Annotated in this window: 95 protein-coding genes and 1 tRNA gene; 45 read left to right on the plus strand and 51 right to left on the minus strand. The window is 70.2% G+C overall.

All coding sequences use genetic code 11. The annotated features are described in order from the left end of the window. The first annotated feature begins 219 nt into the window (after positions 1-219). The 6 genes from EV671_RS15170 (at position 220) to dnaB (ending at position 6,824) form a co-directional block, all read left to right on the plus strand. The gene (locus tag EV671_RS15170; protein ID WP_243655749.1) at positions 220-2,277 is read left to right on the plus strand and encodes a sodium:solute symporter family protein; all 2,058 of its coding nucleotides are present in this window, start codon (positions 220-222) and stop codon (positions 2,275-2,277) included. Between the two features lie 146 nt (positions 2,278-2,423). Next, complete coding sequence (gene rpsF, locus EV671_RS15175; protein WP_132573188.1) at positions 2,424-2,786, plus strand: 30S ribosomal protein S6; 363 nt, start codon at positions 2,424-2,426, stop codon at positions 2,784-2,786. 50 nt (positions 2,787-2,836) lie between these two features. Continuing rightward, complete coding sequence (gene priB / locus EV671_RS15180) at positions 2,837-3,145, plus strand: primosomal replication protein N (RefSeq protein WP_132573190.1); 309 nt, start codon at positions 2,837-2,839, stop codon at positions 3,143-3,145. 28 nt (positions 3,146-3,173) lie between these two features. Further along, positions 3,174-3,464: a 30S ribosomal protein S18 gene (gene rpsR / locus EV671_RS15185; protein ID WP_132573192.1), complete on the plus strand. Its 291-nt coding sequence runs from the start codon at positions 3,174-3,176 to the stop codon at positions 3,462-3,464. 12 nt (positions 3,465-3,476) lie between these two features. After that, positions 3,477-3,929 (plus strand): 50S ribosomal protein L9, encoded by a 453-nt coding sequence (rplI, locus tag EV671_RS15190; RefSeq protein ID WP_132573194.1) that lies wholly within the window; start codon positions 3,477-3,479, stop codon positions 3,927-3,929. A 420-nt stretch (positions 3,930-4,349) separates the two neighbouring features. Continuing rightward, positions 4,350-6,824, plus strand: coding sequence for a replicative DNA helicase (gene dnaB, locus EV671_RS15195; protein WP_132573196.1), 2,475 nt, complete (start codon positions 4,350-4,352; stop codon positions 6,822-6,824). Positions 6,825-6,956: 132 nt separating this feature from the next. Here dnaB and fba read toward each other — a convergent pair whose 3' ends face one another. From fba to EV671_RS15255, 12 genes are read right to left on the minus strand one after another with little or no spacing between them, the layout of a single operon-like run. After that, a complete protein-coding gene (gene fba / locus EV671_RS15200; protein WP_132573198.1) occupies positions 6,957-7,958 on the minus strand; it encodes a class II fructose-bisphosphate aldolase in 1,002 nt (333 codons plus the stop codon). A gap of 25 nt (positions 7,959-7,983) precedes the next feature. Continuing rightward, positions 7,984-9,165, minus strand: coding sequence for a phosphoglycerate kinase (locus EV671_RS15205; RefSeq protein WP_132573200.1), 1,182 nt, complete (start codon positions 9,163-9,165; stop codon positions 7,984-7,986). A gap of 10 nt (positions 9,166-9,175) precedes the next feature. Beyond that, complete coding sequence (gene gap / locus EV671_RS15210; RefSeq protein ID WP_132573202.1) at positions 9,176-10,189, minus strand: type I glyceraldehyde-3-phosphate dehydrogenase; 1,014 nt, start codon at positions 10,187-10,189, stop codon at positions 9,176-9,178. A gap of 22 nt (positions 10,190-10,211) precedes the next feature. Beyond that, complete coding sequence (tkt, locus tag EV671_RS15215; protein WP_132573204.1) at positions 10,212-12,221, minus strand: transketolase; 2,010 nt, start codon at positions 12,219-12,221, stop codon at positions 10,212-10,214. A gap of 8 nt (positions 12,222-12,229) precedes the next feature. Then, complete coding sequence (locus tag EV671_RS15220) at positions 12,230-13,108, minus strand: phosphoribulokinase (protein ID WP_132573206.1); 879 nt, start codon at positions 13,106-13,108, stop codon at positions 12,230-12,232. Positions 13,109-13,139: 31 nt separating this feature from the next. Beyond that, positions 13,140-14,213 (minus strand): class 1 fructose-bisphosphatase, encoded by a 1,074-nt coding sequence (locus EV671_RS15225; RefSeq protein ID WP_132573208.1) that lies wholly within the window; start codon positions 14,211-14,213, stop codon positions 13,140-13,142. A gap of 16 nt (positions 14,214-14,229) precedes the next feature. Continuing rightward, complete coding sequence (locus EV671_RS15230) at positions 14,230-14,904, minus strand: HAD family hydrolase (RefSeq protein WP_132573210.1); 675 nt, start codon at positions 14,902-14,904, stop codon at positions 14,230-14,232. Then, positions 14,901-15,596, minus strand: coding sequence for a ribulose-phosphate 3-epimerase (gene rpe / locus EV671_RS15235; RefSeq protein WP_132573212.1), 696 nt, complete (start codon positions 15,594-15,596; stop codon positions 14,901-14,903). The genes EV671_RS15230 and rpe overlap by 4 nt, the downstream gene beginning before the upstream one ends. Then, complete coding sequence (locus EV671_RS15240) at positions 15,593-16,399, minus strand: HAD-IA family hydrolase (protein ID WP_132573214.1); 807 nt, start codon at positions 16,397-16,399, stop codon at positions 15,593-15,595. The genes rpe and EV671_RS15240 overlap by 4 nt, the downstream gene beginning before the upstream one ends. Further along, positions 16,389-17,297, minus strand: a complete 909-nt coding sequence (gene cbbX / locus EV671_RS15245) for a CbbX protein (protein ID WP_132573216.1) — start codon at positions 17,295-17,297, stop codon at positions 16,389-16,391. Before cbbX ends, EV671_RS15240 begins: the two co-directional genes overlap by 11 nt. Before the next feature lie 10 nt (positions 17,298-17,307). Then, a complete protein-coding gene (locus EV671_RS15250; RefSeq protein ID WP_132573218.1) occupies positions 17,308-17,727 on the minus strand; it encodes a ribulose bisphosphate carboxylase small subunit in 420 nt (139 codons plus the stop codon). A gap of 16 nt (positions 17,728-17,743) precedes the next feature. Beyond that, on the minus strand, positions 17,744-19,201 hold the full coding sequence (locus EV671_RS15255) for a form I ribulose bisphosphate carboxylase large subunit (RefSeq protein WP_415840505.1): 1,458 nt from the start codon (positions 19,199-19,201) through the stop codon (positions 17,744-17,746). A gap of 111 nt (positions 19,202-19,312) precedes the next feature. Here EV671_RS15255 and EV671_RS15260 point away from each other — a divergent pair, with 111 nt between their 5' ends. The 25 genes from EV671_RS15260 to EV671_RS15380 all read left to right on the plus strand — a co-directional run bounded on the left by EV671_RS15260 (position 19,313) and on the right by EV671_RS15380 (position 43,170). Further along, a complete protein-coding gene (locus EV671_RS15260) occupies positions 19,313-20,284 on the plus strand; it encodes a LysR family transcriptional regulator (protein ID WP_132573222.1) in 972 nt (323 codons plus the stop codon). Positions 20,285-20,448: 164 nt separating this feature from the next. Beyond that, positions 20,449-22,041 (plus strand): methyl-accepting chemotaxis protein, encoded by a 1,593-nt coding sequence (locus EV671_RS15265; RefSeq protein WP_132573224.1) that lies wholly within the window; start codon positions 20,449-20,451, stop codon positions 22,039-22,041. A 225-nt stretch (positions 22,042-22,266) separates the two neighbouring features. Further along, positions 22,267-23,337, plus strand: coding sequence for a hydrogenase small subunit (locus EV671_RS15270; RefSeq protein ID WP_132573226.1), 1,071 nt, complete (start codon positions 22,267-22,269; stop codon positions 23,335-23,337). Positions 23,338-23,351: 14 nt separating this feature from the next. After that, positions 23,352-25,208, plus strand: a complete 1,857-nt coding sequence (locus EV671_RS15275; protein ID WP_132573228.1) for a nickel-dependent hydrogenase large subunit — start codon at positions 23,352-23,354, stop codon at positions 25,206-25,208. 24 nt (positions 25,209-25,232) lie between these two features. Beyond that, entirely contained in the window at positions 25,233-25,841 is a 609-nt protein-coding gene (locus tag EV671_RS15280; RefSeq protein WP_132573230.1) for a HupE/UreJ family protein, read from the plus strand. 25 nt (positions 25,842-25,866) lie between these two features. After that, complete coding sequence (gene cybH / locus EV671_RS15285; protein ID WP_132573232.1) at positions 25,867-26,601, plus strand: Ni/Fe-hydrogenase, b-type cytochrome subunit; 735 nt, start codon at positions 25,867-25,869, stop codon at positions 26,599-26,601. A gap of 7 nt (positions 26,602-26,608) precedes the next feature. Then, positions 26,609-26,944 (plus strand): HigA family addiction module antitoxin, encoded by a 336-nt coding sequence (locus tag EV671_RS15290; RefSeq protein ID WP_165917585.1) that lies wholly within the window; start codon positions 26,609-26,611, stop codon positions 26,942-26,944. Between the two features lie 11 nt (positions 26,945-26,955). Beyond that, positions 26,956-27,633, plus strand: coding sequence for a HyaD/HybD family hydrogenase maturation endopeptidase (locus tag EV671_RS15295; RefSeq protein ID WP_207911174.1), 678 nt, complete (start codon positions 26,956-26,958; stop codon positions 27,631-27,633). A gap of 2 nt (positions 27,634-27,635) precedes the next feature. Continuing rightward, entirely contained in the window at positions 27,636-27,965 is a 330-nt protein-coding gene (locus tag EV671_RS15300) for a HypC/HybG/HupF family hydrogenase formation chaperone (RefSeq protein WP_132573234.1), read from the plus strand. Then, on the plus strand, positions 27,962-28,450 hold the full coding sequence (locus EV671_RS15305) for a thioredoxin domain-containing protein (RefSeq protein ID WP_132573236.1): 489 nt from the start codon (positions 27,962-27,964) through the stop codon (positions 28,448-28,450). Before EV671_RS15300 ends, EV671_RS15305 begins: the two co-directional genes overlap by 4 nt. A gap of 18 nt (positions 28,451-28,468) precedes the next feature. After that, positions 28,469-29,335, plus strand: a complete 867-nt coding sequence (locus EV671_RS15310) for a hydrogenase expression/formation protein (RefSeq protein ID WP_132573238.1) — start codon at positions 28,469-28,471, stop codon at positions 29,333-29,335. Positions 29,336-29,504: 169 nt separating this feature from the next. Continuing rightward, positions 29,505-29,717 carry a rubredoxin gene (locus tag EV671_RS15315; RefSeq protein ID WP_132573241.1) on the plus strand — a complete coding sequence of 71 codons (213 nt, stop codon included), beginning with the start codon at positions 29,505-29,507 and terminating at the stop codon, positions 29,715-29,717. Then, positions 29,714-30,193 carry a [NiFe]-hydrogenase assembly chaperone HybE gene (hybE, locus tag EV671_RS15320; protein WP_132573243.1) on the plus strand — a complete coding sequence of 160 codons (480 nt, stop codon included), beginning with the start codon at positions 29,714-29,716 and terminating at the stop codon, positions 30,191-30,193. Before EV671_RS15315 ends, hybE begins: the two co-directional genes overlap by 4 nt. Then, positions 30,190-31,305, plus strand: a complete 1,116-nt coding sequence (locus EV671_RS15325) for a hydrogenase formation protein (RefSeq protein WP_132573245.1) — start codon at positions 30,190-30,192, stop codon at positions 31,303-31,305. Before hybE ends, EV671_RS15325 begins: the two co-directional genes overlap by 4 nt. Next, positions 31,298-31,642, plus strand: coding sequence for a hydrogenase maturation nickel metallochaperone HypA/HybF (locus EV671_RS15330; RefSeq protein ID WP_132573247.1), 345 nt, complete (start codon positions 31,298-31,300; stop codon positions 31,640-31,642). Before EV671_RS15325 ends, EV671_RS15330 begins: the two co-directional genes overlap by 8 nt. 20 nt (positions 31,643-31,662) lie before the next feature. Beyond that, positions 31,663-32,592 carry a hydrogenase nickel incorporation protein HypB gene (gene hypB, locus EV671_RS15335; protein ID WP_132573249.1) on the plus strand — a complete coding sequence of 310 codons (930 nt, stop codon included), beginning with the start codon at positions 31,663-31,665 and terminating at the stop codon, positions 32,590-32,592. Then, on the plus strand, positions 32,592-33,701 hold the full coding sequence (locus tag EV671_RS15340) for a Kae1-like domain-containing protein (RefSeq protein ID WP_132573251.1): 1,110 nt from the start codon (positions 32,592-32,594) through the stop codon (positions 33,699-33,701). The genes hypB and EV671_RS15340 overlap by 1 nt, the downstream gene beginning before the upstream one ends. After that, positions 33,692-33,919, plus strand: coding sequence for a HypC/HybG/HupF family hydrogenase formation chaperone (locus EV671_RS15345; protein WP_132573253.1), 228 nt, complete (start codon positions 33,692-33,694; stop codon positions 33,917-33,919). The genes EV671_RS15340 and EV671_RS15345 overlap by 10 nt, the downstream gene beginning before the upstream one ends. A gap of 1 nt (position 33,920) precedes the next feature. After that, a complete protein-coding gene (hypD, locus tag EV671_RS15350) occupies positions 33,921-35,069 on the plus strand; it encodes a hydrogenase formation protein HypD (RefSeq protein WP_132573255.1) in 1,149 nt (382 codons plus the stop codon). Beyond that, positions 35,066-36,121, plus strand: coding sequence for a hydrogenase expression/formation protein HypE (gene hypE, locus EV671_RS15355; RefSeq protein WP_132573257.1), 1,056 nt, complete (start codon positions 35,066-35,068; stop codon positions 36,119-36,121). The genes hypD and hypE overlap by 4 nt, the downstream gene beginning before the upstream one ends. Positions 36,122-36,125: 4 nt before the next feature. Then, positions 36,126-37,859 (plus strand): enoyl-CoA hydratase-related protein, encoded by a 1,734-nt coding sequence (locus EV671_RS15360; protein ID WP_132573259.1) that lies wholly within the window; start codon positions 36,126-36,128, stop codon positions 37,857-37,859. Next, a complete protein-coding gene (locus EV671_RS15365) occupies positions 37,856-39,304 on the plus strand; it encodes a sigma-54-dependent transcriptional regulator (protein ID WP_415840504.1) in 1,449 nt (482 codons plus the stop codon). Before EV671_RS15360 ends, EV671_RS15365 begins: the two co-directional genes overlap by 4 nt. A 2-nt stretch (positions 39,305-39,306) precedes the next feature. Beyond that, positions 39,307-40,320, plus strand: coding sequence for an NADH-quinone oxidoreductase subunit B family protein (locus EV671_RS15370; protein ID WP_132573261.1), 1,014 nt, complete (start codon positions 39,307-39,309; stop codon positions 40,318-40,320). Continuing rightward, a complete protein-coding gene (locus EV671_RS15375; RefSeq protein ID WP_132573263.1) occupies positions 40,317-41,777 on the plus strand; it encodes a nickel-dependent hydrogenase large subunit in 1,461 nt (486 codons plus the stop codon). The genes EV671_RS15370 and EV671_RS15375 overlap by 4 nt, the downstream gene beginning before the upstream one ends. Positions 41,778-41,787: 10 nt before the next feature. Then, complete coding sequence (locus EV671_RS15380) at positions 41,788-43,170, plus strand: sensor histidine kinase (RefSeq protein WP_132573265.1); 1,383 nt, start codon at positions 41,788-41,790, stop codon at positions 43,168-43,170. 114 nt (positions 43,171-43,284) lie between these two features. Here EV671_RS15380 and EV671_RS15385 read toward each other — a convergent pair whose 3' ends face one another. Together EV671_RS15385 and EV671_RS15390 are read right to left on the minus strand one after the other, a co-directional pair. Continuing rightward, positions 43,285-44,070: a substrate-binding periplasmic protein gene (locus EV671_RS15385; RefSeq protein WP_165917586.1), complete on the minus strand. Its 786-nt coding sequence runs from the start codon at positions 44,068-44,070 to the stop codon at positions 43,285-43,287. A gap of 57 nt (positions 44,071-44,127) precedes the next feature. Next, entirely contained in the window at positions 44,128-45,672 is a 1,545-nt protein-coding gene (locus tag EV671_RS15390) for an ABC transporter permease/substrate-binding protein (protein ID WP_132573269.1), read from the minus strand. A gap of 116 nt (positions 45,673-45,788) precedes the next feature. Here EV671_RS15390 and EV671_RS15395 point away from each other — a divergent pair, with 116 nt between their 5' ends. From EV671_RS15395 to EV671_RS15405, 3 genes are read left to right on the plus strand one after another with little or no spacing between them, the layout of a single operon-like run. Then, positions 45,789-46,214 carry a tripartite tricarboxylate transporter TctB family protein gene (locus EV671_RS15395; RefSeq protein WP_132573271.1) on the plus strand — a complete coding sequence of 142 codons (426 nt, stop codon included), beginning with the start codon at positions 45,789-45,791 and terminating at the stop codon, positions 46,212-46,214. Further along, the gene (locus tag EV671_RS15400; protein WP_132573273.1) at positions 46,214-47,725 is read left to right on the plus strand and encodes a tripartite tricarboxylate transporter permease; all 1,512 of its coding nucleotides are present in this window, start codon (positions 46,214-46,216) and stop codon (positions 47,723-47,725) included. The genes EV671_RS15395 and EV671_RS15400 overlap by 1 nt, the downstream gene beginning before the upstream one ends. Before the next feature lie 10 nt (positions 47,726-47,735). Further along, complete coding sequence (locus EV671_RS15405) at positions 47,736-48,209, plus strand: hypothetical protein (RefSeq protein ID WP_132573275.1); 474 nt, start codon at positions 47,736-47,738, stop codon at positions 48,207-48,209. On the opposite strand, the gene EV671_RS15410 is transcribed toward EV671_RS15405, so the two are convergent. Then, on the minus strand, positions 48,200-48,538 hold the full coding sequence (locus EV671_RS15410) for a thioredoxin domain-containing protein (RefSeq protein ID WP_243655750.1): 339 nt from the start codon (positions 48,536-48,538) through the stop codon (positions 48,200-48,202). The genes EV671_RS15405 and EV671_RS15410 overlap by 10 nt on opposite strands. Positions 48,539-48,744: 206 nt before the next feature. Between EV671_RS15410 and EV671_RS15415 the strand changes: the two genes are divergently transcribed. Further along, on the plus strand, positions 48,745-49,365 hold the full coding sequence (locus tag EV671_RS15415; protein ID WP_132573279.1) for a hypothetical protein: 621 nt from the start codon (positions 48,745-48,747) through the stop codon (positions 49,363-49,365). A gap of 13 nt (positions 49,366-49,378) precedes the next feature. Here the strand turns inward: EV671_RS15415 and EV671_RS15420 are convergent, their stop codons facing one another. Then, entirely contained in the window at positions 49,379-50,473 is a 1,095-nt protein-coding gene (locus EV671_RS15420) for an NHL repeat-containing protein (RefSeq protein ID WP_132573281.1), read from the minus strand. A 231-nt stretch (positions 50,474-50,704) separates the two neighbouring features. On the opposite strand from EV671_RS15420, the gene EV671_RS15425 reads away from it, so the two are divergent. After that, positions 50,705-51,115, plus strand: coding sequence for a hypothetical protein (locus EV671_RS15425; protein ID WP_132573283.1), 411 nt, complete (start codon positions 50,705-50,707; stop codon positions 51,113-51,115). Here EV671_RS15425 and EV671_RS15430 read toward each other — a convergent pair. The 10 genes from EV671_RS15430 to EV671_RS15475 all read right to left on the minus strand — a co-directional run bounded on the left by EV671_RS15430 (position 51,112) and on the right by EV671_RS15475 (position 60,734). After that, the gene (locus EV671_RS15430) at positions 51,112-51,888 is read right to left on the minus strand and encodes an ATP-binding cassette domain-containing protein (RefSeq protein ID WP_132573284.1); all 777 of its coding nucleotides are present in this window, start codon (positions 51,886-51,888) and stop codon (positions 51,112-51,114) included. The genes EV671_RS15425 and EV671_RS15430 overlap by 4 nt on opposite strands. Position 51,889: 1 nt before the next feature. After that, positions 51,890-52,654 carry an aliphatic sulfonate ABC transporter permease SsuC gene (ssuC, locus tag EV671_RS15435; RefSeq protein ID WP_132573285.1) on the minus strand — a complete coding sequence of 255 codons (765 nt, stop codon included), beginning with the start codon at positions 52,652-52,654 and terminating at the stop codon, positions 51,890-51,892. 4 nt (positions 52,655-52,658) lie between these two features. Continuing rightward, positions 52,659-53,831, minus strand: a complete 1,173-nt coding sequence (gene ssuD / locus EV671_RS15440; RefSeq protein ID WP_132573286.1) for an FMNH2-dependent alkanesulfonate monooxygenase — start codon at positions 53,829-53,831, stop codon at positions 52,659-52,661. Then, entirely contained in the window at positions 53,828-54,775 is a 948-nt protein-coding gene (locus tag EV671_RS15445; protein ID WP_132573287.1) for an aliphatic sulfonate ABC transporter substrate-binding protein, read from the minus strand. Before EV671_RS15445 ends, ssuD begins: the two co-directional genes overlap by 4 nt. After that, on the minus strand, positions 54,772-55,734 hold the full coding sequence (locus tag EV671_RS15450) for a sulfonate ABC transporter substrate-binding protein (RefSeq protein WP_132573289.1): 963 nt from the start codon (positions 55,732-55,734) through the stop codon (positions 54,772-54,774). The genes EV671_RS15445 and EV671_RS15450 overlap by 4 nt, the downstream gene beginning before the upstream one ends. Positions 55,735-55,858: 124 nt before the next feature. Further along, on the minus strand, positions 55,859-56,410 hold the full coding sequence (ssuE, locus tag EV671_RS15455) for an NADPH-dependent FMN reductase (protein ID WP_132573292.1): 552 nt from the start codon (positions 56,408-56,410) through the stop codon (positions 55,859-55,861). Between the two features lie 73 nt (positions 56,411-56,483). Then, complete coding sequence (locus EV671_RS15460) at positions 56,484-57,566, minus strand: sterol desaturase family protein (RefSeq protein ID WP_132573294.1); 1,083 nt, start codon at positions 57,564-57,566, stop codon at positions 56,484-56,486. Positions 57,567-57,744: 178 nt separating this feature from the next. Continuing rightward, positions 57,745-58,566 (minus strand): MipA/OmpV family protein, encoded by an 822-nt coding sequence (locus tag EV671_RS15465; RefSeq protein ID WP_132573296.1) that lies wholly within the window; start codon positions 58,564-58,566, stop codon positions 57,745-57,747. A gap of 17 nt (positions 58,567-58,583) precedes the next feature. Beyond that, positions 58,584-58,658 (minus strand) — tRNA-Arg (locus EV671_RS15470). A 42-nt stretch (positions 58,659-58,700) separates the two neighbouring features. Then, the gene (locus EV671_RS15475) at positions 58,701-60,734 is read right to left on the minus strand and encodes a DEAD/DEAH box helicase (protein ID WP_132573298.1); all 2,034 of its coding nucleotides are present in this window, start codon (positions 60,732-60,734) and stop codon (positions 58,701-58,703) included. 97 nt (positions 60,735-60,831) lie between these two features. On the opposite strand from EV671_RS15475, the gene EV671_RS15480 reads away from it, so the two are divergent. The 4 genes from EV671_RS15480 (at position 60,832) to EV671_RS15495 (ending at position 62,526) form a co-directional block, all read left to right on the plus strand. Next, positions 60,832-61,308: a DUF4188 domain-containing protein gene (locus EV671_RS15480; protein ID WP_132573300.1), complete on the plus strand. Its 477-nt coding sequence runs from the start codon at positions 60,832-60,834 to the stop codon at positions 61,306-61,308. Between the two features lie 65 nt (positions 61,309-61,373). After that, on the plus strand, positions 61,374-61,817 hold the full coding sequence (locus EV671_RS15485) for an ArsR/SmtB family transcription factor (protein WP_132573302.1): 444 nt from the start codon (positions 61,374-61,376) through the stop codon (positions 61,815-61,817). Next, on the plus strand, positions 61,712-62,179 hold the full coding sequence (locus EV671_RS15490; RefSeq protein ID WP_132573304.1) for an SRPBCC family protein: 468 nt from the start codon (positions 61,712-61,714) through the stop codon (positions 62,177-62,179). The genes EV671_RS15485 and EV671_RS15490 overlap by 106 nt, the downstream gene beginning before the upstream one ends. Continuing rightward, a complete protein-coding gene (locus EV671_RS15495; RefSeq protein ID WP_132573362.1) occupies positions 62,179-62,526 on the plus strand; it encodes a GFA family protein in 348 nt (115 codons plus the stop codon). The genes EV671_RS15490 and EV671_RS15495 overlap by 1 nt, the downstream gene beginning before the upstream one ends. A gap of 7 nt (positions 62,527-62,533) precedes the next feature. On the opposite strand, the gene EV671_RS15500 is transcribed toward EV671_RS15495, so the two are convergent. The 9 genes from EV671_RS15500 to EV671_RS15540 form a co-directional block, all read right to left on the minus strand. Then, on the minus strand, positions 62,534-62,893 hold the full coding sequence (locus EV671_RS15500) for a hypothetical protein (protein ID WP_132573306.1): 360 nt from the start codon (positions 62,891-62,893) through the stop codon (positions 62,534-62,536). Between the two features lie 77 nt (positions 62,894-62,970). After that, positions 62,971-63,135, minus strand: a complete 165-nt coding sequence (locus EV671_RS15505; protein ID WP_243655751.1) for a hypothetical protein — start codon at positions 63,133-63,135, stop codon at positions 62,971-62,973. A gap of 301 nt (positions 63,136-63,436) precedes the next feature. Then, entirely contained in the window at positions 63,437-67,327 is a 3,891-nt protein-coding gene (locus EV671_RS15510) for a translocation/assembly module TamB domain-containing protein (RefSeq protein ID WP_132573308.1), read from the minus strand. Next, positions 67,324-69,135 carry an autotransporter assembly complex protein TamA gene (locus EV671_RS15515; protein WP_132573310.1) on the minus strand — a complete coding sequence of 604 codons (1,812 nt, stop codon included), beginning with the start codon at positions 69,133-69,135 and terminating at the stop codon, positions 67,324-67,326. Before EV671_RS15515 ends, EV671_RS15510 begins: the two co-directional genes overlap by 4 nt. Then, positions 69,132-70,331 (minus strand): vWA domain-containing protein, encoded by a 1,200-nt coding sequence (locus EV671_RS15520; protein WP_132573312.1) that lies wholly within the window; start codon positions 70,329-70,331, stop codon positions 69,132-69,134. Before EV671_RS15520 ends, EV671_RS15515 begins: the two co-directional genes overlap by 4 nt. 2 nt (positions 70,332-70,333) lie before the next feature. After that, positions 70,334-72,328 (minus strand): S9 family peptidase, encoded by a 1,995-nt coding sequence (locus EV671_RS15525; protein ID WP_132573314.1) that lies wholly within the window; start codon positions 72,326-72,328, stop codon positions 70,334-70,336. Continuing rightward, entirely contained in the window at positions 72,325-72,936 is a 612-nt protein-coding gene (locus EV671_RS15530) for a GNAT family N-acetyltransferase (RefSeq protein WP_132573316.1), read from the minus strand. Before EV671_RS15530 ends, EV671_RS15525 begins: the two co-directional genes overlap by 4 nt. Continuing rightward, positions 72,933-73,160, minus strand: coding sequence for a hypothetical protein (locus tag EV671_RS15535; RefSeq protein WP_132573318.1), 228 nt, complete (start codon positions 73,158-73,160; stop codon positions 72,933-72,935). Before EV671_RS15535 ends, EV671_RS15530 begins: the two co-directional genes overlap by 4 nt. 76 nt (positions 73,161-73,236) lie before the next feature. Next, entirely contained in the window at positions 73,237-74,091 is an 855-nt protein-coding gene (locus tag EV671_RS15540) for an AAA family ATPase (RefSeq protein ID WP_132573320.1), read from the minus strand. Positions 74,092-74,179: 88 nt separating this feature from the next. Between EV671_RS15540 and EV671_RS15545 the strand changes: the two genes are divergently transcribed. The 5 genes from EV671_RS15545 (at position 74,180) to EV671_RS15565 (ending at position 78,718) form a co-directional block, all read left to right on the plus strand. Further along, positions 74,180-74,824, plus strand: a complete 645-nt coding sequence (locus EV671_RS15545; RefSeq protein ID WP_132573322.1) for a c-type cytochrome — start codon at positions 74,180-74,182, stop codon at positions 74,822-74,824. A 142-nt stretch (positions 74,825-74,966) separates the two neighbouring features. Further along, the gene (locus tag EV671_RS15550) at positions 74,967-76,196 is read left to right on the plus strand and encodes a cyclic di-GMP phosphodiesterase (protein WP_132573324.1); all 1,230 of its coding nucleotides are present in this window, start codon (positions 74,967-74,969) and stop codon (positions 76,194-76,196) included. A 75-nt stretch (positions 76,197-76,271) separates the two neighbouring features. Further along, the gene (locus tag EV671_RS15555; RefSeq protein WP_243655752.1) at positions 76,272-77,843 is read left to right on the plus strand and encodes an ABC transporter substrate-binding protein; all 1,572 of its coding nucleotides are present in this window, start codon (positions 76,272-76,274) and stop codon (positions 77,841-77,843) included. A gap of 93 nt (positions 77,844-77,936) precedes the next feature. Continuing rightward, positions 77,937-78,506 (plus strand): hypothetical protein, encoded by a 570-nt coding sequence (locus EV671_RS15560; RefSeq protein ID WP_132573326.1) that lies wholly within the window; start codon positions 77,937-77,939, stop codon positions 78,504-78,506. A 14-nt stretch (positions 78,507-78,520) separates the two neighbouring features. Continuing rightward, positions 78,521-78,718 (plus strand): hypothetical protein, encoded by a 198-nt coding sequence (locus tag EV671_RS15565; RefSeq protein WP_132573328.1) that lies wholly within the window; start codon positions 78,521-78,523, stop codon positions 78,716-78,718. Positions 78,719-78,751: 33 nt separating this feature from the next. Here the strand turns inward: EV671_RS15565 and EV671_RS15570 are convergent, their stop codons facing one another. The 16 genes from EV671_RS15570 to EV671_RS27780 form a co-directional block, all read right to left on the minus strand. Beyond that, positions 78,752-79,423: a general secretion pathway protein GspB gene (locus EV671_RS15570; RefSeq protein ID WP_132573330.1), complete on the minus strand. Its 672-nt coding sequence runs from the start codon at positions 79,421-79,423 to the stop codon at positions 78,752-78,754. A 26-nt stretch (positions 79,424-79,449) separates the two neighbouring features. Beyond that, a complete protein-coding gene (locus EV671_RS15575) occupies positions 79,450-81,129 on the minus strand; it encodes an ExeA family protein (RefSeq protein WP_132573331.1) in 1,680 nt (559 codons plus the stop codon). 93 nt (positions 81,130-81,222) lie between these two features. Next, positions 81,223-82,119, minus strand: a complete 897-nt coding sequence (gene cyoE, locus EV671_RS15580; RefSeq protein WP_415840486.1) for a heme o synthase — start codon at positions 82,117-82,119, stop codon at positions 81,223-81,225. Positions 82,120-82,129: 10 nt separating this feature from the next. After that, positions 82,130-82,456 (minus strand): cytochrome C oxidase subunit IV family protein, encoded by a 327-nt coding sequence (locus EV671_RS15585; RefSeq protein ID WP_132573332.1) that lies wholly within the window; start codon positions 82,454-82,456, stop codon positions 82,130-82,132. 8 nt (positions 82,457-82,464) lie between these two features. Further along, entirely contained in the window at positions 82,465-83,154 is a 690-nt protein-coding gene (locus EV671_RS15590; protein ID WP_132573333.1) for a heme-copper oxidase subunit III family protein, read from the minus strand. Between the two features lie 13 nt (positions 83,155-83,167). Continuing rightward, positions 83,168-83,791 carry a cytochrome c oxidase subunit 3 family protein gene (locus tag EV671_RS15595; protein ID WP_243655753.1) on the minus strand — a complete coding sequence of 208 codons (624 nt, stop codon included), beginning with the start codon at positions 83,789-83,791 and terminating at the stop codon, positions 83,168-83,170. Further along, entirely contained in the window at positions 83,788-85,560 is a 1,773-nt protein-coding gene (locus EV671_RS15600) for a cytochrome c oxidase subunit I (protein WP_132573334.1), read from the minus strand. The genes EV671_RS15595 and EV671_RS15600 overlap by 4 nt, the downstream gene beginning before the upstream one ends. Positions 85,561-85,572: 12 nt before the next feature. Continuing rightward, positions 85,573-86,682: a cytochrome c oxidase subunit II gene (locus EV671_RS15605; protein ID WP_132573336.1), complete on the minus strand. Its 1,110-nt coding sequence runs from the start codon at positions 86,680-86,682 to the stop codon at positions 85,573-85,575. 48 nt (positions 86,683-86,730) lie between these two features. Beyond that, positions 86,731-87,234 (minus strand): hypothetical protein, encoded by a 504-nt coding sequence (locus EV671_RS15610; protein WP_132573338.1) that lies wholly within the window; start codon positions 87,232-87,234, stop codon positions 86,731-86,733. Positions 87,235-87,270: 36 nt separating this feature from the next. Further along, complete coding sequence (locus tag EV671_RS15615) at positions 87,271-87,459, minus strand: hypothetical protein (RefSeq protein ID WP_132573340.1); 189 nt, start codon at positions 87,457-87,459, stop codon at positions 87,271-87,273. Positions 87,460-87,637: 178 nt separating this feature from the next. Next, entirely contained in the window at positions 87,638-88,672 is a 1,035-nt protein-coding gene (locus EV671_RS15620; protein WP_165917588.1) for a porin, read from the minus strand. Positions 88,673-88,683: 11 nt separating this feature from the next. Further along, entirely contained in the window at positions 88,684-89,097 is a 414-nt protein-coding gene (gene mrtJ, locus EV671_RS15625; protein WP_165917589.1) for a JDVT-CTERM system glutamic-type intramembrane protease MrtJ, read from the minus strand. Positions 89,098-89,129: 32 nt separating this feature from the next. Next, entirely contained in the window at positions 89,130-92,258 is a 3,129-nt protein-coding gene (locus EV671_RS15630) for a choice-of-anchor D domain-containing protein (RefSeq protein WP_165917590.1), read from the minus strand. 125 nt (positions 92,259-92,383) lie between these two features. Further along, a complete protein-coding gene (locus tag EV671_RS15635) occupies positions 92,384-93,709 on the minus strand; it encodes an OmpA family protein (RefSeq protein ID WP_132573349.1) in 1,326 nt (441 codons plus the stop codon). 24 nt (positions 93,710-93,733) lie between these two features. Beyond that, positions 93,734-96,016, minus strand: coding sequence for a hypothetical protein (locus tag EV671_RS15640; RefSeq protein ID WP_132573351.1), 2,283 nt, complete (start codon positions 96,014-96,016; stop codon positions 93,734-93,736). A 226-nt stretch (positions 96,017-96,242) separates the two neighbouring features. Then, positions 96,243-97,718 (minus strand): serine/threonine protein kinase, encoded by a 1,476-nt coding sequence (locus EV671_RS27780; RefSeq protein ID WP_132573353.1) that lies wholly within the window; start codon positions 97,716-97,718, stop codon positions 96,243-96,245. Between the last annotated feature and the right edge of the window lie 524 nt (positions 97,719-98,242).

The following is a 98,242-nucleotide window of genomic DNA, read 5'->3' on the forward strand; positions in this document are numbered from 1 at the left end:
GCCGCCTGACGCGTCCTCCCATCGCGCCCCAACGCTCCGGCCGGCGTCAGGTCAGGCGTCGTCACGTCCGGCAGGAGAGGTCTTCCACATTAAGGACCGGCGCAGGCGCCGCGTCGCTGGTGGGCGGGCGACCGAGACGCGAATGCTCATTTGCGCGTTCGACTGTTGTTACAGACCTTGGGTCAACAGCGTAGTAAAACCCTTGCCATCATCGCGACCGTGTCCGCCCGTCATCTGCATCGCCGCTACGCCCTCTTCGCGCTGAGCTTCGTCGGCCTCGTCGTGGGCCTGGGGCTGGCCGAGCGCTTTGGGCTGCCCAAGGCCTGGATCGGCTACACCTTCCTGGGCGCGACGGTGGCGGTCTACGCCATCATCGGCATCCTTTGCCGCACGACCGACCCGGCCGAATACTTCGTCGCCGGCCGCCGCGTGCCGCCCATCTACAACGGCATGGCCGCCGGCGCCGACTGGATGAGCGCTGCCAGCTTTATCGGCCTGGCCGGCACGCTGTACGCGAGCGGCTATGCCGGCCTGGCCTATGTGCTGGGCTGGACGGGCGGCTTCGTGCTGGTGGCGCTGTGCATCGCGCCCTATCTGCGCCGCTTCGGCCAGTTCACGATCGGTGACTTCCTGGCCGAGCGCTTCGAGAGCCGCGCGCTGCGCCTGGTCGGTGCCGGTGCGGCCATCCTGGTGTCCTTCGTCTATCTCGTCGCGCAGATCTATGGCGTCGGCCTGATCACGACGCGACTGACCGGCCTGGGCTTCGAGGTCGGCGTCTTCGTCGGCCTCGGTGGCGTGCTGGTCTGCTCCTTCCTGGGCGGCATGCGCGCCGTCACCTGGACCCAGGTGGCCCAGTACCTCATCATGATCCTGGCCTATCTGGTGCCGGTGATCTGGCTCAGCGTCAAGCAGACCGGTTGGCCGCTGCCCCAGCTCGTCTATGGCCAGCAACTGCACCAGCTCGCCCAGCGCGAGCGCGAGCTGGTCCGTGACCCGGCCGAGCTGCAGGTGCGCGCCATCCACCAGCAGCGCGCCGATGCCGCGGCCGCCCGGCTGGCCGATGTGCCGAAGGCGCTGGCCGGCGAGCAGGCGAGGGCGGCGGCCCAGGTTGCCGCGCTGAAGGCGGCCGACGCGCCGCTGGCGAAGATCCAGGCTGCCGAGAAGCAGCGTGCCGCGCTGCCGCGTACGCCGGCCGAAGCCGAGGAGAGCTGGCGCCGCGAGCAGGCGGGCGAGGCCCGGCTGGCCCTGCCGCTGTCGGGCCTCGCGCCCCACACCCAGCCCTTCGCGGGCGATCCCGATGGCAGCCCGGCCGAGCGCGACCAGGCCGGCGAGGCACGCCGCAACTTCATCGCGCTGGTGCTGTGCCTGATGGTGGGCACCGCCGGCCTGCCGCATCTGTTGACCCGCTACTACACGACGGCCACGGTCGGCGGTGCGCGCGAGTCCGTCGCCTGGTCCCTGGTCTTCATCTGCCTGCTCTACCTGACCGCGCCGGCGCTGGCCGTCATGGTCAAGACCGAGGTGTTCAACCACCTGGTCGGCACTTCCTTCGACCAGTTGCCGGCCTGGATACGCCAGTGGCAGCGCGTCGACCCGACGCTGCTGTCGGCGGTGGACCTGAACGGCGACGGCCGTCTGCAGCTGGGTGAGCTGCGCCTGCATCCCGACCTCGTCATGCTCGTGATGCCCGAGCTGGGCGGCCTGCCCTATGTCATCTCCGGCATGGTCGCGGCCGGCGGCCTGGCCGCGGCGCTGTCCACCGCCGACGGCCTGCTGCTGGCCATCTCCAGCGCGCTGTCCCACGATTTCTACTACAAGGCCATCAACCCCGAGGCCTCGCACACGCGGCGCGTGACGCTGTCCAAGGCCCTGCTGCTGGCGGCAGCGCTGGCCGCGGCGGCCGTGGCCTCCAGTCGGCCGGCGGACATCCTGGCCGTGGTCACGGCGGCCTTCTCCATTGCCGGCTCGACCTTCTTCCCGGCCCTGGTCGCCGGCGTGTTCTGGCGCCGCGCCAACCGGGCCGGCGCGCTGGCCGGCATGCTGACCGGGCTGGCCGTCTGCCTGGGCTATCTCGTCATGGCCCATCCGACCCTGCGGTCCCTGATCGGCCTGACCGGGCCGGCGACCCTGGTCTGGGGCATACAGCCGGCCTCGGCCGGCCTGTTCGGCGTGCCGGCCGGCGCGCTGGCCCTGGTGCTTGTCAGCCTGCTGACCGCTGCGCCCAGCTCGCGCCAGCGTGATTTCGTCGCTGCGCTGCGCAGCGCGCCGGCGCCCTGAGGTGGCCGCAGCCGGTGGTGATTTGGTGGTTTGGCCTTCCCGGGCTAGAATTGCGGGTTCCCCCTTGCCGGGTCACGAGTCGACGCCGTGACGCGGCTTCCACAGCCTGTGCATACCGCCTGGGCTGGAATCCACAAGGAGTACACATGCGTCACTACGAAATCGTTCTGCTGATCCATCCGGATCAAAGCGAACAGGTTCCGGCCATGCTGGAACGCTACAAGGGCCTGATCACCGCCGGTGGCGGTGTCGTGCACCGAGTCGAGGACTGGGGCCGCCGCCAGCTGGCCTACCAGATCCAGAAGCTCGCCAAGGCCCACTACCTGTGCCTGAACATCGAGTGCAGCAAGGAAGTCCTTGCCGAGCTCGAGACCGGCTTCCGCTTCAACGACGCCGTGCTGCGCCACCTCACCGTGGTCCAGGACAAGGCCGTCACGACCCCCTCGGTCATGATGAAGGCCGTCGAGCGCGAAGAAGCCCGCAAGGCGCCGCAACAGGAAGCGGCCTGAGCACTGCTCATCGCTAGAGAACCAGGTTTTTCGAGCAGCAAGCCGACCGCGTGAACCAGCTTTCGCTGTCGGCGCAGATCCAGCAACTCGGTCAAGTTCGCTACACCCCCGCCGGGCTGATGGCCCTGGACGCAAGCCTCAAGGCCGAGTCCGAAGTCATCGAAGCCGGCAAGCCGCGCAAGGTCTCCCTGGAGATCAAGGCGGTCGCGGTGGGCGAGATGGCCAAGGCTTTGCAGGCGCTGGGAGTTGGCGGCCAGGCGGTCTTCCGCGGCTTCCTGACCCACCAGCGCAACGGCCGGGGCTTCATCGCCCATGTCACGTTGATCGAGCCCGCTGCCCAAGAGCCCGGAAATATTTGAATCCGGATAGATTTAACAGAGGTCCCCTATGGCACCCCCCCGTGGTAAAGGTCGCTTCTCCAAGGACAAGAAGCCCAAGCGCAACCAACAGTCGCTGCTGTTCCGCCGCAAGCGTTTCTGCCGCTTCACTGTCGCCGGCGTCGAGAAGATCGACTACAAGGACATCGACACGCTGCGCGACTTCGTCGCCGAAAACGGCAAGATCACGCCCGCTCGCCTGACCGGCACGCGCGCCTTCTTCCAGCGTCAGCTGACGGTCGCCATCAAGCGTGCGCGCTTCCTGGCCCTGCTGCCGTACAGCGACCAGCACAAGGTCTAAGGAGCTGACGACATGCAAGTGATCCTGCTCGAAAAAGTGGCCAACCTCGGCAACCTCGGCGACGTCGTCAAGGTCAAGGACGGTTATGCCCGCAACTTCCTGATCCCGACCAAGCAGGCGCGCCGCGCCACCGAGGCCGCGATCAAGGAATTCGAAGCCCGCCGCGCCGAGCTCGAAAAAGCCGCCGCCGAGAAGCTGGCCGCCGCCCAGAAGCTGGGCGAAGCCATCACCGGCAAGACCGTGCGCATCGCCCAGAAGGCCGGTGTGGACGGCCGCCTGTTCGGCTCCGTGACCAACGCCGACATCGCCGACGCGCTGACCAAGCTGGGTTCGCCCATCGCCAAGGCCCAGGTGCGCCTGCCCAACGGTCCGCTGAAGACCGTCGGCGAGTTCCCCGTGAGCGTTGCCGCCCACACCGACGTGGTCGTCGAGATCAGCGTCCAGGTGGTTGCGGAAGCCGAGTAAAGCTCGCTTCCCCTGATGTCGCGGCCCCGCTTGAGGCCGCAACATCGAACGAAGGCCGAGGCCCGCAGGGGTTTCGGCCTTCTGTCTTTCGGGGCCGTGTTTTCCCGCCCGGTCCACCGTTTGCTCCCAGTCCCTCCACAGCTTTATCCACAGGGCCTGTTAGCACTACGGGGATCGGATGCGTTGTCACTCAAAAGTCCGCGAGCAAGGCGCGAAGTCGAAGCTGGGGTCATCCCCGGCGAGACTTCGCAACGCCGCGCGCGGGCTTTTGAATGACAACCCTTCGGGAGAGGGCCTGCGCGGGCGCATGGCGTCGTTGCGCGTCTTGCCTGGGCATAGGCCCCAGGCGCGTCGCACGCCTAGCCCTGCACCCGCGCAGGCCCTCTCGCACCGATTCCCATAGTGCTAACAGGCCCTGGCATGTCCGCGATCTTTCCCGCCTCCTCCTCCGCAGCCCCGCAAGACGACGAGGTCGCGCGCCTGCGCGTGCCGCCGCATTCGGTCGAGGCCGAGCAGAGCGTGCTCGGCGGCCTGCTGATCGACAACTCCGCCTGGGATAAGGCCGCCGACCTGCTGACCGACAGCGACTTCTATCGCTTCGAGCACAAGCATGTCTACACCGCCGTCGGCAAGCTCATCAATGCCGGCAAGCCGGCCGACGTCGTCACCGTCTTTGACGAGCTGACCTCGGTCGGCCGCGCCGAGGAGTGCGGCGGCCTGGCCTATCTGAACGCGCTCGCGCAGAGCGTGCCGAGCGCCGCAAATTTGCGCCGTTATGCCGAGATCGTTCGCGAGCGCGCCATCCTGCGCAAGCTGGTGGCCACCAGCGACGAGATCGCCACCGCGGCGATGAACCCCCAGGGCCGCGCGGTCACGCAGATCCTCGACGAGGCCGAAGGCAAGATCTTCCGCATCGGCGAGGAAGGCTCGCGCAGCCGCCAGGGCTTCCAGAGCATGGACCAGCTCGTCGTCGCGCTGATCGACCGCGTCAACGAGCTGGCCGAGAGCGGTGCCCAGGACGTGACCGGCGTGCGTACCGGCTTCTACGACCTCGACAAGCAGACCGCCGGCCTGCAGCCCGGTGACCTGATCGTGCTGGCCGCGCGGCCCTCCATGGGCAAGGCCCAGCCCCTCGATGCCCGCGTGCGCACACGCACCGGCTGGGCGCGCATGGGCGACTTGCAGGTGGGCGATGCGCTTGCGTCGGTGGACGGTCGGCCGTCAATCGTCACGGGCGTGTTCCCGCAGGGCGTAAAGCCGGTGTGGCGGGTGCGCTTTTCCGACGGACGCTCGACTGAGTGCTGCGACGAGCACCTGTGGAAGGTGCATTGCCGGCATTGGCCGGCGCCGCGTGTCCTCAGCACGGCGCAATTGCGCGAGTTGCTGGATAAGCGGCGCTACCAGGATCGGGTTTGGATCGAGCGTGCCAGCGGCCACTTCGGGCACGACGACGAACTGCCCGTGGACCCCTGGCTCCTGGGGGCACTGCTCGGCGACGGCAACCTCACCGGCACGGGCTCGGTGCGATTCAGCACGGCGTCGCCGCAGGTGCTGGCCACCGTCGGCGAGCGCGCTGGCGCCGGCATGGTGGTGACGCCGGCTGGCGGCTATGACTATCGCATCGTCCGCGAGGATCGCGGTCATGTACCGGGCATTGCCGGTTCGCAGCCCAACCCCCTTCGCGTCGCTCTGCAGGCGTTGGGCCTCTCGGGCCTGTCGAGCGACCAGAAGTTCATTCCCGCCCTCTACCTCGAAGCCAGCCGCGAGCGCCGTCTGGAGATGCTGCGCGGCCTGCTGGACACCGATGGGTGGGTCGAGCGCTGGGGCAGTGTGCGGCTGTCGACCTCCAGCGAGCGGCTGGCGAAGGACGTCCAGGCGCTCGTGCGCTCGCTCGGTGGCTGGTGCTCGGTCACGGGCAAGCAACCGCACCACACGGTGGCTGGCGTGCGCATGGCTGGGCTGCCAGCCTTTGTTTGCCACATCTCGCACCCTCAGCCGCGAGAGCTTTTCCTGCTGGCCGACAAGCAAGCGCGTGCGCCGGAGCGCTGGCAGCGCGAGAAGCGCCTGACGATTGCCGCCATCGAAGCCAGCCGCGAAGCGGCCTGCCAGTGCATCTCGGTCAGCCACCCGGAGCGGCTTTACGTCACCGACGAGGACGTGGTGACGCATAACACCGCGTTCGCGGTCAACATCGCTGAGAACGTCGCCATCAACGAAGGCCTGCCCGTCGTCATCTACTCGATGGAAATGGGCGCCGCCCAGCTCGCGCTGCGCATGGTCGGCTCCATCGGCCGCATCGACCAGAGCCGCCTGCGCACCGGGCAGCTGAAGGACGACGAATGGGGGCGCCTCTCGGAGGCCGTCGACAAGCTCGGCAAGGCCAGCATCTTCATCGACGAGAGCCCTGGCCTGAGCCCTTCGGAAGTGCGCGCCCGTGCGCGCCGCCAGGCGCGCATCTGCGGCCAGCTCGGCCTCATCGTCATCGACTACCTGCAGCTGATGAGCGGCAACGGCGGTGGCAGCGAGGAGAACCGCGCGACCGTGCTGGGTGAGATCTCGCGGGGCCTGAAGGCGCTGGCCAAGGAGCTGAAGTGCCCCGTCATCGCGCTGTCGCAGCTCAACCGCTCGGTGGAGCAGCGGCCCGACAAGCGCCCGATGATGTCCGACTTGCGCGAGTCCGGCGCCATCGAGCAGGACGCCGACATCATCATGTTCATCTACCGTGACGAGTACTACACGAAGGACGACTGCAAGGAGCCCGGGGTCGCCGAGATCATCATTGCGAAACAGCGTAACGGCCCGGTGGGGACCGTGAAGCTCGCGTTCCAGCGCATGCACACGAAGTTCGAGAACCTCGCGCCCGGCTATGTGGGCGTGGAGCGGGACGAGTACTGACCTTTTCGTCGATCCAGAACCCGAGGGGCCACTGATGCACAGCGCGCATCGGTGGCCTTTCAACTTTTCCGTGAGTAAGGGGCTGCGGCATGTGCCGCTGAACACCCGCAACAACCTATGGAAGCTTCACACCTAGGCTAGCCGGGAGGCCATCCCCGCGCAGCCGAAGGCCTCGAAGCGGTCCGCGCAGAGGTCGCGCGCCGCGACCATCGCCGCGCTCAGAAACTTGCGCGGGTCGAACTCGTCGGGCTTCTTGGCCATCGCGCGCCGCATCGCGCCGGTCATCGCGAGGCGGATGTCGGTGTCGATGTTGATCTTGCGCACGCCGTGCCGGATGCCCTCCTGGATCTCCTCCACCGGCACGCCATAGGTCTCCTTGATGTCGCCGCCATGCTCGCGGATGACGGCCAGCCACTCCTGCGGCACCGACGACGAGCCGTGCATGACGAGGTGGGTGTTCGGGATGCGCGCGTGGATCTGCTTGATGCGGTCTATCGCAAGGATGTCGCCGGTGGGTTTGCGGCTGAACTTGTAGGCGCCGTGCGAGGTGCCAATGGCGATGGCCAGCGCGTCCACGCCGGTCTGGGCGACGAAGTCGGCCGCCTGCTCGGGGTCGGTCAGCATCTGCTCGTGGGTCAGCACGCCTTCGGCGCCGACGCCGTCCTCCTCGCCGGCCGTGCCGGACTCCAGCGAACCCAGGCAGCCCAGCTCGCCCTCCACCGACACGTTCACCGCATGCGCCATCTCGACGACGCGGCGTGTCACAGCCACGTTGTAATCGTAGGAAGACGGCGTCTTGGCGTCCTCCAGCAGCGAGCCGTCCATCATCACGCTGGTGAAGCCCGAGCGGATGGACTGCATGCACTGCGCCGGGCTGGCGCCATGGTCCTGGTGCATGACGATGGGCAGGGCCGGGTACATCTCGGCGGCGGCCTCCACCATCTTGCGCAGGAAGGGCTCGCCGGCGTATTTGCGCGCGCCGGCCGAGGCCTGCAGGATGACCGGGCTGTCGGTCTTGGCGGCGGCCTGCATGATGGCCTGGATCTGCTCCAGGTTGTTGACGTTGAAGGCGGGTACGCCGTAGCGGTGCTCGGCGGCATGGTCGAGCAGCCGCCGCAGGGAAATCATGGCCATGAAGGACTCCGTTGGGGATGAGGATTCAGTGGGCGCGGTCTTGGAGGGCGCGCACGGCGGGCAGGGTCTTGCCCTCCAGGAATTCGAGGAAGGCGCCGCCGGCCGTCGAGACGTAGTCGACGCGGTCGGCGATGCCGAACTGGTTGATCGCCGCCACCGTGTCGCCGCCGCCGGCGATGGTGAAGGCCTGCGAGCCGGCAATCGCCGTGGCCAGCATGCGCGTGCCGTGCGAGAACTTCTCGATCTCAAACACGCCGAGCGGCCCGTTCCAGACGATGGTCTTGCAGGCCTCCAGCTCGTCGACGAGGCGGCGCATCGAGCGCGGGCCGAAGTCGAGGATGAGGTCGCCGCCGCCCACCTCGGCCACCGGCTTGATGGTGGGCAGGGCAGCCTCGGAGACTGCGTCGGCCACGACCACGTCGGTGGGCAGGAAGAGGCGCGCGCCGCGGCTCTTCAGCGTGGCCACCACCTCGCGGGTCGCGTCCAGCATGCTGGGCTCGCACAGCGATTTGCCGACCGGATGGCCGGCCGCCAGCAAAAAGGTGTTGGCCATGCCGCCGCCGACGACCAGCAGCTCCACGCGCTGGGCCAGCGCATTCAGGATGCTGAGCTTGGTGGACACCTTGGAGCCGCCGACGATGGCCGCCATCGGCCGCTCGGGCGCGGCCAGCGCGCGGCCCAGGGCCTGCAGCTCGGCCGCCATCAGCGGGCCGGCGCAGGCCTCGCCGGCCAGGCGGGCCAGGGCCTCGGTCGTGGCCTCGGCGCGGTGGGCGGTGCCGAAGGCGTCGTTCACATAGACGTCGCAGAGCGCGGCCATGCGGGCCGCGAGCGCGGCGGAGTTGGCCTTCTCGCCGACATGGGCGCGGCAGTTCTCCAGCATCACGACCTGGCCGGGCGCGACCTCGAAGGGCTGGTCCAGCCAGTTGCCCACCAGCGGCACCGGCGTGCGCAGCAACTGGGCCAGTCGTTCGGCCACCGGCCGCAGCGAATCGCGATCCGCGAGTGCGCCCTCGGCCGGGCGGCCGAGGTGGGAGGTCACCATCACGCGGCCGCCCTGCTGCATGGCCTGGCGGATGCCGTCCAGGCTGGCGCGGATGCGGGTGTCGTCGCTGATGCGGCCATCGCCGTCCAGCGGCACATTGAGGTCGCAGCGGATGAAGACGCGCTGGCCGCGCAGGTTGATCTGGGCGAGGGTCTTGAAGCTCATGTCGCTCCCCTCAGGCGCGCGCCATCGCCAGAGCGGTGTCGAGCATGCGGTTCGAAAAACCCCACTCGTTGTCGTACCAGGCGCAGACCTTGACGAGGCGCCCGCCGGCGACCTTGGTGCAGCTCGCGTCGACGATGCTGGAGCGGGCGTCGTGGTTGAAGTCCACCGACACCAGCGGCGCGTCGCTGTAGCCCAGGATGCCAGTGAGCGGGCCGTTCGCGGCGGCCTCGCGCAGCAGGCCGTTGACCTCGTCCACCGTCGTGTCGCGCCCGGCCGTGAACACCAGATCCACCATCGACACATTGATCGTCGGCACCCGCACAGCGAAGCCGTCGAGGCGCCCAGCCAGCTCGGGAAGTACCAGGCCCACGGCGGCCGCGGCACCGGTCTTGGTCGGGATCATGGACTGCGTGGCCGAGCGGGCGCGGCGCAGGTCCTCGTGGTAGACGTCGGTCAGCACCTGGTCGTTGGTGTAGCTGTGGATGGTGGTCATCAGCCCGTGCTGAATGCCGAGACCGGCGTGCAGCACCTGGGCCACCGGCGCCAGGCAGTTGGTCGTGCAGGAGGCGTTGGACACGACGCGGTGCTCTGCGCGCAGCACGCCGTGGTTGACGCCGTAGACGACGGTGGCATCCACGTCCGCGCCGCCCGGCGCGCTGATCAGCACCTTGCCGGCGCCGGCCGCGAGATGCGCCCCCGCCTTGGCCTTGCTCGTGAACAGGCCGGTGCACTCCATGACGAGGTCCACACCCAGCTCGCGCCAGGGCAGCTCGGCCGGGTTGCGCAGGGACGTGACGCGGATGCGTCGGCCGTCGACGACGAGGAACTCGCCCTCGCACTCGACGGGCAGGCCGAAGCGGCCGTGGGCCGTGTCGTGGCGGGTCAGGTGGGCGTTGATGCGGGCGTCGCCCAGGTCGTTGATGGCGACGATGTCGATCTCTTGCGTGCGCTGGGCTTCGAACAGTGCGCGCAGCACATTGCGGCCGATGCGCCCATAGCCGTTGATGGCGATGCGGAGGGTCACGGTTTGTCTCTCGATGTTTTCGTTAGGAAAGCAGGGCGTGGGCGCGCTCGGCCACGGCTTCGGCGGTGATGCCGAACAGCTTGAACAGCTCGCCGGCCGGGGCCGACTCGCCGAAGCGGTCGATGCCGATCACGTCGCCGCTTTCGCCGACGTACTTCCACCACAGGCCCGTGCTGCCGGCCTCGACGGCCAGGCGCGGCAGGTGGCGGGGGATGACGCTGTCGCGCCAGTCGGCGTGCTGGCGCTCGAAGACGTCCATGCAGGGCATGGACACGACGCGGGCCGGGATGCCGGCCGCGGCCAGCAGCGCGGCGGCGGCCAGGGCCACGCCGACCTCGGAGCCGCTGGCCAGCAGCGCCACGCGCTCACCCTCGGGGCGGCGCAGCACATAGGCGCCGCGGGCGATGTCGTCCAGCCGCGGGCGGCCGTCGCCGGCGTGGGGCAGGGCCTGGCGCGACAGCAGCAGGGCGCTCGGGCCGTCGGGGCGGCGCAGGGCCTCGCGCCAGGCCACGGCGGTCTCGGTCGCGTCGGCCGGGCGCCAGACGTCCAGGCCGGGGATCAGGCGCAGGCTGGAGGCATGCTCCACCGGCTGGTGGGTGGGGCCGTCCTCGCCCAGCCCGATGGAGTCGTGGGTGTAGACATGCACGACCGGCAGCTGCATCAACGCGGCCATGCGCACACCGTTGCGGGCGTAGTCCGAGAAGGCCAGGAAGGTGCCGCCGAAGGGCCGGTAGCCGCCATGCAGAGCCACGCCGTTCATGATGGCCGCCATGCCGAACTCGCGCACGCCGTAGTGCACATGGTTGCCGGTGGCCGTGCCCTTGAGCGGGCGGTGCCCCTTCCAGTCGGTCAGGTTGGAGCCGGTCAGGTCGGCCGAGCCGCCCAACAGCTCGGGCGTGGCGGGGGCGACCTCCTGCAGCACGTCCTGCGAGGCCTTGCGGGTGGCCACGGCCGCCGCGCGCGCCTCGGCGGCTTCGCAGGCGCGGGCCAGCGCGGCCTGGGTCGCGGCACTCAGCGGCGCGTTGCGGTCGCAGCGGCGCAGCAGCTCGGCAGCCAGCTCGGGGTAGGCCTGGGCATAGGCCGCGAAGCGCTCGCGCCAGGCGCCGCTCAGCGCCGCGCCGCGCTCGCGCGCCGACCAGGCCAGCTGCACGTCGGTCGGCACCTCGAAGGGCGCGGCCGTCCAGCCCAGAGCGGCGCGGGTCAGTTCGATCTCGGCCGCACCCAGCGCCTCGCCATGCACCTTGGCCGTGCCGGCGCGGTTGGGCGAGCCCTTGCCGATGGTCGTGCGGCAGCAGACAAGCACCGGCTTGTCGGAGGCATGCGCGGCGGCGATGGCACGGTCCAGCTCGGCGAAGTCGTGACCGTCCACCTCGCGCAGCACCGTCCAGCCATAGGCCTCGAAACGGCCCGGCGTGTCGTCGCCGAACCAGCCCTTCACGTCACCGTCGATGGAGATGCCGTTGTCGTCGTAGAAGGCGACGAGCTTGTTCAGCTTCCAGGTGCCGGCCAGCGAGCAGGCCTCGTGGCTGATGCCTTCCATCAGGCAGCCGTCGCCGAGGAAGGCATAGGTGCGGTGGGCTATGACCGCGTGGCCGGGGCGGTTGAACTCCTCGGCCAGCAGCTTCTCGGCCAGGGCCATGCCGACCGCGTTGGCGATGCCCTGGCCGAGCGGACCGGTCGTCGTCTCCACGCCGGGCGTGACGCCCACCTCGGGGTGGCCGGGCGTCCTGCTGTGCAGCTGGCGGAAGCGCTTGAGCTCCGCTATGGGCAGGTCGTAGCCGCTCAGGTGCAGCAGTGCGTAGAGCAGCATGGAGCCGTGGCCGTTGGACAGCACGAAGCGGTCGCGGTCCAGCCAGTTCGGGTCGGCCGGGTCGTGGCGCAGCTGGTGGCGCCACAGCGCCTCGGCGATGTCGGCCATGCCCATGGGCATGCCGGGGTGGCCGGAGTTGGCCTGCTGCACGGCGTCGACGGCGAGCATGCGCAGCGCATTGGCGCAGCTGGCGCGGGAGGGCAGGGGGAAGCTGTTCTTCATGGCCGCCCTCATGCGCTCAGCAGGTTGCGGCGGCGCTCCACCAGCCGCATGATCATCGGCGTGAAGATCAGCTGCATGGCCAGCTCCATCTTGCCGCCCGGCACCACCAGCGTGTTGGCGCGCGACATCCAGGAGTCGTGCAGCATGCTGAGCAGATAGGGGAAGTCGAAGCCGCGCGGGTTGGCGAAGCGGATGACGACCAGGCTCTCGTCGGCCGTCGGTATCGTGCGGGCGATGAAGGGGTCGGAGGTGTCCACCACCGGCACGCGTTGGAAGTTGATGTGGGTGCGTGTGAACTGCGGGCAGATGTAGTGCACATACTCGTGCATGCGGCGCAGGATGACGTCGGTGACGGCCTCGGTGGAGTAGCCGCGCGTGCTGCGGTCGCGGTGGATCTTCTGTATCCATTCGAGGTTGATGACGGGCACGACGCCGATCAGCAGATCCACGAAGCGGGCCACGTCCACCTTGTCGGTCGTCACGCCGCCGTGCAGGCCCTCGTAGAACAGCAGGTCGCTGGCCGGCAGCGACTCCCAGGCCGTGAAGGTGCCGGGCGGCTGCTTGTAGGGCGCGGCCTCCTCCTCGTTGTGCAGGTATTTGCGGCTCTGGCCCTGGCCGGTCTCGGCATAGCTGCGGAACAGCTCCTGCAGTTCGCCGAACAGGTTGGCGTCTTCGCCGAAATGGCTGAAGTGGGGCTGGTCGTTCTTCTCGGCCTCGGCCATCGCGAGCTTCATGGCCTGGCGGTCGTGGCGGTGGAAGCTGTCGCCCTCGATGAGGGCCGCGGCCACGCTCTCGCGGCGGAAGATGTTCTCGAAGGTGCGCGTCACCGACGTGGTGCCGGCGCCCGACGAGCCGGTGATGGCGATGATGGGGTGCTTGGCGGACATGGATGCTCCTGGCTCGGTTTTTCGAAATCGTTCAGGCGCTGGCGGCGAACAGGCCGCGCTTGCCGAAGAGGGGCGAGTCATAGGCCTGGCCGGGCTCCTCGGCGTGGTATTTCTCGATGCGCGCGACCTCCTGGGCCGAGCCGAACACGAAGCCGATGCGCTGGTGCAGGCCGTCGGGCTGCACCTCCATCAGCCGGCTGCGGCCGGTGCTGGCGCGGCCGCCTGCCTGCTCGACGAGGAAGGAGATCGGGCTGGCCTCGTAGAGCAGGCGCAGCCGGCCGGCGCGCGCCGGGTCCTTGCTGTCGCGCGGATAGAGGAAGACGCCGCCGCGCATCAGGATGCGGTGGGTCTCGGCCACCAGCGAGGCGATCCAGCGCATGTTGAAGTCATGCCCGCGCGGGCCGGCCTTGCCGGCCAGGCACTCGTCCACATAGCGCTTCACGGCCGGCTCCCAGAAGCGGCTGTTGGACGCGTTGATGGCGAACTCGGTGGTCTTCTCCGGCAGTTTGAGGTCGGGGTGGCTGAGCACCCATTCGCCGAGCTGCGGGTCCAGCGTGAAGGCATGGGTGCCGCGACCCAGTGTCAGCACCAGCATCGTCGACGGTCCGTAGATGGCATAGCCGGCGCAGACCTGTTGCGTGCCGGGCTGCAGGAAGTCCTGCGGCGCAGGGTCGGCGCCCGGCGTGGCCGCGCGCAGCACCGAGAAGATGCTGCCCACCGACACGTTCACGTCGATGTTGGAGGAACCGTCCAGCGGATCGAACAGCAGCAGGTATTTGCCGCGCGGGTGCTGGGGTGGCAGCGCATAGGGCGCTTCCATTTCCTCGGACAACATGCCAGCGCAGTGACCGCCCCATTCGGCGGCGTGCAGGAACATGTCGTTGGCCAGCACGTCGAGGGTCTTCTGGTCTTCGCCCTGCACATTGCCGGTGCCGGCGCTGCCCAGCACGCCGGCCAGTGCGCCGTGGGCCACCTTGCGCGCGATGGCCTTGCAGGCCAGCGACACGTCGGTGATCAGCGCGTTGAGGTCGCCGGTCGCGTCGGGGTGGCGGCGGCGTTCCTCGATGAGGAACTGGGTGAGGGTGGAACGGCCTCCGGTGGGCATGATGGTCTCCTGGTCTTCAATGAATCGGTGCGGGCTGCTGGAGCCGCGCGATCAGCTCGCGCGGGGCGTCCAGCCGCCAGGTGTCGGTGGCGAGCCCGGCGGGCGCTGCGCCATAGCCCCAGCTGACCCAGGCGGCGCGGCAGCCGGCGGCGCGCGCGGCGAGCAGGTCGGCCGGGCCATCGCCCACCATCAGCAGTGCGGCGGCGGGCAGGTCCAGCCGCCTTGCCGCCTGCTCGATCAGCAGCGGCGCAGGCTTGCGCTGCGCCGGGGTGTCGGCGCCGTGGACGGCCGCGAAATGGCCCAGCAGGCCTGCGGCCTTCAGCACGGCGCGTGCCAGCGGCGTGGGCTTGTTGGTGACGACCACCAGCGGGCAGGACTGGGACAGCGCGTGCAGCAGCGCGGCCACGCCGGCATAGGGCTCGCCCTGGGCCGCCGGGTCCTGCAGCGTGGCGGCGTCGAAGTCGCGGCGCAGCCGGGCGGCGAGGCCGGCATCGTCCCGCTGCAAGGCCCGCAGCGCGCGCCGGATCAGCGCATCCGGCCCGTCGCCGATCCAGCCGCGCACGGTGGGCCGCTCGAAGCCTGCCAGGCCGGCCGCGGCCAGCGCGGTGTTCAGCGCCTGCGCCACGCCGGCCGCGCTGTCGACCAGGGTGCCGTCGAGGTCGAAGGCAACGGCGCGGATGGGGGCGCTCATGGCCGCGCTCCTGCCGCCTCGTCGCGCAGCGCGGCGATTGAGCGGCGGTAGTCGCCGCCGCTGAACACGGCGGAGCCGGCGACCAGGGTGTCGGCGCCGGCCGAGACGACGCGGCGGATATTGCGCGCGTTGACGCCGCCGTCCACCTCCAGCCAGATGTCGCGCCCGCTGGCGGCTATGCGCCGGCGCAGCAACTCGATCTTGGGCAGCGTGCTCTCGATGAAGGCCTGGCCGCCGAAGCCGGGGTTGACCGACATCAGCAGCACCAGGTCCAGCCGCTCCATCACGTGGTCGATGACATGCAGCGGCGTGGCCGGGTTCAGCGCCAGGCCGGCCTTCATGCCGAGGGACTGGATCAGTTGCAGCGTGCGGTCCACATGCAGGCTGGCCTCGGGGTGGAACGTGACGAGCCCGGCGCCGGCCTCGGCGAACATCGGGATCAGCGCGTCCACCGGCTGCACCATCAGGTGCACGTCGATGGGCACGGGCCGGCCGTCGGCCGTCTTGCAATAGGGCTGGATGGCCTGGCACACCATCGGCCCGACCGTCAGGTTGGGCACGTAGTGGTTGTCCATCACGTCGAAGTGGATGAGGTCGGCGCCGGCCGCGATGACGGCGCTCACCTCCTCGCCCAGGCGGGCGAAGTCGGCGGACAGCAGGCTGGGCGCAATGCGCAAGGGGTGTGTGCTCATGACTGAAGGCCGCGGTACAGGGCCTGCAAGGGGGTGAGGGCGGGCGGCGGGCTGGCCAGCGCGCAGAGTTCGTCGAAGCGCAGCCAGGCGGCGCCGCCGAGCTGGCAGCCGGGCTCGCCGGGCAGCGGTGCGTCGGGGTTGCCCAGGTCGGGCAGCACCAGGCCAGCGGTGGAGAAGTCGCCGCCCTGGGTCCAGTAGGTCGGCGTCACCAGGGTCCACAGGCCAGCACCGGTGGCGGCGCGCAGGCCGTTGACGGAGTCCTCCAGCGCCACGGCCTGCTCGGGCTGCAGGCCCAGCGTGGTCAGCGCCAGGCGGTAGATGTCGGGCGCCGGCTTCTTGGCGCGCACCTGGTCGCCGCAGGCGATGACGGCGAACAGGTCCAGCCCGCGCGGCCCCAGTGTGGCGTGAAGCAGCGCGTGGATGTTGGCGGCCGTCGTCGTGCTGGCGATGGCGAGGCGGCAGCCGGCGTCCAGCGCCTCGCCGATCAGGCGCGACACGCCCTCGCGCAGCGGCAGGCCGCCATCGTGCACGGCCGCGGTATAGAAGCGCGTCTTCTCGGCGTGCACGGCCGGCACCAGGGCGCGCAGGCGGGCGCGCTCGGCGGGCGTGGCGTCCAGCGTGTCGATATAGCTGGCGATGCGCTCCTTGCCGCCGGTGACTTCCAGCAGCTGGCGGTAGTCGGCGCGGCTCCAGCGCCAGCCCAGGCGATGGCGCTCGAAGGCCAGGTTGAAGGCCACGCGGTGGGCCTCCTCGGTGTCGGCCAGCGTGCCGTCGACGTCGAAGATCAGCGCTTCAATGGCCATCGCGTTCTCCTGCGGCGGGGCCGAACACGCGGCTGGCGAGCACGTCCTCGGCCTGCAGCGTGCAGAGCTGCTCGCGGCTCAGCGCGCTGCTGGCGTTGAAGAGGCGCGTCGCATGGCGCAGCCGGATGCGGTCCAGCGCATTGCGGATGGAGCGCGCGTTGGCGAAGTGGGGCTGCTGGCGGCGCAGTGCCACATAGCGCGCGAAGGCGGGCTCGGCATCGCCGTCGAAGCGGTAGTTCAGCTGCTTCAGCATCAACTCGGCGATCTGCATCAGCTCGGCCTCGCTGTAGTCGGGGAAGTCGATGTGGTGGGCGATGCGCGAGGCCATGCCGGGGTTGCTGGAGAAGAAGGTGTCCATGCGGTCCCGGTAGCCGGCCAGGATGACGACGAGGTCGTCGCGGTGGTTCTCCATCACCTGCAGCAGGATCTCGATGGACTCCTGGCCGTAGTCGCGCTCGTTCTCGGGCTTGTAGAGGTAGTAGGCCTCGTCGATGAAGAGCACGCCGCCCATGGCCTTCTTGACGATCTCGCGCGTCTTGGGCGCCGTGTGGCCGATGAACTGGCCCACCAGGTCGTCGCGCGTGACGGCCACCAGATGGCCCTTGCGCACATAGCCCAGCTGCTTGAGCACGGCGGCCATGCGCAGCGCAACGGTGGTCTTGCCGGTGCCTGGGTTGCCGGTGAAGCACATATGCAGGGACGGCGGCGTGGACTGCAGGCCCTGGGCCGCGCGCAGCTTGTCGATCAGCAGCAGGGCCGCGATGTCGCGGATGCGGCCCTTGACCGGCGCGAGGCCGATCAGCTCGCGGTCGAGCTGGTCCAGCACCTCGCGCACGCCCGAGGCTTCGAGCAGGGCGGCGGGCGTCTGGTCGACAAGGGGCGTGGGCAGGGTGCTCATGTCCGCGACCTCAGTAGCGCTGGCCTTCGGCGGCGCGCGTGACTGCGTAGCTCTCGATGCTGTAGCGCAAAGTGCGACCGGGTTCTTCGGTGCGGATCAGCCGGAAGCCCGGCTCGGCCGCGGGCCGGTTGACGATGAAGGACAGCACGACCGACTCGGTGCCGTGGCTGGAGTCGAAGGCCGCCAGCCGGATGTAGTGGCTGGGGAAGGCCTGGCGGCAGGCCTGCAGCTCCAGCATCACGCCGGCCGCGTCGGCGATGTCGAACATCGGGTTGCCCCACATCTCCCAATAGGTGTTGCGGGGGTGCGGGTCGTCGGTGTACTCGATGCCGATGGCCCAGCCGCGGGCCAGCGCGTAGTCGATCTGTTTGGCAATCTGCGCGTCGCTGAGGTCGGGCAGGAAGGAGAAGGTGCCTTGGGTGATTCGCATGGTGGGCTCGCTGGTTTCAGGCCACGGAGGCCGTGGGCACGTAGTCCGAGGTGTCGGTCGACGTGTAGTTGAAGCTGATGTCGCCCCAGGTATCGAGGGCGGCCGCCAGCGGCGTGCACCACCTGGCCGCGTCGCGCAGGATCTGCGGGCCTTCGTTGGCGATGTCGCGGCCCTCGTTGCGGGCCAGCACCATGGCTTCGAGTGCCACGCGGTTGGCCGTCGCACCGGCCTGGATGCCCTGCGGGTGGCCGATGGTGCCGCCGCCGAACTGCAGCACCACGTCGTCGCCGAACAGGTCCAGCAGCTGGTGCATCTGGCCGGCGTGGATGCCGCCGGAGGCCACCGGCATGACCTTCTTCAGCGCGCCCCAGTCCTGGTCGAAATAGATGCCGCGCGGCAGGTCGACCTTCGTGTACGTATCGCGGCAGACGTTGTAGTAGCCCTGCACGGTCAGCGGGTCGCCTTCGAGCTTGCCGACGGCGGTGCCGGTGTGCAGATGGTCTACGCCGGCCAGGCGCAGCCATTTGGCGATGACGCGGAAGCTCACGCCGTGGTTCTTCTGCCGCGTGTAGGTGCCGTGGCCGGCGCGGTGCATGTGAAGCAGCATGTCGTTCTGCCGGCACCAGTGGCTCATGCTCTGGATGGCCGTCCAGCCGACGACGAGGTCCACCATCACGATCACCGAGCCCAGCGACTTGGCGAACTCGGCGCGGCGGTACATCTCCTCCATCGTGCCGGCCGTGATGTTGAGATAGCTGCCCTTGACCTCGCCCGTGGCGGCGCTGGCCTTGTTGACAGCGTCCATCACGAACAGGAAGCGGTCGCGCCAGTGCATGAAGGGCTGGGAGTTGATGTTCTCGTCGTCCTTCATGAAGTCCAGGCCGCCCTTCAGGCCCTCGTAGACGACGCGGCCGTAGTTGCGGCCCGAGAGGCCCAGCTTGGGCTTGGTCGTCGCGCCCAGCAGCGGGCGGCCGAACTTGTCCAGGCGTTCGCGCTCCACGACGATGCCGGTGGGCGGGCCGGGGAAGGTCTTCACATAGGCGACGGGGAAGCGCATGTCCTCCAGCCGCGCCGCGCGCAGCGGCTTGAAGCTGAAGACGTTGCCGATGATGGAGGCGGTGACGTTGGCGATCGAGCCTTCCTCGAACAGGCTCAAGTCGTAGGCGACGTAGCAGAAGTACTGGCCCGGGTTGTTGGGCACCGGGTCCACGCGGTAGGCCTTGGCGCGGTACATGTCGCAGGCCGTCAGGCGGTCGGTCCAGACCACGGTCCAGGTCGCCGTGCTCGATTCGCCGGCCACGGCGGCGGCGGCCTCGATGGGGTCGACGCCGTCCTGTGGCGTGATGCGGAACAGCGCCAGGATGTCGGTGTCCTTGGGCTGGTAGTCGGCGTCCCAGTAGCCCATCTGGGCGTACTTCAGGACACCGGCGGAATAGCGCTTCTTCGCGTCGGTGATCTGGGTGGCTTCGGACATATTGCCCATGGCGGCTCTCCTTGCTCGTTTCGGTGGCGATGGACGCGAATGTAGGGATGCGAATACATTCGTAATAGTTAATTCTTTTAGTCGAATGATTTGCTTTAACTGATGCTTAAGAACGCCACCTTCCGCCAGCTCGCGGCCTTCAATGCGGTGGCCCGGCTGGGCAGCGTCTCGCGCGCCGCGGGCGAGCTGCACCTGACCCAGCCGGCCGTTTCCATCCAGCTCAAGCTGCTGGAGGAGAGCGCCGGCGCGCCCTTGCTGGAGCGCGAGGGCCGCGGCGTGCGGCTGAGCGCGGCCGGCGAGGTGATGGCCGACTACGCGGCGCGCATCCTCGACCTCTGGCGCGAGGCCGGCGACGAGATGGCGGCCCAGCGCGGCCAGTTCTCGGGCACGCTGCGCGTGGGCGCCGTGACGACGGCCGAATACCTGCTCCCGCCGCTGCTGGTGGCCTTCGCGGCCCAGCACCCGGACGCCAAGGTTCAGCTGCGCGTGGGCAATCGCGACGAGATCGTCGCCATGCTGGGCGGCCAGGAGGTGGACATCGCCATCATGGGCCGTCCGCCTGCTGAGCTGAAGACCACCGCCGCCGCCTTCGCCAAGCACCCGATGGCCTTCCTGGCTTCGCCGCGCCACCCCTTGATGGCGCGGCGCGACCTGACGTTGGCCGATCTCGCCGGCGCCAAGCTGCTGGTGCGCGAGCGCGGCTCGGGCACGCGCACGACGCTGGAGCGCCTGCACAAGGACGCCGGCCTGCCGCTGCGCATCGGCTCCGAGATGTCCAGCAACGAGGCCATCAAGCAGATGTGCGCGGCCGGCTTCGGCGCGGCCTTCCTGTCGCTGCACACCTGCGGCCTGGAGCTGCAGGCCGGCCTGCTGGCCCTGCTGCCGATGGCCGGCAACCCGCTGGAGCGGGAGTGGTATGCCATGCACCTGGCCTCGCGCCGCCTGCCTCAGGTGGCGCAGGCCTTCAAGCAGTTCCTGGCCGACGAGGGCCAGCGTCTCATCCTTGAGCAGTTGCGCCCCGGCGCCCCGGCCGCGCGTTCCGGGAAGGCACAGGCGCGCAAGACCAAGGGCTGAGAGCGCTGGAAGCTGCCCTGCCGGTCGCGCTGCGCCGACGGCACGGCACTGACCGGTGCGGCCGGCTCCGCGGGCGCGCCGGGCTGGCGTGGCGGTGACTTCATCGGGGAGCGGGCGCAGAGCTTGCGTGGCGCCAGCCACAACAACCCCTCCGGAGACACCCCTTGCCTCAACCCTTGCATGCCGCCGCTGCCGGCGCGGGCCGCGCGCCCATCGTCACCGTCACCGATGCGCAGGGCCGCATCACCTACGCCAACTCGGCCTTCCAGCGCGCCTCCGGCCTGGCGGTGGAGCAGGCGCTGGGCGCGCCGCACAGCGTCGTGCGCCATCCCGAGATGCCAGCCCGCGTGTTCGCCGACCTGTGGGCCTCGCTGCGCCGCGGCCAGCCCTGGACGGGCCTGATCCGCAACCGCCACAGCGGCGGCCACGACTACTGGGTGCGGGCCAATGTCATCCCCGCGCGGCGCGGCGACGCGGCGTTGGGCTACACCTCCATCCAGCTGCCGCCGTCGGACGAGGAACTCAGGCGTGCCCAGACCGTCTACCGGGCCTGGCAGGCCGGCGGCGGCGCGGCCCACGCGATCCGCCAGGGCCGCATCGTGCAGACCGGCTGGGCCGCCTGGCTGGCCGCGCTGCGCAACCCGCTGGACCTTCCCGTGCAGCGCCGCGTGCAGGGCTCGGCCGGCCTGCTGGCGCTGCTGTTCGCGGCCGGCGTGGGCGCCGCGCTGGCGCCGCAGTCCGTGGCCGGGCTGCTGGCGGGCCTGGGCGGTTGGCAGGTCTGGGCCGTGGCCGGCGGGCTGCTGGGCATCGTGGCCTCCGCCGCCATCGGGCTCTACTTCCAGGGCCGCATCCTGCGGCCGCTGCGCGCCTCGCTCGAAGCGGCCAGCGCGATCGCCGGCGGCGACATCCACCGCCCCTTCGACGACAACGCCCGTGCCGGCGAGCTGCGCGACCTGAACCGCGCGCTGAACCAGTTGGTGGCCAAGATGGCGGCCGTGCTGAGCGACGCTCACGACCACTCGGTACTTGTGGGCGAGCAGGTGGCCGGCCTGGCCGAGGGCGCCGAACGCCTGGCGGCGCGCTCTGCCGAGCAGTCCGCCGACGTGGGCGATGTGGCCCGCCACACCGCCGCCATCGACGGCCTGAGCACGGGCACGGCGGAATCGGCCCGCCAGGCCGACGAGGCCTCGCAGCTGGCCACGACCCAGGCCGACGAGGCCTGCGCCATCGCGCTGACCTTGCAGGCGGCCATGCAAGACATCTCGGCCTTCGGCGCGCGCATCGGCGAGATCAGCGGCCGCATCGACGCGATCTCGGTGCAGACCGGCATCCTGGCGCTGAACGCCGCCGCCGCGGCCAGCCGCGACCGCGAGCTGGGCCGCACCTTCGCCGTCGTCGCCGCCGAGGTGCGCGCGCTGGCCCGGCACAGCGGTGCGGCGGCCCAGCAGATCCGCGCCCTCAGCGCCGAGTCGCACGGCAAGACCGAGGCCGGCCTGCGGCTGGCGCGCACGATGGCCGACAAGGTCGACGGCGCCGCCCAGCGCATCCGTGCGCTGGGCGGGCAGGTGGCGCAGATCCGCCGGGCGGCGCAGTCGCAGTCCGAGGGCGTGCAGCAGATCAACGACCGGCTGCGCGCGCTGGACGGCTCGACCCGGCTCAACGCCGCGCTGGCCCGCGACAGCGTCGATGCCAGCAGCGCGGCGCGTCAGGAGACGGCGCGGCTGCAGGCGGCCATTGCCGTCTGGCATATCGGCTGAAAGCCCGGCTTCCGCTGCGGCGCCGTGGCTGGAAGCGCCGTTTGCAGCGCCGCCGCAGCGGCTCGCCGGACCGCCTTTTTTAGTTGAGCCAGATCAAGGACTTGCGGCGCCGGTTCGGTGTTTTCCCGAGGCGCTGCAGAACTGGCGCGCGACTTGTAAGACAGGAGTCATCCGCCGAGGAGCGGCCCCAAACAAGGCCAGCAAAGGCCAAGGAGACAAGCCCAGATGGAAACCTTCTACGAGGTCATGCGCCGGCAAGGCATCTCGCGCCGCAGCCTGCTGAAGTACTGCTCCCTCACCGCCACATCGCTGGGCCTCGGCCCGGCCTTCGTGCCGCAGATCGCCCACGCGATGGAGACCAAGCCGCGCACGCCGGTGCTGTGGCTGCATGGCCTGGAGTGCACCTGCTGCTCCGAGAGCTTCATCCGCTCGGCCCACCCGCTGGCCAAGGACGTGGTGCTTTCGATGATCTCGCTGGACTACGACGACACGCTGATGGCCGCCGCCGGCCACCAGGCCGAGGCCATCCTCGAAGAGATCATGACCAAGTACAAGGGCAACTACATCCTGGCCGTGGAGGGCAACCCGCCGCTGAACCAGGACGGCATGAGCTGCATCATCGGTGGCAAGCCCTTCATCGAGCAGCTCAAGCATGTGGCCAAGGACGCCAAGGCCATCATCAGCTGGGGCTCGTGCGCGAGCTGGGGCTGCGTGCAGGCGGCCAAGCCCAACCCGACGCAGGCCACGCCGGTGCACAAGGTCATCTTCGACAAGCCCATCATCAAGGTGCCGGGCTGCCCCCCGATTGCCGAGGTGATGACGGGCGTCATTACCTACATGCTGACCTTCGACCGCATCCCCGAGCTGGACCGCCAGGGCCGCCCGAAGATGTTCTACAGCCAGCGCATCCACGACAAGTGCTACCGCCGGCCGCATTTCGACGCCGGCCAGTTCGTCGAGGCCTTCGACGACGAGAGCGCGCGCAAGGGCTACTGCCTCTACAAGATGGGCTGCAAGGGCCCCACAACCTACAACGCCTGCTCCACCGTGCAGTGGAACGGCGGCACCAGCTTCCCGATCAAGGCCGGCCACGGCTGCATCGGCTGCTCCGAGGACGGCTTCTGGGACAAGGGCTCGTTCTACAACCGCCTCACCGACATCCACCAGTTCGGCATCGAGGCCAATGCCGACAAGGTCGGCGGCACGGCCGCGGGCGTGGTGGGCGCCGCCGCGGTGGCGCATGCCGCCGCTTCGGTCATCAAGCGCGCCTCGCAGAAGCGCGAACTGAGCAACTGAGAGCGAGACAAGACATGGGTGCTTACGAAACTCAAGGCTTCAAGATGGACAACTCGGGCCGGCGCATCGTCGTCGACCCGGTGACCCGCATCGAAGGCCATATGCGCTGCGAGGTCAACGTCGACAGCAACAACGTCATCCGCAACGCCGTCTCCACGGGCACGATGTGGCGCGGGCTGGAGGTCATCCTGAAGGGCCGCGACCCGCGCGACGCCTGGGCCTTCGTGGAGCGCATCTGCGGCGTCTGCACGGGCTGCCACGCGCTGACCTCGGTGCGCGCGGTGGAGGATGCCCTGGGCATCGTCATCCCGAAGAACGCCTATTTGATCCGCGAGATCATGGCCAAGACGCTGCAGGTGCATGACCATGTCGTGCACTTCTATCACCTGCATGCGCTGGACTGGGTGGACGTGGTCTCGGCGCTGAAGGCCGACCCGAAGAAGACCAGCGAGCTGCAGCAACTGGTGTCGCCGGCCCACCCGCTGTCCTCGCCGGGCTATTTCCGCGACATCCAGAACCGGCTGAAGAAGTTCGTCGAGAGCGGCCAGCTCGGCCCCTTCATGAACGGCTACTGGGGCAGCAAGGCCTATGTGCTGCCGCCCGAGGCCAACCTGATGGCCGTGACCCACTACCTGGAGGCGCTGGACCTGCAGAAGGAATGGGTCAAGGTGCACACCATCTTCGGCGGCAAGAACCCCCACCCCAACTACCTGGTGGGCGGCGTGCCCTGCGCAATCAATATCGACGGCAACGGTGCCGCCGGCGCGCCCATCAACATGGAGAGGTTGAACTTCATCGAGGCCCGCATCCGGGAAATGATCGAATTCAACAACAACGTCTACCTGCCCGACGTGCTGGCCATCGGCACGATCTACAAGCAGGCCGGCTGGCTGCACGGCGGCGGCCTGTCGGCCACCAATGTGATGGACTACGGCACCTACGAGAAGGTGATGGGCCATCACGACACCCAGCAGCTGCCGGGCGGCGCCATCCTCGGCGGCAACTGGGACGAGATCCAGCCCGTGGACCCGCGCGACCCCGAGCAAGTGCAGGAGTTCGTGGCCCACAGTTGGTACAAGTACGCGGACGAGAGCAAGGGCCTGCACCCCTGGGACGGCGTCACCGAGCCGAACTACGAGCTCGGCGCCAAGACCAAGGGCACGCGCACGGCCATCGAGGAGCTGGACGAGAGTGCCAAGTACTCCTGGATCAAGTCGCCGCGCTGGCGCGGCCATGCGGTGGAGGTGGGGCCGCTGTCGCGCTACATCCTCGGCTACGCCCACGCCCTCAAGGGCCACAAATACTCGCAGCGCGTGAAGGAGCAGGTCGAAAGCTCGGCCCGCATCGTCAACACCGACTTCCCCAAGGCCTTGGGCCTGCCGACCACCGAGTACACGGCCAAGCAGTTGCTGCCCACCACCATCGGCCGCACGCTGGCGCGTTCGCTGGAGTCGCAGTACTGCGCCGAGATGATGCTGGAGGACTACAAGGAGCTGGTCGCCAACATCAAGGGCGGCGACCTCGCCACCGCCAACGTCGAGAAGTGGGACCCGGCCACCTGGCCCAAGGAGGCCAAGGGCGTGGGCACGGTGGCCGCGCCGCGCGGTGCGCTGGGCCACTGGATCCGCATCAAGGACGGCCGCATCGAGAACTACCAGTGCGTGGTGCCCACCACCTGGAACGGCAGCCCGCGCGACACCAAGGGCCAGATCGGCGCCTTCGAGGCCAGCCTGATGAACACGCCCATGGTCAACCCCGAGCAGCCGGTGGAGATCCTGCGCACGTTGCACTCCTTCGACCCCTGCCTGGCCTGCTCCACCCATGTGATGAGCCCCGACGGCCAGGAACTCACCAGCGTCAAAGTTCGCTGAACCGCACGAGAACAGGAAACGAACATGCAAGACCTCAAGACCCTTTCGCGCCGCGCGGCCTTCGCGGCCCTGGCCCTGCTCGCTACGGGCGCGGCCCAGGCCCACCCGGGCCATGACGGCCACAGCCTGGTCGACGGCTTCCTCCACCCCTTCGCCGGCCTGGACCACCTGCTGGCCATGGCCGCGGTGGGCCTGTGGTCGGCCGCCGAGCTGCCGGCAGGCCGCCGCCTGGCCGGCCCGGCCGTCTTCCTCGCGATGCTGCTGCTGGGTGCGGTGCTGCCGCAGTTCGGCCTGCTGCTGCCGGGGCTGGAGGCTGGCGTGGCGGTCAGCGTCGTCGCGCTCGGCGTGCTGATGATCGCGGCGCGCCAGCCCGCGCTGCGACTGCCGGTGCCTGTGGGCCTGGGCCTGGTCGGCCTGGCGGCCCTGCTGCACGGCATGGCGCACGGCGCCGAGCTGGCGGTGGGCCAGTCCTTCGCCGCCTATGCGGCGGGCTTCATGACGGCCTCGGCCCTGCTGCATGGTGCGGGCCTGGTGGCAGGCGGCTGGCTGCAGGCCGGGCGCGTCTGGGCCTGGCGCGCGACGGCCGGCCTGGTCGGTGCCAGCGGCCTGGCGATGCTGGCGGGGCGGCTCTGAGCCGGCCGCCGCAGGAGGGCTCACCATGTCCAACACCACCACCCACCACGGCCTGAGCCGCGAGGACATCAACGACGCGCGCGAGGTCGCCGCGGCGCGCTCGATCAAGTCCGTCTACGTCTACGAGGCGCCGGTGCGCATCTGGCACTGGATCAACGCCGCCGCCATCACTGTGCTGGCCGTCACCGGCTACTTCATCGGCTCGCCCCTGCCCACCCAGCCGGGCGAGGCCAGCGCCAACTACCTGATGGGCTATATCCGCTTCGCCCACTTCGCGGCCGGCTATCTGCTGGCGGTCGGCCTCGCCGGCCGGCTCTACTGGGCCGTGGTGGGCAACCACCATGCGCGCGAGCTGTTCTGGGTGCCGCTGTTCCAGCGCGCCTACTGGAAGGAGTTGGGCGGCATGCTGAAGTGGTATGCCTTCATCGCGCCGCGGCCGGGCCGCTATGTGGGCCACAACCCGCTGGCGCGCTTCGCGATGTTCTTCGGCTTCTTCCTGCTGACGCTGTTCATGATCGTCACCGGCTTCGCCCTCTACGGCGAGGGTGCGCAGGCGGGGTCGTGGCAGGAGCGGCTGTTCGGCTGGGTCATTCCGCTGTTCGGCCAGTCGCAGGACGTGCACACCTGGCACCACCTCGGTATGTGGGCACTGGTGTGCTTCGTCATCCTGCACGTCTACGCCGCCATCCGCGAGGACATCATGGGCCGCTCCAGCGTGGTCAGCACGATGATCTCCGGCCACCGCACCTTTAAAGACTGAGGGCGGCATGGGCCTCGCGCAGCGCACCGGCCAATACCTGCGGCATCCGCCCGCAGGTGTTCCGGTGCGCCTGCCTTGTCACCCAGGACCCTTCCTGCAGCGCCACTACCTGACGCCGCTGGCCCTGAGCCAGAGCGACGCTGCCCGGCGCCTGGGCATGTCGCGCCGCCGCCTGCACGAGCTGGTGCACGGCCAGCGCGCGGTGTCGCCCGACACCGCGCTGCGCTGCGCCCTCGTGCTAGGCAGCAACGCCGCCTTCCTGCTGGCCATGCAGGCGGCGTGGGACAGCTTCCACGCCTGGAAGCATCTGCGCGCGCAGTCGCGCCACTCCTCCCAACATTGATTCGTTTCGCCATGCACCCGATACGCCCCAATCCGTCCGAAAACGCCTGTCACCCCTGCCGTGACAGCGCCGAAACCCTCTGCGTGCTCGGCATCGGCAATGTGCTGTGGGCCGACGAGGGCTTCGGCGTGCGCTGCATCGAGGCGCTGCAGCAGCGCTGGGAGTTCGCGCCCCAAGTGCAGCTCATCGACGGCGGCACCCAGGGCCTCTACCTCGTGCAGCATGTGCAGCAGGCCGACCGCCTGCTGATCTTCGACGCCATCGACTACGGCCTCGCGCCCGGCGAGCTCAAGCTCATCGAGAACGAGGACGTGCCACGCTTTATGGGCGCCAAGAAGATGAGCCTGCACCAGACCGGCTTCCAGGAGGTGCTGATGCTGGCCCTGCTGACCGAGCAGTATCCGAAGGAGGTGCTGCTGATCGGCTGCCAGCCCGAGGAAATCGAGGACTACGGCGGCAGCCTGCGGCCGGTGGTCAAGCAGGCGCTGGAAGACGCGCTGGCCCTGGGGCTGGCCGCGCTGCGGCGCTGGGGCGCCCAGCCCCGGCCGCGCAGCCGCCCGCTCAGCGAGGTCGAGACGGTGACCTTTGCCGAGCTGGCCCTGGGTCGCTACGAGTCTCAGCGGCCCTCCGAAGACCTGGCCTGCCGCAGCGGCGACGAGCGTTTCATGCCGGCGCGCGAGGGCCTTTGACCATGTGCATCGGCATCCCCATGCAGGTGCTGGCCCTGGAGCCCGGCCATGCGATCTGCGCCGGCCGCGGCGAGCGGCGCCGCGTGCGCACCGCGCTGATCGGCGAGCCGCGGCCGGGCGACTGGCTGCTGGTCTTTCTCGACAGCGCCCAGGAGCGCATCCCGGCCGAGCGGGCGCGCGAGGTGGATGCCACGCTGGACCTGCTGGCCGCCGTGCAGGCAGGGCAGGGCGGCGGTGCGGATGCCGGCTTCATGCTGCCCTCGCAGACCAGTGCCACCGAGCTGCTGGCCCTCACCGGTGCAAACAACCCCACGATGGAGACCCCGACATGAACACCGAATCCCTGCTGAGCCTGCCTGTGCAGGCGCCACCGGCCCGGCCCGACACCTCGCCCCTGGTCACACGCCTGGCCGAGACCTGCGGCGCGACCTGGGTGGATGCGGACAGCATCGACGCCTGGGCCGCCCAGGGCGGCGACCGCGTCGTGCTGTTCGCCGGCGACGCGGTGCGTTTCCCCGAGGGCCAGGACGTCGCCGTCGTGCTGCCCGAGCTGCAGCGCAGCCTGGGCCGGCGCTTCGAGATCGGCGTCGTGCAGCGCCACCTGGAGGACGCGCTGGCGCGCCGCTTCGGCTCGCAGCGCTGGCCCACGCTGCTCTTCCTGCGCGACGGCCAGTACGTCACCACGCTGGCCGGCATGCACGACTGGGACGACTTCCTGCGCAAGGCCGAGGAGGCCCTGGCCGCACCCGTCTCGCGCCCGCCGGGCATCGGCATCCCCCTCGTCAGCGCCGCCTCTGGCGACAGCGGCTGCCACTAACCCCACCCGGACACGACGATGAAAGACTTCCCCATCCCCGTGCGCGCCATCGGCCCCGGCAGCCAGCAGGAGGACGAGACGCTGGACTACATGCCCATGCCCCAGGGCATGGAGACCTTCCGCGCGCCGCTGCTGCCCGAGCCCGAGCAGATGGCCGGCCGCGAGCGCGCTCATGCGGCCCTGCGCGACACGCTGGCCCAGTTGGAGCAGGTGTGCCTGGACGGCGCCAACCGCCGCGTTGACCTGGGCGCCCTGGACGAGCTGGACCTGGCCCTCGTCAACCAGGTGCTGGGCGAGGGCGAGGTCAGCGCCGTCGTGCAGGCCGCGGGCGAAGCGCAGCGCGCCGTGCAGGTGCAGGAGGCCGTGTTCGCCGGCGTCTGGCGCGTCATCGCGACCGAGGGCGGCCGCGTCGTGTCCGACCAGATCGAGCTGGGCCATGTGCCCGAAGTGCTGCGGGTCGTCGCCCGCGAGGATGTCGAGCCCGAGGTGCCGCGCTGGCAGGGCGGCCTGCCGCCGAACGTGCAGAACGCGCCGGCCCTGCTGGCCGAGATCGAGGACCAGTGGCGCATCTGGCGCCCGGGCCAGCCGGTCCATGTTGTCAACCTGACGCTGCTGCCGATGTCGGTGGAGGACATCGGCTTTCTCGACCACCACCTCGGCACCGGCCGCGTCCTCATCCTGTCGCGCGGCTATGGCAACTGCCGCATCACCAACACGCTGCGGCCCCACACCTGGCGCGTCGTCTACTACAACTCCCAGGACGTCGTGATCCTGAACACCGTCGAGATCAGCGAGCTGCCCGAGGTGGCCCAGGCTGCTATCGAGGACCTGCAGGACTCGCAGGAGCGGCTGCGCGAGGTGCTGGCGTGGGTGGAGCAGTCGTGAATGTGCGTGCCGAGCGCCGGGCCGCTCCCAAGCCGGCACGCATCCCCTCGGGGGCTGAGGCCGGACACATTGCGCCCAGTGGGCGCGATGTGACTGCCGAAGGGCTGTGGCGCACGCCACAGCGCGGTCTGCAAGACCGACCGCCGTTTGCGGCGGGCGAGGGGTTGTCATGACTTTCGAAGGTTCCTACCTCGGCGACGCGGCACGGCTGCCGGCCGACGCGCGCCTGGAGTGCAAGATCTGCTGGTGGGTCTACGACCCGGCCCTGGGCGACGAGGTCTGGCAGGTGGCGCCAGGCACGGCCTTCAACGACCTGCCATCGCACTGGCGCTGCCCGCAATGCGATGGCGACGCGGAGCAGTTCATGGTGCTGGCGTCATGAGCGAATTGAGAGCCCGCGTCGAAGCGCTGGAGGCGCTGTTCCGCCACGTCGAGCGCACGCGCATGGCGGGCGTGCCGGTGTTGAACCGCGCATTGTGCGTCGAGGCCGTGGGCTTCGAACCGGTGGCCGTCGACGCGGGCGAGGCGCCCGCCGTGGCCGGCGTGCTGCTGACGCCCTGGTTCATGAACCTCGTCTGGCTGCCCATGCAGCCTGCGGCCGGCGAGGGCCGGGTCGGGCAGACGCGGGTGCGCAGCCTCGGCGGCCCGACGTGCTTCGAGTTCATCGCGGCGCACGAGCCCGGCTTCGGTGCCTACGAGGCCTGCTCGCTGGCTTCGCCGATGTTCGACTACAACGACCAGGCCCAGGCCAGCGCCACGGCTGTCGCGGTGCTGGCCGAGCTGCGGCCCGCAAAGGTGGTGTCGAACGCGCGGCGCGGCTTTCTGTTCGGCCGTAACGCCGCGGAGGCCAGGCCATGAACGGCGTGGACGCGCTGGCTGGCGTGCTGCGGCTGCGGCCGGGCCAGGCCTGCCCTCACGGCCTGACTAACGAGCGCCCGGACTGGGCCGGCAGGCTGGCTCGCGGCCGCTTGCCCGCCGAGCTGCCGGGCCTGCTGGCCAGCGTCTACAGCCTGTGCGGCCATGCGCAGCGGATGTGCGCGCAGATGGCGCTGCGCGCCGCGGGTGCGGGCGATGTGGGCGGCGACGCTGCTGCCGCGCGCAGCCTGCAACGTGAGACCCTGGCCGAGCATCTGCGCCGCATCGGCCTGGACTGGCCCGCCGCGCTGGCCTGTGGCAGGAGTGAAGCGAGCGACGAGGCGCTGCTGTCCCTGCGCAGTTGCCCGCTGCTGCGCCGGCCCGATGCCGGCCTGGCAGACACCAGGCAATGGCTGGAGCGCCATCTGCTCGGCATGTCGGCCACGAGCTGGCTGGAACGATGGGAGCATGAGCCCGGCTGGTGGAGCGAATGGAGCGCCAGCACCAGCGGCTGGCTGCCGCGTCTGCTGCGCGAGGCTCGCCCGTTGGCCGATTGGCCGCTGGCGGCGGCCGAGCCGCTGCATGTGCATGCCGGCGCGGCGCCGCTGCGCCAGCTCGCCGCCAGCCTGCGCACAGACCCCGGCTACACCCGCCAGCCGCGCTGGCTGGACGACTGCGCCGAGACCGGCTGCTGGACGCGCCTGCACGAAGCCGGCAGCTCCATGCCCGCCACGCCCTGGCAGCGCCTGGGCGCGCGCGTGGCCGAGCTGGTGCGCCTGGCCCTGCCCGACGCACCGGGCCGCGCCGGCGGCGGCTGGCTGGCCTTCGGTGCGCTGCGCGTGGCCGACGGCGAGGGCCTGGCCTGGGTGGAGATGGCCCGTGGCCTGCTCGTGCACCACGCGGTGCTGGACGCCGCCTCGGGCCGCGTGGCCGCCTACCGCGTGCTGGCCCCGACCGAATGGAATTTTCATGCCGAGGGCGCCGTGGCGCACGCCCTCGAGGGCCTGCGCCCCGCGGCGTCGGGCCGCATCGCCGCATTGATGGCCGCTTACGATCCCTGCGTGCGCTTCGAGGTGGAGACGCAGTTGCTTGAAGAGGAGCGCGCCCATGCATGAAGCCAGCCTGGCCGGCGGCATCCTGAAGCTGGTGGAGGACGCCGCGCGGCGCGAGGGTTTCCGGCGCGTGACGGCGCTGCGCGTCGAGGCCGGTGCGCTGGCCGGCGTCGAGGTGAGGGCGCTGCGCTTTGCGCTCGAGGCCATCGCGCCCGGTACCGTGCTGCAAGCTTGCGACATTGCCATCGACGAACCCGAGGGCCGGGCCTGGTGCCTGCCCTGCGCCGCCACCGTGCCGCTGGCGCGGCGCGGCGACCCCTGCCCCCTTTGTTCAGGCCACCAGCTGCAGCCCACGGGCGGCACCGAGCTGCGCGTGGTGGACCTGATGGTTGAAGACTGAAGACGATCGAGGAGACGACGATGTGCGTGGTGTGCGGATGCGCCGAAGCCGGCGACGGAACGAAGAAGGCCGATGGGCATGATCACGACCATGTCCATGTGGACCCAGAACATGGCGACCTGCATTTCGGCGCCGGTGCGGCGCGCGTGTCGGTGCCGGGCCTGAGCCAGGCTCGCACCGTCAAGCTGGAGGCCGACATCCTCGGCGAGAACCGTCGCATCGCGCAGCAGAACCGCCGCCATTTCGAGGCCCACGGCGTGACGGCGTTGAATCTGCTGTCCAGCCCCGGCTCGGGCAAGACCACGCTGCTGTGCGCCACCATCGAGGCGCTGAGCCGGCGCGCGCCCGGTGTCGACGTGGCCGTCATCGAGGGCGACCAGCAGACCAGCTTCGACGCCGATCGCATCCGCGCCACCGGCGCGCCGGCCGTCCAGGTCAACACCGGCAAGGGCTGCCACCTGGATGCGCCCATGGTGGCCGAGGCCTTCGGCCAGCTGCACAGCCACGACCACCACCATCATCATCACCACGGCCCTGGCGAGGCCCCGGGCAGCCTGCTTTTCATCGAGAACGTCGGCAACCTCGTCTGCCCCGCGCTGTGGGACCTGGGCGAGGCGGCCAAGGTGGTCGTGCTGTCGGTGACCGAGGGCGAGGACAAGCCGCTGAAATACCCCGACATGTTCGCCGCCGCCGAGCTGATGCTGCTGAACAAGGTCGACCTGCTGCCGCATCTGCGCTTCGACGTGCAGCGCTGCATCGCCGCGGCCCGCCAGGTCAACCCGGCACTACAGGTCATCCAGCTGTCGGCCACCAGCGGCGAGGGCATGGACGAATGGCTCGCCTGGCTGCTGGAGCGCGCCGCGCCCGACCAGGGTCAGGCCGCGCTGCGCGCCCGCGTGGCGGCGCTGGAAGCCGAACTGGCCCAGGCCCGCGCTGCGCTGGAGGACTGATGCCACCCGTGCTCGCCTTCGGTGCCTGGCTGAAGAACGCGGCCTGCCTGCTGGCCGACGGCCGGGCGCAGTGGTCGCCCGTGCACGGCGACCTGGGCGACCCCGAGGCCTGCCGCGCGCTGGACGCCTCGGTGCACCAGCTGGCCGCGCAGTCGCCGCGGCGCGTCGCGGCGCTGGCCCACGACCTGCACCCCGACTTCTTCAGCACCCGGCTCGCGCAGCAGCTGGCCGAGGCCTGGGGCCTGCCGGCCGTGGCCGTGCAGCATCACCATGCCCATATCGGCGTCGTCATGGCCGACCATGGCATCGAGGAGCCCGTCGTCGGCCTCGCTCTGGACGGCGTGGGCCTGGGCACGGACGGCACGGCCTGGGGCGGCGAGCTGCTGTGGGTGGCGCCCGGCGAGTGGCGCCGCATGGGCGGGCTGTGGCCGCTGCAGCTGCCCGGTGGTGATGTCGCCGCGCGCGAGCCCTGGCGCATGGCCGCCGCCGCACTACAGGCCCTGGGGCGCGGCAGCGAGATCGAGGCGCGCTTCGGTCCCGTCGTCGGCACCACCGCCGCGCGCGGTGTGCAGCGCATGCTGGCGGCGGGCCTGAACTGCCCCGTCACCAGCAGCACCGGGCGCTGGTTCGACGCGGCGGCAGGCGCGCTGGCATTGAGTGTGCGCCAGGCCCACGAGGCCGAGGCGGCCATCGCGCTGGAGAAGCAGGCGGTGCAGTACCTCGTCAGTGCCGACGTGCGGCCCCGTGACGGCCTCGTCGATGCCCAGGCCCTGCAGCACCTGGACCTGCGCCCGCTGCTGCCCCGGCTGTTTGACGCGGCCGGCCCCGGCGTGGCCGAGGCGGCGGCCTGGTTCCATGTTTCGCTGGCCCGCGCGCTGGCCGACTGGGCCGCCGCCGCCGCCCGCGAGACAGCGGCCCGCGCCGTCTGCCTGGGCGGCGGCTGCTTCTTCAACCAGGTGCTGACCAGCCATGTCGTCGAGCGCCTGGCCGCCCACGGCCTGCGCGTGCTGGTGCCCCGCTCCACCAACTGCGGCGATGCCGGCTTGGCTCTGGGCCAGGCCTGGGTCGCCGCGCGCCAACTGGCAACCGAGACCGTTCCATGTGCCTAGCCATTCCCACCCGCCTGATCGAGATCCGCCCGGGCGCCCAGGCCCTCGTCGAGCTTGGCGGCATCCGCAAGGAAATATCCATCGCCCTCGTGCCACAGGCCGTCGTCGGCGACTACGTCATCGTCCACGTCGGCCATGCCATCGGCCAGATCGACCCGGAGGAGGCCGAACGCACGCTGCGGATGTTCGGCGAGCTGACGGCCCAGGAGGGCCTGTGACATGAAATACATCGATGAGTTCCGCGACGGCGACATCGCCCGCAAGATCGCCAAGCGGCTGCAGGCCGAGGCGCTGCCCGGGCGGCGGTACAGCTTCATGGAGTTCTGCGGCGGCCACACGCACGCGATCTCGCGCTACGGCGTGGCCGAGCTGCTGCCCGCCAATGTGCGCATGGTGCATGGCCCCGGTTGCCCGGTCTGCGTGCTGCCCATAGGCCGCATCGACCTCGCCATCCGGCTCGCGCTGGAGCAGGGCGCCATCGTCTGCACCTATGGCGACACCATGCGCGTGCCGGCGTCGGACGGCCTCTCGCTGGTGAAGGCCAAGGCGCGCGGCGGCGACATCCGCATGGTCTATTCGGCGGCCGACGCGCTGCAGATCGCGCGCCAGAACCCGCAGCGCGAGGTGGTGTTCTTCGCCATCGGCTTCGAGACGACGACGCCGCCCACCGCGCTCGCGATCCGCACCGCCGAGCGCGAGGGCCTGGCCAACTTCAGCGTGCTGTGCTGCCATGTGCTGACGCCCTCGGCCATCACACACATCCTCGAAAGCCCCGAGGTGCGCCAGTACGGCACGGTGCCGCTGGACGGCTTCGTCGGCCCGGCGCATGTGAGCATCGTCATCGGCTCGGCGCCTTACGAGCATTTCGCCGAGGAGTACCGCAAGCCGGTCGTCATCGCCGGCTTCGAGCCGCTGGACGTGATGCAGGCGGTGCTGATGCTGGTGCGCCAGGTCAACGAGGGGCGGGCGGAGGTCGAGAACGAGTTCACCCGCGCCGTCACGCCCGAGGGCAACCTCACCGCCCAGGCCCTGGTGTCCGAGGTCTTCGAGCTGCGCACCAGCTTCGAGTGGCGCGGCCTGGGCGAGGTGCCCTACAGCGCGCTGAAGATCCGCCCCGGCTTTGCCGCCTTCGACGCCGAGCGGCGCTTCGAGCTGGGCTACCGCTCGGTGGCCGACAACAAGGCCTGCGAATGCGGCGCCATCCTGCGCGGCGTGAAGAAGCCGACCGACTGCAAGATATTCGGCACCGTCTGCACGCCCGAGAACCCGGTGGGCTCCTGCATGGTGTCGTCCGAGGGTGCCTGCGCGGCGCATTACTCCTACGGCCGTTTCCGTGACATTCCGGTTCGCGTGGAGGTGACCGCATGACGAGCATTCGCAAGGACTACACGCGGCCCTTAGATGTCAGGAACGGCCGCGTCGACATGGGCCATGGCGCCGGCGGTCGCGCGGCGGCACAGCTGATCGAGGAGCTGTTCGTCAAGGCCTTCGACAACCCCTACCTGCGCCAGGGCAACGACGGCGCGGCGCTGGACATCCCGGCCGGCCACCGCCTCGTGATGGCGACCGACGCCCATGTCGTGTCGCCGCTGTTCTTCCCGGGCGGCGATGTGGGTTGCCTGAGCGTGCACGGCACCGTCAACGATGTGGCGATGTGCGGGGCCCGGCCGCTCTACCTGACGGCGAGCTTCATCCTGGAGGAGGGCTTCCCGCTGGCCGAGCTGAAGCGCATCGTCGAGTCCATGGCCGCGGCGGCGCGCGAGGCCGGCGTGCCGGTCGTCACCGGCGACACCAAGGTGGTCGAGAAGGGCAAGGGCGATGGCGTGTTCATCAGCACGACCGGCCTGGGCGTGGTGCCGCCGGGCGTGGACGTCGGCGGCGCCAATGCCAGGCCGGGCGACGTCGTGCTGCTGTCCGGCACTATCGGCGAGCACGGCGTGGCGGTGCTGTCGCAGCGCGAGTCGCTGGAGTTCGAGACCACCATCGCCTCCGACACGGCGGCCCTGCACGGGCTGGTGGCGGCCATGCTGGACGCGGCGCCGGGCGGCGTGCGCGTGCTGCGCGACCCGACGCGCGGCGGCCTGGCCACGACGCTGAACGAGATCGCGCGCCAGTCCGGCGTGGGCATGCTGCTGGACGAGGCCGCCATCCCCGTGCTGCCGCAGGTGGATGCGGCCTGCGAGCTGCTGGGGCTGGACCCGCTCTATGTCGCCAACGAGGGCAAGCTCGTCGCCGTCTGCGCGCCCGAGGCCGCCGAGGCCGTGCTGGCCGCGATGCGCGGCCATCCGCGTGGCGCGGCGGCGGTGCGTATCGGCAGCGTCACCGAGGACCCGCACCACTTCGTGCAGATGGCCACGCGCTTCGGTGGTCGCCGCGTGGTGGACTGGCTCAGCGGCGAGCAGCTGCCGCGCATCTGCTAAGACCATGGCCCTGCGCATCCTGCTGCTGTGCCACAGCTTCAACAGCCTCACGCAGAGGCTGTTCGTCGAGCTCGGCGCGCTGGGCCATGAGCTGTCGGTCGAGTTCGATATCGCGGATCGCGTCACCGAGGAGGCGGTCGAGCTGTTCCGCCCGCAGCTCGTCGTCGCGCCTTTTTTGAAGCGGCGCATCCCGGCCTCGGTGTGGGAGCGCGTGACTTGCCTCGTCGTCCACCCCGGCCCGCCGGGCGACCGCGGGCCTTCGGCGCTGGACTGGGCCGTGCTGGAAGGGAGCGCGGACTGGGGCGTCACGGTGCTGCAGGCCAACGACGAGTTCGACGCCGGCCCGGTCTGGGAGCATGCCCGCGTGGCGATGCGCGCTGCAGCCAAGGGCAGCCTCTACCGCGGCGAGGTGGCCGAGGCGGCCGTGCAGGCCGTGCTGCGCGCGGTGGTGCGCTTCGCGGCGGGCGGCGCGGGCGAAGTGCCAGTCGGCAGCACATGGCGGCCGGCGATGCCGCAGTCCGCGCGCCGCGTCGATTGGCAGAGTGACCCGACGGCCCGCGTGCTCGCCAAGCTGCGCAGCGCCGATGGCCAGCCCGGTGTCGCCGACGAGCTGTTCGGCCAGCCCTGCCACATCGGCGACGGCCACGCGGCCAGCGCGGCGCTGCTGGCCACACTGCCGCCGGGTGCGCCGGGCGAGCTGCTGGCCCGGCGCGACGACGCGCTGCTGCGCCGCACCGTGAACGGCGCCGTCTGGATCGGCCAGGCACGCGCCGCGGCGGCCTGCGGCGACGGCCCGGCCTTCAAGCTGCCGGCCGCGCTGGCTTTCGCCGCCCAGGCCGGGGCGCTGCCGGAACTGCCTGCGCCGCTGGAGCGGCCGGACGACGAATGGGGCGAGCTGCGCTATAGCGAGTTCGGCCCGGCGGATGCGCGCGTGGGCTGCCTGTCCTTCGACTTCCACAACGGCGCGATGTCCACTGCGCAGTGCCAGCGCCTGCTGGCCGCGCTGCAGGAGGTCAAGCGCCGCGACACGCGCGTGCTGCTGCTGCTCGGCGGGCGCGACTTCTTCAGCAACGGCATCCACCTGAACAGCATCGAGGCCGCCGCGCACCGCCCGGGCGACAGCGCCGCCGACGAGTCCTGGCGCAATATCAACGCGATGGACGACGTGGCGCTGGAACTGATCACGACGACGGACCGCCTCACGGTGGCCGCGCTGCGCGGCAATGCCGGCGCCGGCGGCGCCTTCCTCGCGCTGGCCGCCGACGAGGTCTGGGCCCACCGCGGCGTGGTGTTGAACCCGCACTACAAGAACATGGGCAATCTCTACGGCTCGGAGTACTGGACCTATCTGCTGCCGCGCCGGCTGGGGGCGGACGGCGCGCGCGCGCTGATGCAACGGCGGCTGCCGCTCGGCGCCGCGGAGGCTGCCCGCATGGGCCTGATCGACGCTTGCGTCGATGCCGGTGCGGCCGCCTTCGAGGCCGCTGCCGTCAGCGGCGCGCAGGCCCTGGCGCTGTCGCACAATCTGGCGCAGCGCGTCGCCGCCAAGCAGGCCGCCCGCGCCGCCGACGAAGCCCGCCGCCCGCTCGCCGCCTACCGCCAGGACGAACTCTCCCGCATGCACCGCAACTTCTACGGCTTCGACCCCAGCTATCACGTGGCGCGCTACCACTTCGTCCACAAGCTGCCGCAGGCCTGGACGCCGCGGCATCTTGCGGTGCATCGAGAACTGCCGTGATCGCGACGCCGGACCTGCCCTGCGTGCTCGTCGTCGACGACGAGGTGCGCTCGCAAGACGCGATGCGCCGCACGCTGGACGAGGACTTCACGGTGCTGACCGCCAGCGGCGCCGACGAGGCCCGCGTGCACCTGGAGCGCCAGGACGTCAGCGTGATCCTGTGCGACCAGCGCATGCCGGGGCTGACCGGCGTGGCCTTCCTGAAGGAGGTGCGCGAGCGCTGGCCCGACACGGTGCGCATCGTCATCTCGGGCTACACCGACTCCGAGGACATCATCGCCGGCATCAACGACGCCGGCATCTACCAGTACATCCTCAAGCCCTGGATCCCCGCCCACCTGCTCGACACGGTGCGCAATGCCGCCGAGGCGCGCACGTTGCAGCGCGACATGCACCGGCTGGACCTGGAGCTGCGCACCAGCACGCCGGTGCTGCGCCAGCGCGCCGAGCGCAAGCTGGAGCGCGCCCGCGCCACCTTCGACTTCGACCGCATCGAGCGCCTGCCCGGCAGCCCGATGGACGCCATCTGCGCGCTGGCCGAGCGCATGGCGCGCGTGGACCTGAGCGTGCTGGTGCAGGGCGAGTCCGGCACCGGCAAGGAGCTGCTGGCGCGCGCCATGCACTACGCCAGCCCGCGCGCGGCCGGCGCCTTCGTCGTCGAGAACTGCGCGGCGCTGACCGACACCCTGCTGGAGTCCGAACTGTTCGGCCACAAGCGCGGCGCCTTCACGGGCGCCTTCGACGACCACGTCGGCCTGTTCCAGCGCGCCGACGGCGGCACCATCTTCCTGGACGAGATCGGCGAGACCTCGCCGGCCTTCCAGCTGCGCCTGCTGCGCGTGCTGCAGGAAGGGGAGGTGAGGCCCGTGGGCGCGACCCGCGTGGTGCCGGTGGACGTGCGCGTGATCGCCGCCACCCACCGCGACCTGGAGCAGCGCGTGCGCGAGGGCCTGTTCCGCGAGGACCTCTACTACCGCATCGCCTGCGTCACGCTGACCATGCCGCCGCTGCGCGAACGCAGCGGCGACATCGCCCCCATCGCGCGCCGCCTGCTGGCCGACGTGGCGCCCGCGCTGGGCCGCAGCGAGGCGCGCCTAGGCGACGACGCGCTGGCCGCGCTGCTGGCCTATCCCTGGCCCGGCAATATCCGCGAGCTGCGCAACGAGATCTCGCGCGCCGTCGCGCTGAGCGATGGCGACGGCATCGGCGCCGCGGCCTTTTCGTCGCGCGTGCTGCAGGGCCAGGCCGGGCGCTGCGTGCAGGCCCAGTCGGCGGCGCTGCCGCTGAGTGGCACCCTGGTCGAGCGCCTCGACGCCGTGGAGGCCATGCTGCTGCGCGAGACCCTGCTGCGCCACCGCTGGAACAAGACCCGGGCCGCGCTGGAGCTGGGCCTGTCGCGCGTGGGCCTGCGCGGCAAGATGAAGCGCTTCGGCCTGGAGGACTGACCATGACGACGAAGCCGGCCTTCAATGTGCTGTGGCTGCAGTCCGGTGGCTGCGGCGGCTGCAGCATGTCGCTGCTGTGCGCCGACACGACCGACTTCCACGGCCAGTTGCGCGATGCCGGGATCAACTTGTTGTGGCACCCGTCGCTGTCGCTGGAGACGGGCGGCAGCGTCGTCGCACTGCTGAACGATGTGCTCGAAGGCCGTGTGCGGCTGGACGCGCTGTGCGTGGAGGGTGCGCTGCTGCGTGGCCCCAACGGCACGGGGCGCTTCCATGTGCTGGCCGGTACCGGCCTGCCGATGATCCACTGGGTGCAGCGCCTGGCCGAGTGGGCCGGCGTCGTCGCGGCCATCGGCAGCTGCGCGGCCTGGGGCGGCGTGACGGCCGGCGGCGCCAACCCGACCGATGCCTGCGGCCTGCAGTACGAGGACGAGCGCATCGGCGGCCTGCTGGGCGCGGGCTTCCGCTCACGCGCGGGCCTGCCGGTGGTGAACGTGGCCGGTTGCCCGACGCACCCGGGCTGGGTCATCGACACGCTGATGGCCCTGGCCGCGGGTGAGCTCGGTGCCGACGCGCTGGATGCCTTGGGCCGGCCGCGCCTGTATGCCGACCAGCTCGTGCACCACGGTTGCACCCGCAACGAGTTCTACGAGTTCAAGGCCAGCGCCGAAAAGCCGTCCGACCTGGGTTGCATGATGGAGCACATGGGCTGCAAGGGCACCCAGGTGCATGCCGACTGCAACACGCGGCTGTGGAACGGCGAGGGCTCGTGCACGCGCGGCGGCTATGCCTGCATCGCCTGCACCGAGCCGGGCTTCCAGGAGCCCGGCCATCCCTTCCACCAGACGCCCAAGATCGCCGGCATCCCTATCGGCCTGCCCACCGACATGCCCAAGGCCTGGTTCGTCGCGCTGGCCTCGCTGTCCAAGTCGGCCACGCCCAAGCGCGTGAAGCTCAACGCGACGGCCGACCACCGCGTCGTCACGCCGGCCATCCGCAAGACAAGACTGAAATGACTCGCCTGATCGTCGGCCCCTTCAACCGCGTCGAAGGCGACCTCGAGGTCACGCTGGACGTGGCCGAGGGCCGTGTGCGCGCCGCGCATGTGAATTCGCCGATGTACCGTGGCTTCGAGCAGATCCTGCAGGGCAAGGCGCCGCACGACGCGCTGGTCTATGTGCCGCGCATCTGCGGCATCTGCTCGGTGTCGCAGTCGGTGGCGGCGGCGCATGCGCTGGCCGACCTGTCCGGCGTGGCCATGCCGGCCAATGGCCGCCACGTCACCAACACCATCCTGGCCATCGAGAACCTGGCCGACCACCTGACCCACTTCTACCTGTTCTTCATGCCCGACTTCGCCCGCGCCGCCTACGCTGGCCGGCCCTGGCATGCCGATGCGGTGGCGCGCTTCCTGCCCGAGCGCGGCGAGCAGCTGCGCAAGGCCATCGCCGCGCGCCAGCGCTGGTTCGAGCTGCTGGGCACGCTGGCCGGCAAATGGCCGCACACCCAGAGCCTGGAGCCGGGCGGCTCGTCGCGCGCGGTCGAGTCCTCGGAGCGCACGCGGCTGCTGGCGCGGGTGCGCGAGTTCCGCGGCTTTCTGGAGCGCGAGCTGTTCGGCGGCACGCCGCTGGAAGCCTTCGATGCGCTGGCCGACGAGGCGGCGCTGTGGGCCTGGCATGCCCGCGAGCCCGCGCGCGGCGACTTCCGGCTCTTCCTCAGCGCCATGCTGGACCCGGCGCTCGCCGCACTGGGCCCCGGCCCGGGCCGCTACCTCAGCTATGGTGCCTACCCGCGCCCCGAGGGCGGCCACGCTTTTGCCGCCGGCGTGTGGGACGCTGCGCTGGCGCAGCTGCGGCCGCTGGACACCACGGCCATCACGGAGGACGCCACGCACGCCTGGCTGCAGGACGGCGGCGGCCCACGCCATCCGCGCGTGGGCCTGACCGAGCCCGAGGCCGACAAGCCCGGCGCCTACACCTGGAACAAGGCGCCGCGCCTGGCCGGCCAGGTCGTCGAGACCGGCGCCATCGCCCGCCAGCTCGCGGCCGGCCATGCGCTGGTGCATGACGCGGTGCGCCGCCACGGTGGCTGCGTGTTCACGCGCGTGCTGACGCGCGTGCTGGAGCTGGCGCGCGTGCTGCCGCTCATCGAGGCCTGGCTGCAGGCGTTGCAGCCGGGGCAGGCCTATTGCGAGAACGCGCCGCTGCCGCAGGAGGGCGACGGCAGGGGCCTGAACGAGGCTGCGCGCGGCGCGCTGGGGCATTGGGTGTCGGTGCGCGGCGGGCGCATCGCCAACTACCAGATCGTGGCTCCCACGAGCTGGAACTTCTCGCCGCGCGACGCCGCCGGCACGCCCGGCGCGCTGGAGCAGGCCCTGGTGGGCGCGCCGGTGCAGGACGGCGAGGACACGCCGGTGGCCGTGCAGCACATCGTGCGCTCCTTCGACCCCTGCATGGTCTGCACCGTGCACTGACCTGACCACCATGCCGCCGCGCCCCCGTCTCGACACCCAGCCCCCCGAGCCGCCCCCCCAGGGCATGGACGACGCCGCCTGGGTCGACGTGATCCAGAAGATGGACGAGGTCTATTCCCAGCTCGTCACCGACGAGATCGAGCTGGAGAAGAAGAACGCCGAGCTGGAGCAGTCGCAGCAGTTCATCTTCAGCGTGCTGTCGGCGATGTCCGACGTGCTGGTGGTCTGCGATGCGCAGGGCCTGATCGAGGAGACCAATGCCGCGCTGTGCGAGCTGGTGGGGCGCAGCGAGCAGCAACTGCGCGGCACCTCGCTCTACGACCTGCTGGCCGACCCGGCCAGCGAGGCGCGTGCCCGCGCCGTCATGGCCAACCGCAGCCCGACCCGGCGCGGCGAGTCCATCGAGCTCAACCTGCGCGGTGCCGGTGGCGAAGGCGTGCCGGTGGACGCCAACTGCACGCCCCGCTTCGCCGCCTCGCAGCGGCGCGTGGGCACCGTGCTGGTGGCGCGCCCGACGGCCGAGATCCGTCGCGCCTACCAGGAGCTGCGCAGCGCCCACGAGGCCCTCAAGCGCACCCAGCAGCAGCTGCTGCATTCCGAGAAGATGGCGTCGTTGGGCCGGCTGGTGGCCGGCGTGGCCCACGAGCTGAACAACCCCATCAGCTTCGTGCTGGGCAATGTGCATGCGCTCGGCCGCTACAGCGAGCGGCTGCGCGACTACATCCAGGCGGTGCACGAGGGCCGGACGCCGGCCGAGCTGCAGGCTCTGCGCACCCGGCTGCGCGTGCCACACATCCTGGACGACCTGCCCTCGCTGCTGGAGGGCACCATCGAAGGCGCCCAGCGCACGGCGGACATCGTCAACGGCCTGAAGCGCTTCTCGGCCGTGGACACCGAGAACCGCCAGGACGTGGACCTGAACAAGGTGGTGGACCGCTCCGTGCTGTGGATCAGCAAGGGCGCGTCGCGCGGCCTGCAGCTGCAGTGGCGGCCGGGCGAGCCCTGCATCGTCCGCGGCAACGCCGGCCAGTTGCAGCAGGTCGTCATGAACCTGCTGCAGAACGCGCTGGATGCCACGTCCGAGCGCCCGCAACAGGCACCGCAGGTGAGCATCGCCATCGACGCGACCGCCACGCACGTCCTGCTGCGGGTCGACGACAACGGGCCGGGCATCGCCGAGGCCGATCTGTCCCGCATCTTCGACCCCTTCTTCACGACCAAGCCGGTCGGCAAGGGCACGGGCCTGGGGCTGTCGATCAGCTACGGCATCGTCGAGCAGCATGGCGGCGTGCTGAGCGCCCGGAACCTGCCGGCGGGCGGCGCGCGGTTCGAGGTCAGCCTGCCCAGGTTGACGTCGCCGGTGAATCGGCCCGGGTTTCCCGGACATTCGTGAGCGGTTGCGTCGTCGTTGGGGGATCCCTTGCGGCTTCGGCGTCGCCACGCCACTGCGTTCAGCGCATGGCGCCGCAGGAGAAGCCGGGCGCCCCCGGGAGGGCTGGCGAATCCCTCAGTTCGGCCGGATGCTGCCGCCCAGGCTGCCCGGCGGATAGCTGTCGTTGAACAGCTGCCAGACCCGGCCCGTCTTCGCCGCCTGGCCGAAGGCCTGGCGCAGCGTGCGCCGGTCGGCCTCGCTGAGGCGCAGGCGCGACAGATAGACGCCGCTCTCCGACCAGCCCAACTCCTCCAGCGGTTCGCTGCGCACCTGCTTGAGCAGCGGCGCGAGATCGGGCTCGGTGATCAGCGTGCTGACGAAGATGGACGCCGTCATGACGCTGGCCTGGGCGATGCCCAGGCGCAGCGCGCGGGCCACGCCGGCCGCGTCGGCCTCCTCGACGAGGCGTTTCTGCTCGCGCAGCGTGGCCACCGCGCCGTCGTAGGCCGTGCCGAAGGAGAAGCCGCGCACGACGGCGAGCCTGTAGTCGGACCGGGCGACGAGCTCGGCCAGCGAGCGTGGCGCGGGCCGCTCGCGCGACAGCATCAGCAGGCTGGCACGCACCTGGATCAAGGGCACGAACTCGCCGTCCTGCTCGCGCGCCGGCGAGGCCGATGCGGGAATCAGCAGGTCGGCCTCGCCCGCCTCGAACATCTTCAGCAGCCGTGCCCGCGGCACGCGGCGGATCTGGAACTCGCAGCCCGCGCTGGCGGCCAGCTCGCGCAGCAGTGTCGGGTAGATGCCGCCGGCGCGTTCGCCGTCGAAGCTGACGCTCAGGCCGATGGGGGCCATCGGCACGTCGATGGATCGCTGGCAGCCGGCCTCGGCCCAGGCCGCGGTCAACCCGGCGATCGCGCACATGCCCCGCAAGCCTGATCGCAACATCGCGTTCATGCGCTTTGCCCCATGGTCTCCGGGTCAGCCCCGGGTTGTTTGCGGCCTATTGTGCGGCCGGCCGGCCGCGCGCTCGAGCAGCTCGAACAGCAGTTGCACCCCCACGGCCAGCGCGGCGGCCGGCAGCGCGCCGGCCAGCATCAGCGTGCTGTCGTTGACCGCGAGGCCTGCGACGATGCGCTCGCCCAGGCCGCCGGCGCCGACGAAGGCCGCCACCGTTGCCGTGCCCACGTTGGTGACGGCGGCGGTCTTCACGCCGGCCATCAGCGTCGGCAGGGCCAGCGGCAGCTCGATGGCGCGCAGCGTCTGCCCGCGCGTCAGGCCCAGGGCCTGGGCGGCCTGCCCGAGGCCGGCCGGCACGCCCTGCAGGCCGGCGTGGGTGTTGCGCACGATGGGCAGCAGCGCATAGACGAACAGGGCCAGCAGCGCCGGCACGAAGCCGATGCGGCCGACGAGGGCGATCAGGAAGGCCAGCAGGGCCAGCGAGGGCAGGGTCTGCAGCAGGCCCACGGCCGCCATCACCGGCGCGGCCAGACGCGGCAGCCGGTGGGCTGCGATGCCCAGCGGCACGGCCACCGCCACGGCCAGCAGCAGCGAGGCCAGCACCAGGGCCAGGTGCTGGGCGAGCAGCCGAGGCAGGTCGGGTGCCAGCAGCCGGGCCGGCAGGCCCTGGCGTGGCAGGGCCGCGGGCCCGGCCTGGCCGAGGAAGCCGTGCGCGACCTCCGCAAACGGGCGCCCCTCCAGCTCGGCCGCCGCATTGAGGCGGATCATGGTCGCCTCGGGCAGCCGGCCCGTGAGGCCGCGCAGCGGCTGCTCGTCCACCGTGGCGCGCATCAGCAGCACCGCGTCGTAGCGCGGGAAGAAGGCGCGGTCGTCCTTCAGCACGCGCACCGGCTGGCGCGCGAGCTGGGCGTCGGTCGTGTAGACGTCGATGAGGTCGACCTGGCCGCCCGCCAGCGCCGCATAGGCCAGGCCATGGTCCAGGCCGGCGCCGGGCGCGAGCCCGAGGCCGTAGGCGCGCTGCAGGGCCGGCCAGCCGTCGGCGCGGGCGATGAATTCGTGCGACAGGCCGGGTCGGAGCGCCGGGGCCTTGGCGGCGAGCTCTGAAATCGTCGTGATGCCCAAGCGCGCCGCGTCGGCCTCGCGCATGGCCAGCGCATAGCTGTTGTTGAAGCCCAGCGGCACGGCGGCCTTCAGGCCCAGGGGCGCGAGCCAGGCGTTGATCTGGGCCAGCGGTGCCTGCGCATCGGTTGTTGCGCTGCGCTTGAGCAGCTCGCGCACGATGGTGCCGGTGTACTCGGGGTAGACGTCGATCTGGCCCTCGCGCAGCGCGGCGGCCAGGATGGCCGTGTTGCCCAGGCCCTGGCGGTGCTCGGCGGCGATGCCCTGGGCGGCCAGTGTCTGCGTGACGATCTCGCCGAGCAGATAGCTCTCGGTGAAGCGCTTGGAGCCGACGGCCAGCGGCGCCGCCGTCAGCGGGCCGGCCAACAGCGCCAGCAGGAAGGCCGCGGCCCGTGCCGGCCAGAAGCTGCGGCGGGGGCGGAGGCCAGGGGAAGCATCGGCTTGCATGCCGCCCATGCTAGGGCAGGGGCGGCTTGTGCCGATCTGTCAACTCGTGGAAAGCGTGACATGGCGACCCCGTCGGTTCTCCCTAGAGTGGCCTCAACTTCATCCCACCTTCCTCCATGAACGATCGCAACCTCGTCCGCGGCCTCGTGCTCGCGGCCATCGCGCTGGGCTTCGGCCTGGGCGCGCTGCGTTATCCCATCAACGACTTCTCCCACGCCGGGCCCGGCCTGTTCCCGCTGCTGGTCAGCAGCCTGCTGGGCATCGTGGCGGTGGTGACCATCGTGCGCTCGCGCTTCGTCGCGCCAGTGCCGCTGGTCTTCAACCCGCGCAATATCGCGCTGCTGCTGACGGCGCTGTGCAGCTTCGCCCTCGTCAGCAAGCTGCTGCACAACATGGTGGCCGGCATCGTGCTGATGACCTTCATCGCCGGCTTCGCCGCCTCGACCCGCTCCTGGCGCCGCGACCTCAAGGTCGCCGCCTGCCTCGTCGCCATCGCCTTCGGCTTCCAGAAGCTGCTCGGCCTGAACCTGCCGCTGTACTGATGGACATCCTCCAGAACCTGGCTTTCGGTTTCGGCCATGCGCTGACGATGCAGAACCTGCTGTTCTGCGCCATCGGCTGCATCGTTGGCACGCTGGTGGGCCTGCTGCCCGGCCTCGGGCCGCTCGCCACCATCAGCCTGCTGCTGCCGTTGACCTACTCCATCCCCACCGGCGGGGCCCTCATCATGCTGGCCGGCATCTACTACGGCGCCCAGTACGGCGACTCGGTCAGCGCGATCACGATGAAGATCCCGCATGCCAGCTCCATCGTGGCCTGCATCGACGGCTACCAGCTGACGCTGAAGGGCCGCACCGGCCTGGCCCTGTTCACCGCCGGCATCTCCAGCTTCATCGGCGGCACGGTGGCCATCGTCGTGCTGGCCAGCCTGGCGCCGACGCTGGGCGAGGTGGCCCTGCTGTTCGGCCCGGCGGACTACTGCTCGCTGATCCTGCTCGGCTTCTTCTGCGTCAGCTTCGTCACCACGGGCAGCCTGCTCAACGGGCTGGCCATGTGCCTGGTGGGCGTGCTGCTGGGCTCGATCGGCACCGATGTGATCTCGGGCCAGCAGCGCTACACCTTCGACCTGCCCTTCCTGATGGACGGCGTGGGCCTGGTCAGTGTGGCCCTGGGCTGCTTCGGCATCGCCGAGATCACGAAGAACCTCGATGCCCGCGAGGAGCGCTCGCCCTTCAACGGCAAGATCCACCTGATGCCCAGCTGGGCCGAGTTCAAGCGCATCATCCCCAGCGCCCTGCGTGGCAGCGTGGTGGGCTCGGCGCTCGGCATCCTGCCCGGCGGCGGCCCGGTCATCGCGCAGTTCGCCGCCTATGCGCTGGACAAGAAGGTCAGCAAGTACAAGGACGAGATCGGCAGCGGCGCCATCGAGGGCGTGGCCGGCCAGGCCGCCGCCGACGAGGCCGCCGCGCGCACCAGCTTCATCCCGCTGATGAGCATCGGAATCCCCGAGAACCCGGTCATGGCGCTGATGATGGCCGCCTTCATCATCAAGGGCATCCAGCCCGGGCCCAACATGATCTCGGGCCACCCCGACCTGTTCTGGGGCCTGGTGGCCAGCATGTGGGTGGGCAATGTCTTCCTCGTCGTGCTTAACGTGCCGCTGGTGCGCTACTGGCTGTCGGTGTTCAAGATTCCCTATGCGGTGCTGTTCCCGGCCATCCTGTTCTTCTGCTGCATCGGCACCTTCAGCGTCAACAACAACCTGGACGACATCTTCACGACGGCCGCCTTCGGCCTGCTGGGCTATCTCTTCGTGCGCCTGGACATGGACGCCGCGCCGCTGATGCTGGGCTTCATCCTCGGCCCCATGCAGGAGGAATATTTCCGCCGCGCGCTGCTGCTGAGCCGCGGCAGCTTCATGACCTTCGTGACGCGGCCCATCAGCGGAGGGCTGCTGGCGCTGATCGGAGTCTTCGTGGTGTGGCAGTTGGTAGTGTTCTTCCGGGCACGGCGGCGCATTGCGCCGCCTGCGGTCACGGGCGCGGCGACCTGAGGCAGTCTCGATGCGCCGGTTGATGCGCTTGCTGGCGGGCACGGCGGGGGTGTTGGTCACGCTGCTTTTGCTGTCGCCGTGGCTGCTCTATGCGGCGATGCTCGCGAGCATCGAAGGGCGGCCGGCCAAGCCCGAACGGATGGTGCCGGCTACCGAGCAGGCCCGCATCTGGCGGTTGGCCGACGGTCAGGGCGAACTTCGCACTGAGCCGATGACCCCTTACGGCTTCGCCTGGGAACTGTTCGCGCCGACCGGGCAGCCCGCGCCCGGAGAGACGCTCGCGTACTGGGTGTCGCGCGACTTCCTGCAGGCGCAGCCGCACCGCAACATGCTGACGTGGCACCTGTCCAATGCCGCGCTCACGATCTGGCTCACACGGAACTGGACCGCCGAAGAGCTGGCGTCTGCCGTGGCCCCCATCGCCAGCAAGTGGCCATCGCCGAAGACGGACTCGGCGTCAGTGGTGCCACCGGCTCAGCTCTGAACGCGCAGCCGCGCGGCCAGGGCCTGCACCTCGGGTGGCACGCCCGCCGCACGGGCGTCGTCCAGATGGGCACGCAGCACGCGCCTCAGCGTCTCCGGCTGCGGCGCCAGCGGCCCGGCGAAGCGCACCTGCGTGTCGTCGGCGATCAGCAGCGTGGGGAAGGTCTCGATGTCCAGGTCACCGATCAGCTCGGCCTCGTCCTCGATGTCGATCCAGCGCACATGCAGGCCGGCCTGCGGCAGCTCGGCGCAGGTGGCCTCGAAAATTTGCTGGTAGGACTCGCAGGTGCGGCACCAGGCCGCGCAGAGGCAGGCGACATAAAGGGTCATGGGGCGGCATGGTGCCATGGCGGCCCGGCGGGTTCGCTCGGCACAGATCGCCGGACGGGTTGAGGGCTGCCTTGCTGGAGACTCCTTGAACACCCCTACGCTCCATCAAACGCCTGAGCAAGCCGCCCTTTCCGCCGCAACTGCGCCCTTCGGCGCGTTCACGGCGCCGGCATGATGCGGCCGCGAACCCGCTTCCTGGATCTGCCGTGATCTCCAGCATCAACAGCAACGCCCTGCTCAACTACCTGACCGCCCAGTCCCAGGACGATCCGTCCTCGACCAGCGGCGCGGGCGCGCAGGCGGCTGCCCTGCTGGCCAAGGCCCACGGCAATGCCCAGGGCCAGGTCGGCACGCTGTCGGCGGCGTCACTGCAGCGCGCGGCCGGCACGGCCAGGAACGCGGCGGCGGCCCAGGGCCTGGACGGCGCCCAGAAGACCCTGGCCACCGACCTGCGCGCGGCGCTGGCCAAGGCCGGCGTCAAGCTCGGTGGCGCGGTGGAGTTCTCGGTGAGCAGCGCCGGCGCGGTCGATGTCAAGGGCAGCGAAGCCGACAAGGCCGCGGTCAAGGCCATCCTGAACGCGGACACCGGCCAGCCCGGCTTCGCGAGCCGCATCGCCACGCAGGCGCGCGACGCGCTGAAGCTCTCGTCGACGATCCAGCAGAGTGCGGCCATCTCGCAGGCCGCCAGGCTTTCCAAAAGCTCGGGCGGCGTGATCTCGCTCTACACCTCGCTGATGCAGCAGGCCGGCTCGGCGAGTGTCGTGTTCTCGGTGTCGGCCGCGTCGAGTTCGTTGAGCTATCCCGGCTCGCTCGCGGCCAACGCCTGAGCCGCGCGCCGGATCAGAACGGCGGCGTGATCCCGGTGTAGTCGCCGATCTTGTAGGCGCTGTACGGGGCGTTCATCTGCGTCGCAGTCTTCGGATTGAAGCCCGAGCTGTTGATCGTCCCGTAGCTGGCCACGATCTCCAGGGCGGCATTCACCTCGATCACCTGGTTGTTGAACTGATCGCTGATCAGCGTGTTGCCGTTGGCCAGCCGCACCGCGCGGGTCGGCTGCGGCGTCGGGTTGCTGCCCGGGCGCAGGTTGGTGAGGTATTGCCACACGGGCCGGTCGCTGCCGTCGACCTCGACGACGCGGCTGTTGTTGGCGTCGGTGAGCAGCGTGTTGCCGTTCGGCAGCCGGCTGGCGAATGCCATGCCGCTGACGCTGCCCTGTGCCGAGAAGCTCGCGACGATCACGCTGGGCATCGCGTGGGTGACCTCGATGGCCCGGTTGTTGTTCTCGTCGGCGATCAGGATGTGGCCGTTGGCGAGCAGTTCGGCGGAGTTCGGGTTGTTCAGCTGGTTCGGGCCGGAACCCGCGACGCCGCTCTGCCCGTATTGCCACACGATGGCGTTGTCCGCGGGCCGCACCTCGATGATGCGTGAGTTGCCCTGGTCGGTGATCAGCACGTTCCCGTTCGGCAGGAAGGTGTTCTGCACCGGCGTGTTGAGCTGGTTGGGACCAAAGCCGGTGACGCCGAACTGGCCGTACTGCCAGACGATATGGTCGCCGGGGTCGACCAGGATCACGCGGTTGTCGGGGCAGCCGGACTTCTTGCAGTTTTTGGTGGCGCCGGCCGGAGTGCCGGTGCCCGCCATCAGCGTATAGACCCCGACGCGCTCGGCGTCGTTGACGCCGACGATGGCGCCGGCCGACGTGTTCCCCAGGCCGCTGCCGAAGCTCCAGACGATGGTTCCGGCCGGGTCGATCTCGATCACGCGGTTGTTGAACTGATCGGTGATCAGCAGATTGCCCGGCATGTTGAATTGCCCGCCCGCATTCGCGGGCGTGGCCGGCAGGGCTGCGAGGGCCGTCGCGGCGGCGAGGATCGCCGCGGGAAAGTCGGGCAAGGCGCGCCTTAGGGTGCGCATCAGGGCAGGCGAGTTCGTCATCACTCACTCCATGGGCTGGACCAAGATGGCGCGCCCCGCGCCTGGCGCGGGGCAGTTGTCGGCGGTGCGTACCTCTGCGCGTGCCAGGGGTTCAAATGCCCAATGAAAACCCTGCCGTCAGGTATGGCTTCAACGTGAGCTTCATCCGTCCTTTGCGCGGCGCCGGGCCGTTGCGTCAGGGTTCCAGACTCGGCGTATAACGGTTGTGCCTCACTTTGACCTGGTATCGCCATGGACAAGCGTAAGCACGGCGCCGCTGGGCTGGCCGCCAGCGTTGCTACCGCCGTGATGGCCGCTGGCTGCCTCGGGACGGGGGACGAGCCCAAGCCGGCCGCGCCCGTGGCCTACGGCGCTGGGGCGTCCATCTCGGTGAGCCTCACGCTGCTGAAGGCGGACGCTGAGGCCGGGCGCAGCGCCCCGATCGTCAACAACCATCAGGCCCAGGTTCGCTTCGCGCCCGAGGCGGAGGAGGTGCACTGTCGCGTGGAGCTGCCGTCCAGCTTCCCGTCGCTGGAGCCGGGGCGGACGAGCAACGCCTCGCTGATCTGCGACGCGGCGGTGAGCGTCGAGCGGGTCCAGCCCGGGTTCGAGCTGCTGGAAGACGGCAGGCTGGTGGGCAAGGGCGTGGTGATAGTGCCCTAACCCAGCGGCTGGCCGACGATGTGGCGCAGCACGCGCTCCTCCAGCTCCGCAAACCCTGCCGCCGCGCGCGAGCGCGGCCGGGCCAGCGACACCGTCGCATCCAGCGCGATGCCGCCGCGGTCGATGAGCAGCACGCGGTCGGCCAGGGCCACGGCCTCGGCGACGTCGTGGGTCACGAGCAGGGCCGTGAAGCCATGGTGGCGCCACAGCTGCTCGATGAGGCGGTGCATCTCCAGCCTCGTCAGCGCATCCAGCGCGCCGAGGGGCTCGTCAAGCAGCAGCAGGCGCGGGCGGTGCACCAGTGCGCGGGCCAGGGCCACGCGCTGGCGCTGGCCGCCGGAGAGCGTCGCGGGCCAGTCGCCGCCGCGGCCGGCCAGGCCGACCTGGACCAGGGCCTCCATCGCGCGCGGCTTCGCATCGGGGCCTGCGAGACCCATGGCCACGTTGTCGACGACGCGCTTCCACGGCAGCAGGCGCGCGTCCTGGAACATCAGCCGGCGTTCGTCCGCCGCGCCCGCCTCGACGAGGCCGGCCGTGGGCGTGTCCAGCCCGGCGATGAGGCGCAGCAGCGTGCTCTTGCCGCAGCCGCTGCGGCCCACCAGGGCGACGAACTCGCCCGGCGCGATGGCGAGGTCCAGGTCCTTCAGCACATGGCGCGGGCCGAAGGATTTGGCGACGCCGCGCAGCTTCAGCGCCAGGCCCTTCGGCGGTGTGGGCGCTTCATGCACGTGCTCGCGCGGCAGCACGGGCGCATCGAATTCGCTCAGCCACATCTCAGGGCGCCTCCTTCGCATAACCCCTGTGCCAGGGCAGCCAGGCGCGCTCCAGGCCGCGCGCGACCACGTCGGCCAGCTTGCCCAGCAAGGCATAGAGCAGGATGCCGACGAGCACGATGTCGGTCTGCAGGAACTCGCGGGCATTCATCGTCAGGTAGCCGATACCGGCCTGGGCCGACAGCGTCTCGGCGACGATGAGCAGCACCCACATCAGCCCCAGCGAGAAGCGCAGGCCGACGAGGATGGACGGCAGCGCGCCGGGCAGGATGACTTGGGCGTACAGCTGCCAGCCGCCAAGGCCGTAGCTGCGCGCCATCTCGATGAGGTCGCGGTCGACGTTGCGGATGCCGTGGAAGGTGTTGAGGTAGACCGGGAAGAACACGCCGACCGCGACGAGCACGAGCTTGGCCGCCTCGTCGATGCCGAACCACAGGATGACCAGCGGGATCAGCGCCAGCGCCGGGATGTTGCGCAGCATCTGCAGCGTCGTGTCCAGCAGGGCCTCGGCCGCCTTCCAGGTGCCGGTGACGAGGCCGAGCAGCAGCCCCAGGCCCCCGCCCAGGGCCAGCGCGGAGAAGGCCCGTGCGGTGCTGACGGCCACGTGATGGGCCAGTTCGCCCGAGCGCAGCAGCTGCCAGAACGCGGCCAGCACGGCGGCCGGCTCGGGCAGGATGCGCGCGGACAGCAGGCCGCTGCGCGAGGCGATCTCCCAGGCGGCGAGGATGGCCGCCGGCAGCAGCCAGGGGATCAGGCGGCGCAGCATGGGGTCAGCTGGCGGACACGGCCTTGGGTGCGTAGCTGTTCGCCACGACTTCGCCGAAGGGGCCGGTCAGCACCGGCGCGCTGAGCTTTTCACGCAGGTCCAGCGGGAGCAGCGGGAAGACCAGTTCGGCAAAGCGGTGGGCCTCGTCCAGGTGCGGGTAGCCGCTGAGGATGAAGTATTCCAGGCCGAGATTGGCGTACTCCTTGATGCGGTCGGCCACCTGCTGCGGGTTGCCGACCAGGGCCGTGCCCGCGCCTCCCCGCGCCAGGCCGACGCCGGCCCACAGATTGGGGGCGATCTCCAGCCCCTGGCGCACGTCGGCCTTGTTGAACTGGCCGCCGTGCAGCTCAGCCATGCGGCGCTGGCCGACCGAGTCCATGCTCTTAAAGCGGGCCTGGGCGGCGGCCACGGTCGCCTCGTCCAGCTGCGACAGCAGCTCGCCTGCTGCACGCCAGGCCTCGTCCTCGGTTTCGCGCACGATGACATGCAGGCGGATGCCGTAGCGCAGCTGGCGGCCATGGGCGGCGGCGCGCTCGCGCACGTTGGCAAGCTTCTTCTCGACGTCGGCCGGGGGCTCGCCCCAGGTCAGATAGGTGTCGACCTGGGCGGCGGCCAGCTCGTGCGCGGGCGCCGAAGAACCGCCGAAGAACACCGGTGGGTAGGGGCGGTTGATGGGCGGGTACAGGATTTTTCCGCCCTTGACACTGAGATGCCGGCCGTCGAAATCGAAGCTTTCGCCATCGTGCGAGCGGGCCAGCAGCTCGCGCCAGATGCGGATGAACTCGGCGGACTGTTCGTAGCGCGCCGTGTGGTCCAGGAACTGGCCGTCGCCCGCCAGCTCGTCGGCGTCGCCACCGGTGACGAGGTTGACGAGCAGGCGGCCGCCGGAGAGGCGGTCCAGCGTGGCGGCCATGCGCGCGCTTTGCGCGGGCGCGACGAGGCCGGGGCGCAGCGCGACGAGGAACTTCAGCCGCCGGGTGGCGTCGATGAGGCTGGCCGCGACGATCCACGAATCCTCGCAGCTGCGGCCGGTGGGCAGCAGCACGCCCTTGTAGCCGAGGCTGTCGGCGGCGATGGCGATCTGCTTGAAGTAGGCATGGTCGGCCACGCGTGCGCCGCGCGAGCTGCCGAGATAGCGGCTGTCGCCATGGGTGGGGATGAACCAGAAGATCTTCATGCTTTCACCTGTATGAGGGCGTCGGCGACGCGGATGGGGTGTGGAATGAGACCGAGCTCGGCGAAGGCGTCGGCCACTTGCTGCTGCTCCTTGACCAGGGCCGCTGTCAGCGGCCCGACCGGCGCCGCACCGCGGCGTTCGACCATGCGCAGCACGGTGGCCAGCGGCAGGCCGGCAAAGTCGGCATAGCGCTGGGCTGCATCGCGGCGGTCGGCCTGCACGCGGGCGTCGGTGTCGGTCAGGGCCTGGAAGAGGGTCCTCACGAGGGCCGGCTGTTGGCTCAGCGTGCGCGAGGCGAGATAGAAGGTGTTGTTGTTCGTCAGGCCGCGGCTGGTGGCCAGGGCACGCAGCTCGCCGCTGATTTCCGCAGCCGCGAAATAGGGGTCCCACACGGCCCAGGCATCCACCGAGCCGCGCTCGAAGGCGGCGCGCGCATCGGCCGGCGCGAGGTGGACGGGCTGGATGTCGGTCCAGGCCAGGCCCACGCGCTTCACGGCCTGCACCGTCAGGAAATGAGCGCTGCTGCCCTTCTGCAAGGCGATGCGCCGACCCTTGATGTCGGCGAGCTTCCTCAGCGGTGAGTCGGGCTTGACCAGCAGGGCCGAGCTGTCGGGCTTGGGCGGCTCGGCACCGACGTAGACGATGTCCTTGCCGGCGGCCTGGGCGAACACGGGCGGCGCGTCGCCGGTGGCGCCGAGGTCCACGCTGCCCAGGGCCAACGCCTCCAGCAGCTGTGGGCCGGCGGGGAACTCGGTCCATTGCAGCTTGGTGCCGGGCAGGCGCTGCTCCAGCAGGCCGTAGCTTTTGAGCAGCGCGAGGTTGAGCGATCCCTTCTGGAAGCCGATGCGAAGCTGGGACGGCGAGTCGGCCTTGGCTCGCGTCCAGACCGAGGCCGTCGTCGCCAGGATGGCCACCGCCGCACGGCGGGTCGTTGACGTGCTCACCGGGCGGCCTCCGCGACACTCGCACCGCCCGGCAGCGCATCGGCCACGCGGATGGGCTTGGGGATGAGGCCGAGTGCATGGAAGGCGTCGGCGATCTTCTGCTGTTCGGCAGCGACGGCCGCGGTCAGCGGCTTCACGCCGAACGGGTAGCGCGTCAGGCTCTTCTCGACGACCTCGGGCTCCAGCCCCTGCAGGGGTGCGATGACGGCGGCCGCGGCCCGGGTGTTGGCCTTGAGGTAGGCTGCCTGGGCCTGGCTGTCGTCGAACAGGGCCTGGATGACCTTGGGGTTGTGCTGGGCATAGCCGCGTTCGGCCAGGTAGTAGGCGTAGTTGTTGACGACGCCGCGGCCGTCCAGCAGCACGCGTGCACCGCTTTGCTTCTCGACGGCGGCGAGGAAGGGGTCCCAGATCACCCAGGCGTCCACGGCACCGCGCTCGAAGGCCGCACGCGCGTCGGCCGGCGGCAGGAAGACGGGCTGGATGTCCGAGTACTTCAGGCCATGTTTCTCCAATGCCTTGACGAGCAGATAGTGCACATTGCTGCCCTTGTTCAGCGCGATCTTCCGGCCCTTGAGGTCGGCGAGCGACCTGATGGCCGAGTCCTTGGGCACGACGATGGCTTCGGCCTCGGGAGCGGCAGGGTCGAAGCCGATGTAGACGAAGCTGGCGCCGGCGGCCTGCGCAAAGATGGGCGGTGCCTCGCCGACGAAGCCGACGTCGACGGCGCCAACGTTCAGGCCTTCGAGCAGTTGCGGGCCGGCGGGGAACTCCACCCATTTCACGGCGACGCCGAGGGGTGCGAGCCGTTTCTCCAGCGAGCCGCTGGACTTCTGCAGCGTCAGCAGGCTGGCGGATTTCTGGAAGCCGACGCGCAGCGTGTTGGTTTGGGCGCCGGCGTGGAGGCTGAAGGCCGCCAGCAAGGGCAGGGCAGTCCAGCGCAGTAGTGAGCGGAAGAGCATGGCGGTGTCCAAAAAAGATCCCGGCACTCGGGCGCACCCGATCAGCGTCCGAGCGCCGGGATGAAGTCGCCGATCCCGGTCGGGTGGCGAGGAGACAAGCGGTGGTGAATCTGGGGTGGGGGCGTCAACAGCTCAGTGCGGGTTCGGGACGGGCCCGCATTCGAGGCAGCAGCGGAGCGAGCGCACGGTCCAGCCGCGCAATCAGGTCGGGCTCGGGCACGAAGCCACCGGCATCGTGACGGCGTAGTTGAGCGTCAGTGGCGAAAACGCCGTCCAGCACATGGCGGGCCCCCAAGGCCGACAGCACGGGTTTGAGGGCGTAGTCAAGCGCCAGGAAATGGGCGGGGCTACCGCCGGTGGCCAGCGGCAGCACCAGCTTCCCGCGCAGCGCATCGGGCGACAGCAGATCCAGGAAGACCTTGAGCAGCCCGCTGTAGGCGGCCTTGTAGATGGGCGTGCCGACGATGACGAGGTCGGCGCTTTCGACGGCGCGCACGGCGGCGGCGATGGCCGACTCCTGCACGTCGGCGGCCAGCAGGGCGGCGGCGGGCAACTGGCGCACGAGGATGTCGTCGTGCCGTGTGCTCCGGCCTTCCAGCCGCGTCAGTGCGAACTGCGTGAGCCAGGCCGAGCGCGAACGTTCGCTGGGGCTGGCGGAGAGGCTGGTGATGTGCATGGCGGCCTTGTGCTGACAGGCCTGCACGATAGGGAAGCGCCCCGGCGCGCGGAACGAAGGAAAGCGGCGATGCTTATGCGCTGCCTGTTGCCGGTCCGCGCAGCGGGCGCGACAGCAGTGCCCCCACGCCCCAGAGCCCGGCGGCCAGCGCGGCGCCGGCGGCGAGGTTGGCCAGGGGCCCGAGTGCGTCGGCCCAGCTCAGCCAGGCGCCGCAGCCGGCGGCCATCGCGATGAAGAGCAGGACGGCGGCGCGGCGGGCCCAGCGCGGTGCGGGTGGATCGAAGCGTGGCCGGGCCAGCCTGACCTCGGGCAGGTCGCCGGCCAGGGCCGCGCCGGGCGGCATCCAGCCGGGCGACTTGAAGATCACGCGCAGCTTGTCGGCCAAGCGCGACGTGGCCTGCATGCGCCGCCAGATCTCGGCATAGAACTGGCCCACGGCCCACAGCGGGTTCCAGCTCGCCAGCGGCTTCACGGTGCCGTAGACGCAGGGCTCGGTCTCGGGCGTGAAGCTGCCGAATAGCCGGTCCCACAGCACCAGGATGGCGCCGTAGTTGCGGTCCAGGTAGCCGGGGTTCACCGCGTGGTGCACGCGGTGGTTGGAGGGCGTCGAGAACACGCGGTCCAGCCAGCCCAGGCGGCCGATGTGCTCGGTGTGGATCCAGAACTGGTAGAGCAGCACGACCATGCCGGCCGCCGCGAACTGGCCGGTCGGCACGCCGAGCAGCGCCATGGGCAGGAAAAAGGGCGCGCCCATCACCGAGTAGAAGCTTTCCTGGCGCAGCGCGGTGCTGAGGTTGAAATGCTCGCTCTGGTGGTGCACGGCATGCGCGGCCCAGAACAGCGCGCTCTCGTGGCTGACGCGGTGCAGCCAGTAGTCGCAGAAGTCGTACATCAGCACGGCCAGCACCCAGCTCAGCGCGCCATGCCAGAGCGCCGGCGAGACCAGGGCCAGGCGCGCATGCACGGCGGCGTAGAGGCCGGTCTGCGCCATTGGCGTGAGCAGGGCCACGCCCTGGCTCAGCAGGCCCTGGCTGAGGCTGTTGAGCGTGTCGGCCAGGCTGTAGTTGTCACGGCCACGCCAGTGCCCCCATGCCCATTCCGCGGCCATGCAGAGCAGGAACACGGGCAGGGCGTAGAACAGCAGGGTCTCGGCCATGTCAGAGACTCATCCCGTGGAACCTTGGGTGTTGCGGGCCGAGCGCCGGGCCGCCCCAAGCCGGCCCGCGCTGGCGATGTGCTTGGCGGTCGAGCCGCCAAGCATCGCCGTCCCCGCGGGGGACCGACTGGGATTGCCCGCGTTCAGCGCGGCAAGACCGGGCGAGGGGCCTCATTTTTTAGAATTGATGCCAGACGCTGACGATGAACGAAGGCTGGTCGCGGCTGTAGGTCAGCGGGGAGTTCGCGGCCTGGCCGACGAGGCGGGTGTGCAGCCATTGCCCGTTGACGGACCAGTTATTGGAGAACTTGTGCTCTGCGCTGAGCGCCATGCTCCAGTCCAGCCAGCCGCTGTGCGGGCGGAACGTGGGCAAGCCGCTGGCGGCGGCCTCGGCCGGGCCGACGCCGAAGGTGCCGCGCAGATGCGCCGCGTTGGCGTAGGTGGCGGACAGGCTGATCGCCAGCAGCTCGCTGCCGATGGGGATGCCGCTGGTGGCGCCCAACTCGAGCTGGCCGCCGTTGCGATGGCGGCCGCTGCCCCATGACAGGCCGGACTGCAGCAGCAGCTCGGGCATGACCTGGTTGTTGGCGAACAGCTGCGTGATCAGCCGCGAGCCCAGGCTTTGCACGCCCGGCGGCGATTCGCGCCGCGAGCGGCCCGATTGCGGCCACAGCCGCGCGCCGAACTGCCATTGCCTGGCGGCCTCGCCTTCCAGCAGCTTGGGCGCGAGGTTCCAGCCCAGGCCGGTGTCGGTGGCGACGAAGACGCCGCTTGGCGACTCGTAGTCCAGCGCCGGCAGCAGCGAATAGCGCTCGTGCGCGCTGCCCGGCGCGCGTGGCCAGCCGCGCCAGGACATGCCGGCCGACCAGGTGGCCTCGGCGGGCGGCGCGTCCAGCAGCAGCAGCGTGCCGCCGGCCCATGCCTGCGGCGCCGCGCCGGCCAGGGCTAGGCAAAGCAGAGGGATCGGGGAAGGGCAGCGGACGCGCAAGAAAACAGCCATGGAGCAGCAGGTGATGCTGGTCCCTCCGACAGGAATCGAACCTGTATCTGCCGCTTAGGAGGCGGCCGTTCTATCCATTGAACTACGGAGAGCCCTCGGCCCGGGGCCGCGAAGGCGCGGATTCTCGCACGGGCTCAGCCGCCATTTGGCGCGGCGGCGCGGGCGCGCCAGAAGGCGGTGTCGAAGAGCTGGTGGGCGCCGCTGCGCTCGTTGACGAGCCAGAACTGCGCGCCATCGGGACTGATCTCGACGACCTCGCCCACGTGCCGGCCCGCCTGCACCCGCCGGCCCAGGGCCACGGCCGGGAAGCCAGGCTGAGCGGCCAGCTCCAGCAGCGCCATCACGGGCCGCGTGTCGCCGGCCAGGCGCAGCCGCTGCACCAGCGGCGCGAGCAACGGGTTGACGCGGTCGAGCGGCGACAGGAAGGCGATCAGCTTGGCCTGGGCGCGGCTCATCGCGACATTGACGAGGCGGCGCGCCTCCTCGGTTTGCAGGAAGGGCTGGGCGCCGTCGGTCGGATCGAAGAACACCACCGGCGCCTCGCTGCCCTGGGCGCGGTGCACGGTGCTGACCCTGACCCGCTCGCCCAGGCCGCGCGCGGCCAGGCAGCGGCGGATCAGCGCGCGCTGGGCGCGGAAGGGCGTCAGCACGATGAGTTCGTCGGTGCGCCAGTCGCCGCTGTCGAGTGCGGCCGCGACCTGGGCCGCGATGGCCTCGGCCGATTCGCGCCGCACCGGCCCGCGTTCGGCGGCCACCCACTGGCCGTCGCTCGCCACCTCGTGCACATGCAGATGGCCGTCGGCCGGCCAGGGGCCGAGGGCGCGGCGGCGCGCGGCCTGCCAGTCGGCCGAGGCGAGGGCATCGTCGGCCACGCGCAGCGCACCGTCGTAGAAGAGATGGCTGACGCAGTCGCTGATGGGCGGCGCCATGCGCGACTGCTCGTCCAGCAGGGCCACCATGTCGCCGCGCGGCGGCATACGCGAGAACGGCGAGCGGCCGAGCCAGCGCTGCGCCAGCCGGTCGCTGCTGCGCAGCACCGGCGAGAGCTGCTGCGGGTCGCCCGCGAACAAGTGGGCGCGGCCCAGCGGCATCAGCACCAGGGCCTGGGCCAGGCTGACCTGGCTGGCCTCGTCGAACACGACGAGATCGAAGGGCGGCCCGCCCTCAGGCCCGTCTCCAGGCGCGAGGCTGCGCAGCGTCTTCAGCGTGAAGCAGGCGCGCGAGGCCGTCATGCTGACCAGGCGACAGCGGCGCAGCACCAGCAGCGATGCGGCGCGCAGCTCCTGGCGCAGCGCGGCGACGCGGTCGGCCCAGGCCTTGAGGGCCACCGCGTCGCGGCCGGCGGGGCGTTCGGCCTCGGCACGGGCAAGGCGGGCGACGAGGCCGGCATCGCGCGCCGGCAGCAGGTGCTCGCGGCCGGCGTAGGCGGCGGCGTCCACCCGCGTGCCCAGGCGCTGCACGCCATCGCGCCAGCGCTCGCGCCGGCCCTTGTGCAAGGCCTTGTCCACGGCCAGCGTGGCCAGGTCCACCGCATGGTTGGTCGTCGACAGCAGCAGCACGCGGGCGTCCGGCCGGCGGTCGAGGTACTCGGCCAGCAGCACGCCCAGCGTCGTCGTCTTGCCCGTGCCCGGTGGTCCCCACAGGTAGCCGCAGCGTTGCCGGACCAGGCCGAGCGCGCGGCGCTGGGCCGGGCGCAGCCAGCGAAAGGGCTCGCCCGTCAGCGCCGGCTCGTCGGGCATGGGCTCGCTCCTGCCCAGGCCGGGCTGCCGGGCCAGTGCCTGCTCGGCCCAGGGCGTGTCGTCCCAGGCATCGGCCAGGGCCTGTAGGAAGCGCTGCGGGTAGAGGCGGATCAGCTGCTCCGGCCCCGGCGGCGGAGCGCTGGCGTTCTGCAGCACGAGCTGGTCGTCCTCGGGCGCCACCATCAGCACGCTGGCGCCGCCCTTGGCCGGCGCGCCCCACCAGGCCGCCGCGCCTTCGAGGCTGTCGTCCAGCAGCGCCTGGGCCGAGGCCGCGCCGGGGCGCTGGCCCTCGGCATAGACATAGCCCGGTTCCAGCGTGATGCGCCAGAGCTCGCCCTCGCGCTCGCGGCGCAGCACGCGGAAGTCGTAGAACTCCGGCGTGGCGGCCAGCTCCGCGGCGATGGCGGCGCGCAGTTCGGCGAGGGGCATGGCGGGCGGCGCGGCGGGTGGCTGAAAGGGGCGCGACTGTAGCGCCTTGTCATCCCCAGCGGCTAAGCTGCAGCTCGGCTCAGCTCATGGGGTGCCCATGATCTATCGCGACCGCCTGACCGCCCGGCTGGAGGGCGAGTTCGCCGTCTTCCTGATCGGCATGCGCATCAACCGCCCGTTGGCCGTGCATCGCTGGTGGCCCGTCGCGGCGGCCATGCCGCGCATGCTGCGCGAGCTCTATGCGCAGCCGCGGCTGGGCCTGCTGAGCCATGAGACCTGGTTCGCGCGCAACATCATCGTCGTGCAGTACTGGCGCAGCATGGACGCGCTGCTGGCCTATGCCAAGGCCCGCGACTCCGCGCACCTGCCGGCCTGGCAGGCCTTCAACCGCGCGATCGGCACCGACGGCAGTGTCGGCATCTGGCACGAGACCTATGTGTCGGGGCCGGGGCGCTACGAGAACGTCTACGTGAACATGCCCGCCTTCGGCCTCGGCCGCGCGGGCAGGCTGGTGCCCGCGGCGTCGGGCCTGCAGTCCGCCGAGGGGCGGCTGCACGGCGACGGCCCGCGCTGAGCCGGCTGCGACGGCCCGATCTTTTCGCTTGACAGGCGGCGATCTGCGGACAAATACTAAACCAAATGGTTAATCAAAAAGACGCCCAGCTCGATCTCGTGTTCGCCGCGCTGTCCGACGCGACGCGGCGGCGCGTGCTGGAGCAGCTCGGCAGCGGCGGCGCCAGCGTCAGCGAGCTGGCCGCGCCGCACGGCATGTCGCTGCCGGGCTTCATGAAGCACCTCGCCGTACTGGAGGCCGCCGGCCTCATCGCACGGGCCAAGGAGGGGCGGGTCGTGCGCTGCGAGCTCGACGCCGCGCCCATGCAGGCCGCAGCGGCCTGGATCTCCCACTACGAGCATTTCTGGGGCGAGCAGCTCGACGCGCTCGGCCGTTATCTGCACCACGAACAGGAAGTCACACCATGCAAGCAAGCCCACAGCAAGCCGCAGCCCAGGTCCGCTTCGACCGGCACTACCCGGTCGCCGTCGAAAAAGTCTGGCGCGCGTGGACCGACCCGCAGGCCTTGAGCCGCTGGTTCTTCGCCGGCCGGCCCGGTGCCGTCGTCGAGGCCGAGATCGACCTGCGCGTCGGCGGGCGCTACCGCATCCTGACGCGGCTGCCCGACGGCGAGACCCACGACGTCGGCGGCGAGTACCTGGAGGTGCTGCCACAGCGCCGCCTCGTCTTCAGCTGGGCCTGGCGCAGCACGCCCGAGCGGGTGTCGCGCGTGAGCCTGGATTTCGTCGCCGAAGACGGCGGCACGGCGCTGCACTTCGTGCATGACCGCTTCTTCGACGACGAAGCCTGCGCCAACCACGAGTGCGGCTGGCGGCCCGCGATCGACAAGCTCGGCACGGTGCTGCTGCAACCCGACCTGCAGGAGGCATGATGACCCACCAGGGCAGCTGCCATTGCGGCCGCATCAGGTTCGAGGTCGATGGCCACATCGACTCGGCGCTTTCCTGCAATTGCTCGATCTGCCAGCGCAAGGGCTCGCTGCTGTGGTTCGTGCCGCGCGCCGCGCTGCGCCTGCTGATGCCGGAGAGCGACACAGCCGTCTACACCTTCAACAAGCACGTCATCCAGCATCGTTTTTGCCCGACATGCGGCATCCACCCCTATGGCGAGGGCAAGGGGCCGAACGGCGCTGCGATGGCGGCGATCAACCTGCGCTGTCTGGAGGACATCGACCTGGACGCCGTCCCCATCACTCGCTTCGACGGGCGCGCGCTCTGACGCGGCTTCAGGCCGCGTCGAACAGCGGGATCAAGTGCGGCCGGCCGGCCACCAGCGTCAGCACGCGGCGCGGCCGGCCGAGCTTCAGGTATTGATTGCCGTTGCGCGTCGCGCGCTCGACCGCGGCGCGCGTGGCCTCGAGCAGGGCGGTCAGCAGCGGGCGCTCGCCCTGGCATTGCGAACGCGGGATGACGAGACTCAGGTCCATGCTGCGCCGTCCCGTCGTGCCGGGCTCGAGTTCTAGGCGCGCCTTGACGACCAGGATCGACGGGGTGCGCAGCGTGACGTCGAGGTCGACGTCGATGTGCTGGTCTTCCGCCACCGGCAGGGCCGGTACGGACGGGGTGGGGCAGGGGGCTTGGAACATGGCCCGAATCCTCGCGGCGGACGGCGTAATGCCCTGTGGGGCGCGCCGCTGCCTGGCTGTAGGACGATGCCGGTCGATCAGGCCAGCGGCGTGGCGAGCTTGATGGTCGGCCGTTTGAACAGCAGACCGATCAGCGCATGCGCGAAGAAATAGTCGTTGCGCAGCTTGTCACCCAGCGTGTCGAGTTCGACCCGGCCCTGCGGGTCGCAGGGGAAGGCCAGGCCGGCGACTTGGTCCGTCATGGACTCGAAGTGCAGTAGGTGGGGGAGCAGTCCCCCGTCGCAGGAGGACTGGGGTGGTTGCATGTTCATCGTGAGCCTCCAGCCTTAAAACGGCAGGGCAATCGACGAGGTTGACTGTGCGCTGCTGCGGGCCGCCGCATGTAGGCGGGCTCGAGGGCCGGATGTACGCCGCGAGGCGGGCCCGTGTAGGACGGTCTTGGCGCCCCGTGCGCCGTCCTTGGCAGGGCGCGGCCTCGTCCTGCAGACAGCGCCCCGATAGCCTCGGCCCGATCCACGCAGTGTGCCGGGCTTGCCGATGGCGTCAATTCCACTTCCACTGCCAGATCACGTCCAGCGCGTTGTCGTCGCCGCCCTGGGCGCGCAGCGTGAAGCGCTGGGCGATGCGGTAGATCAGCTGCCAGGAGCCCGTCGTCGCGTTCAGGCTGCGCTCGTAGCCCACGTACCAGCGGCGCGAGAGCTGTTTGCCCAGGCGCACGATGGTGGCGCGGGTGTCGTCGTCGCTCTGGGCCAGCGAGAGTTCGTCCAGCCCGAGGTTGCGCAGCACCTTGCCCGTCGGGCCTTCGCCCTCGCCGCTGAGCAGGGCCAGCGCGGCGCGCTGCAGCAGGGCCGTGTCGGTGCGGCCCAGGCCGTCGGGCCCGCGGCCGAGCAGCAGCCAGGAGAGCTTGTCGGTGTCGGCCATGTCGGGCTCGGAATAGAGGCTCACGCGCGGCGCCAGCGCCGTGCCGCCCACGCGCACGCCGACGCGGATGTCCAGGTTGGGCCGCACGGCCAGCAGGTCCAGCGCCGGGTTGTCGAAGGCGCCGTTGAAGCTGATGTCGCTGCGCTCGATGTCCAGCTTCTGCCCGTAGGCCGCGTACTGGCCGCCGTTGGCGTCGAGGTGGCCGGTCACACGCAGCGGGCCGTTGTTCTGCGTTGCCTTCAGCTCGCCGCGCAGCTTGGTCGTGAGGCCGCGCCCGCGCACCTTGAAGTCGCTGCCGAAGTCCACGGCGAGGTTGACGATGCTGTTGCGCGCCGCTTTGGGCGCCGGCGGCGCGGTGGGCGCCGCGTCGCCCGTACCGCGCAGCACGGTCACGTCGTCGGCCAGGGCCGGCGCGTCGGCGCGGCTGAAGTCGAACAGGCCCTCGTCGGCACGCAGCCTGCCGTCGAGCTTCAGGCCCTGGGCGTCGAGGTCCAGCGTGGCCTCGCCGCTGGCGACGATGCGGCGGTCCACGCGCGACAGCACGCGCAGCCTGTCGGCGCTGAGCTGGATGTGGGCGCTGGGCTGGGCGCCGAGCTCGGCCCGGCCGCTGGCGCGCAGCCAGCCGTCGCCGCCGCGCGCCTCCAGCCTGGACAGCTCGGCATGCTGGCCCTTCAGGTCCAGCGCGAAGCGGCCCTCGGTCACGTCCACGCCGTAGAGCAGGTGGCGTAGGGCCAGGCCTTCGCCCTCGGCGCGGCCGGTCAGGTCGGGGGCGCCCAGGCGGCCGCCGAACTGCACGGTGGCCGCCGCGCGCCCGCCCAGGCGCCAACCCGCCGGCACCCAGCGGCCCCAGGTCGCGAGGTCGGCCACGTTGGCCTGCAGCACCCCCTCCATCGGCGTGCTCGCGTCCGGCCACAGGCCGCTCGGGCGCAGCGTCAGCGCGCCGCCGAGGCTGCCGAGATCCTTGCCGGCGAGGCCTTCGGCGATGCGCCAGACGCCGTCGCGCACGTTCAGCGCGATGCGCAGGTCGGTCAGGCCGAGCGCACGCGGGCCGAACTCGTCGGTCACGCGCAGGTCGCCGCCCTGGCGTTCGATCAGCAGCTCGGCCGTGAGCCGGTCGTTCAGCAGCAGCGCGGCGTGGCCGGCCATGCGCAGGTCGCCGCCCCAGCCGAAGTCGGGCTGCCAGCGCGCCAGCAGCGGCGCCACGGCGAGGTCCTCGAGCTGCAGGTCGGCGCGCGCCTCGGGATGCTCGCCGCCGGTCCAGCTCAGGGCCTGCCAGCGCACGAAGGCGCCGCCCACCTCGGCGCGGCCCGGCTCGGCCGTGAGCTGCGGGCCGTTGCCGGCCCAGCGCAGGCCGATGTCGCTCGCGGCCAGCAGGGCCGGCGTGCCGGGGCGCAGTGGGCCGATGTCGAGCCGGGCGACGCGGCCGGCCCAGGCCTGGCCGTCCCAGCGGCCGTGGGCCTGGAGCTGGGCATTGATGTCCCAGTCGCCGGCGTCGCGCGGCACGCGGCCGGCGACCCGGGCCTTCAGCTCGTGGGCGCCGCGCCGGCCCTGCAGGTCGATCTGGATGCCGGCGAGCTGGGCATGCGGGCTGCGCAGCTGGCTGACGTCGAGACTGAGCGCGGCGGGCCCGTCGCCATCGGCACCGGGCAGGGGCAGCTCCCAGCGTGCCCTGGCGCTGGCGACGCTGCTGCCCAGGGCCTTGGCCGAGGCCAGGCTCATCTGCCCGCTGCCGCCGGCCTGCCAGCCCTTGGCCGTGCGTGCGAGCTGGTAGCTGCCATCGGCGTCAAGCTGGCCGGCCACGGGCTGCTGCCCGAATAGTGCGAGGACGGGGTTGAGCTCGGCCAGCGCGCCGGCCTTCAGCGTGGCGGTGCCGGCGATGGTGTCGGCGCGGGCCTGGCCGCTGGCCTGGATGCGGTTGCTGCCGAGCCGGGCATCGATGTCGAAGGCGGCGGGGTCGGCGGCGCGCTCGCGCTTCAGCGTGGCGTGGCCGTCCAGCGCCAGGCCGGCGAGCTGGCCCGGCAGCAGGCGGGCGTCGACGCTGCCGCTCAAGCTGGCCGGCGTGCTGCCGCGCAGGTCGATGGTGGCGTCGGCATTGAGCCGGGTTGGGCCGGGCAGGCGGGCCCAGGCCGAGGCGGGCGCGCCGCGCCACAGCAGATGCGGGTCGAACTGGCGCAGCTGGGCCTGGAGCTGGGCGGCGCCGGCGGTGTCGACCCGGCCGCTGGCCTGCAGCGTCGCGTCGCCGCTGGCGAGCTGGAGGGTCTCGATCTGCCACTGCCTGCCTTCGCCCTGCACGCGGGCCAGCAGGCGCAGCGGGCGCTGCTGCAGCGTGCCGGCGAGGTCCAGCCGCGCCGCGAGCGGGCCGGCCTTGCTGCCGGACAGTGTCAGCGGGCCGTCCAGCCGCGCCGGCGTGGCGCGGGCGTCCAGCGCCTCGGGGCGCAGGCCCTGCACGCGCGCGTCGAGCTGCCAGCGGCCGTCGGCGCTGCTCGCGTCATACCGGCCCTGGCCGCGTACGCGGGCGCCGCCGGGCAGCTCGGCGTCCAGCGTGGTCAGGCGCAGGTGGGTGGGCTGGTCCGGGCGGCCGGCCAGCGCGATGGCGATGCGGGAGACGGGCAGGGCCTGCTGGTCCCAGCGGCCTGCCGCGGCGTTGTGCAGCTCGGCCTGCAGGCTGGCTTCGGCGTCGTAGGCCGGGGCCTTCAGCTCGGCCTTGCCGCTCAGGGCCGTGCGTGGCAGGCCGGGCGCGAGGGGGGCGAGGTCGAGCCTGTCGGCCTGCAGCCTCAGTGCGTTGACGGGCCAGCGCGCGAAGGGCTGGATCTCGCCGTCGGCCTGCAGCGCCTGGTGGGCGGCCTCCAGCCTGGCCTTGGCCTTGAGCCGGGCGAGCGGGCCGTTCAGCGTGGCGACGGCGGCCCAGGGCAGTTCGGTTGCCTCGGCCTGCTGCAGGCGCAGCGTGGCCTCCGTCTGCAGCGGCGCGGCGCTGGCGATGCGGGCCTCGCCGGCCAGGGTCAGGTGTTGCCAGCGCGCGGCCTTGAGCTGGAGGTGGTGGACGCCATCGCGGGGCAGGTCGATCTGCGCATCCAGGCCGAGCAGCGGGGCCTGGTCGGGCGCCCAGCTCAGCTTTGCGATGCGCAGGCTGGCGATGTGCACGGCCACCGGCAGGCCGAGGTCGGCAGGCGCGGCCAGCGGGGTGTCGCTGGGCTGGCTGCGCAGGTTCACTTCGTCCGCGGCCAGTTCGCGGGCCGACAGCTGGCGTTCACCGACGCCGACGTCCAGGCCGGCCCAGCGCAGGCCGCGCAGCTCGGCCGAGCCGCCGGCCCAGCTGACGACGACGCGGCGGGCGCTGAAGTCGCCCAGCAGCGCGCCCTCGGGCGCCTCCACCTGCACGCCGGGCAGGCGGGCGAGCAGCCAGGCGCTGCCGGCCGGGCGCTGCAGCAGCCAGCCGACGAAGGCCGTGGCGGCGGCGAGCAGCAGGGCCAGCGCGATCAGGCCGACGCGCAGCAGGCGCAGGGAGCGCGTCATAGCGTGATCCCCACACTAAAGTGCAGCCGCCACTTGCCGGTTTCCTGCGCACGCGCGAAGTCCACGCGCAGCGGGCCGACCGGGCTGCGCCAGCGCAGGCCGGCGCCGACGCCGACGGCGGCGTGGTAGTCCGCCCAGCGCGAGGCGGCATTGCCGGCGTCAACGAACAGCGCGCCCCACAGGCTGGGGAAGCTCATCGTGAAAGGCCGCGCGATCTCCAGGCTGCCGGTGGCCAGCACGCGGCCGCCGACGGTCAGGCCATTGCGCTGCGGGCCCAGGCTGCGGTAGGCATAGCCGCGCACGGAGTCGTCGCCGCCGGCGAGGAAGAGCAGCTTCTCGGGCACGCCGACGAGGTCATGCGCGACGACCTGGCCCAGCTCGGCGCGGGCCGATCCGTACCAGTTGGCGCCTAGCGGCTTGTAGGCGCCGAGCTTGAGCTGCAGGCGCGCGAACGGCCCGCTGTCGTCGCTGCCGCCGCCATGTGCATAGCCCAGGCCGACGAGGGCCAGGCCCTGGTAGCCGTCGGTGGGCAGCAGGCTGCTGTCCAGGCGGCGGCGTATCCACTGCTGATTGACGGACAGCGCGAGGTTGGTGTTGACCTGGCCGCCGGTCGTTTCGCGGGCGCGCAGCAGCTCGACATAGCTGAGCCTCTCGTCCTGCGTGGATTCGTAGAGCCGGCCCAGGCGCAGGCCGAGGTTGGTGGCGACGGTATCGGCGGAGTGGTCCTGCTCGAACTGCATGGACGCGAGGTTGCGGTGCAGGTCGGGCTGGGGGTGGGAGCTGAGTTCGAGCTCGGCGCTGTTCAGCGCGCGGCTGAGCTGCAGCTTGCTGCGTGCGCGCACCGGCAGGTCGAAGGGGCGGCGGTGCATGTGCTCGACGCTGATGCTCTGGCCGTTGTTGCTGTGGTAGCCGACGGCGACGGTGGCCTGCTGCAGCGCCGACTCGGTGACGCTGACCTGCACGGGCATGCTGCCGTCGGCGTCCGGTGCGTCGGCCAGCAGCTGCACGCGCACCGCGTCGAAGAGCTGGGTCTTGGCCAGGCGCTCCTGGAACTCGGCCAGCTTCTGCTCGGTGTAGGCGTCGCCGGTGGCGAAGCCGGCCAGGCGCTCGACGGTCTCGCGGTTCTGGCGCTTCAGGCCCTCGATGCGCAGCGCGCCGAGCCTGGCGCGGTTGCCGCTGGCGAGCGCGAGGTGGAGCTCGGCGGTCTGGGCCTCGGGGTCGACACGGGCCGCCGTCTCGCCCCACTGCGCCAGCGGAAAGCCGCCGGTGCGCGCGCGCAGCAGCAGATCGCTCTTGCCCGCCGCCCATTGCGACTGCGTGAACGCGGCGCCTTCCTTCAGCGGCCAGGCCTGGCGCAGGCTGTCGCGCAGGGCCTTGACCTCGTCCGCGGCCAGGCCCTCGGTGAATTCGAGCTCGAGCTTGCCGACCCGCATGACGGGGCCAGGCCTGACGACCAGGCGCAGCCGGGTCGCGTCGTCGGGGTCGTGGCTGACCTCGGCCTTGGCATTGAAATAGCCCTCGGTCTCCAGCAGGGCCTCGGCCTGCGCGGGCGCGGCGGCGGCCAGGCGGGCCAGCTCGACGCGGCTCAGAGCCGCCTCGCTGGCGCGGTAGCGGGCGAGGTCGAGATGCTGCTGCAGCAGCGCGCGCAGGTCGCCGGCGCGTTCGCCGTCGACGCGGATGTCGAGGCTGTAGACCGCGGGCGCGTCGGCCGGGATGTCGGGTGCGGGCTGGGCTTGCGGCGCGGGCGCCTTCGTCGCACAGCCGCTCAGTACCGCCATGAGCAGCAGCGCGGCGACGAGACGCGTCATTTGCTCAGCAGCCGCATTGCGCCTTCCAGGCCGGAGAGGGTCAGCGGGAACATGCGCTGCTGCATCAGTTGCTGGATCAGCGCGATGCTCTGCCGGTACTGCCAGACGCCTTGCGGCTCGGGGTTGATCCACGCGTACTTGGGGAAGGCGTGGGTGAGGCGCTGCAGCCATTCGGCGCCGGCCTCGTCGTTGTTGTACTCGACGCTGCCGCCGACCTGCAGGATCTCGTAGGGGCTCATCGTCGCGTCGCCGACGAAGATGAGCTTGTAGTCCTTGTTGTACTTGCGGATCAGGTCGAAGGTGTTGAGCTTCTCGGCAAAGCGGCGGCGGTTGTTCTTCCAGACGAAGTCGTAGACGCAGTTGTGGAAGTAATAGAACTCCAGGTGCTTGAACTCGCTCTTGGCGGCCGAGAACAGCTCCTCGACGCGGTGGACGTGCTCGTCCATCGTGCCGCCCACGTCCATCAGCAGCAGCACCTTGACCTTGTTGTGGCGCTCGGGCTGCATGCGGATGTCCAGCATGCCGGCGTTGGCGGCCGTGCCGTGGATGGTGCCGTCCAGGTCGAGCTCCAGCTCCGAGCCCTCGCGCGCGAAGCGGCGCAGCCGCCGCAGCGCGACCTTGATGTTGCGCGTGCCCAGCTCCAGCGTGTCGTCGTAGTCGCGGTAGGCGCGCTGCTCCCAGACCTTGACGGCACTCTTGTTGCCGCCTCCGCCCGATTTCGCGCCGATGCGTACGCCCTGCGGGTTGTAGCCCGAGTTGCCGAAGGGGCTGGTGCCGCCGGTGCCTATCCAGCGGTTGCCGCCCTCGTGGCGCTCCTTCTGCTCCTCGAAGCGTTTTTTGAGCGTCTCCATCAACTCGTCCCAGCCCATCTTCTCGATGGCGGCCTTCTGCTCGGGCGTGAGCTCCAGCTCCAGGGTCTTCCTCAGCCACTCCAGTGGCACCTCGGCCGTGAAGTCGGTCAGCATCTCCACGCCCTTGAAATAGGCGGCGAAGGCGCGGTCGAACTTGTCGTACTGGGTCTCGTCCTTGACGAGGCTGGCGCGGGCCAGGTGGTAGAAGTCGTCGATGGAGGCCACGCCGCCATCCTCCGGGCCGGCGATGACGCCGGCCTGCAGGGCCTCGAGCAGGGTCAGGTACTCGGGCACCGTCACCTTGAGCTTGGCGGCGCGCAGCGTGTAGAAGAACTGGATCAGCATCGTCAGCTCGTGTACTTCTTCAGCCAGGCGAAGAACTCACCGTACCAGAGTCGGCTGTTGCGGGCTTTCAGTACCCAGTGGTTTTCGTCGGGAAACCAGACCAGCCGGGCCGGTACGCCGAGGCTCTTCAGCGTGTTGTAGTAGGCCAGGCCCTGGGCGTCGGGCACACGGTAGTCCAACGCGCCATGGATGACGAGGGTGGGCGTCCTGAAGTGCTTCGCAAACGCGTGCGGGCTCTGCGCGGCGACCTTGGCGGGGTCGTCCCACCAGGCCGCGCCCAGCTCCTTGCGGTGCCAGGCGTAGGCGTCGTCGGCAAACATGGCCTGCCAGTCGAAGCAGCCGGCGTGGCAGACATAGGCCTGGTAGCGGCCGGGCTTCACATGGCCGTTCATCCACACGGCCATGTAGCCGCCGTAGCTGCCACCGGCGGCGGCGATGCGCTTGGCGGCAACCCAGGGCTTCTTCAGCAGCCAGTCGGTGCCGGCCTCGATGTCCTGCAGCTCGTACTCGCCCCAATGGCCGGTGATGCTGTCGAGGAACTCGAAGCCGAAGCTGGACGAGCCGTGGTAGTTCACGCAGGCGACGACATAGCCCTGCGCCGCGAACACCTGATGGTTCCAGCGCCAGTGCCAGCTGTCGCCAAAGGCCGTGTGCGGGCCGCCGTGGATGAGCTGCATCACCGGCCATTTTTTCTTCGCGTCGAAGCCGGGCGGGTAGATCAGCCACATCTGCACCGCGTCGCCACGTGCGCCGGTGATCGCGACTTCCTCGTGGCGGCCGAAGGCATGGGCGGCCAGGCGGGCGTCGTTCAGCGCCTCCATGTGGCGCAGGCCGTCCTCGCCGAGCACCGACAGCCGCGGCGGGAACTGCACGCTGTCGTGGTTGAGGACGACGAAGTCCGCCGCGAGCGCGAAGCTGCCGACATGGCCGCCCTCGAAGATGGGCTCGGCCAGCCGGTCGCCCAGGCCGAACTGCCACAGGTGGCGGCGGCCACGGTCCTCGGCGGCGAACAGCAGGCTCTGGTCGTCCGCGGCCCAGCGCAGCGGCGCGGCCACCTCGTGGTCCCAGTCCTCGCTGAAGACGGCCCAGCGGCCCTGCTGGTCCAGCACGGCGAGCTGGTTGGGGCGGTTGTGGCCCAGGGCCTGGTGGCTGGCCAGGAAGGCGAGATGGGCGCCGCCGTGGCTGTAGCGCGGCGCGCCGAAGTCCCAGTCGGCGTCCTGCAGCAGGGCCTGGACCTGCCGTGTCCTGACGTCGATCTCGGCCAGAGCGTGGCGGTTGTCCAGCTTCTTTTCGGCGGCCGGGTCGAAGGCGAAGGCGATGCGGCGGCCGTCGGGCGCGATGTCGAAGTCGTTCGCATCGGGTTCGGCGCGGTCCAGCTCCCAGGCCGTGCCCTCGAACAGGTCGTGCGCCCGGCCGCTGTCGATGTCCATCACATGCAGATGCGGCACGCGGCCCATCGGGATGTGGTGGTCCCAGAAGCGGTACAGGGCCTCTTCGGTGACGTAGGCCGTCTCCTTGCGCGCCATGGAGGCCTTCAGCGCCTGCGCCTGGCCAGCGGCCTTGCGGTCGGGCCAGACCCAGGACACGAAGGCGATGCGGCGGCCGTCCGGGAACCACTTGAAGGCCTCCACGCCGGTCGGCACCTGGCCGACGCGCCGCGCCTCGCCGCCGTCCGGCGCGATGACGTAGAGCTGGGCTTCCTCGTCCTTCATGCCGGCCTGCTCGTCCACCTGCCAGCGTTTGGCCGTGAAGGCGATCAGGTCGCCGCGCGGGCTCCACTGCGGGTTGCCGTCCTTCTCGCCGGCCTCGGTCAGGCGGCGCGGCTCGCCGCCCAGCGTGGAGAACAGCCACAGGCTGCTCTGGGCCTTGTTGGTCTCCATCGAATGGCGGGTGACGCCGGCCACGGCCTGGGCGCCGTCGGGACTGAGGCTGGGTTCGCCGATGCGGTCCAGCGCCCAGAGTGCGTCGACGTCGAAGGTCCGGGCTGATTTCTTCATGTGCGGGGGCGGCTCAGTTGCCAGTTCAGATGGGCCTTGACCTCGGGCCATTCGCCCGCGGTCAGGCTGTACATCACGGTGTCGCGCACCGTGCCGTCGCGGCGCAGCGCATGGTGGCGCAGCACGCCGTCGCGCCGGGCGCCCAGGCGCTCGATGGCGCGCTGGGAGGCATGGTTGAAGTTGTCGGTGCGCCAGCCGACGAGCCGGGCGCCCAGCGTCTCGAAGGCATGGGTCAGCAGCAGCAGCTTGGTCGTCGTGTTGACGGCGCTGCGCTGCACGCGCCGGGCATACCAGGTCCAGCCGATCTCGAGGCGGGCGATGGCCGGCATGATGTCGTGATAGCTGGTCGAGCCCAGCACCTCGCCGCTGGTGGCGTCCAGCACGGCGAAGGGCAGGCGATGGCCTTCGGCCTGGGCCTTCAGTGCGGCTTCGACGTAGGCGCGGGTCTGGCCGGGCTCGGGCACGCTGGTGAAGCGCAGGTTCCACAGTTCGCCGTCGGCGGCCGCGGCCTGCAGGCCAGGCACATGGTCCAGCGTCAGCGGCACGAGGCGGATAGTGCCGGCTGCCAGTTGGACCGGCGCGACCGGCTGGGCGAAGGCTTGGCTCATCGGGACTCCTTCAGGATCAGGCGGCGCGCCAGCCAGCGGCCGGCGCCACAGCCGGCCACGATCAGCCCGAGGCCGACGAGCTGCCGGGCGTTCCAGTCGGGGCTGGCGATGAAGTCGATGCCGAACTGCCGCCCCAGCCACCAGCCGGCCAGCGCGCCGGCGACGAAGCCGATGGCATCGGCCAGGCCTTCACGCAGCGCGCGTTCGAGGTCGGGCCGGGCCATCAGCGGCGCTCGGCCGTCCGGAGCCACTGGGCGCCCCCTCGGGGGGCAGCGAGCGAAAGCGAGCATGGGGGCTTCATCAGCGGTTGTTTTTCTGCATGAAGACCAGCTTTTCGAACAGGGTCAGGTCCTGCTCGTTCTTCAGCAGGGCGCCCACCAGCGGCGGGATGCTGACCTTTTCGTCCTTGGCCTGCAGCGCGTCCACCGGCACGTCCTCGGCCAGCAGCAGCTTGAGCCAGTCGATCAGCTCGGAGGTGCTGGGCTTCTTCTTCAGGCCGGGCAGGTTGCGCACGTCGTAGAAGTTCTTCAGCGCGGCGGCGAGCAGCTCCTTCTTCAGCGTCGGGAAGTGCACGTCGACGATCCTGGCCATCGTCTCGGCGTCGGGGAACTTGATGTAGTGGAAGAAGCAGCGGCGCAGGAAGGCGTCGGGCAGCTCCTTCTCGTTGTTGGACGTGATGAAGACGAGGGGCCGGTGCCGGGCCTTGACGAGCTGGCGCGTCTCGTAGACGTAGAACTCCATGCGGTCGATCTCGCGCAGCAGGTCGTTCGGGAACTCGATGTCGGCCTTGTCGATCTCGTCGATCAGCAGCACGACGGGGCGGTCGGCTTCGAAGGCTTGCCACAGCACGCCCTTGACGATGTAGTTCTCGATGTGGCGCACACGCTCGCTGCCCTCGATGCCGGCGAGCTGGCTGTCGCGCAGCCGGCTGACGGCGTCGTACTCGTACAGGCCCTGCTGGGCCTTGGTCGTGCTCTTGATATGCCACTGCAGCAGCGGCATGCCCAGCGCCGTGGCGACCTCCTCGGCCAGCATGGTCTTGCCGGTGCCGGGCTCGCCCTTGATGAGCAGGGGGCGCTGCAGGGTGGCCGCGGCATTGACCGCGAGCATCAGGTCGGCGGTGGCGACGTACTGGTCGGAACCTTGGAATTTCATGGGGGAAAACCGGGGTTTGAAGGGGCCGGATCAGTATAGGAGGCCTCCTATAATCGCCGCCGCTCTAGAACCCGACAACCATCGAGACATGAAAAAACTGCTGCAGATGTCGTTCGTCCTGGCCACCCTCCTCGGCGCTTTTGCAGCCCAGGCTCAGGACGCGAAGGCGGGTGAGAAGAAGATCGCGATGTGCATCGGCTGCCACGGCATCCCGGGCTATCAGGCCAGCTTCCCCGAGGTCCACAAGGTGCCGATGATCGCGGGCCAGAACGCGAAGTACATCGCATCGGCGCTGCATGCCTATGCCAAGGGCGACCGCAAGCACCCGACCATGCATGGCATCGCCGCGTCGCTGACCGACCAGGACATCGCCGACGTGGCCGCGTTCTACGAACAACAGGCCCAGGCCCCGGCCGTGCCAGACACCCTCCCCGAGGCGCCGGCCAATGTGGCCGAGCTGCTGAAGAAGGGCGCCTGCATCTCCTGCCACGGCGCCAACTTCAGCAAGCCCATCGACCCCAGCTACCCCAAGCTGGCCGGCCAGCACGCCGACTACCTCGGCGTCGCGCTGAAGGCCTACAAGACCGAAGGCAACTCGGTCGTCGGCCGCGGCAACGCCATCATGGCCGGCCAGGTCAAGCAGTTCAGCAATGCCGAGCTGAAGGCCATCGCCGCCTATATCGGTACGCTGCCCAGCGAACTGCGCACCGTGCCGCAGAGCAAGTTCCGCTGATCCGGCCACCGCGCCGCAGCCGAGGAGCCGCCCCGCCGAGGGCGGCTTTTTGCTGGGCGCAGGGAAGTGGGCCGAGCGTGCAGGGCTGCACGGACGCCGGCCCGCGAATTCGGCCTCCGGCGCGGATACTGGGCGCGCGTCCATGCTGAAAAAGATCCCCACCTCCGAAGCCAAGCTCGGGATGTTCCTGCAATCCCTCGAAGGCTCCTGGCTGTCGCATCCGTTCTGGAAGACCCGGTTCGTGCTGGCGGACGAGGCCGATCTGGCGGCGCTCAAGGCCAGCGGCGTGCCGGCGGTGTGGATCGATGTCAGCAAGGGCTGCGATGCCGACGCGCCCGTGCCGGCCGGCGCTGCGGCTCCGGCCGAGGCCGTCGTCGCGATCGCCAGCACCGCGCCCACGCCGGTGGCGGTGCGGGAGTGCGAGCCCAGAGTGGGTTTCGAGGAGGAGGTCGGCCGGGCCGCCGAGGTGCTGCACCGCTCCAGGCAGGCCGTCACGGCGCTGTTCAACGAGGCCCGCCTGGGCAAGGCCATCGACACCGAGGTCTGCCTGCCCATCGTCGAGGAGGTGGCGTCCTCGCTGGCGCGCAACCCGTCGGCCTTCATCAGCCTGGCGCGGCTCAAGACGCGGGACGACTACACCTATATGCACTCGGTGGCGGTCTGCGGCCTGATGGTGGCGCTGGCGCGCCACATGGGCATGGGCGACGACGAGGCGCGCGAGGCCGGCCTGGCCGGGCTGCTGCACGACGTCGGCAAGATGCAGATGCCGCTGGATGTGCTGAACAAGCCCGGCGCGCTGACCGATGCCGAATTCAGCGTGATGCGCAGCCACCCGGAGCGCGGCTGGGAGCTGTTGAAGGAGGGCGCCAAGGTGCCGGCCGCGGCGCTGGACGTCTGTCTGCACCACCACGAGAAGATCGATGGCACCGGCTACCCTCACAAGCTGGCCGGCGAGCAGATCAGCCTGCTGGCGCGCATGGGCGCCGTCTGCGACGTCTACGACGCGATCACGTCCACGCGGCCCTACAAGAATGCCTGGGACCCGGCCGGCTCGCTGCAGCGCATGGCGCAGTGGAAGGGCCAGTTCGACCCGGCCATCTTCCAGGCCTTCGTGAAGAGCGTCGGCATCTACCCCACGGGCACGCTGGTGCGCCTGCAGTCCGGCCGGCTGGGCGTGGTCGTCGACCAGAACCCGGCCTCGCTGGTGGCACCGCGGGTCAAGGTCTTCTTTTCGACCAAGTCGAACATGCCGATCCCGGTGCAGCTGCTCGACCTCGCCGCCCCCGGCACGCCCGACCGCATCGCCGGCCGCGAGCCGCCCGAGAGCTGGGGCTTCAACCATCTTGAAGAGTTCTGGAACCCCAAGAAATAGCCGGCGCTTCCCCGCGGGGATTCCAGGTCTTGCCGGCCCTCCTAAACTGGCCGCCGTGCAGTTGGGAGAACCGAGATGATGAAGCGATGCATGGCTGTGGCCCTGATGGCCCTGGCCTTGGGTGCGTCGGCGCAGACGCTGCGCTGGGCCGGTGCGGGGGACCCGCAGACCCTGGACCCGCACTCGCAGAACGAAAGCCTGACCAATGTCGTCAACGGCCAGATCTACGAGCGCCTGACCAACCGCGACGCCAGGCTGGCCCTGGTGCCCGGCCTGGCCAGCGACTGGAAGCAGACCGGCCCGCTGAGCTGGCGGTTCAAGCTGCGCCCGGGCGTGAAGTTCCACGACGGTACGCCGCTGACGGCGGACGACGTGGTCTTCTCGGTGCAGCGCGCCAAGGAGCCCAGCTCGCAGATCGCCAACTACGCCAACGCGGTGGGCACGCCCAGGCGCGTCGACGACCTGACGGTGGACTTCCAGCTCGCCACCTTCGACCCTGTCTTCCTGCAGCACATCGACCAGCTCTGGATCATGAGCCGCAAGTGGTGCGAGGCGCATCGCGCACTCAAGCCGCTGGACTTCAAGAACAAGGAGGAGGGCTTCGCGGCGCTGAACGCCAACGGCACCGGCCCCTTCATGCTGGTGAGCCGCCAGCCCGGCATCAAGACCGTGCTCAGGCGCAACCCGAACTGGTGGGGCAGGTTCCAGGGCAATGTGCAGGAGGTCGTCTTCACGCCCATCGCCAGCGACGCGACGCGCCTGGCCGCGCTGGTCTCGGGCGAGGTCGACTTCGTGCACGACCCCGCGCCGCGCGACGTCGCCCGGTTGCGCAACACGGCCGGCGTGAAGATCATCGACGGCCCGGAGAACCGCCTCGTCTTCATCGGCATGGACCAGGCGCGCGACCGGCTGCTCTACGCCAACGTGCCGGGCAACCGCAACCCCTTCAAGGATGTGCGCGTGCGCCGCGCCCTCTACCAGGCCATCGACATCGAGGCCCTGCGCAGCAAGCTGATGAGCGGCCTGTCCATCCCCACCGGCGGGCTGACGCCGTCCGGCAACGCGTCCTTCGACGACGCCGCGCTGCAATCGCGCCTGCCCTACGACCTGACCATGGCCCGCAAGCTGATGCAGGAGGCCGGCTTCGCCGACGGCTTCGAGGTGACGCTGGACTGCCCCAACAACCGCTACATCAACGACGAGCAGATCTGCGTGGCCCTGGCCGCGATGTGGGCGCAGCTCAAGGTCAGGGTCAAGGTCAACGCGATGCCGCGGGTGCTCTATTTCCCCAAGCTGGAGAAGCTGGACACCAGCCTCTACATGTACGGCTGGGGCGGCAGCGTGACCGATGCCGAGACGGCGCTGACGCCGCTTTACCGCAAGCGCGGCGACAAGGGCGTGGGCGACTACAACTTCGGCAATTTCCGCAACGACCGTGCGGACGCGCTGGCCGCGCAGAGCAGCGTCGAGCCCGACCCTGCCAAGCGCGAGACCGAGATCCGCGGCGCGCTGGCGGCGCTGCGCGAGCAGGTCAACGTGATCCCGCTGCACCGCCAGGTCATTCCCTGGGCCGCCCGGACCCAGGTGACGCCGGTGCACCGCCCGGACAACTGGCTCGAGCTCGCCTGGGTGCAGATCAATCGCTGATTCCGGCCGTTTAACGACCCACCGCCCGCGGCGGCGCGGGGCAGCCTGGTCAAGACCCAGATCTCGGACCTCAAGCTCACCACGCCCGAGCCGTTGGCCGATTCGGCCTTTGCCGCCAGCAAGGGCGGGCCGGACCTGCTCATCGAGAGCGTCCGCGTGGACCTGGCGCGCTCCAGCAGCAACGCGCGGGTGCGGCAGACCGGCAACAAGTTCCTCGCCGCGCCGACGGCCGAGGTCGTCGTCGAACTGCCCACGGCCCAGGCCGAGCTGGCGAAGATCAGCGGCATGCCGGCCAATGCCATCGCCTCCACGCTGAACGCCGACGGCACGGCCGAGACCCGCAACGCCTATCTGCGTGCCGACCCGGTGGTGTCGGGCCGGTGGCGCGACAGGTCGCGCAGCAGCCCTTCCGACGCCGGCGTGTCGTCGCGCGCGTTCTCGATGGACCGCAGCAGCGTGCCCGTCTGCAGTGCCTGCTTCACGTTGATCGGGAGCAGCAGGCCGTCGGCGTGCCGGAAAAGCGATCGGAGCCGGCGCGCCGCGCAAACCCGGGCGATCCGTGAGCTGTTTCGCGTTCACAGCCTGTATCAAGGCCGGCCGTCAACCACAGCGGCGCGCCGGCGTTCAAAGATTGCCGACGGCCGATGCCGATCGGCCCTTTGATGGAAGAAACGACCATGACCACGCTGACGCTCACCTTCAACGGCCCTCCCAGCCAGGCTCGCAAGGCACTCGGGGGGCTCCTGCAGCGCTTTCGCTCGGCCTATTTCGTGGAGCGCAGCAGCAATGAATACGCGGTGACGGCCGACGACGCGACCGCGGCCGAGCTGGCCCGCCAGCCCCTGTGGTCGACCCGGCTGCCGCAGCAGCGCTGAGCGGGCGCCGCGGCGCCTGCGCGTGGCGCCCGGCTAGAGCGGCTGGCGGTAGCGCTGGCCCTTGAAGCGCAGCACCAGCTCGTGCGGGCGGATCTGCTCCAGCATCAGCTCGGCGCCCAGCTTGGCGCCTTCGTGCTGTACCTCGCCGTTGACGATCAGGAAGCGGCTGGCCGGGTCGTCCGAATAGACCGAGCCGCTGATCGCCAGCTTGGGAATCTCGCGGCGCAGGCTCTCGGGCAGCTCGGCCAGCCGCGGGATGGGCGCTTCGGCCGCCGGCACGGGTGCAGGCGCCGAGGCGATGGCTGCTGGCACCGGGGCGGCGGCTAGCGCGCCCGGCGGTGGTGCAGGCGGCAGATAGGGCGAGCCCGAGGCCGCCGGCTGCGGCATCGGCACGCTGGCGAGCGCCGGCATGGCCGGTGGCGCGGTGGGCGCCGGCACAACAGCTGGCGCCGTGGTGATCCGGGCGGCTGGGGCCGGATTGGCGGGCACGGCGGCCTCGTGCTCGCCGCTCGCCCACCAGCTGCCGGCGGCTATGCCGGCCAGCAGCAGCAGGCCGCCGCCGGCCCAGGGCAGCCAGCGGCGCTGGCCGGCGGCCGGTGCGGCCTCGCCGCCGGACGGCGGCTGGGTGTGCAGGCCCGGCACCTGGCCGCGTTCACGTTCGCGGTCGGCTTCGGCCCGGCGCAGGGCATCGAGGATGTAGGACATGGCGGTTCGGTCGCTCGATTCTGGGTTCAGCGTGCCGCGTCCAGGCGCGGTTCGGCCACGTCGGCGGCCCGGTTGATCTGCATCAGCGTGATGGGTCCGAGGCGGCCGTCCGGCTGCAGGCCCTGGCTGGCCTGGAAGGCCTGGATCTGGCGGCTCAGCTCGGGCCAGCCCGGTGCTGCCGAGGCGGCGGAGCCCGGCACGGCCACGCCCTGGATACGTGCCAGTTGCTCAGCCAGCCAGCCGCGCAGCGGCGCGACGTTGTCGGCCCGGTTGGCGTAGCCCGGCGGCACGCGCCAGAAGGTGGCGAACTCGCCGCGCCAGGCGCCGGCCAGTTCGGGCAGCGCAACGCGGCGCGGCATGCCGTCCACCAGCAGCATGGCCTGCTGCCCGTCCAGCCCCACCAGCGCGGCCAGGGCCGGCGGCTGGCCGGGGCGGCGCAGCGTCAGCAGCACCGGGCGGTCGATCAGGCGGATCAGCGACAGGCTGCCGCTGCTGCTGCGGTAGCACTGCAGGCCCTGCTGAGCGGCCGCGGCGCAGGGCTCGGTCTGGGCCGGCAGCGGCAGGCCCCAGCGCTGGGCCAGTGCCGCCCAGGCGTCGCCGTCTCGCGGCGCCCAGTCGGCCAGATGCAGCGGCTCGGGGGGTGGCTTGGCGCCGCTCGCGGCCGAGACCGGCTGTGCAACTGCACGCGCGGCGGATGGCGCGGCGGAAGCCGCGCTGGCAGGGGAGGCCGCGGCGCTGGCCGCCGTAGCCGCTGCCGCCGCGCCGGCCTTGCCGCCACGCCCCAGCTGCGACTGCAGCCCCCAGGCCAGCCCCGCGCCGGCCACGGCCGCGGCCAGCACCACCAGGCCCGTGCCGAGCACATCCGGCCGGCGCCTGGGCGCTGAGGGTGCGGGCTGGGCGTCGAACACCTCGGCGGCGGCCCGGCGCACGATGGCCGGCGTGATCTGCGCCTGGCCGCCGGCATAGCCGCCCAGCAGTGCGCGGTCGCAGAGCAGGTTGATGCGCCGCGGCACGCCGCGCGTGAGCTGGTGGATCAGGCGCAGCGCCGTGCGGTCGAAGGGCAGGGCGCCACTGAGGCCGGCCACGTTCAGGCGGTGGCGGACGTATTGCGCCGTCTCGGCCTCCGACAGCGCACCCAGGTGGAAGCGCGCGATGACGCGCTGGGCCAGTTGCTCCAGCTCCGGCCGGGCCAGCATGCCGCGCAGCTCGGGCTGGCCGATCAGCACCACCTGCAGCAACTTGCGCTCCGAAGTCTCCAGGTTGGTCAGCAGGCGCAACTGTTCCAGCACGTCGGCCGAGAGGTTCTGGGCCTCGTCGATGATCAGCACGTTGTTGCGCCCGGCGGCGTGCTGGGCGAGCAGGAAGGCGTTCAGCGGGTCGACGTAGTCCTTCACCGTCTGCGCGCCGGCCGGCACCTGGACATGGAATTCGTCGCAGATGGCCTTCAGCAGCTCCGGGACGGTGAGCTTGGGGTTGAAGATGTAGGCGACGTTGCAGTTCGCCGGGATCTGCTCCAGGAAGCAGCGGCAGACGGTGGTCTTGCCGGCCCCGATCTCGCCGGTGAGCAGCACGAAGCCGCCGCCGCCGTCCAGCCCGTACAACAGGTGGGCCAGCGCCTCGCGATGGCGCTCGCTCATGAACAGGTAATGCGGGTCCGGCGCGATCGAGAACGGCGCTTGTTTCAAGCCGAAGAAGGACGCGTACATGGGGCGGCAGGATAGCCGCGCAGCGCGCCGCCCGCTTCGGCAGCCGCGCGGCCTGCATTGCCGGCAGTGCCGTGCCCGCGGCGTCGAAGGGCGTCACGCGATCAGCTGGTGGTCGGCGAGCAATGCGGCGAACAGGGCGAACAGGTAGATGATCGAGAACCTGAAGGTCGGCATGCCCCAGCGGTCGTCGCGCCTCAGCCGCCAGGCGTGGCCGATGAAGCGCAGGCCGAGCAGTGGCGCGGCGGCGAAGTAGAGCGGCCCGCTCATGCCGATGGCGACCGGCAACAGGCTGATCGGCAGCAGGGCCAGCGTGTAGGCGAGCACGCGGCCTGCCGTGAAGCGCACGCCATGCGTGACCGGCAGCATGGGCACGTCGGCCCGGGCGTAGTCGTCGCGGCGGTGGATGGCCAGCGCCCAGAAGTGCGGCGGCGTCCAGATGAAGATGATGAGGAACAGCAGCAGCGCGCCGGCGTCGATCCGGCCCGTGACCGCGACCCAGCCGAGCAGCGGTGGCGCCGCGCCGGCAGCCCCGCCGATGACGATGTTCTGCGGCGTCGCATGCTTCAGGAACAGGCTGTAGACGACCGCGTAGCCGAGCAGCGAGGCCAGGGTCAGCAGCGCGCAGAGCGGGTTGGTGAAGGCCAGCAGCAGCGCCATGCCGGCCGCGCCCAGCGCGGCGGCGAACAGCGCGACGTCGCGCCGCCCGAGCGCGCCGCGCGGCAGCGGCCGGCCGCGCGTGCGCGCCATCAGCGCGTCGAGCCGGCGGTCGACGAGGTGGTTGATCGCCGCCGCGGCGCCGGCCACCAGCGCGATGCCCAGCGTGCCGAACAGCATCGTTTGCCATGGTGGCGGCGAGTGCGACGACAGCAGCATGCCGACGACGACCGTGAAGGCCATCAGCGCGACGACGCGCGGCTTGGTCAACTCCAGGTAGTCACGCCACCGCGCCCGGGCCACCGGCAGCGGTTTGGCGAGTTCGGCGGTGGCCACGGCTCATCCATCACTTGAAGAACAGCAGCCGGCTGAGCAGCGTGTGGTTGGCCTCGGACGCCATCAGCCCGACCAGCACCAGCAGCGCCAGCGGCGGCAGCAGGATGGCGCAGATCAGCGCCAGCCTCTCCCAGGCCATGTGCATGAAGACGGCGACGATGAAGCCGGCCTTCAGCAGCATCAGCATGACGATCAGGCTCCAGCGCGTCATGCCCTGGAGGTGGAAGTAGTCGACCAGATAGGACAGGGTGCTGAGCACGAACAGCAGCAGCCAGACCTTGAGGTAGAGGCTGACCGGATGCTGCTGCTGTTGTTGGGGCGTTCCCGGAGCGTTCATACGGCACCTCACCAGAGATAGAAGACCGCGAAGATGAAGACCCAGACCAGATCGACGAAGTGCCAGTAGAGGCCGGCGATCTCGACGATCTGGTAGTTGCCGCGCTGTTCGTAGAAGCCGCGCAGCAGCCTCGTCGCGACGACGCTGAGATAGATGACGCCGGCCGAGACGTGCAGGCCGTGGAAGCCCGTGATCATGAAGAAGCTGGAGCCGAACTGGGCCGCGCCCATCGGGTTGCCCCAGGGCCTCACGCCCTCCTGGACGATCAGCTTGGTCCATTCGAAGGCCTGCATGGACACGAAGGCGACGCCGAAGGCGGCCGTCGCGAACATCAGCAGCGCGGCCTTGCGGCGGTTGCGCTGGTAGGCGAAGTTCACGGCCATGGCCATGGTGCCGCTGCTGCTGATCAGCACGAAGGTCATGATGGCGATCAGCAGCAGCGGCAGGTCGGCCCCGCCGACATGCAGCGAGAAGACCTCGCTCGGGTTGGGCCAGGGCACGGTGGTGGAGGCGCGCACCGTCATGTAGCCGGTCAGGAAGCTGCCGAAGATGAAGGTGTCGCTGAGCAGGAAGATCCACATCATCAACTTGCCCCAGGCGACATGGAAGGCGCGCTGGTCGGACGACCAGTCGGCCACCAGGCCGCGCAGGCCGATGAGGGGAACGGGTGACGTGGGGGCTTCGGGGACGGCGCTCATGGCTGGGTCCTCGTCAGCGGGTGCCGCAGATCCGGCCGGCGACCTCGGGGTCGATGAGGCCGAGGGCGGTGAACAGCACCACCCAGACCAGCAGCAGGAAGTGCCAGTAGCGCGCGCACAGCGCAATGCGCCAGGGCGCCTGCCCGGGCGAGCGCAGCACCCAGGCCCAGGCCGCGAGCCCTCCCGCTACATGCAGCGCATGCAGGGCTGTCAGCAGGTAGAAGAAGCTGCCGGCCGGGTTGCCGGTGAAGGACACCCTGGCGCCCAGCAGGGCCTGCCAGGCCCAGGCCTGCGTGGCGACGAAGGCCAGCGTGCAGGCGCCGCCGGCCAGCAGCGGCGCCCGCGGCGCCTGGCCTCCCTGCGCGCGCCATGCCGCCTGCTGCAGCAGCACGCTGCCAGCCAGCAGCCAGCCGGTGCTGAGCCAGAGCTGCCAGGGCAGGCCGATGGCGACCGCGTCGCTGGCGCTCAGCCGCATCACGTAGGCGACGCCGAACAGCGAGAACAGCGCCGTCGCGACGCCCATGAAGACCCACAGGGCGACGCTCTGCGCCGCGCCCGGCCGCTGGCGGCGCTGCATGGCGGCGGATGGCGCCGGCCCTTGCATGTCCGCCCGTGTCAACGTGCCGGTGTTGTTCATGCCGGCGCCCCCTTCGACGCGGTGCGCGGCGCACCGGGCGCTGCCTCGGGCTCCAGGCCCCCGGCTTCCGGCGGTGCGTTCTGCGCGATGAAGTCTTCGGCCGCGCCGGGCACGCTGTAGGCATAGGCCCAGCGGTGCACGACCGGCAGCTGCGGTCCCCAGTTGCCGTGCGCCGGCGGGGTCCGCGGCGTGAACCATTCCAGCGACGCGGCGCGCCACGGGTTGGGTTCGGCCCGGCGGCCGCGGAAGACGCTCCACACCAGGTTGAAGACGAACACCAGCTGCGCCACGCCGACGACCAGTGCGACGACGGTGATGAAGGCGTTGAGCTGGTGCGCCGATTGCGGGATGAACTGGTAGCCGTCGAAGTTGTAGTAGCGCCGTGGCATGCCGAGGATGCCGAGATAGTGCATCGGGAAATAGATGAGGTAGGTGCCGAGGAAGGTGACCCAGAAGTGCAGTCGGCCGAGCCTGTCGTCGAGCATGCGGCCGCTGATCTTGGGGAACCAGTGGTAGATGGCACCGAACACCACCAGCAGCGGCGCCACGCCCATGACCATGTGAAAGTGGGCGACGACGAAGTAGGTGCCCGACAGCGGAATGTCGACGCTGACGTTGCCGAGGAAGAGCCCGGTCAGCCCGCCGGAGAGGAAGGTCAACAGGAAGGCCAGCGTGAACAGCATCGGTACCGACAGGTGTATGTCGCCGCGCCACAGCGTCAGCACCCAGTTGTAGACCTTGATGGCGGTGGGCACCGCGATGATCAGCGTGCTGGTCGCGAAGAAGAAGCCGAACCACGGGTTCATGCCGCTGACGAACATGTGGTGGGCCCAGACGACAAAGCTCAGCGCGCCGATGATGACGATGGCCCACACCATCATGCGGTAGCCGAAGATGGCCTTGCGCGCGTGTACGCTGATGAGGTCGGACACGATGCCGAAGGCCGGCAGCGCGACGATGTAGACCTCGGGGTGGCCGAAGAACCAGAACAGGTGCTGGAACAGCAGCGGGCTGCCGCCCTTGTAGCCGGTGAGCTGCCCCATCGACACCAGGGCCGGCATGAAGAAGCTGGTGCCCAGGGTCTTGTCCAGCAGCAGCATGACGCCGCTGACGAAGAGCGCCGGGAAAGCCAGCAGCGCCAGCACCGTGGCCGTGAAGATGCCCCATACGGACAGCGGCATGCGCAGCAGCGTCATGCCCTCGCAGCGTGCCTGCAGCACCGTGGTGACGTAGTTGAGGCCGCCCATCGTCGTCGCGACGATGAAGATCAGCAGCGACACCAGCATCAGGATGATGCCCCAGTCATGGCCGGGCGTGCCGGGCAGGATGGACTGCGGCGGGTACAGCGTCCAGCCGGCGCCGGTGGGGCCGCCGGGCACGAAGAAGCTCGCCATCAGCACGACCACCGACAGCAGGTAGACCCAGAAGCTCAGCATGTTCATGTACGGGAACACCATGTCCCGCGCGCCGACCATCAGCGGGATCAGGTAGTTGCCGAAGCCGCCGAGGAAGAGTGCCGTCAGCAGGTAGATCACCATGATCATCCCGTGCATCGTGACGAACTGGTAGTAGCGCTCGGGCGTGATGAAGGCGAAGTGGCCGGGGAAGCCGATCTGCAGCCGCATCAGGTTGGACAGCAGCACGCCCACGAGGCCGACCACGATGGCGGTGCTCGCGTACTGGACGGCGATCACCTTGTGGTCCTGGCTCCAGACGTATCGGGTGAGGAAGGTCGTCGGCGCGTGCTCTTCGGCGGCATGGTCGCTCATGGCTTGCCTCCGTCAGTGGGCCGCCTGGGCCTGGATATAGGCCACCAGCGCGTCGAGCTCGTCGTCCTTGATGTCGAGCTTGGGCATCAGTGGCTGGAAGCCCTTGACCGTCCTCGACTGCGGCTCGCGGATCTTGTGCCTCAGCGCCGCCACGTCCATCAGCACCGTCGAGCCGTCGGCGAAGGTCTCCGTCCTGCCGAACAGCCCCTTCCAGCTCGGGCCGACGATGGTGCTGCCGTCGATCGAATGGCAGCCGACGCAGCCCTTGCTCTGCGCCAGCCCCTTGCCCCGGGCCACCAGGTCGCCGGCGGCGACCCCGGCCGTGGCGGCCGGCGCGAGCATCGCCGCGAACGTCGGCTGCGCACCCAGCCAGGCCTTGAAGGCCTCCTCGTCCTCGACGACCACGGTGCCGCGCATGTTCGGGTGGCCGATGCCGCAGAGCTGCGCGCACATCGCCTCGAAGCGCCCGGCCACCGTCGGCGTGAACCAGAAGCCGCTGACCTGGCCGGGCACGATGTTCATGCGCGCGCGCATCGGCGGCACGAAGAAATCGTGCAGCACGTCGTTGGAGCGCGCCAGCACCCTGACCGGCCGGTTCAGCGGCAGATGCACCTCGTTGCCGGTGACCACGACATTGGCGCGCGCAGCAGCGTCGTCGGGATCGAGGCCGAGCGGGTTGGCGCCGCTGACGAAACGGGCGTCGCTGGCGCCGAGCTTGTCCGCCGCGCCGACGAAGCGGAAGCGCCATTGCCATTGCTGGCCGACCACCTCCAGCAGCAGCGCATCGGGGGGCGGGTTGACGTAGCTCGCGTAGACCACCAGCCCCGGCGTCAGCAGCGCGGCGATGCCGAGTGCCGTGACGCCGATCAGCCAGCGCTCGAGGCGTTTGTTCTCAGGCTGGTAGGCAGCGCGCCGGCCCTCGCGATGGCGAAAGCGCAGCAGGCAGTAGGCGACGAACAGGTTGATGACGACGAAGAAGATGCCCGTGATGACGAGGGTGATCGTCAGCGTTTCGTCCATCTGTCGCCAGTTCGACGCCAGCGCCGTGGTCCACCAGGGGGTGAGGGCATGGAACAGCAGCGAGCCACCGACGATGGCGAGCAGGGCGATGACCATCCACATGAGCGGCTGCGCCTCGCGTTGGTTGGGTCACTCGGCGTGGGCGCTCTCCTAGGCTGCCACAGGCCTGCGGTTCAGCCTGCGATAGACCTCCGCGGCGCAAACGCCGAACGCGAGCTGCCCCAGGAAGGTGGCCTCGCCACGCATCTCCTGGAACCACGGGAACAGCGCGGCCAGCACATAGAAGTTCACGAAATAGACGACGACGCCGAACACGTAGCCGATGACCTGCGTCATTGCGAGGCTGCCCTCGCAGCGCAGGCCGGCGATGGCGATGCCGATGACGAGGCCGGAGAAGACGCCCAGCGTGTAGTGGATCAGCAGCGCCGCGGCGACGACGCCGAGGTCGAGGCCCGACGAATGCAGCGCCTGCTGGCCCAGCAGCAGCGCGGCGATCTTGTGCGACGTGGCCCAGGGGTCGCCGTTGCCGAACACCAGTGGCCAGCACAGATCCAGCACCATCAGCACGGCGCCAGCCGCCAGGCCGGCCACGGCCGCAGCCGACCAGTCGGGCGTGCGCCACGACACGTGGCGGGATTGCAGTTGGAGTTCCATGGCTGCCTCCTTCTCGCTGATGCCTGGCCGCCGCCCTCAAGGCGCGCGGTGCGAAACCTGCCGCAGGTGCCCGATGCCTCGGGCCCACGCCGCATCGATGTCAACGTGTTGGTCGTGGGTCGGGCGCCGCGCCTGCTCGGCGTCGGTGCGTGCAGACAACAAAACCTCCCCGCCGCTGCGCACACTTTCGATGCCCGGCGACAGCTCATTGAGGAGATGGCCCATCACAGCCTCCTGCCGCCCACATGAGTGAGACAAGATGTTGTTGCTGGGTTTTATACGCCTCGCCCCTGGGGGGCGCAACGATTCCACGGGGAGTGTGGGAATACGCGTCCCGGCAAAACGCTGGACTGATCAACGATCAACATCGTTGCAGCCCCTCTCTTTTATGTGACCAAGTCTGCTAAAACCGCCCCCGCACACCCACTGCCCACGACACACCGCTGGTCTGCCTGCTGACGCGGTCGTTCAGCGTCAGCACATAAAGGTCGATCTGGCTGTCGTAGGCATAGATGTAGCCGGCGGCAACGCTGGTCTGCTTGCGGTCGATGGCGACGCCCGTGGCATGGGCCTGGCCCATCTGCAACACGACCGAGCCGGGGCCGACGATCCACGACAGGCCGGCCGACGCTGCCCAGCTGTTCACGCCAAGGCCCGGGTCGTGCGTACGCAGCCACGTTGCGAACAGCTGGGCAGGGCCGAGGTTGTAGTTCAGGCCCAGCTGCCAGGCGGTCTCGTCCGTGGGGTCGTCGTAGCCGTTGTTGATGTGCACATGCTGTGCGGTCAGTGCCGCCGCCAGCAGGCCGTGTGACACGACCACGTTGGCGGAGTTCAGGTCGCCGTGGTTGGAGCGCTCGCCGCGCGAGGAGATCAGGTTGAACGTCGTGCCGTCGAAGTTGGGCGAGGTGTAGCCGACGGCGGAGTCCCAGTAGAAATCGCCCTGCACGCCGATCAGGTTGCCGTTGCCGAAGGCCTGGCGCAGCGCCGGCGAGAAGGCGATTGAATTGCCGAGAGCATTGAACCGGGCGGTGGCGTCGAACAGCAGGGTCTGCAGGCGCCCGACGCGCAGCCGGCCGTAGGGCGAGTTGAGGAAGACGAAGGCGTTGCGCGACAGCAGCGGGTCGCTGTCCTTGCGGCCAGTCTTGAAGTCCTGGAAGCGCAGGAAGGTCTCGACGGTGGCGCCGGGCGTCCAGCCGCCATCGAGGCCATAGCTGGCGGTGGCGCCGACGAAGGAGGCCGACAGCGAATTGCTGTTGAAGCGGTACTTGCGGTAGAAGCCGCTCGGCTCGAAGCGCCCATAGGAGAAATCGAGCACCGCCTGGTAGCTGTAGTCGAGCTGGGCCTGGACCGTGCCGGCGGCGCACAGCAACGCCAGCGGCATTAGCGCGGCGGCGCAGCGGCGCAGGCCGATCGGAAGTCTTGCTGTAGCTGTGCTCATCTCGTTCTTTCTCAGCCGGTTGCGAAAGAAGGCGTCAGGGGCGCCAGGCCGCCGGCCCACATCGCATCCAGGCCCAGCAGCCAGGCGGCGTTCATCGCCCCATGCAGGGCCACGCAAGGCCCGAGGCGCGGCCGGCGGCGCCAGCATTCGCCGAGCAGCAGGCTGGGAAGCAGCACAGCCATGCCGTGGGCCGGCCCGGCGACGAGGCCATGCGCCAGCCCGAACAGCGTCGACGTGACCAGGTTGGCGGCATGGCCGGAGCGCATCAACGGCGTCAGCTCGGCCTGGACGCCGGCGCGGAAAACGATCTCCTCCAGCAGAGGTGCCAGGCCCACGACGACGAACAGACGCCAAGTGCCCATGCCGGCGAAGGCGAGCACCGGACCCACCGCCAGGCCGGCGCACGACAGAAGCAGCCAGGGCAAGACCCGGCGTTGCGGACGAAATGCAAGTGCAATCAAGGGCGCTGCTCCCTGCGGTTTGCAGCGCCTGCACCAGCCCCGCGCCGCGACCGCCATTGCCTGAGCAGGAGCACGCCCGCCGCGGCCAGCGCCAGCAGCAGCAGCATGGGGTCGAAGACCGTGCGGCCGGAAGCGAGGCTGCAGCCGCCGCCGGACACCTCGGCCGGAGGCTGGCCCAGGCCGCTGAGCGCCACATCGGGCACCATCTGTGCCGAGTTGCTGGCGATGTGCACCGTGCCGCTGGCCGTGCCCGCGGCGGCCGGAGCATAGCCCAGCACCAGCTTGCACTGCAGGCCGGGCGCCAGGTCGAAGGGTGGCTCGGCGCAGTCCTTGGAGAGCAGTTGGTAGGGCGTGCTGACGGTGATCGCCGTCACGTGCAGCAGGCTGGAGCCCTGGCTCTGCAGCACCAGCTCCTGCGGCAGCGAGGCGGCGCCGACGCGCACGCTGCCGAAGTCCAGCGCGCCGCTCGACAGCGCCAGCTGCGCCGCCACGCCGGCCAGGCCCGTGCCCTGCAGCACCACCGGCGTCGGCGCGCTGCCGCTGCTGGACCATTGCAGCGTGGCCCGGCGGCTGCCCGAAGCCGTGGGTACGAATTGGACGCTCACGGTGCAGGAGGCGCCCTGGACCACGGTCTGGTTGAGCTGGCAGCCCTGCAGGTTCAGCACGAAGTTGACCGCGTCGACGCCGGTGACGTTGACCAGCGTCAGCGTGGCGTCGCCGGGGCCCATGTTCTGGATCGTCAGCGTCTGCGGCGCGGATGGCGAGCCGGCCGAGACATTGCCGAAGTCCAGCGACGCAGCGCTCCAGACGAACACCGGCGCCGTGTAGGTGACGCCGCTGCCGTCCAGCGCCACCACCAGCGGCGAGCCGGCGGCATTGCTGGTGATGGTCACGCTGCCGCTGTCGGCCTGGCCGGCCGTTGTCGGGCGGTACTGGATGCGCAATTGGCACTGAGCGCCGGCCGCGATCGACGGAGCGCAGCTGTCGGTGGTGGAGAACCCCGCGCCGGTGACCTGCACTGCGCTGATCAGCAGCGCGGCCGTGCCGGTGTTCGCAATGGTCAGCAGTTGCGGCTGGTAGCTGCCGCCGACGGTGCGGTTGCCGAAGTGGATGGGCGTCGGCGAGACGATGCTGAGCAAGGGGGCGGGGACCGCAATGCCCTTGCCGGCGAGCGTGACCACCGGCGTGGCGTTGGGCAGGCTGGCCGGCATGTTGTTGGCGATGGTGAGCTTGGCACTGCGTGTGCCAAGCTGCGACGGCGTGAACTGGATAGTGATCGTGCAGCTGTCGCCCTTGGCCAGCGAGCTGTCGACCGCGCAGGCGCCCGTGCCGGCGGCCAGCGCGTAGTCGGCGGCCGCGACGTCGCTGAGCGTCAGCCCGGTGATCAGCAGTGCCGCCGTGGCCGACGGGCCGTTCGTGACCGTGATGGGCTGCAGCGTAGTGGTGCTGCCGAGATAGGTGTCGGCGATGGCCGGCATCGCGTCGCTGATCTGGATGCTGGGGCTGGGCGCCGGGTTGGCTATGCCGTTTAGATGCAGCGTAGCTGGACTTCCGGCGGCATCGTAGGTGACGATCAGCGTCCCGTAGCGCTGCTCCGGCATGTTCGGCTGCGGTGCCGGCGCGGCGGGGGTGAAGGTGATTACCAGCGAGCAAGGTTGTTTGACTGGCTGCAATTCCGTGGTCGACGTACAACCGTTGCCCGGGGCGAAGCTGTATTGGGGGTCGGTGAAAGCCAAGCCGGTGAGGTGCAAGAAGGCCGAGCCGGCCAGCGCAGTGTTGGAAATGGTGGTCGCCTTGGTGTCGCTACCACCGACCTCAGCCGCAAAGGTCAGCGGATCTTGCATCAAGAACTGCGCGGCGCCGGGGGCGATCACGGCGTGGGTGACCGTCAATGAATTGCCGCTGCCAGCCACGAGCGTCAAATTGTTGGACGGGCTGAATGTCGGTGTGTGCGACAGCGTGTAGTTGGCGCTCAGGGCTTCCCCGCCAATCGAGGTCTCGCTGGCCATGCAGGTCTCGCCCGCCAGCAGGTTGTTGACCGTCGCGGCCGCGCCCGTGGCGAGGTTCGCATTGACGGTGCCGCTGAGGCTGCAGACGAGCTGGACACCCAGCGACGGTGCGGTGGTGACGTGGTTGGGCGTGTTGTTCGAGTAGGCCAGCGAGATCTGCACGGACGCTGAAGGCGTGATCAGCGTGTTCGTCAGCGTCAACGGGATGGTGGCGGAGTTCAGGCTGACCGTCTGGGAAGGGGTGTAGCTGAATACGCCGAAGGTGTAGCCGCCCGAAGGCTGCGTGGCGCCCGCGCCGATGCTGCCGGTGACCGTACAGCTGTCGCCCTGGGCGAGGTTGCCCACATCGAAGGAAGCGTTGGCCGCGAAGCTGCTCTGGATGTCCGCGCTGCGCTGGGTGCAGTGCACGACGAAGGCGATGGGCGTCGTTGGGCTGGCGTGTGCGGGGGTGTTGTTGGCAAAGCCCGCCGTGAGATGCAATACCGCCGCAGTTGGTCCATGTATCGCATTGTTCACGGCGATCGAATTCGTCGCGCCTGCGCCCAGCGTGAAGGGCTGATTTTGCGAGAACGTCGCCTCGCCCTTGTTGCCGAAGCGGTAGCCCCACGACAAGGCGCCTCCGGCGGGATCGGCCTCCTCGCTGATGCTGCAGCTCTCGCCGGCCAACAGGCCGTTCACCACGGCGCTGCTCTGCCCAGCTGCGATGCTGAAAGGCACCGCGCCGGTGGTAGAGCATGTTGCCTTCAGCGACAAGGCCGGTGATTGGGTGACAGCCTGCGGATAGCCAGAAATGACCGGGTCGTTGTTGTAGTAGCCGGTGCTGACAGCGATGCTTGCCGAGGGCACTGTCGTACGGAAATAGGCAGCCAAATTTCCCAATACGGTGCTATCGGCATTGGCGGTACCCATGGCGCCGCCGGACGGGTCGCTGGGAGGCTGCCCGATAGCGGCGGTGATGGCGCTGCTGAGGCCGCTGGACGTGACAAGGCTCAGGCGGCCTGTCAGCGCGACTGCGCTGCCGCCAGGCTGGTGGTGGCAGCTATAGCAGTGATTGCTGAAGTAGGTGCTGCCGGCGCCGGCATCGTTCTGCGCCAGCGCCGCAGCAGTCAAGAACATCTGGCACAGCGCCGCCAGCCATGCCCACGGGTGCATCAGGCTTGGCCGCCGGAGAGCATGCAATGGAATTCGCTTCATCGACAGCCTCTCAAGCACACCGTCGCCCGCTGCGCGCCACACGGCTTTCATACGCAGTCCACCACTTTGAACTCCACCCGCCGATCCAGCGCGTCGCGCTGGTCATCGGTGCCCAGGCCCACCAGCGCCTCGCGCGAACCGGCGCCGGCCACTTTCAGCCGCGCGCCGAGCGAGCGGTTGCGGGTGGTGAGGGCCTGCGCGATCGCCTCCGCGCGGCGCAGCGACAGCCTTTCGTTGGCGCTTGCGCTGCCGGTGCGGCTGGTGTGGCCGGTCACGCGCACGCAGACCGGCGCCTTGCCGGCCTCGTCGGCGATGGCGCCCAGCCACATCTGGTACTGGGTGCCCAGGTCGCCGATGTCGTTGAACAACACGGTACCGGGCTTGAACAGCAGCTTGACCGGCAGGCGCCTGGCCTCCAGGCCGGAATCGACCAGGTGCGAGAAGGCCTCCTTGGCCTCGTCGCGATGGCCGAGCTGCCAGGAGGTCAGATACAGGCCGTTGAGCAGCCGCAGGTCGCCCGGGTCGGTGAGGCCGCGCGCCTCTTTGTAGAGCTTGTTGGCTTCGGGCACCTTGCCGTCGTTGTAGGCCAGCATGGCCTCGTTCAGGACGGCCGCGCCGGGCAGGCGCTGCAGGTAGTCGGGGTCGGCCGCGTCGCCGATCCTGGTGTTGACCTGGCAGGAGTTGATGTAGCCCGCCACGGTCTTGTCGCGGTGCCAGCTGGGGCTGTCCCGGAAGTAGCGCAGCGGTTCCGGGTCGACGGAAGCGACGGTGGCGCGGTCCAGTTGCTTGGCGACGACGCGCTGGGTCCGCAGGTCGATCATCGTCAGCCAGACGCGGAAGGCGTCGGGCTGCTTGTCGATGGAGCGCTCGACGGTCACGGGTGTCAGCGTGCCGATCAGCAGCAGAGGGCGCGATTCCAGCGTCGCGCGCGTCAGCGGCTTCAGTGTCCAGCCCGGATGCCCCTGCTTCAGCAGCGCCTGCAGCTTCTCGCCCATGCGTACGGTGCTGACGGTCTGCGCGCCGGTGTTGGCGTCGATCAGCGGGTCGATGACCACGGTGCGTGCCTCGTCGCCGACCTGGGCCTGGGCGTCGGCCAGCAGTTGGCTGCCGGCCCGCTCGACCGAGGCCTCGAACGGAATCGGGTCGGGCGCAACGAAGGTTCGCTCCGGGCCGCGCGGCGTGACGGCGGCACGAGCTGCGGCAGGCGCGGCTGGTGCCGCTGCTGCGGTTGGCGCGGCCGGTGCGTCGGTGGCCACCAGTAGCGGCGCCGGCTGAGTCTGCGCGCCGACAGGAGTCGATGGCGGGTTGACGCAGGCCGACAGCAGCGCGGCTAAGGTCCATGCGGCCAGGCGGCCCCTGCTTGCATTGGTCACGGCGGTGCTCCCTTGTCTTCGTCTTCAGCGTTTCGGATAGGCCGGGTCGGGGGCGGGATCCGAGCAGCCCATGAAGGCCTGCATCAAGGTGGCCAGGGCGGGGTCGGCCACCAGCTTGTCGTGCAGGTGGTCGCGTGAGATCAGTGCGTTGGGCATGCTGGCGTTGATCGCCACGTCCTCGCTGCCGCCGCAGAGCTTGGGTGATCCGCTGAAGCCCAGCAGGCGCGGGAATGTTGCACCGGCCTCCTTGCCGTCCCAGTCGAAGTTGTCGCGCATCGCCGCATGGCAGGTGCGGCATGACGTGGCGACCACGTTCAGGTAGAACTTCGACGCGTCGGCCTGGGTCGCGTTGATGCCGCGGCTGGCCGGGTCGAAACCGGCCCAGGCGGGGGGCAGGTATTGCTTGTCGACGTTGGTTCCGTCCTTGGCATACCAGCCGGCGATCAGGTTCTGCGTGGAGGTGCTTGGCGCGGTGGCCAGCACCAGCATGTTCAGCTGCTTGATGGCCGCGGCCTGCGCGGCCTCGTCGAGGCCGGCGTGCGAGGAGAACAGGTAGTTGTTGGTGTCGAAGGGCAGGAAGTTGGCGCCGAGATAGGGTGTGGCATTGCCCTTCTCGGGGAAGCGGCCGGCGTACTGGCTGCCGCCGTGGCAGGCCACGCAGGTACCGGGCATGTATTTCTCGCCGCGCTGGTCGAGGTTGATCGAGGCCAGCAGGCTGCCGTCCGGGGCGAAGGTGAAGAACTTCGTGAAGGGCTTGCCGCCGTTGCGTCCGGGCACGCTGCTGTATTCCATCGCGACGCAGGCGACGCGGTTGTCGTCCGCCAGGCCGGTGTCGATGCGTGCATCGACCTCGGCCTGGGTTTGGCCGTCCGGTCCCGGGTGGTTGCAGACGTTGAAGGCCAGATGGTCGGCGGCCAGCTGCGTGGCGCTCATGCGGCGCACCAGGTTCAGGTCGCGCTGGTTGATGTAGGTGGCGCTGGCGACGGCGTTGCTGCCCGCGTATTTGCCGAGCTGGTTGGCGCGCAGCCAGTCGTCCAGCGTGATGGCCCCCTGCATATTGCCCTGTGCATCGCAGTCCTTTACCGCGCCCAGCCCCTTGTAGTAGTTGCAGGCACTGAGCTTGGTGTCCAGGCCCTTGTAGCTGAGGAACTGCGTCGCGCCGGGCAGCGCGTTGGACGCCTGGCCGGGAAGCGCCGAGATCATGCGGCCGCGCAGGCTCCCGTCCGGCCCGACGGCCACCATCTTCTGGATCACCGGTCGCTTGTTCGGGATCACGATGGACAGCTCGATAGTCCCCGCGCTGCCCAGGAAGCCGCCCGCCGGCGCGGTCAGGTTCTGGCTGACCTGGTAGCCTTCGCAGCTGAGCTTGAGTTGGAACTGCGTGCCGCTGACGGGCACCGAGGCGGCGATGAAGTAGTCGCCATAGCGGTTCACATGGACGGTCTCGCTGGCCGGCGTGCCGTCGGCCTGCTGCAACTGGACCGTGGCGGACGTGGCCACGTCGAAGAAGCCGTTCTCCGTCGTGCAGACGCTGCCATCGGCCAGGCCGACATGGCCGAACAGATGCAGATTGCGTTGCGCGGCCACGGCGGCGGGAATTTGCAGGCCTTGCGAGCTCTCGGAGTAGCTGTCGTTGGCCGGGTCCAGGCTGGCGGGGCAGCCTGACAGCGCCACGCCCTGCGCGTCGCTGCAGGTCAGCTGATAGGTCTTGCCGCTGGGCAGGCGGGGCAGCACGATCTCGCCACCCAGGTCGGTGCGGCCGGCGAAGACCTGTGTGCCGCCATCCATGACCTGCACGGTCACGTCGGGCAGGTAAATCCGGCGCCGCAGCGCCGGCCCGCTGCCGGCGGCGAAGTCGGTTGCCTCGGCCTGGTAGAGGCGCAGCCGGATCGAGGCGCCGTCGAACTCGTCGGCGGCGGCCACGGCTGGCGGGCTGTAGCTGGCGGGCGAGGCGGCTGGCTGAGGGTTGTCGACGGTGTCGGAGCTGACGGCGTACTGCTGCTCGGCGTGGCCGCCGCGGCCGTCCGACACCATGACGTAGGCGAAATGCAGGCCGGGGCCTGGCGGCAGGGTCCAGACGGTGCTGCTGCTGTTGCGGTTCTCGATCGTGCCGCCGGTCACGCGCCATTGGTAGCTGAGCGTGTCGCCATCGTCGTCCGACGCCTGGACCTGCAGGCTCGTCTGCTGGGGGCCGCTGTCCTGCAGAGTGCCGGTGGAGCCGCCATGCCCACCGCCGCAGGACGACGCCAGCGCGGCCACCACGAGTGCCCCCGCCACCGACCACACGCCCCTGCAAGGTTGAAGCATCGTCCGCATACCGTTCGCCCCTGACCAGGATCGTTCGAAACCGCAGCGCTGGACAGGCCTTCAAGGCTTGGCGTTGCGCGCGACTCTTGGGTTGGCGGAACGATCTTGCGTGCAGCCCCTGGGTGCCGGCATCACCAAGATTGACGAAGGGTAAACCTGCACTCAAGCGCAGGTTTTCACCGAGAGCGCCCGGCGCGGCTGCTCGGAAAAGCAGGAAGAGGGCCTGTCAGCGGCAGCCGAGCGTCTTCACGCGTTCGAGCAGTTCGGGGCTCGATTCGCCAAGCGACAGGCGCTGCAGCACGTTGGCGCACTCCGCGGCGTGCTCTGCCACGGGAGAAGGGGAGGGCCTGGCCACGGCCCGCGGCTTGGGGGCCACCGGGGCCGGTGCGGGGGCCACCGCCGTGCGAGGCGGGGGAAGGGGCTCGGGCGCCGGGGTGGGTGCCACCGATGGGGGCGGGCCGGCAACCGGCGCCGGCGCGGCCACAAGCGGCTTTTCTTCGGCCGGAACCTCCTGCTTCGCCGGCAGCGGTTTGGCGCTCGTCGGGGCCGGTGGGCGGGCCAGCCACCAGCCGCCGGCAGCGAGCGCCGCTGCAATCGCAGCGCCGCCGATCACCAGGCGGGTCTTCAGCGAACCCGCGGCAGTGCTTCCGGTTTGCACGGTTGCCGGCGTGCTGGTCGGCTGCCGTGTCGCCGTCGCGGCGGGCTCGCGCGCGACGGCCGGCGGCCTGATGATCGTGATCTCGTCGTCCTCTGCGAGCAGCTGCGTGGTGGGCATCGCCGATGCGGGCGCCAGCAGGCCAAGATCTGCGAGGAAAGCCTGGATCGATGGCGTTCGCCGGTCGGGCAGCACCGTCAGCGCGCGGTCCGTCGCGGCGAGGAAGCGTTCGCTGTACCGGCCGGCTGCCGCCGTCGTGAGAGGTACATAGGTGTCGTTGAGCACGCGCCCGACCGACGGTGGCGGCGTCTTGCTGGTGATGAGCCAGTGCACCACTGCGGCAAGCGCATAGACATCGGTCCAGGGGCCCTGCTTCATGCCCGGGATCTCGTCGTACTGCTCGATCGGCGCGTAGCCGGGCTTGAGGATGACGGTCAGCGCCTGTGTCATGCCGCCCACCACGCGGCGTGCCGCGCCGAAGTCGAGCAGCAGGGGCTGGCCGGTTTCGGCGAGCAGGAGCACGTTGTCCGGCGCGATGTCCCGGTGATAGCACTGGGCTTCGTGGATGACCTGGAGCGCCTCGGCGAGTGGGCGCAGCAAGCCGCCGATCCAGGCCTCGTCGGGTGGCCCGGGCATCTGCCTCACGGTGTCGCGCACCGTGCTGCCCTGGTAGAAGGGCATCACCATGTAGGCGGTGCCGTTGGCCTCCCAGAAGCGGTACACCTTCACGAGCGAGCGATGCTCGAACTGGGCCAGCAGCTTGGCTTCGTTGATGAAGCTTTTCAGCCCTGCATCGAAGGTGTCGCGCAGGCGCTCGGAGCGGGGGCCGACCTGGGTTTTTCCACCGCGCACCGCGATCGATGCCGGCATGTATTCCTTCAGCGCAACCTTGCGGTCCAGGGAATGATCCCAAGCCAGGTAGACCACTGAAAACCCGCCTTCGCCGATGCGGTGGGTGATCTCGAATTCACCCAGGCGCGTCCCGACAGGCAGCGAATGATCGTCGTGTTCAGCCGCTGATGACGGAGAAACGGGGCCGGTCGCCATGGTCGCTACATCCTCGCCAATGGCTTGTCCGGTCTCGTCGGGCGTTTCACCGGTGCCGTCGCGGAATTGGCGTGAGGTGCGCGGCCGGCGCGCAACCCCTGCCGCTCCTGAGCGAACCCGGCTTCATGCTCAGCCTGGAGATTGGGCGGGACGCAGATGCGCACTGTGTGGCGGAAGCGGTGAGATTCGAACTCACGGAAGGCTCACACCTTCGGCGGTTTTCAAGAGCATTGTGCCAAAAAATCACACGTTAAATCAATGACATAGCCTACCAGATCGCAACTTTGCAAATTCTTTGCAAAACTGTCCCTGCTTTTACTCGGCAGAGGCGCGATGAACAATTTGGTCGACAAGCACGACATAGAAGACGGCTTCTACGTCTATCTCCAGGCTAACAGCAAAGTCTGGCTCGCGCGATTCAAGATCGCGTGTTGGCGGCGGTCAGGAAACGCTCTTATTCGGCGGTGAGACGGCGGTTTTGGCCATGACCAGGCACTACGGCGCTCCCCAGGTCAGTATTCGAT

It is taken from the genome of Roseateles saccharophilus, from assembly GCF_004342485.1.
Taxonomy (GTDB): Bacteria; Pseudomonadota; Gammaproteobacteria; order Burkholderiales; family Burkholderiaceae_C; genus Pelomonas; species Pelomonas saccharophila.

Bases quoted from the DNA above. Each gene is read 5' to 3' on its own strand.
- hypE (WP_132573257.1), top strand. From the start codon at position 35,066: ATGACGAGCATTCGCAAGGACTACACGCGGCCCTTAGATGTCAGGAAC.
- EV671_RS15375 (WP_132573263.1), top strand. From the start codon at position 40,317: ATGACTCGCCTGATCGTCGGCCCCTTCAACCGCGTCGAAGGCGACCTC.
- EV671_RS15300 (WP_132573234.1), top strand. From the start codon at position 27,636: ATGTGCATCGGCATCCCCATGCAGGTGCTGGCCCTGGAGCCCGGCCAT.
- EV671_RS15480 (WP_132573300.1), top strand. From the start codon at position 60,832: ATGATCTATCGCGACCGCCTGACCGCCCGGCTGGAGGGCGAGTTCGCC.
- EV671_RS15295 (WP_207911174.1), top strand. From the start codon at position 26,956: ATGCACCCGATACGCCCCAATCCGTCCGAAAACGCCTGTCACCCCTGC.
- EV671_RS15550 (WP_132573324.1), top strand. From the start codon at position 74,967: ATGCTGAAAAAGATCCCCACCTCCGAAGCCAAGCTCGGGATGTTCCTG.
- EV671_RS15535 (WP_132573318.1), bottom strand. From the start codon at position 73,160: ATGGCCCGGCCCGACCTCGAACGCGCGCTGCGTGAAGGCCTGGCCGAT.
- EV671_RS15450 (WP_132573289.1), bottom strand. From the start codon at position 55,734: ATGCTCTTCCGCTCACTACTGCGCTGGACTGCCCTGCCCTTGCTGGCG.
- hypD (WP_132573255.1), top strand. From the start codon at position 33,921: ATGAAATACATCGATGAGTTCCGCGACGGCGACATCGCCCGCAAGATC.
- EV671_RS15490 (WP_132573304.1), top strand. From the start codon at position 61,712: ATGCAAGCAAGCCCACAGCAAGCCGCAGCCCAGGTCCGCTTCGACCGG.
- EV671_RS15205 (WP_132573200.1), bottom strand. From the start codon at position 9,165: ATGAGCTTCAAGACCCTCGCCCAGATCAACCTGCGCGGCCAGCGCGTC.
- EV671_RS15570 (WP_132573330.1), bottom strand. From the start codon at position 79,423: ATGTCCTACATCCTCGATGCCCTGCGCCGGGCCGAAGCCGACCGCGAA.
- EV671_RS15290 (WP_165917585.1), top strand. From the start codon at position 26,609: ATGGGCCTCGCGCAGCGCACCGGCCAATACCTGCGGCATCCGCCCGCA.
- tkt (WP_132573204.1), bottom strand. From the start codon at position 12,221: ATGAAGAACAGCTTCCCCCTGCCCTCCCGCGCCAGCTGCGCCAATGCG.
- cbbX (WP_132573216.1), bottom strand. From the start codon at position 17,297: ATGAGCACCCTGCCCACGCCCCTTGTCGACCAGACGCCCGCCGCCCTG.
- EV671_RS15230 (WP_132573210.1), bottom strand. From the start codon at position 14,904: ATGAGCGCCCCCATCCGCGCCGTTGCCTTCGACCTCGACGGCACCCTG.
- EV671_RS15500 (WP_132573306.1), bottom strand. From the start codon at position 62,893: ATGTTCCAAGCCCCCTGCCCCACCCCGTCCGTACCGGCCCTGCCGGTG.
- EV671_RS15605 (WP_132573336.1), bottom strand. From the start codon at position 86,682: ATGTGGATGGTCATCGCCCTGCTCGCCATCGTCGGTGGCTCGCTGCTG.
- EV671_RS15485 (WP_132573302.1), top strand. From the start codon at position 61,374: ATGGTTAATCAAAAAGACGCCCAGCTCGATCTCGTGTTCGCCGCGCTG.
- EV671_RS15220 (WP_132573206.1), bottom strand. From the start codon at position 13,108: ATGTCCGCCAAGCACCCCATCATCGCCATCACCGGCTCGTCGGGCGCC.
- EV671_RS15325 (WP_132573245.1), top strand. From the start codon at position 30,190: ATGAACGGCGTGGACGCGCTGGCTGGCGTGCTGCGGCTGCGGCCGGGC.
- EV671_RS15615 (WP_132573340.1), bottom strand. From the start codon at position 87,459: ATGGGCCATCTCCTCAATGAGCTGTCGCCGGGCATCGAAAGTGTGCGC.
- EV671_RS15275 (WP_132573228.1), top strand. From the start codon at position 23,352: ATGGGTGCTTACGAAACTCAAGGCTTCAAGATGGACAACTCGGGCCGG.
- EV671_RS15330 (WP_132573247.1), top strand. From the start codon at position 31,298: ATGCATGAAGCCAGCCTGGCCGGCGGCATCCTGAAGCTGGTGGAGGAC.
- EV671_RS27780 (WP_132573353.1), bottom strand. From the start codon at position 97,718: ATGGCGACCGGCCCCGTTTCTCCGTCATCAGCGGCTGAACACGACGAT.
- EV671_RS15585 (WP_132573332.1), bottom strand. From the start codon at position 82,456: ATGAACGCTCCGGGAACGCCCCAACAACAGCAGCAGCATCCGGTCAGC.
- EV671_RS15280 (WP_132573230.1), top strand. From the start codon at position 25,233: ATGCAAGACCTCAAGACCCTTTCGCGCCGCGCGGCCTTCGCGGCCCTG.
- EV671_RS15530 (WP_132573316.1), bottom strand. From the start codon at position 72,936: ATGAGCCAAGCCTTCGCCCAGCCGGTCGCGCCGGTCCAACTGGCAGCC.
- EV671_RS15460 (WP_132573294.1), bottom strand. From the start codon at position 57,566: ATGGCCGAGACCCTGCTGTTCTACGCCCTGCCCGTGTTCCTGCTCTGC.
- EV671_RS15515 (WP_132573310.1), bottom strand. From the start codon at position 69,135: ATGACGCGTCTCGTCGCCGCGCTGCTGCTCATGGCGGTACTGAGCGGC.
- EV671_RS15305 (WP_132573236.1), top strand. From the start codon at position 27,962: ATGAACACCGAATCCCTGCTGAGCCTGCCTGTGCAGGCGCCACCGGCC.
- EV671_RS15495 (WP_132573362.1), top strand. From the start codon at position 62,179: ATGACCCACCAGGGCAGCTGCCATTGCGGCCGCATCAGGTTCGAGGTC.
- EV671_RS15400 (WP_132573273.1), top strand. From the start codon at position 46,214: ATGGACATCCTCCAGAACCTGGCTTTCGGTTTCGGCCATGCGCTGACG.
- hybE (WP_132573243.1), top strand. From the start codon at position 29,714: ATGAGCGAATTGAGAGCCCGCGTCGAAGCGCTGGAGGCGCTGTTCCGC.
- EV671_RS15630 (WP_165917590.1), bottom strand. From the start codon at position 92,258: ATGTTCTTGACTGCTGCGGCGCTGGCGCAGAACGATGCCGGCGCCGGC.
- EV671_RS15310 (WP_132573238.1), top strand. From the start codon at position 28,469: ATGAAAGACTTCCCCATCCCCGTGCGCGCCATCGGCCCCGGCAGCCAG.
- EV671_RS15555 (WP_243655752.1), top strand. From the start codon at position 76,272: ATGATGAAGCGATGCATGGCTGTGGCCCTGATGGCCCTGGCCTTGGGT.
- EV671_RS15405 (WP_132573275.1), top strand. From the start codon at position 47,736: ATGCGCCGGTTGATGCGCTTGCTGGCGGGCACGGCGGGGGTGTTGGTC.
- EV671_RS15395 (WP_132573271.1), top strand. From the start codon at position 45,789: ATGAACGATCGCAACCTCGTCCGCGGCCTCGTGCTCGCGGCCATCGCG.
- EV671_RS15620 (WP_165917588.1), bottom strand. From the start codon at position 88,672: ATGAGCACAGCTACAGCAAGACTTCCGATCGGCCTGCGCCGCTGCGCC.
- EV671_RS15540 (WP_132573320.1), bottom strand. From the start codon at position 74,091: ATGAAATTCCAAGGTTCCGACCAGTACGTCGCCACCGCCGACCTGATG.
- EV671_RS15240 (WP_132573214.1), bottom strand. From the start codon at position 16,399: ATGGCCATTGAAGCGCTGATCTTCGACGTCGACGGCACGCTGGCCGAC.
- ssuE (WP_132573292.1), bottom strand. From the start codon at position 56,410: ATGCACATCACCAGCCTCTCCGCCAGCCCCAGCGAACGTTCGCGCTCG.
- EV671_RS15590 (WP_132573333.1), bottom strand. From the start codon at position 83,154: ATGAGCGCCGTCCCCGAAGCCCCCACGTCACCCGTTCCCCTCATCGGC.
- EV671_RS15250 (WP_132573218.1), bottom strand. From the start codon at position 17,727: ATGCGAATCACCCAAGGCACCTTCTCCTTCCTGCCCGACCTCAGCGAC.
- EV671_RS15520 (WP_132573312.1), bottom strand. From the start codon at position 70,331: ATGCTGATCCAGTTCTTCTACACGCTGCGCGCCGCCAAGCTCAAGGTG.
- EV671_RS15345 (WP_132573253.1), top strand. From the start codon at position 33,692: ATGTGCCTAGCCATTCCCACCCGCCTGATCGAGATCCGCCCGGGCGCC.
- EV671_RS15575 (WP_132573331.1), bottom strand. From the start codon at position 81,129: ATGTACGCGTCCTTCTTCGGCTTGAAACAAGCGCCGTTCTCGATCGCG.
- EV671_RS15225 (WP_132573208.1), bottom strand. From the start codon at position 14,213: ATGCCCACCGGAGGCCGTTCCACCCTCACCCAGTTCCTCATCGAGGAA.
- dnaB (WP_132573196.1), top strand. From the start codon at position 4,350: ATGTCCGCGATCTTTCCCGCCTCCTCCTCCGCAGCCCCGCAAGACGAC.
- EV671_RS15595 (WP_243655753.1), bottom strand. From the start codon at position 83,791: ATGAACAACACCGGCACGTTGACACGGGCGGACATGCAAGGGCCGGCG.
- EV671_RS15315 (WP_132573241.1), top strand. From the start codon at position 29,505: ATGACTTTCGAAGGTTCCTACCTCGGCGACGCGGCACGGCTGCCGGCC.
- EV671_RS15390 (WP_132573269.1), bottom strand. From the start codon at position 45,672: ATGCAAGCCGATGCTTCCCCTGGCCTCCGCCCCCGCCGCAGCTTCTGG.
- EV671_RS15465 (WP_132573296.1), bottom strand. From the start codon at position 58,566: ATGGCTGTTTTCTTGCGCGTCCGCTGCCCTTCCCCGATCCCTCTGCTT.
- rplI (WP_132573194.1), top strand. From the start codon at position 3,477: ATGCAAGTGATCCTGCTCGAAAAAGTGGCCAACCTCGGCAACCTCGGC.
- EV671_RS15600 (WP_132573334.1), bottom strand. From the start codon at position 85,560: ATGAGCGACCATGCCGCCGAAGAGCACGCGCCGACGACCTTCCTCACC.
- EV671_RS15525 (WP_132573314.1), bottom strand. From the start codon at position 72,328: ATGAAGAAATCAGCCCGGACCTTCGACGTCGACGCACTCTGGGCGCTG.
- EV671_RS15430 (WP_132573284.1), bottom strand. From the start codon at position 51,888: ATGTGGCTGAGCGAATTCGATGCGCCCGTGCTGCCGCGCGAGCACGTG.
- cybH (WP_132573232.1), top strand. From the start codon at position 25,867: ATGTCCAACACCACCACCCACCACGGCCTGAGCCGCGAGGACATCAAC.
- fba (WP_132573198.1), bottom strand. From the start codon at position 7,958: ATGGCCATGATTTCCCTGCGGCGGCTGCTCGACCATGCCGCCGAGCAC.
- hypB (WP_132573249.1), top strand. From the start codon at position 31,663: ATGTGCGTGGTGTGCGGATGCGCCGAAGCCGGCGACGGAACGAAGAAG.
- EV671_RS15425 (WP_132573283.1), top strand. From the start codon at position 50,705: ATGGACAAGCGTAAGCACGGCGCCGCTGGGCTGGCCGCCAGCGTTGCT.
- EV671_RS15260 (WP_132573222.1), top strand. From the start codon at position 19,313: ATGCTTAAGAACGCCACCTTCCGCCAGCTCGCGGCCTTCAATGCGGTG.
- EV671_RS15370 (WP_132573261.1), top strand. From the start codon at position 39,307: ATGACGACGAAGCCGGCCTTCAATGTGCTGTGGCTGCAGTCCGGTGGC.
- EV671_RS15255 (WP_415840505.1), bottom strand. From the start codon at position 19,201: ATGTCCGAAGCCACCCAGATCACCGACGCGAAGAAGCGCTATTCCGCC.
- EV671_RS15360 (WP_132573259.1), top strand. From the start codon at position 36,126: ATGGCCCTGCGCATCCTGCTGCTGTGCCACAGCTTCAACAGCCTCACG.
- ssuC (WP_132573285.1), bottom strand. From the start codon at position 52,654: ATGCTGCGCCGCCTGATCCCCTGGCTGCTGCCGGCGGCCATCCTCGCC.
- EV671_RS15545 (WP_132573322.1), top strand. From the start codon at position 74,180: ATGAAAAAACTGCTGCAGATGTCGTTCGTCCTGGCCACCCTCCTCGGC.
- rpsR (WP_132573192.1), top strand. From the start codon at position 3,174: ATGGCACCCCCCCGTGGTAAAGGTCGCTTCTCCAAGGACAAGAAGCCC.
- EV671_RS15270 (WP_132573226.1), top strand. From the start codon at position 22,267: ATGGAAACCTTCTACGAGGTCATGCGCCGGCAAGGCATCTCGCGCCGC.
- EV671_RS15380 (WP_132573265.1), top strand. From the start codon at position 41,788: ATGCCGCCGCGCCCCCGTCTCGACACCCAGCCCCCCGAGCCGCCCCCC.
- ssuD (WP_132573286.1), bottom strand. From the start codon at position 53,831: ATGAAGATCTTCTGGTTCATCCCCACCCATGGCGACAGCCGCTATCTC.
- EV671_RS15385 (WP_165917586.1), bottom strand. From the start codon at position 44,070: ATGTGCGCGATCGCCGGGTTGACCGCGGCCTGGGCCGAGGCCGGCTGC.
- EV671_RS15640 (WP_132573351.1), bottom strand. From the start codon at position 96,016: ATGCTTCAACCTTGCAGGGGCGTGTGGTCGGTGGCGGGGGCACTCGTG.
- EV671_RS15510 (WP_132573308.1), bottom strand. From the start codon at position 67,327: ATGACGCGCTCCCTGCGCCTGCTGCGCGTCGGCCTGATCGCGCTGGCC.
- EV671_RS15340 (WP_132573251.1), top strand. From the start codon at position 32,592: ATGCCACCCGTGCTCGCCTTCGGTGCCTGGCTGAAGAACGCGGCCTGC.
- rpe (WP_132573212.1), bottom strand. From the start codon at position 15,596: ATGAGCACACACCCCTTGCGCATTGCGCCCAGCCTGCTGTCCGCCGAC.
- rpsF (WP_132573188.1), top strand. From the start codon at position 2,424: ATGCGTCACTACGAAATCGTTCTGCTGATCCATCCGGATCAAAGCGAA.
- EV671_RS15610 (WP_132573338.1), bottom strand. From the start codon at position 87,234: ATGGAACTCCAACTGCAATCCCGCCACGTGTCGTGGCGCACGCCCGAC.
- EV671_RS15505 (WP_243655751.1), bottom strand. From the start codon at position 63,135: ATGACGGACCAAGTCGCCGGCCTGGCCTTCCCCTGCGACCCGCAGGGC.
- EV671_RS15475 (WP_132573298.1), bottom strand. From the start codon at position 60,734: ATGCCCCTCGCCGAACTGCGCGCCGCCATCGCCGCGGAGCTGGCCGCC.
- EV671_RS15420 (WP_132573281.1), bottom strand. From the start codon at position 50,473: ATGACGAACTCGCCTGCCCTGATGCGCACCCTAAGGCGCGCCTTGCCC.
- EV671_RS15565 (WP_132573328.1), top strand. From the start codon at position 78,521: ATGACCACGCTGACGCTCACCTTCAACGGCCCTCCCAGCCAGGCTCGC.
- EV671_RS15410 (WP_243655750.1), bottom strand. From the start codon at position 48,538: ATGACCCTTTATGTCGCCTGCCTCTGCGCGGCCTGGTGCCGCACCTGC.